The sequence below is a fragment of the Salmonella sp. 32120201201600049SM genome, from assembly GCF_017572835.1.
GTDB classification, from domain to species: Bacteria; Pseudomonadota; Gammaproteobacteria; order Enterobacterales; family Enterobacteriaceae; genus Salmonella; species Salmonella enterica.
Window position 1 is genome coordinate 57,672 of sequence record NZ_JAGESA010000010.1, and the last position, 94,689, is coordinate 152,360.

Annotated in this window: 78 protein-coding genes, 1 tRNA gene and 2 pseudogenes (1 of these 81 cut by a window edge); 49 read left to right on the forward strand and 32 right to left on the reverse strand. The window is 53.0% G+C overall.

The window, feature by feature from the left end; translation table 11 throughout:
• From potG to J4650_RS17920, 8 genes are all read left to right on the forward strand, one after another.
• A protein-coding gene (gene potG / locus J4650_RS17885) for a putrescine ABC transporter ATP-binding subunit PotG (protein WP_001000698.1) crosses the window boundary here: on the forward strand, positions 1-697 show its 3' portion. 437 nt of this gene lie to the left of the window's left edge; 697 of the gene's 1,134 nt are visible here — the last part of the coding sequence; its start codon lies off the left edge, out of view; the stop codon is at positions 695-697.
• A gap of 9 nt (positions 698-706) precedes the next feature.
• Positions 707-1,660: a putrescine ABC transporter permease PotH gene (potH, locus tag J4650_RS17890; RefSeq protein WP_000105453.1), complete on the forward strand. Its 954-nt coding sequence runs from the start codon at positions 707-709 to the stop codon at positions 1,658-1,660.
• Positions 1,657-2,502, forward strand: coding sequence for a putrescine ABC transporter permease PotI (potI, locus tag J4650_RS17895; RefSeq protein ID WP_001061629.1), 846 nt, complete (start codon positions 1,657-1,659; stop codon positions 2,500-2,502). The genes potH and potI overlap by 4 nt, the downstream gene beginning before the upstream one ends.
• A 73-nt stretch (positions 2,503-2,575) precedes the next feature.
• Positions 2,576-3,049 (forward strand): YbjO family protein, encoded by a 474-nt coding sequence (locus J4650_RS17900; RefSeq protein WP_000505788.1) that lies wholly within the window; start codon positions 2,576-2,578, stop codon positions 3,047-3,049.
• A 42-nt stretch (positions 3,050-3,091) separates the two neighbouring features.
• The gene (gene rlmC / locus J4650_RS17905; protein WP_023993618.1) at positions 3,092-4,219 is read left to right on the forward strand and encodes a 23S rRNA (uracil(747)-C(5))-methyltransferase RlmC; all 1,128 of its coding nucleotides are present in this window, start codon (positions 3,092-3,094) and stop codon (positions 4,217-4,219) included.
• 294 nt (positions 4,220-4,513) lie between these two features.
• Complete coding sequence (locus J4650_RS17910) at positions 4,514-5,857, forward strand: PTS sugar transporter subunit IIC (RefSeq protein WP_000399323.1); 1,344 nt, start codon at positions 4,514-4,516, stop codon at positions 5,855-5,857.
• Positions 5,858-5,886: 29 nt separating this feature from the next.
• Positions 5,887-6,207: a PTS sugar transporter subunit IIB gene (locus J4650_RS17915; RefSeq protein WP_000655399.1), complete on the forward strand. Its 321-nt coding sequence runs from the start codon at positions 5,887-5,889 to the stop codon at positions 6,205-6,207.
• Positions 6,208-6,216: 9 nt separating this feature from the next.
• Positions 6,217-7,704: a sulfatase gene (locus tag J4650_RS17920; RefSeq protein ID WP_023993619.1), complete on the forward strand. Its 1,488-nt coding sequence runs from the start codon at positions 6,217-6,219 to the stop codon at positions 7,702-7,704.
• Between the two features lie 218 nt (positions 7,705-7,922).
• Here J4650_RS17920 and artJ read toward each other — a convergent pair whose 3' ends face one another.
• The 6 genes from artJ to J4650_RS17950 form a co-directional block, all read right to left on the reverse strand.
• Positions 7,923-8,654 carry an arginine ABC transporter substrate-binding protein ArtJ gene (gene artJ / locus J4650_RS17925; protein WP_000737538.1) on the reverse strand — a complete coding sequence of 244 codons (732 nt, stop codon included), beginning with the start codon at positions 8,652-8,654 and terminating at the stop codon, positions 7,923-7,925.
• A gap of 236 nt (positions 8,655-8,890) precedes the next feature.
• The gene (artM, locus tag J4650_RS17930; RefSeq protein ID WP_023993620.1) at positions 8,891-9,559 is read right to left on the reverse strand and encodes an arginine ABC transporter permease ArtM; all 669 of its coding nucleotides are present in this window, start codon (positions 9,557-9,559) and stop codon (positions 8,891-8,893) included.
• On the reverse strand, positions 9,559-10,275 hold the full coding sequence (gene artQ / locus J4650_RS17935) for an arginine ABC transporter permease ArtQ (protein ID WP_001001677.1): 717 nt from the start codon (positions 10,273-10,275) through the stop codon (positions 9,559-9,561). The genes artM and artQ overlap by 1 nt, the downstream gene beginning before the upstream one ends.
• 6 nt (positions 10,276-10,281) lie before the next feature.
• Positions 10,282-11,013 carry an arginine ABC transporter substrate-binding protein ArtI gene (gene artI, locus J4650_RS17940; protein ID WP_000756586.1) on the reverse strand — a complete coding sequence of 244 codons (732 nt, stop codon included), beginning with the start codon at positions 11,011-11,013 and terminating at the stop codon, positions 10,282-10,284.
• Positions 11,014-11,030: 17 nt separating this feature from the next.
• Entirely contained in the window at positions 11,031-11,759 is a 729-nt protein-coding gene (gene artP, locus J4650_RS17945) for an arginine ABC transporter ATP-binding protein ArtP (protein WP_000027186.1), read from the reverse strand.
• A 229-nt stretch (positions 11,760-11,988) separates the two neighbouring features.
• A complete protein-coding gene (locus tag J4650_RS17950) occupies positions 11,989-12,504 on the reverse strand; it encodes a lipoprotein (protein ID WP_001270724.1) in 516 nt (171 codons plus the stop codon).
• A gap of 127 nt (positions 12,505-12,631) precedes the next feature.
• Between J4650_RS17950 and J4650_RS17955 the strand changes: the two genes are divergently transcribed.
• Positions 12,632-12,955 carry a heavy metal-binding domain-containing protein gene (locus tag J4650_RS17955; RefSeq protein WP_001160725.1) on the forward strand — a complete coding sequence of 108 codons (324 nt, stop codon included), beginning with the start codon at positions 12,632-12,634 and terminating at the stop codon, positions 12,953-12,955.
• Positions 12,952-13,782: an N-acetylmuramoyl-L-alanine amidase gene (locus J4650_RS17960; protein ID WP_000645850.1), complete on the forward strand. Its 831-nt coding sequence runs from the start codon at positions 12,952-12,954 to the stop codon at positions 13,780-13,782. The genes J4650_RS17955 and J4650_RS17960 overlap by 4 nt, the downstream gene beginning before the upstream one ends.
• Here the strand turns inward: J4650_RS17960 and J4650_RS17965 are convergent.
• From J4650_RS17965 to J4650_RS17995, 7 genes are all read right to left on the reverse strand, one after another.
• Positions 13,779-14,792 (reverse strand): NAD(P)-dependent oxidoreductase, encoded by a 1,014-nt coding sequence (locus J4650_RS17965; protein ID WP_000866905.1) that lies wholly within the window; start codon positions 14,790-14,792, stop codon positions 13,779-13,781. The two genes, J4650_RS17960 and J4650_RS17965, sit on opposite strands and share 4 nt — an antisense overlap.
• A gap of 95 nt (positions 14,793-14,887) precedes the next feature.
• Positions 14,888-16,321, reverse strand: coding sequence for an SDR family oxidoreductase (locus J4650_RS17970; protein ID WP_023993621.1), 1,434 nt, complete (start codon positions 16,319-16,321; stop codon positions 14,888-14,890).
• Positions 16,322-16,331: 10 nt separating this feature from the next.
• Positions 16,332-17,333: a low-specificity L-threonine aldolase gene (gene ltaE / locus J4650_RS17975; RefSeq protein WP_000566344.1), complete on the reverse strand. Its 1,002-nt coding sequence runs from the start codon at positions 17,331-17,333 to the stop codon at positions 16,332-16,334.
• 38 nt (positions 17,334-17,371) lie between these two features.
• Positions 17,372-19,090: a ubiquinone-dependent pyruvate dehydrogenase gene (poxB, locus tag J4650_RS17980; protein WP_000815309.1), complete on the reverse strand. Its 1,719-nt coding sequence runs from the start codon at positions 19,088-19,090 to the stop codon at positions 17,372-17,374.
• A 157-nt stretch (positions 19,091-19,247) separates the two neighbouring features.
• Positions 19,248-20,216, reverse strand: coding sequence for an NADH oxidoreductase (gene hcr / locus J4650_RS17985; protein ID WP_001670445.1), 969 nt, complete (start codon positions 20,214-20,216; stop codon positions 19,248-19,250).
• Between the two features lie 11 nt (positions 20,217-20,227).
• A complete protein-coding gene (hcp, locus tag J4650_RS17990) occupies positions 20,228-21,880 on the reverse strand; it encodes a hydroxylamine reductase (protein ID WP_000458785.1) in 1,653 nt (550 codons plus the stop codon).
• Positions 21,881-22,023: 143 nt separating this feature from the next.
• Entirely contained in the window at positions 22,024-22,923 is a 900-nt protein-coding gene (locus J4650_RS17995; RefSeq protein ID WP_000491146.1) for a lysine exporter LysO family protein, read from the reverse strand.
• Positions 22,924-23,124: 201 nt separating this feature from the next.
• Here J4650_RS17995 and J4650_RS18000 point away from each other — a divergent pair, with 201 nt between their 5' ends.
• Positions 23,125-24,783 carry an ATP-dependent endonuclease gene (locus tag J4650_RS18000; RefSeq protein WP_000599770.1) on the forward strand — a complete coding sequence of 553 codons (1,659 nt, stop codon included), beginning with the start codon at positions 23,125-23,127 and terminating at the stop codon, positions 24,781-24,783.
• Here J4650_RS18000 and J4650_RS18005 read toward each other — a convergent pair.
• On the reverse strand, positions 24,780-25,730 hold the full coding sequence (locus J4650_RS18005) for a VirK/YbjX family protein (protein WP_001617140.1): 951 nt from the start codon (positions 25,728-25,730) through the stop codon (positions 24,780-24,782). The two genes, J4650_RS18000 and J4650_RS18005, sit on opposite strands and share 4 nt — an antisense overlap.
• Positions 25,731-25,875: 145 nt before the next feature.
• Between J4650_RS18005 and macA the strand changes: the two genes are divergently transcribed.
• Positions 25,876-26,994: a macrolide transporter subunit MacA gene (macA, locus tag J4650_RS18010; protein WP_001201750.1), complete on the forward strand. Its 1,119-nt coding sequence runs from the start codon at positions 25,876-25,878 to the stop codon at positions 26,992-26,994.
• Complete coding sequence (gene macB / locus J4650_RS18015) at positions 26,991-28,937, forward strand: macrolide ABC transporter ATP-binding protein/permease MacB (RefSeq protein ID WP_023993622.1); 1,947 nt, start codon at positions 26,991-26,993, stop codon at positions 28,935-28,937. Before macA ends, macB begins: the two co-directional genes overlap by 4 nt.
• A gap of 129 nt (positions 28,938-29,066) precedes the next feature.
• On the opposite strand, the gene cspD is transcribed toward macB, so the two are convergent.
• Positions 29,067-29,288 (reverse strand): cold shock-like protein CspD, encoded by a 222-nt coding sequence (gene cspD, locus J4650_RS18020; protein ID WP_000447499.1) that lies wholly within the window; start codon positions 29,286-29,288, stop codon positions 29,067-29,069.
• A 150-nt stretch (positions 29,289-29,438) separates the two neighbouring features.
• Here cspD and J4650_RS22880 point away from each other — a divergent pair, with 150 nt between their 5' ends.
• From J4650_RS22880 to clpA, 3 genes are all read left to right on the forward strand, one after another.
• Complete coding sequence (locus tag J4650_RS22880) at positions 29,439-29,516, forward strand: hypothetical protein (protein WP_212742690.1); 78 nt, start codon at positions 29,439-29,441, stop codon at positions 29,514-29,516.
• A 95-nt stretch (positions 29,517-29,611) separates the two neighbouring features.
• Positions 29,612-29,932 (forward strand): ATP-dependent Clp protease adapter ClpS, encoded by a 321-nt coding sequence (gene clpS, locus J4650_RS18025; protein ID WP_000520789.1) that lies wholly within the window; start codon positions 29,612-29,614, stop codon positions 29,930-29,932.
• Between the two features lie 30 nt (positions 29,933-29,962).
• Positions 29,963-32,239 carry an ATP-dependent Clp protease ATP-binding subunit ClpA gene (gene clpA, locus J4650_RS18030; protein WP_000934064.1) on the forward strand — a complete coding sequence of 759 codons (2,277 nt, stop codon included), beginning with the start codon at positions 29,963-29,965 and terminating at the stop codon, positions 32,237-32,239.
• 212 nt (positions 32,240-32,451) lie between these two features.
• Here clpA and J4650_RS18035 read toward each other — a convergent pair whose 3' ends face one another.
• The 5 genes and pseudogenes from J4650_RS18035 to J4650_RS18055 all read right to left on the reverse strand — a co-directional run bounded on the left by J4650_RS18035 (position 32,452) and on the right by J4650_RS18055 (position 35,414).
• Complete coding sequence (locus J4650_RS18035; protein ID WP_001117984.1) at positions 32,452-32,649, reverse strand: hypothetical protein; 198 nt, start codon at positions 32,647-32,649, stop codon at positions 32,452-32,454.
• A gap of 161 nt (positions 32,650-32,810) precedes the next feature.
• Positions 32,811-33,164: pseudogene (locus J4650_RS18040) on the reverse strand (integrase); the annotation flags it as partial.
• A 456-nt stretch (positions 33,165-33,620) separates the two neighbouring features.
• Positions 33,621-33,708, reverse strand: a tRNA-Ser gene (locus J4650_RS18045).
• A gap of 148 nt (positions 33,709-33,856) precedes the next feature.
• Positions 33,857-34,534: a hydrolase gene (locus J4650_RS18050; RefSeq protein WP_000097893.1), complete on the reverse strand. Its 678-nt coding sequence runs from the start codon at positions 34,532-34,534 to the stop codon at positions 33,857-33,859.
• A 19-nt stretch (positions 34,535-34,553) separates the two neighbouring features.
• Entirely contained in the window at positions 34,554-35,414 is an 861-nt protein-coding gene (locus J4650_RS18055; RefSeq protein ID WP_000809969.1) for a pirin family protein, read from the reverse strand.
• Between the two features lie 108 nt (positions 35,415-35,522).
• Here J4650_RS18055 and J4650_RS18060 point away from each other — a divergent pair, with 108 nt between their 5' ends.
• Positions 35,523-36,434, forward strand: coding sequence for a LysR family transcriptional regulator (locus J4650_RS18060; RefSeq protein WP_000597928.1), 912 nt, complete (start codon positions 35,523-35,525; stop codon positions 36,432-36,434).
• A 90-nt stretch (positions 36,435-36,524) separates the two neighbouring features.
• On the opposite strand, the gene infA is transcribed toward J4650_RS18060, so the two are convergent.
• The 6 genes from infA to trxB all read right to left on the reverse strand — a co-directional run bounded on the left by infA (position 36,525) and on the right by trxB (position 42,374).
• Positions 36,525-36,743: a translation initiation factor IF-1 gene (infA, locus tag J4650_RS18065; RefSeq protein WP_001040187.1), complete on the reverse strand. Its 219-nt coding sequence runs from the start codon at positions 36,741-36,743 to the stop codon at positions 36,525-36,527.
• Positions 36,671-37,054, reverse strand: coding sequence for a membrane protein (locus tag J4650_RS18070; RefSeq protein WP_001539595.1), 384 nt, complete (start codon positions 37,052-37,054; stop codon positions 36,671-36,673). The genes infA and J4650_RS18070 overlap by 73 nt, the downstream gene beginning before the upstream one ends.
• On the reverse strand, positions 37,055-37,759 hold the full coding sequence (gene aat, locus J4650_RS18075; RefSeq protein ID WP_001241649.1) for a leucyl/phenylalanyl-tRNA--protein transferase: 705 nt from the start codon (positions 37,757-37,759) through the stop codon (positions 37,055-37,057).
• Positions 37,760-37,803: 44 nt separating this feature from the next.
• A complete protein-coding gene (gene cydC, locus J4650_RS18080; RefSeq protein WP_023993626.1) occupies positions 37,804-39,525 on the reverse strand; it encodes a cysteine/glutathione ABC transporter ATP-binding protein/permease CydC in 1,722 nt (573 codons plus the stop codon).
• Entirely contained in the window at positions 39,526-41,292 is a 1,767-nt protein-coding gene (cydD, locus tag J4650_RS18085) for a cysteine/glutathione ABC transporter permease/ATP-binding protein CydD (RefSeq protein ID WP_023993627.1), read from the reverse strand.
• A gap of 113 nt (positions 41,293-41,405) precedes the next feature.
• Complete coding sequence (trxB, locus tag J4650_RS18090; protein WP_000537407.1) at positions 41,406-42,374, reverse strand: thioredoxin-disulfide reductase; 969 nt, start codon at positions 42,372-42,374, stop codon at positions 41,406-41,408.
• Positions 42,375-42,920: 546 nt separating this feature from the next.
• Between trxB and lrp the strand changes: the two genes are divergently transcribed.
• The 10 genes from lrp to J4650_RS18140 all read left to right on the forward strand — a co-directional run bounded on the left by lrp (position 42,921) and on the right by J4650_RS18140 (position 58,553).
• On the forward strand, positions 42,921-43,415 hold the full coding sequence (lrp, locus tag J4650_RS18095; protein WP_000228469.1) for a leucine-responsive transcriptional regulator Lrp: 495 nt from the start codon (positions 42,921-42,923) through the stop codon (positions 43,413-43,415).
• A gap of 134 nt (positions 43,416-43,549) precedes the next feature.
• Positions 43,550-47,584 (forward strand): DNA translocase FtsK, encoded by a 4,035-nt coding sequence (gene ftsK, locus J4650_RS18100; RefSeq protein WP_039512103.1) that lies wholly within the window; start codon positions 43,550-43,552, stop codon positions 47,582-47,584.
• A 142-nt stretch (positions 47,585-47,726) separates the two neighbouring features.
• Positions 47,727-48,338, forward strand: a complete 612-nt coding sequence (gene lolA / locus J4650_RS18105) for an outer membrane lipoprotein chaperone LolA (protein WP_001519746.1) — start codon at positions 47,727-47,729, stop codon at positions 48,336-48,338.
• Positions 48,339-48,347: 9 nt separating this feature from the next.
• A complete protein-coding gene (rarA, locus tag J4650_RS18110; RefSeq protein WP_000067785.1) occupies positions 48,348-49,691 on the forward strand; it encodes a replication-associated recombination protein RarA in 1,344 nt (447 codons plus the stop codon).
• 258 nt (positions 49,692-49,949) lie between these two features.
• A complete protein-coding gene (serS, locus tag J4650_RS18115) occupies positions 49,950-51,242 on the forward strand; it encodes a serine--tRNA ligase (RefSeq protein ID WP_000886697.1) in 1,293 nt (430 codons plus the stop codon).
• Between the two features lie 236 nt (positions 51,243-51,478).
• On the forward strand, positions 51,479-53,923 hold the full coding sequence (dmsA, locus tag J4650_RS18120) for a dimethylsulfoxide reductase subunit A (RefSeq protein ID WP_023203499.1): 2,445 nt from the start codon (positions 51,479-51,481) through the stop codon (positions 53,921-53,923).
• A 10-nt stretch (positions 53,924-53,933) separates the two neighbouring features.
• Complete coding sequence (dmsB, locus tag J4650_RS18125) at positions 53,934-54,551, forward strand: dimethylsulfoxide reductase iron-sulfur subunit DmsB (RefSeq protein ID WP_023993629.1); 618 nt, start codon at positions 53,934-53,936, stop codon at positions 54,549-54,551.
• Position 54,552: 1 nt separating this feature from the next.
• Complete coding sequence (locus J4650_RS18130; protein ID WP_023993630.1) at positions 54,553-55,416, forward strand: dimethyl sulfoxide reductase anchor subunit family protein; 864 nt, start codon at positions 54,553-54,555, stop codon at positions 55,414-55,416.
• A 349-nt stretch (positions 55,417-55,765) separates the two neighbouring features.
• The gene (locus J4650_RS18135) at positions 55,766-56,914 is read left to right on the forward strand and encodes an MFS transporter (protein ID WP_000109278.1); all 1,149 of its coding nucleotides are present in this window, start codon (positions 55,766-55,768) and stop codon (positions 56,912-56,914) included.
• A gap of 217 nt (positions 56,915-57,131) precedes the next feature.
• Positions 57,132-58,553: an amino acid permease gene (locus J4650_RS18140; protein WP_001134264.1), complete on the forward strand. Its 1,422-nt coding sequence runs from the start codon at positions 57,132-57,134 to the stop codon at positions 58,551-58,553.
• A 291-nt stretch (positions 58,554-58,844) separates the two neighbouring features.
• On the opposite strand, the gene pflA is transcribed toward J4650_RS18140, so the two are convergent.
• Positions 58,845-59,642, reverse strand: coding sequence for a pyruvate formate lyase 1-activating protein (gene pflA / locus J4650_RS18145; protein WP_000067928.1), 798 nt, complete (start codon positions 59,640-59,642; stop codon positions 58,845-58,847).
• A gap of 118 nt (positions 59,643-59,760) precedes the next feature.
• Positions 59,761-60,098 (reverse strand): annotated as a pseudogene (locus tag J4650_RS22885) (cytoplasmic protein).
• A gap of 130 nt (positions 60,099-60,228) precedes the next feature.
• Here J4650_RS22885 and sopD2 point away from each other — a divergent pair.
• The gene (sopD2, locus tag J4650_RS18150) at positions 60,229-61,188 is read left to right on the forward strand and encodes an SPI-2 type III secretion system effector SopD2 (protein ID WP_001145562.1); all 960 of its coding nucleotides are present in this window, start codon (positions 60,229-60,231) and stop codon (positions 61,186-61,188) included.
• Between the two features lie 75 nt (positions 61,189-61,263).
• Here sopD2 and pflB read toward each other — a convergent pair whose 3' ends face one another.
• The 3 genes from pflB to ycaO all read right to left on the reverse strand — a co-directional run bounded on the left by pflB (position 61,264) and on the right by ycaO (position 66,628).
• A complete protein-coding gene (pflB, locus tag J4650_RS18155; RefSeq protein ID WP_001292799.1) occupies positions 61,264-63,546 on the reverse strand; it encodes a formate C-acetyltransferase in 2,283 nt (760 codons plus the stop codon).
• 59 nt (positions 63,547-63,605) lie between these two features.
• Complete coding sequence (gene focA, locus J4650_RS18160) at positions 63,606-64,463, reverse strand: formate transporter FocA (protein ID WP_023993631.1); 858 nt, start codon at positions 64,461-64,463, stop codon at positions 63,606-63,608.
• A gap of 404 nt (positions 64,464-64,867) precedes the next feature.
• Entirely contained in the window at positions 64,868-66,628 is a 1,761-nt protein-coding gene (gene ycaO, locus J4650_RS18165; RefSeq protein WP_023993632.1) for a 30S ribosomal protein S12 methylthiotransferase accessory factor YcaO, read from the reverse strand.
• 136 nt (positions 66,629-66,764) lie between these two features.
• On the opposite strand from ycaO, the gene J4650_RS18170 reads away from it, so the two are divergent.
• The 14 genes from J4650_RS18170 (at position 66,765) to J4650_RS18235 (ending at position 82,682) form a co-directional block, all read left to right on the forward strand.
• Positions 66,765-67,457 (forward strand): DUF421 domain-containing protein, encoded by a 693-nt coding sequence (locus J4650_RS18170; protein WP_000642868.1) that lies wholly within the window; start codon positions 66,765-66,767, stop codon positions 67,455-67,457.
• Positions 67,458-67,642: 185 nt separating this feature from the next.
• The gene (gene serC, locus J4650_RS18175) at positions 67,643-68,731 is read left to right on the forward strand and encodes a 3-phosphoserine/phosphohydroxythreonine transaminase (RefSeq protein WP_000079590.1); all 1,089 of its coding nucleotides are present in this window, start codon (positions 67,643-67,645) and stop codon (positions 68,729-68,731) included.
• Between the two features lie 70 nt (positions 68,732-68,801).
• Complete coding sequence (aroA, locus tag J4650_RS18180) at positions 68,802-70,085, forward strand: 3-phosphoshikimate 1-carboxyvinyltransferase (RefSeq protein ID WP_001727827.1); 1,284 nt, start codon at positions 68,802-68,804, stop codon at positions 70,083-70,085.
• Between the two features lie 142 nt (positions 70,086-70,227).
• Complete coding sequence (locus J4650_RS18185; RefSeq protein ID WP_000792301.1) at positions 70,228-70,989, forward strand: M48 family metallopeptidase; 762 nt, start codon at positions 70,228-70,230, stop codon at positions 70,987-70,989.
• Positions 70,990-71,161: 172 nt separating this feature from the next.
• On the forward strand, positions 71,162-71,845 hold the full coding sequence (gene cmk / locus J4650_RS18190; protein WP_000125007.1) for a (d)CMP kinase: 684 nt from the start codon (positions 71,162-71,164) through the stop codon (positions 71,843-71,845).
• Between the two features lie 113 nt (positions 71,846-71,958).
• Positions 71,959-73,632, forward strand: a complete 1,674-nt coding sequence (gene rpsA, locus J4650_RS18195; protein WP_000140324.1) for a 30S ribosomal protein S1 — start codon at positions 71,959-71,961, stop codon at positions 73,630-73,632.
• A gap of 155 nt (positions 73,633-73,787) precedes the next feature.
• Entirely contained in the window at positions 73,788-74,072 is a 285-nt protein-coding gene (gene ihfB, locus J4650_RS18200; RefSeq protein ID WP_000167332.1) for an integration host factor subunit beta, read from the forward strand.
• 229 nt (positions 74,073-74,301) lie between these two features.
• Positions 74,302-76,566, forward strand: a complete 2,265-nt coding sequence (locus J4650_RS18205) for a ComEC family protein (RefSeq protein WP_023993633.1) — start codon at positions 74,302-74,304, stop codon at positions 76,564-76,566.
• 36 nt (positions 76,567-76,602) lie between these two features.
• Positions 76,603-78,351 carry a lipid A ABC transporter ATP-binding protein/permease MsbA gene (gene msbA / locus J4650_RS18210; RefSeq protein WP_000551246.1) on the forward strand — a complete coding sequence of 583 codons (1,749 nt, stop codon included), beginning with the start codon at positions 76,603-76,605 and terminating at the stop codon, positions 78,349-78,351.
• Complete coding sequence (gene lpxK, locus J4650_RS18215) at positions 78,348-79,325, forward strand: tetraacyldisaccharide 4'-kinase (protein WP_000561679.1); 978 nt, start codon at positions 78,348-78,350, stop codon at positions 79,323-79,325. The genes msbA and lpxK overlap by 4 nt, the downstream gene beginning before the upstream one ends.
• A 43-nt stretch (positions 79,326-79,368) precedes the next feature.
• Complete coding sequence (locus J4650_RS18220; protein WP_023993634.1) at positions 79,369-80,601, forward strand: winged helix-turn-helix domain-containing protein; 1,233 nt, start codon at positions 79,369-79,371, stop codon at positions 80,599-80,601.
• A gap of 51 nt (positions 80,602-80,652) precedes the next feature.
• Positions 80,653-80,835 carry a protein YcaR gene (ycaR, locus tag J4650_RS18225; protein ID WP_000350061.1) on the forward strand — a complete coding sequence of 61 codons (183 nt, stop codon included), beginning with the start codon at positions 80,653-80,655 and terminating at the stop codon, positions 80,833-80,835.
• On the forward strand, positions 80,832-81,578 hold the full coding sequence (gene kdsB, locus J4650_RS18230) for a 3-deoxy-manno-octulosonate cytidylyltransferase (RefSeq protein WP_000011576.1): 747 nt from the start codon (positions 80,832-80,834) through the stop codon (positions 81,576-81,578). Before ycaR ends, kdsB begins: the two co-directional genes overlap by 4 nt.
• Before the next feature lie 210 nt (positions 81,579-81,788).
• Entirely contained in the window at positions 81,789-82,682 is an 894-nt protein-coding gene (locus tag J4650_RS18235; RefSeq protein WP_000436889.1) for a YcbJ family phosphotransferase, read from the forward strand.
• Here J4650_RS18235 and elyC read toward each other — a convergent pair.
• A complete protein-coding gene (gene elyC, locus J4650_RS18240; RefSeq protein WP_124234998.1) occupies positions 82,662-83,438 on the reverse strand; it encodes an envelope biogenesis factor ElyC in 777 nt (258 codons plus the stop codon). The two genes, J4650_RS18235 and elyC, sit on opposite strands and share 21 nt — an antisense overlap.
• Before the next feature lie 135 nt (positions 83,439-83,573).
• Here elyC and cmoM point away from each other — a divergent pair, with 135 nt between their 5' ends.
• The 7 genes from cmoM (at position 83,574) to J4650_RS18275 (ending at position 94,518) form a co-directional block, all read left to right on the forward strand.
• Complete coding sequence (cmoM, locus tag J4650_RS18245) at positions 83,574-84,377, forward strand: tRNA uridine 5-oxyacetic acid(34) methyltransferase CmoM (RefSeq protein WP_001154019.1); 804 nt, start codon at positions 83,574-83,576, stop codon at positions 84,375-84,377.
• Positions 84,370-85,692 carry a chromosome partition protein MukF gene (mukF, locus tag J4650_RS18250; RefSeq protein WP_001288828.1) on the forward strand — a complete coding sequence of 441 codons (1,323 nt, stop codon included), beginning with the start codon at positions 84,370-84,372 and terminating at the stop codon, positions 85,690-85,692. Before cmoM ends, mukF begins: the two co-directional genes overlap by 8 nt.
• Positions 85,673-86,377, forward strand: coding sequence for a chromosome partition protein MukE (gene mukE / locus J4650_RS18255; protein WP_000060025.1), 705 nt, complete (start codon positions 85,673-85,675; stop codon positions 86,375-86,377). Before mukF ends, mukE begins: the two co-directional genes overlap by 20 nt.
• Positions 86,377-90,843, forward strand: a complete 4,467-nt coding sequence (gene mukB / locus J4650_RS18260; RefSeq protein WP_023993636.1) for a chromosome partition protein MukB — start codon at positions 86,377-86,379, stop codon at positions 90,841-90,843. The genes mukE and mukB overlap by 1 nt, the downstream gene beginning before the upstream one ends.
• 344 nt (positions 90,844-91,187) lie before the next feature.
• Positions 91,188-93,035 (forward strand): L,D-transpeptidase, encoded by a 1,848-nt coding sequence (ldtD, locus tag J4650_RS18265; protein ID WP_000925896.1) that lies wholly within the window; start codon positions 91,188-91,190, stop codon positions 93,033-93,035.
• Between the two features lie 259 nt (positions 93,036-93,294).
• On the forward strand, positions 93,295-93,843 hold the full coding sequence (locus tag J4650_RS18270; RefSeq protein WP_000357052.1) for a YcbK family protein: 549 nt from the start codon (positions 93,295-93,297) through the stop codon (positions 93,841-93,843).
• A 27-nt stretch (positions 93,844-93,870) separates the two neighbouring features.
• Positions 93,871-94,518: an MBL fold metallo-hydrolase gene (locus J4650_RS18275; protein ID WP_001109471.1), complete on the forward strand. Its 648-nt coding sequence runs from the start codon at positions 93,871-93,873 to the stop codon at positions 94,516-94,518.
• Positions 94,519-94,689: the final 171 nt, after the last annotated feature.

Consider the following 94,689-nt stretch of genomic DNA (forward strand, 5'->3'; position numbering starts at 1 on the left):
GCCGCATCAGCTTTCCGGCGGTCAGCGTCAGCGCGTGGCCCTGGCGCGCAGTCTGGCGAAACGTCCTAAGCTGCTCTTGTTGGATGAACCGATGGGCGCGCTGGATAAAAAATTACGCGACCGGATGCAGCTTGAAGTGGTGGATATCCTTGAGCGCGTCGGCGTGACCTGCGTCATGGTGACGCACGATCAGGAAGAAGCGATGACGATGGCGGGGCGCATTGCCATCATGAACCGTGGAAAATTTGTGCAAATTGGCGAACCGGAGGAGATTTACGAGCATCCGACGACCCGCTACAGCGCCGAATTTATCGGATCGGTAAATGTTTTTGAGGGCTTACTGAAAGCGCGTGAAGAGGACGGTCTGGTCATTGACGCGCCCGGTTTGGTTCATCCGTTAAAAGTCGATGCAGATGCCTCTGTCGTTGATAATGTGCCGGTATATGTGGCGCTACGTCCGGAAAAAATCATGCTCTGTGAGTCGCCGCCTGCCGATGGCTATAATTTCGCCGTCGGCGAAGTGGCGCATATTGCGTATCTCGGCGATCTGTCTATTTATCATGTGCGGCTAAAAAGCGGGCAGATGATCAGCGCTCAACTGCAGAATGCGCACCGTTACCGGAAAGGGTTACCGACCTGGGGCGATGAAGTGCGTTTGTGCTGGGAAGCGGATAGCTGCGTGGTCCTGACGGTATAAGGGGGAAACATGAGCACACTTGAACCTCCGGCACGCATCAGTAAACCTGGCGGCGCGGCGCTATGGTTGGCGCGAATGCAAATGAAACATGGGCGTAAGCTGGTTATTGCTTTGCCTTATATCTGGCTCATTCTGCTGTTTTTACTGCCGTTTCTTATCGTCTTTAAGATAAGTCTGGCGGAAATGGCGCGGGCGATCCCGCCGTATACCGATCTGCTGGAATGGGCTGACGGTCAGTTGTCGATTACGCTCAACCTCGGCAATTTTTTGCAACTGACCGACGATCCGCTCTATTTCGAAGCCTATCTACAATCGTTACAAATTGCCGGTATTTCCACAATCTGCTGCCTGCTGCTGGGCTACCCGCTGGCGTGGGCGGTGGCGCACAGCAAGCCCTCCACGCGCAATATCCTGCTGCTGTTGGTGATTCTGCCCTCGTGGACGTCTTTTTTAATACGCGTCTATGCCTGGATGGGCATTTTGAAAAACAACGGCGTGCTGAACAATGTGTTGCTGTGGCTCGGGGTTATCGATCAGCCGCTGACGATCCTGCACACTAACCTGGCCGTCTATATCGGCATTGTTTATGCTTATCTGCCGTTTATGGTACTGCCCATTTATACCGCATTGACGCGCATTGATTATTCGCTGGTGGAAGCGTCGCTGGATCTCGGCGCCCGACCGCTGAAAACATTTTTTAGCATCATTGTCCCGCTCACCAAAGGCGGAATCATCGCCGGCTCGATGCTGGTTTTTATCCCGGCGGTGGGCGAGTTCGTGATCCCGGAACTGCTTGGCGGGCCGGACAGTATCATGATTGGTCGCGTCCTGTGGCAGGAGTTTTTCAATAACCGCGACTGGCCGGTTGCTTCTGCGGTCGCCATTATTATGTTGCTGCTGCTGATAGTACCGATCATGTGGTTCCATAAACATCAGCAAAAAAGTGTGGGGGAGCACGGATGAATAACTTACCGGTCGTTCGCTCGCCCTGGCGCATTCTGATTCTGGTGCTGGGGTTTACTTTTCTCTATGCGCCGATGTTAATGTTGGTGATTTACTCGTTTAACAGTTCGAAGCTGGTGACGGTGTGGGCGGGATGGTCGACGCGCTGGTATGGCGAGCTCTTTCGGGATACCGCCATGATGAGCGCAGTGGGACTAAGCCTGACAATTGCCGCCTGCGCGGCGACGATGGCGGTGGTGCTCGGTACCATTGCTGCGGTGGTGATGGTGCGATTTGGACGGTTTCGCGGCGCAAACGGCTTTGCGTTTATGATCACCGCGCCGCTGGTGATGCCGGATGTGATTACCGGGCTGTCGCTGCTGCTGCTGTTTGTCGCGCTCGGTCATGCTATCGGCTGGCCCTCCGATCGCGGGATGCTGACCATCTGGTTGGCGCACGTCACGTTCTGTACCGCCTACGTGGCAGTGGTGATCGCTTCGCGATTACGCGAACTGGATCGTTCGATTGAAGAGGCGGCGATGGATCTTGGCGCGGCGCCGTTGAAGGTCTTTTTTGTCATTACGTTACCGATGATCATGCCAGCGGTGATCTCGGGCTGGCTGTTGGCCTTTACGCTTTCCCTTGACGATCTGGTGATTGCCAGCTTCGTTTCCGGTCCCGGCGCCACCACGCTACCGATGCTGGTTTTCTCCAGCGTGCGCATGGGCGTGAACCCGGAAATCAACGCGCTGGCGACGTTAATCCTCGGCGTTGTAGGAATCGTCGGATTTATTGCCTGGTACCTGATGGCGCGAGCGGAAAAACAGCGGATTCGCGATATCCAGCGTGCAAGACGCGGCTGAAGCCACTAAAATCTTCCACTATGGCAATGCGTTGCCGCGCGGGTCGCGGCATCATTTTCAGGGAAGACATTCATTGGGATTTATAAAGCAATCAACCTCATCACATGCCCGTTTAAATGTGCCTACGCTGGTGCAGGTTGCGGCTATGGCGATTATTTTGATTCGCGGTCTCGATGTGCTGATGATTATGAATACCCTCGGCATACGCGGGATGGGCGAGTTTATTCATCGCAGCGTGCAGACGTGGAGCTTAACCCTGGTCTTTCTGGCAAGCTTAGTGCTGGTCTTTGTTGAAATTTATTGTGCGTTTTCGCTGGTGAAAGGCCGTAGCTGGGCGCGCTGGGTGTACCTGGCGACACAAATTATTGTGAGCGGATATCTGTGGGCGGCGTCGTTAGGCTACGGGTATCCGGAGTTGTTTAGCATCGCGGGAGAATCGAAGCGTGATATCCTGCATTCCCTGGTTATGCAAAAACTCCCCGATCTTTTAATTCTGTTTCTGCTGTTTATTCCCGCTCCCAGCCGTCGGTTCTTCCGGCTGCAATAATGTGTATAATCGTCGCCCCGGATAATATGAAGGTTTTTTGGTATGCAGTGCGCACTCTATGACGCGGGTCGCTGCCGTTCCTGTCAATGGATTACGCAGTCGGTTAACGAACAACTTTCCGCAAAAACAGCCGATTTACATCGTTTGCTGGCCGGGCTGCCTGTTGAACAGTGGTGCGCGCCGACTGGAGGCCCGGAACAGCATTTCCGCAACAAAGCGAAAATGGTCGTGAGCGGTAGTGTAGAAAAACCGCTCTTCGGGATGCTGCATCGCGACGGTACGCCGGTCGATCTTTGCGGCTGCCCGCTGTATCCCGCCTCCTTTGCCCCCGTATTCAGCGCGCTAAAACCTTTTATTGCCCGTGCCGGACTCACGCCTTATAACGTGGCGCGAAAACGCGGCGAACTGAAATACCTGTTGCTGACGGAAAGTCAGTTCGATGGCGGTATGATGCTACGCTTCGTGTTGCGTTCAGAAAACAAACTTACGCAACTGCGCGCGGCGTTACCGTGGCTGCGCGCGCAACTGCCGCAGCTCAGAGTGATCACCGCAAATATCCAGCCGGTACATATGGCGATTATGGAAGGGGAGACGGAAATCTACCTGACGGATCAGCAGGCGCTGGCGGAACGTTTTAACGATGTGCCGCTGTGGATTCGCCCGCAAAGTTTCTTTCAGACCAACCCTACGGTCGCCAGCCGATTATATGCAACGGCGCGCGATTGGGTAGGACAACTGCCGGTACGCCATATGTGGGATCTTTTTTGCGGAGTGGGCGGATTCGGCCTGCACTGCGCGACGCCGCAGATGCAATTAACCGGTATTGAGATCGCGCCGGAGGCGATTGCCTGCGCGAAGCAATCCGCTGCCGAGCTGGGATTGACCCGCCTTCATTTCCAGGCGCTGGATTCCACCCAATTCGCCACCGCACAAGGCGAAACGCCCGACCTGGTATTGGTGAATCCTCCCCGCCGCGGCATTGGCAAGCCGTTGTGCGATTACCTTGCACAAATGGCGCCGCGTTTTATCATTTATTCAAGCTGTAACGCGCAGACGATGGCGCAGGATATTCGTCATCTGCCGAACTACCGTATTCAACGTGTTCAGCTTTTCGATATGTTCCCGCATACCGCGCATTATGAGGTTTTAGCGTTACTGCGCAGGCTGTAGCGCCAAAAGCCAGACATACCAAATATCTATATTAACTATCTAATTATCCATAAATAATAATAACCATGATCGATCGATAAAAAACTCCGATCGATCATGGTTATATATTACCCTATTTTTGCAAATCAAATCACAAATAATCACTTTAAATCTTTTAATGACTAATTTTGATTATTACAGTGCGTGTAAGGCAAAATTAGACAAGGTGGTTTATCGGGTAACTTTCAATAGCATCAGCGAAGCAATACGTAACGTCAGTAAAGGGGTCAATCATGACAACGAATAGGCACGCTTATGGAGGGCGTTCAGACGATGTTTGCCAAATTTATAGATGTTATTCAAACGTTTTTAACTGAACCGGCAATATTAATTGGGATATTAGTCGGTGTTGGCTATGCGCTGGATAAAAAGACGCCTATAAAAATTATCACCGGTATGATCAGCGCGATGGTCGGTTTGATGATGGTGTTATTTGGCGGCTTTCAATTTTCAGCCACTTTTAAACCGGTTGCAGAGGCAGTCAGCAAGGCTTATGGCGTGCATGGATACTTAATGGATTCATATGCCATGAAAGCCGCGACGCAAATAGCGCTGGGCGATAATTTCGGCTATGTAGGATACGTTTTTGTATTGGCGTTTTTTACTAACCTGTTATTAGTTTTATTTGGCCGTTATACCGGCGCAAAAGGTATATTTCTTACCGGTAATACCGGGGTCTCTCATTCACAGGCAGTACTGTGGTTAATCGTCTTCTGGCTGGGGTTCGGTTGGGTACAATCCATTGTAATTGCCGGGGTATTGACCGGGGTCTTTTGGGCGTTTTCAACTACACTTATTGTTAAACCCATCGCCAAAGTGACCAATAACGCCGGTTTTACCATTGCGCATAACCAGATGCTGGGACTGTGGTTTTTCTCGAAATTCGCGCATAAATTCGGCGATCCGGAAAAGCATGACGCCGAAAACCTGAAACTTCCCGGTTGGTTAGCCATTTTTAACCACAACGTGACGGCAATCGCCATTGTGATGACGCTCTTCGTTGGCGGTTTTCTATTGGCGACAGGGATCGATAACGTACAGTTAATGGCGAAAGGCAAACCCTGGTATATCTATATCATCAATCTGGGCCTGCAATTCTCTATGTATATGGTCATCTTGCTGCAGGGCGTGCGGATGATGGTTGGTGAAATTAACGGTTCGTTTAAAGGATGGCAGGATCGCTTTATTCCTAACGCCATACCGGCTGTGGATGTTGCTGCTTTATTACCTTTTTCGCCTAACGCGGCCACGCTGGGATTCGTCTTTTGTACTTTCGGCACGATTTTTTCCATGGGCATCCTGCTGCTCATCCATAGCCCTATTATGGTATTGCCTGGTTTTGTTCCGCTCTTCTTTTCCGGCGGTCCCATCGGCGTATTAGCCAACCGAATGGGGGGATATCGTTCCGTTATTATTTGTACTTTCCTGTTAGGGATTATTCAGACTTTCGGTACGGTATGGGCCATTCCTTTAACCGGGCTGGCAAAAGAAGGTGTGGGCTGGACGGGAATATTTGACTGGGCGACTCTGTGGCCTGCAATTTGTGAATTACTGAAATTTATTGCTTCAACGTTCCATCTTGGTCCTTATTCCATTTAATTGATTCGGTTTATATAAAGGATTTTATTATGAAAGATTCTGTAAATATTTTATTCGTATGCGGTTATGGTGTAGGCAGTAGCGTAATGTTACAGACTGTTGTTAAAAAAGCGTTAGCAAAATATGACTTCTCTTTTGATATGGAGCATACGGCAGCGGGAGAGGTCGGTGGATTTACCGACTGGGCAGATATTTATGCGATTTCGAAAAAATTGCTTGATGTTGTTAGCCTCGATCCTAAACACGGACAATATCTCATTCCCATTGAAAATATCATGGATGGCGAATCAATAGGTAAACAGATTTACGATGTGGTAGAGAAAAATTTTCCGCACCTGCTCAACAAATGAGGGTGAGTCATGAAAGCGATTATTCTGCTGTTTGACAGTCTGAATAAAAACTATTTGCCGCCCTATGGTGATTTGCTAACGAAAGCGCCTAACTTTCAACGCCTGGCGGCACATGCCGCCACCTTTGACAATAGTTATGTCGGCAGTATGCCCTGTATGCCAGCCCGTCGGGAACTGCACACCGGGCGCTATAATTTCCTGCATCGTGAGTGGGGGCCGCTGGAACCCTTTGATGATTCCATGCCGGAATTATTGAAAAAAGCGGGGATCTACACCCATCTTATCAGCGATCATCTGCATTACTGGGAAGACGGCGGCGGTAACTACCATAACCGCTATAGCTCCTGGGACGTAGTACGCGGTCAGGAGGGCGATCACTGGAAGGCAAGTGTTGGCGAGCCGCCCATTCCGGAAGTACTGCGCGTTCCACAAAAACAAACCGGAGGCGGCGTTTCCGGGCTATGGCGTCATGACTGGGCGAACCGCGAATACATCCAGCAGGAAGCCGATTTTCCCCAGACGAAAGTTTTTGACGCCGGGTGCGATTTTATCCATAAAAATCATGCCGAAGATAACTGGTTATTGCAGGTTGAGACGTTTGATCCGCATGAGCCGTTTTATACCACCGAGGAATATTTATCGCTCTATGACGATGAGTGGCAAGGCCCGCATTATGACTGGCCGCGCGGCAAAGTCAGTGAAAGCGAGGAGGCGATAGCGCATATTCGCTGTCGTTATCGGGCCCTGGTTTCCATGTGCGACCGCAATCTGGGACGTATCCTTGATCTGATGGATGAACACGATCTCTGGCGCGATACGATGCTGATTGTCGGTACCGATCACGGCTTCTTGCTGGGGGAGCACGGTTGGTGGGCTAAAAATCAAATGCCCTATTATAACGAGGTGGCGAATAACCCGCTGTTTATCTGGGACCCGCGCAGCGCGGTATGCGGAGCGCGACGGCAGTCGCTGGTGCAGATGATTGACTGGGCGCCAACGCTACTGGATTATTTTCAGCAACCTATTCCCGCAGATATGCAGGGCCAACCGCTGGCGAAAGTCATTGCCAGTGATGAACCCGTCAGGGAAGGCGCGCTGTTTGGCGTGTTTAGCGGACATGTTAATGTTACCGACGGACGCTATGTTTATATGCGGGCCGCGCAGCCGGGGCGTGAGCATGACATTGCGAACTACACGTTAATGCCGATCAAGATGAATGCGCGTTATGACGTGGATGAACTGGGAAAATTATCTCTGGCACCTCCGTTTAACTTTACTAAAGGGCTTCAGGTATTACGTATTCCGGCCAGGGAAAAATATAAAGGTGTGAATAGCTTTGGTCATCTCTTGTTTGATCTCAGAGACGATCCGCAGCAGCTGCATCCTATTCATGATGAGGCCATCGAAGCAAGGATGATCAACTTACTTATCCGTTTGATGAAAGAAAATGATGCTCCGGCGGAGCAGTATCGCCGTCTGGGTTTGGATGTTGTCTAAAAACGTAACAATGTTGTAAGCCGGGTGCGCGTTAGCGTCACCCGGTAAGTATTAGTCCGAATCGCCTGTTGATGCAGGCGTTTGAGACTGATGACAAACTGTAGAATGCTCAATGGCGCTGCGCTTATCAGGCCAGGATAGTTTCCGATGGCGGCCCGTGGGCTGAATAAGGTATTTATACTGCCATTTCGCAACACGGTGGGCTAATCACATACGTTTTACTGCGGGAACCACTGATCGCTGATTTTCTGATAAGTGCCGTCCGCTTTAATGGCGGCCAGCGCATTATTCAGTTTTTCCAGCAACGCCTTATTGTCCGGGCGCACCGCGATGCCAAGTCCGGTACCGAAGTATTGCGGATCGGTCACTTTCTCTGTTGCCGGACCCAGTTGCGGATTCGTTTTCAGCCACTCATTGACCACTGCGGTATCGCCAAAGACGCCGTCAATACGGCCATTTTTCAGGTCGATAATCGCATTCTGGTAGCTGTCGTAGGCCACGGTTTTGACCTCCGGATGTTTATCCTGGAGATATTTTTGATGCGTGGTGCCATTTTCCATACCGATACGCTTACCTTTTAGATCGGTAAAGGTTTTATAGGTGTCTTTTTTGGCAATCACCAGCGCGGAGTTCGCATAATAGGGATTGCTAAAGGCGACCTGCTTACTGCGCTCCGGGGTAATGTCCATTCCGGAAATGACGGCATCATATTTTCTGAATTTCAGCGCCGGGATAAGACTATCGAAAGCATGATTGGTAAAAGTACATTCTGCCTGCATTTGCTTGCATAATGCGGTTGCCAGATCGATATCGAAGCCCACAATTTTATTACTCGCATCCAGGGATTCAAACGGGGGATAGGTGGCGGAAACCCCGAAATTGATTTTTTCAGCGGCGATGCTGCCAGTGGCGAAAGAGGCGAGTAATGCGGCCAGAACTAACTTTTTCATGATGTCACTCCCGTAATCTTATGATTATGCGCCGTGTCTGCGGCATAGATTTACAATGCCATCAATTGAATTTGTATGCAATAAAAATGATTAAATATTTTTAAATGGATAAAAAAAGACGGACAAGTTAACCACTTGTCCGTCAGGTTTATTCAATATTATGCATCGTAGGCTTGATAAGCGCAGCGCCATCTGACCATTGTCGAACGGCGGCGAGAATGCCTTATTCTGCCTGGTTAATTGCGCCGCTCAAACGCCAGGGCTTTACGCTCAATCAAACGCATCATCAGCGTCAATAGACCGTTGACGACCAGGTAAATTACGCCTGCCGCGCAAAATACCACCACATCGTAGGTACGACCATAGAGCAACTGACTGTACCCCATGACCTCCATCAAGGTGATGGTATAGGCCAGCGAGGTACTTTTGAAGACCAGTACCACCTCATTAGAATAGGAGGAGAGGGCGCGTTTAAACGCATAGGGCAACAAAATCGCCAGCGTATCTTTCTTACTCATCCCCAGCGCGCCGCAGGACTGCCACTGACCTTCCGGAATCGCGCGAATCGCGCCATAAAATAGCTGCGTGGTATAAGCGGCGCTGTTTAGCGACAACGCGATCAGTGCGCACAGCCACGGTTCAGACAGTAGATGCCAGAGTAGCGGATACTCTTGCAGGGTCGGGAATTGACCGGGTCCGTAGTAGATCAGAAAAATTTGCACCAACAACGGCGTACCGGTAAACAACGTGATATAGCCGCGCACCAGCCACACCACGAACGGCGTTTTTAGCGTCAGGATGATGGTAAAAACTAACGCCAGCACCAAAGCGACGGCAATAGAAGCCACGGTCAGCGTCAGGCTGGTGTGTAGCCCTTTTAGCAGTTCAGGTAAATACTCAAGCATTAGTCCGGCCTCCGCTCAAAACGTGTCGCGCGCAGGTCTATGCGTTTGAGAATGTACTGACTGATCAGCGTAATGACCAGGTAAATAGCCGCCGCAATAATGTACCAGTTAAACGGTTCCTGGGTGCGTGTGGCAATACTTTTGGTCTGCAACATCAGATCGTTAACGCTGATAAGGCTGACCAGAGCCGTATCTTTTAGCAACACCAGCCACTGATTACCCAGCCCTGGCAGGGCGTGACGCCACATCTGCGGCATCACCAGACGGAAAAAAATCGCCGTCTTTGATAATCCCAGTGCCTGACCCGACTCCCACTGACCAGACGGAACGGCTTTCAGCGCGCCGCGTAGCGTCTGCGACGCATAGGCCGCATACAGCAGGGACAACGCAATCACGCCGCACAGGAACGGACTGACGTCAAAGTTCTCAATCTCCATTTGCACCGGGATCTGCGTAAAGCCGAGATGGAGGGTAAACCCGTCAGACAGCGTAAGCAGGAGTTGCGAGGAGCCGAAATAGATAAACAGCACCACCAGAATTTCCGGCAGGCCGCGCAAAATAGTGACCAGCGCGGAGCCTATCCAGGCAATCGGGCGCCATTTTACGGACTCCCAGACGGCAAAGAACATGGCTAACGCGAGGCCAATGATCAGCGCGCAGACGGCAAGGCCGACGGTCATCCCGGCGGCGCTTGCTAAAGGAAAAAATTCGTTCATCAAAGATTACTTCTGGAACCATTTGTTATAGATGGTCTCGTAAGTCCCATCTTTCTTCACTTTTTCCAGCGCAGTATTGAATTTCTGCTGCAGCTCGGTGTTGCCCTGACGTACCGCGATACCCAGGCCGGTGCCGAAATAATCTTTATCGGTGACTTTATCGCCGACCGGCGCCAGCTTAGGATTGGCTTTCAGCCATTCGGTCACGACCGCCGTGTCGCCGAAAACAGCGTCGATACGGCCATTTTGTAGATCCAGCTTCGCGTTCTGATAGCTGTCATACGGTACGGTGGTGATTTCCGGATGCTTATCCATGATGAATTTCTGGTGCGTCGTACCGTTCTGTACGCCGACTTTCTTGCCTTTCAGTTGATCAACGCTGGTGTATTTGCCCTGCTGACCCACGAACAGCGCGGAGTTGTCGTAATATGGCGTGGTAAACAGCACCTGCTTTTCACGTTCCGGCGTGATATCCATTCCCGCCATTACAGCGTCGAAGCGGCGGAATTTCAGGCTGGGGATCAGGCTGTCGAACGCCTGATTGGTAAAGGTACAGGAGGCGTCGATCTCTTTACATAGCGCGTTGGCCAGGTCGACGTCAAAGCCGACAATCTTGTTATTAGCATCCATCGATTCGAACGGCGGATAGGACGCTTCGGTCGCAAAACGAATGGTCTGGGCTGCTGTAGCGGAAAGGCTAAAGCCTGCAATTAGCGCGGCAATCAGAACTTTTTTCATTGTCATTGTCCCGAATCTTAGTGAGAGAGATAGTTTTTGAACGCTTCGGTCTGAGGGTGGGCAAAGCAACCCGCATCACCGTGCTCGACGATGTGACCATTTTCCATATAAATCACACGACTGGCGGTCTTACGCGCCACTTCGACTTCATGCGTAACGATCACCTGAGTAATGTTCGTTTCCGCCAGCTCATGAATAATGCTGACGATTTGAGCGGTAATTTCCGGGTCCAGCGCGGCGGTCGGTTCATCAAACAGCAGCACCTGCGGCTCCATCATCAGCGCGCGGGCAATCGCGACGCGCTGCTGCTGACCGCCGGAAAGGTGCAACGGATAACGATCGCTATAGGGCTTCAGACGTAGACGCTCCAGCAGCTTTTCTGCGCGCGCCAGCGCCTGATCTTTTGTCAGACCCAGTACGCGGCAGGGCGCTTCAATCAGATTCTGCACAACGGTGAGATGCGGCCAAAGATTATATTGCTGAAAGACCATTCCGACATTTTGACGTAGCTCACGAATCGCCTTATCGGACGGCGTTTTCGTAAAGTCAAAATGGTTCCCGGCGATAGTCAGAGTGCCGGAGCGCGGCATCTCAAGCAGATTGAGTACACGCAGCAGCGAACTTTTACCCGCCCCGCTTGGGCCAAGCAACACCAGCGTTTCGCCTTCGGGGCAATCCAGCGTGATATCGAACAGCGCCTGATGCGCGCCGTAAAAGCAATTAATGCCGTTTAATTGAATACTCATTGACACTCGTATACAGGCAGTCTGATAGCTATTGAAGCCGCAGATAGTACCTTTCGCAGAATAGTTATGCAATATTTATGCGTTAAAAGTTAAATATATCCCACATTCTTCCCTAAACATAGCACAAAATAGCAGGAGGAATAGTAGGTAAGAAGAATTGTCGGCATCCCGGGCAGAATGCCAGACAATTTACGGGGTTATGGGTGCAAAAGCGGGGGAATACTGTCTGTTAACGGTTTTCTATTGACTGGCGCAGCGTACCGGCAGGGGCATGGACATCTCCGCCCAGATAGCGAACGTCGTCAATCACCCAGCATGAGCCTTCGTGAATCATAAGCACTTCATCCTGCCAGCTTTGATCGCCCTGTTTTAACGCCACCCGCAGAGGAATGTTGCGCGCATCTCGGTTCGGAATGGTTGATGCGCTGGCGACGTTGGCGCTATCCGGCAGCGTAGCGCGGCTGGAGAACAGATCGCCGCTCATCAACTGGCGGTGCTCCGTATCGCGGCTGGCGTCGGTCAACAATTTCGCCAGGTTATCACTCAAGTAGGGGCGAAGCGCGGCGATATCATTGCTGTGGTGTTGAATACGGTAGTCGTAAAATTGTTGAGCCACGCTGTCCGGGCCGCCTTCCACACACGCGCCGATACGCGGGCCATTATCTTTGTAGGCGGGAGTGACGGTCGTACAGGCGCTAAGCAGAAGCGCGCACGGGATGAGCAAAGAGAGTTTAGAATAGCGCATGATGATTTCCTTATAGGCGATCGAGCAAAAACCGATCTACGATAATCAATTATATCCTTTCAATGATAGCGTATCAGCTTGATAATGCGTTTGAGATCGTGTGCTTAGCTAACCCGGGAGATTCACTATGCAGTTTTCAACAACCCCAACGCTGGAAGGACAAAGCATCGTGGAGTATTGCGGTGTGGTAACGGGCGAAGCCATTTTAGGCGCCAATATTTTCCGCGATTTTTTCGCCGGCATTCGGGATATCGTCGGCGGACGTTCCGGCGCGTATGAGAAAGAGCTGCGTAAAGCGCGTGAAATCGCTTTTCAGGAACTTGGCGAGCAGGCTAAAGCGTTGGGTGCCGATGCGGTGGTAGGCATCGATATTGATTACGAAACTGTCGGCAAGGATGGCAGTATGCTAATGGTCAGCGTCAGCGGAACGGCGGTGAAAACGCGCCGATGAAAGCGCTACTGTGGCTGGTGGGTCTCGCGTTGCTGTTAACAGGCTGCGCGAGCGAAAAAGGAATTATCGATAAAGAGGGATATCAGCTTGATACCCGACATCGGGCGCAGGCGGCCTATCCGCGCATTAAAGTCCTGGTGATTCACTATACGGCGGAAAACTTTGACGTTTCGCTGGCGACGTTAACGGGTCGCAACGTCAGTTCGCATTACCTGATTCCCGCAACCCCGCCATTATATGGCGGTAAACCGCGCATCTGGCAACTGGTGCCGGAACAGGATCAGGCCTGGCATGCGGGCGTCAGTTTCTGGCGAGGCGCCACGCGTCTCAATGATACGTCTATTGGCATTGAGCTGGAAAATCGCGGTTGGCGAATGTCCGGCGGGGTGAAATCTTTCGCGCCGTTTGAATCCGCGCAAATTCAGGCATTGATTCCGTTAGCGAAGGATATTATCGCGCGCTATGACATCAAACCGCAGAATGTGGTGGCCCATGCGGATATCGCGCCGCAGCGTAAAGACGATCCCGGCCCGCGCTTCCCGTGGCGCGAGCTGGCGGCGCAGGGGATTGGCGCCTGGCCTGACGCCCAGCGTGTGGCGTTTTATCTGGCTGGACGCGCGCCGTATACGCCAGTCGATACCGCAACGGTGCTTGCGTTACTCTCGCGCTATGGCTATGAAGTCAAAGCCGATATGACGGCGCGCGAGCAGCAGCGGGTGATTATGGCGTTCCAGATGCACTTCCGTCCGGCGCAATGGAACGGTATCGCAGATGCCGAAACGCAGGCGATTGCCGAAGCATTACTGGAGAAGTACGGCCAGGATTAACGCGGTAAATTTCCGTGATCGCGCAGCCAGGCGGCGGTGCGCTCAATGCCTTCGTCCAGCGTGATGATGGGCTGGTAGCCCAGCTCTTCCTGCGCGCGAGTCGTATCGAGCGTAAAATCAAAATTCAGTTTTGACACGCCGTAATGCGTTAGCGGGGGCTCTTTGGCGGATTTTTTGCCGAAGCGCTCCATACTGCGGGCGATCATATCCAGCATCGGGTAAGGCACAGAGCGAATGCGGCAATCGATAGTCAATTCATCAATTAACTTTTGTACGATGCTGCGTAAGGTACGGTTTTCGCCGTTAGTGATGTTATAAGCGCGGCCAGAAGGCAGATGATCGCAGCCCGGCTGGCTGGCCAGCCACATGGCGTGGATCGCATTTTCATAGTAGGTCATATCGACCAGCGCGCTGCCCCCGTGCGGTAATAAGACGCTACCGTAATGGTGCATCATATGCGCCAGACGTGGGATAAATACTTTATCGTGCGGGCCAAACAGGCTTTGCGGACGCAACACCGTAAAACGTGTTTGCGGATTGGCCTGCGCCAGCAGATTAATCACCTCTTCGCCGGCGGCTTTACTGCGGGCGAACTCATTGGCAAACCGATGCGGACGGAAATCCTCTTTGATATCACGGTGATGGTGGTAATCAAAATAGAGTGAGGGAGAGGAGATATGAATAAAATTGCGCACGCCCCAGGCGACCGCCCATTCTCCCAGGCGGCGGGTGGCGCGAACATTCGCCAGATCGAAAGCTTGTTGGGTTCCCCAGGGCGAGGTAAAGCTGGAGCAGTGCCACAATGTGTCGATCCCGGCGAGCATCACTTTAGCCTGCGAGGAGACCAGTTCGGTTAAATCCGCATGGACGAATTCCGCGCCCATTTTTTCAAGCAGCTTGCCCATCGCTTCATTGCGACCCGTCGCTCTGACGCTGATGCCTTTATTGCGCAAAAATTCAACCGCGTTTCGACCTAAGCCGCTGGTGGCGCCGGTAACCAGTACCTTCATATCAATCCACTGTGTTTAATAAACCGTCGTGCGCATTCTTCCGTGAATTACGTCGGTATGCAATGGGAAACACGAAAGAATACAGCAACTTTTTCTCATTTTTCTGTGATTTGTTCTGCAAGTCGGGCAATACGCCTTGCCATTCCCCGGAAAATAAACAGGTGCGCCGGGATCATCAGTAGCCAGTAAATCAGGCCCGGCATTCCGTGTGGATGCCACCAGGCGCGCACGTCAATTTCGCGGTAGCGGCCTTTATCGTGCAGCGTGAAGCTAAGCCGCCCCAGGCCCGGCGCTTTCATGCCAAACAAGAGCGTGAGCTGTTTTTCTGGTTCGACAATGATCACTTTCCAGCTATCTACCGTATCGCCAGGCTTGAGCAAAGTATGCGACGGGCGGCCTTTCGCCAGTTTATGCCCCACCAGACGGTCCATCGCGGCGCGCGTCTGCCACAAAATATTGCCGAAAAAATAGCCCTCTTTGCCACCCAGCCGATTTACGACCTGCCATAGCGCCGATAGGCTGGCCGGGGTCTGCGCGGTAAAGCCCGCCTGCTTTGGAAAATAGCCGTATTCGGGACGCCAGCGGGCGAAGGCCAGCGCGTCGTAGCCCCAGTCGCTGGAGTTCACCAGTTTTTCTTCTTCTTTCAGCGTGCGGCGAACGGCGTCGTCAAAGGTGATAAGCGTTTGGGGGATCAACTTTTTTAACGCGGCGTCATCGGCCAGCAAATCGTGCCTTAACCCCTGGATTAAGGCTTTTGCGGTAGTCGGCGGCACGGAGGTAATGACGTTTAAAAACCAGACCGAAATCCAGCGGGTCGGAAAAGGCACCGGGATCAGCGGACGCCGTTTACCGCTGACGGCCATAAAACGTTCAAACTGCTGCTGATAGCTTAATACCTGCGGCCCGGCGGCTTCCAGAATACGATGCTCGTGCGCAGGGTGGTCCAGCAAGCCGACCAGGTAGTAGAGTAAATTTTCCAGAGCGATGGGCGTGGTGCGCGAACGCACCCAGCGCGGCGGCGTGAGTATTGGCAGGTTGTAAACCATGTCACGCATGACTTCGAAGGCGGCGGAGCCTGCGCCGACGATGATCCCGGCGCGTAATTCTGTCACCGGCACGCCTGCGTCGCGCAGCGTGTCAGCCGTAAGCTGGCGGGCGCGCAGGTGATCGGATTGCTCATGCGTCGGCGCCTGCAATGAACTGAGGAAAATAAGTTGTTTAACCGGCGTCTGGCGCAGCGCGTCGCGCACGTTGAGCGCCGCCTGACGCTCATGGGCGATAAAATCGCCGCCTTCGCCCATGCCGTGTACCAGATAGTAAACGGTATCAACGTCGCGAAGCAGCGCAGGTAAATTTTCCGGCCAGTGCAGATCGACCTTATGACAACTGACGTTGGCGAGGCGCTGTTTTTCCAGACGTTCCACGCGCCGCGCCGCCGCCCGCACCTGATGCCCTTGCTGACTTAGCGCAAAGACCAGGTGCTGGCCGATATAGCCGCTGGCGCCGAGAACCAGAATGCGTTGCGCCACGTTGCTCTCCTTAGCGGGCTAAAAAGGCGCGCCAGTGGGCGACGACGTCGGTAAGCTGTTCGCGAGAGACATCCAGATGCGTCACCAGACGCACAATCGGCGCGGCGTTAATCAGGATATTCCGTTCCCGCAAATAGTCGCCAAGCGCGGCGGCCTGTGCTTCGCCAACGCGAACAAACAGCATATTCGTTTCGTGGCGTATGACCTCCGCGCCCGCTTCCCGAAGCTGCTGCGCCAGCCAGGCGGCGTTATCATGATCCTCTTGCAGACGCGCCACGTTATGCTTCAGCGCATACAGTCCGGCCGCTGCCAGAATCCCGGCCTGACGCATTCCGCCGCCGACCATTTTACGCCAGCGCGTCGCGCGTTTAATGTAATCGCGGTTGCCGACCAGCAGTGAACCGACCGGCGTTCCGAGACCTTTTGACAGGCAGATGGTAAAAGAGTCGCAATACTGCGTAATCTCTTTTAACTCACAGCCGTAGGCAACCACCGCGTTAAAAATTCGGGCGCCGTCAACGTGCAGCGCCAGTCCACGTTCGCGGGTAAATGTCCAGGCGTCTTTCAGATACGCGCGCGGCAGCACTTTCCCGTTATGCGTATTTTCCAGACTGAGCAAGCGCGTGCGCGCGAAGTGGATGTCATCCGCTTTAATCTTCGCCGCCACGTTCTCCAGCGGCAGCGTACCGTCCGCGGCGGCGTCGATGGGCTGCGGCTGAATGCTGCCGAGCACCGCCGCGCCGCCAGCTTCATAGAGATAATTATGCGCGCCCTGACCGACGATATACTCTTCGCCGCGTTCACAATGGCTAAGCAGCGCGACCAGATTGGCCTGGGTGCCGGTGGGTAAAAAAAGCGCCGCTTCTTTACCGGAAAGGTCGGCGGCGTAGCGCTGAAGGGCGTTAACAGTAGGGTCATCGCCGTATACGTCGTCCCCGACCGGGGCGGTCATCATCGCCTCGAGCATGGCGCGGCCCGGTCGGGTAACGGTATCACTGCGTAAATCAATCATGGCACATCCCTGGATTTTAAAAGGTGATGTGCACTGTTTTACCTTAGCCAGTTCGTTTTCGCCAGTTCGATCACTTCATCGCCGCGGCCGCTAATAATGGCGCGTAGCATGTACAGGCTAAAGCCTTTCGCTTGTTCCAGTTTGATCTGCGGCGGGATCGCCAGCTCTTCTTTTGCCACGACCACGTCAACCAGTACCGGGCCGTCAATGGAAAACGCGCGCTGTAGCGCACCGTCCACGTCTGCGGCTTTTTCCACGCGAATACCGGTAATGCCGCAGGCTTCGGCGATACGCGCGAAATTGGTGTCGTGCAGTTCGGTACCGTCGGTAAGGTAGCCGCCGGCTTTCATTTCCATCGCCACAAAGCCCAGCACGCTGTTATTAAAGACGACGATTTTTATCGGCAGCTTCATCTGTACCACCGAGAGAAAATCGCCCATCAGCATACTGAAGCCGCCATCACCGCACATCGCGATAACCTGACGACCCGGCGCGGTAGCCTGAGCGCCGAGCGCCTGCGGCATAGCGTTGGCCATTGACCCGTGGTTAAACGAGCCCAGCAGGCGGCGCTTGCCGTTCATTTTTAGATAGCGGGCCGCCCAGACGGTCGGCGTGCCGACATCGCAGGTAAAAATAGCGTCGTCAGCGGCGAAATGACTAATTTGTTGCGCCAGATATTGTGGGTGGATGGCTTTATCGCTGAGTTTGGCTAAGTCATCAAGTCCCTTACGGGCGTCCCGATAGTGCTCCAGAGCTTTATCGAGGAATTTACGATTGCTTTTTTCTTCCACCAGCGGCAGCAGGGCGCGAAGCGTGGCTTTAATATCGCCCACCAGCGCCATGTCGACTTTGCTGTGCGCGCCAATACTGCCCGGGTTGATGTCAATCTGAATGATTTTGGCATCGCTCGGATAAAAGGCGCGATAGGGGAACTGGGTGCCGAGCAGGATCAGCGTATCGGCGTTCATCATGGTGTGGAAGCCAGAAGAGAAGCCAATCAGGCCGGTCATTCCCACATCATAAGGGTTATCGTACTCAACGTGCTCTTTGCCGCGCAGGGCATGAACGATTGGCGCTTTTAGTTTTGCCGCCAACGCGACCAACTCCTCATGCGCGCCCGCGCAGCCGCTACCGCACATCAATGCGATATTGCTGGAGTAGCGCAGCAGTTGCGCCAGTTTTTTCAGCTCTTCCTCCGCCGGCGTGACGACGGGGTGCGGGGCATGGTACCAATGAGTGACGGCGTTTTCAGGCGCAGGTTTCAGCGCCACGTCACCCGGAAGTACGACCACGGAGACGCCGCGGTTTAGCACCGCTTTGCGCATGGCGATGGCGAGTACCTGCGGGATCTGCTCCGGGCTGGAAACCAACTCGCAATAGTGGCTGCATTCACGGAACAACTCCTGCGGGTGGGTCTCCTGGAAATAACCGCTGCCGATTTCACTGGACGGAATATGGGCGGCGATCGCCAGAACAGGGACGTGGTTACGGTGGCAATCAAACAGGCCATTGATCAGGTGCAGGTTGCCCGGTCCACATGAACCGGCGCACACTGCCAGCTCGCCGGTAAGCTGCGCTTGTGCGCCGGCGGCGAAAGCGGCGACCTCTTCGTGGCGGGTTGGCATCCATTCAATGGTTCCCATACGATTAAGACTATCGCTCAGGCCGTTCAGGGAGTCGCCAGTGACGCCCCAGATTTGTTTTACGCCAGCCTGTTCCAGCGTTTTGGCGATAAAAGCAGCAACGGTTTGTTTCATGGTTCTCCATCTCCTTAAATGTGATAACGGTTACAAGTTTAGTTGAAGATGACGATGACGTTTTTCTTTGGCGGAGAGAGGGGCGAAAGGATGAAGCGAGTGGTAAATCGCCCGGTGGCGCTAGCGCTTACCGGGCCTATAATGGAGCGTTTACCGATTATGCGAGAACAAGATCGCCCTGCGGATGGCAGGAGCAGGCCAGTACGTAACCTTCGGCAATCTCCGCCTCGCTCAGCGTCATGGTGCTGCTCACCGTATAGTCGCCGGAAACGACTTTGGTTTTACAGCAGCCGCAAACACCTGCCCGACAGGCAGCGGCAACCGGTACTTTATTACTCTCCAGCGCCTCCAGCAGCGTCGTACCGATCGGGGCATAAAATTCCTGCGCTGGCTGTAGCTTGGTGAATTTCAGGCCGCTGGTTGCCGTTTCCGCCACCGGCGTGAAGAACTTCTCTTTAAAGAAGCGCGTTACGCCAAGCGCTTTCACTCCCTGTTCGACGAAATCCATATAGGGCGCCGGGCCGCAGGTCATGATGGTGCGCGATGCCAAATCCGGTACGCTCTGTAACAATTCCGTGGTCAGACGGCCCGCGACAAAACCTTCCGTGGCATGATTTTCCGCCACTAGCGTGACCGGATACTGTCGCCACTCGTCGGCAAAAATCACATCATCCGGCGAACGGACGTTAAAGATGACCTGCACGTCGGCCTGCGGGCGGTATTTCGCCAGCCAGCGACGCATCGACATGATTGGCGTTACGCCACAACCGGCGGCGAGCAGCAGAAACTTATCTTCTGTTTTATCGTCACAGGTAAAATCGCCCATTGCATCAGACAGCCAGATGTAATCGCCGCGCTTGATGTCATGGGTCAACCACTGCGAACCCGTGCCATCGTCAATCCGACGAACGGTCAGCGTAATATATTCACTGACGCCCGGCGTAGACGAAAGGGTGTAGGCGCGCAGCGTTTCCGCTGAATTGCGCACGCTCACCAGCGCATACTGCCCGGCGCGGTAAGGGTAGTAGTCATGGCATAATAGCGCAATTGTCCATACATCCGGCGTCTCCTGACGGATGTGATGCACCTGCATTCGCCAGGGGCACTGTGAGGTTGGCATCGTCATCATTGACCTCCTTACGCGCTCAGCAATTGCTTCATGTCTTCTTCAACGGTGGTCACGGAACGCAGACCGAACTTCTCGTTGAGGATAGCCAGCAGATCCGGCGTGAAGAAGCCCGGCGCGGTCGGCCCGGTGACAATATTTTTCACGCCTAATGACAGCAGCGTCAGCAGAATCACGATCGCTTTCTGCTCAAACCAGGAGAGCACCAGCGATAGCGGCAGATCGTTGACGCCGCAGCCCAGTTTTTCCGCCAGCGTCACCGCCAGGATAATCGCGGAGTAAGCATCATTACACTGACCGGCATCGACCAGACGCGGCAGCCCTTCGATGTCGCCGAACTCCAGTTTGTTGAAACGGTATTTACCGCACGCCAGAGTCAGGATCAGGCAGTCATCCGGCACGCTGGTGGCGAAATCGGTAAAGTAGTTACGCTCGCCGCGCGCGCCGTCACAGCCGCCGACCAGGAAGATGTGGCGCAGTTTTTCACGACTGACCAGATCGATGAGCGTATCGGCAGCGCCGAGCAGGGTCTGACGGCCAAAACCGACGGTGATAAGATGCGGAATTTCGCTGTACGGGAAGCCCGCCATCTGCTGCGCCTGGGCAATGACCGGCCCGAAGTCATCGCCTTCAAGATGGCTAACGCCCGGCCAGCCGACGATGCTACGGGTCCAGATACGGTCGTCATAGCTGCCCACGGTCGGGTCGATAATGCAGTTAGAGGTCATCACGATTGGGCCAGGGAAGCGGGCGAATTCGACCTGCTGATTCTGCCAGCCGCTGCCGTAGTTACCGACCAGATGCTTGAATTTACGCAGTTCCGGATAGCCATGTGCGGGCAGCATTTCACCGTGAGTATAGACGTTAACGCCGGTGCCTTCGGTCTGTTCCAGCAGGTTGTAGAGATCTTTCAGATCGTGACCGGAGATCAGAATGCACTTGCCTTCAGTCGCTTTGACGTTGACCTGAGTCGGCGTTGGGTGACCGTATTTGGTGGTTTCACCGGCGTCCAGAATGCTCATCACTTTGAAGTTCATCTGGCCGATTTCCATTGCGCACTCCAGCAGCGCGTTCATGTCAGCAGGCCAGGTGCCCAGCCAGGCCATGATTTTGTGGTACTGCGCGTAAATGTCGTTGTCGTATTGACCGAGAACGTGCGCGTGTTCCATATACGCCGCCGCGCCTTTCAGACCGTACAGGCACAGCAGACGCAGGCCGAGGATGTTCTCGCCAATGGCGGCTTTGTCTTTATTCGGGGTAAATTCCGCCGCCTGACGTTGCAGTTCGCCCAGATCGTCGCTGACCAGTTGCAGATCGGCCATCGGATTGTCGCAATGCGCATTAGCATCCACGCTCAGGCACTGCGCTTTCAACGCTTCACGCAAGGCAATCGCTTCACGGGCGTAGCCGACGATACGCGGAGAGTCGAAGTTAACGTTGGTCAGCGTGGAGAAAAACGCGCGCGGCGCAAAGTTATCAACGTCGTGATTAATGATGCCATATTCACGGGCCTTCACCGCCCAGGCAGACAAACCTTGCAAAGCCGCAATCAGCAGATCCTGCAGATCGGACGTTTCAGCTGTTTTACCGCACATTCCCTGCGCGTAGGAGCAGCCGTTTCCGGCTGGTGTACGGATGGTTTGTTCACATTGCACACAAAACATGGTCACACCTTTTAAAGTTATATTTAATATACATGTTTAAGGTTATGCCTGTGAACAAAGGGATAAAAGGGATTTCTGCCATAATGTGCAAGGAGATTGATTTAGCGCAATTTTGGCGGCAGATGCCTACCGCCAAAGAGGTATCAGGCCGAGAAGAACGCCATTAAGAGGGGGACCAGCAGGCTGAGGATAAAGCCATGTACGATAGCCGCCGGAACAATCTCTACGCCGCCGGAGCGCTGTAATACCGGCAACGTAAAGTCCATTGAGGTCGCTCCGCACAGGCCCAACGCCGTTGAACGGCTGCGGCGAACCAGACCGGGAATAAGCATAATGGCTAAGAGCTCGCGGGCCAGATCGTTAAAAAATGCCGCGCTGCCGATAACCGGTCCAAACGACTCCGTCAGCAAAATACCGGAAAGAGAGTACCAGCCGAAACCTGACGCCATCGCCATGGCGGTTTTTAGCGGTAAGTCCAGGATAAACGCATTAATCACGCCGCCCAGTAATGAGCTTGCCACGACAACGACCGCGACCATCATTCCCCGGCGGTTAAGCACAATTTGCTTTAAGGTCATGCCGCTATTTCGTAGCTGAATCCCCACCAGGAACAATAAAAAGATCAGCGTATATTCACTGGCTTCGGTGGCGTGCTGTAAAACAGAGAGTCCGCTCAGGCCGATGACAAACCCCAATACCACTACGCCGCACAGTTGCAGCGACTCCAGCGCCATGGCAATACGCGAAGGCAGTTTTTCCTGCTGATGATGGTGACGCCACGGGAGGATACGTTCCAGCCACAGTAAGGCGGCGATATTACACAATAAAATAATCGTAATACTGACGGCGGAATAATGAAAAATCGCCACCAGATTACTGGCGAGGTTATCCAAAAACGCCAGACTTATTCCCATAAAAAAGAGAATAAGGTACACGATCCAGCTCAGTAGCCGGTTAATGAGTTGTAATGCGGCTTTATGTCGCAGTGAAATGAGATAGCCCACAATCAGTGGAACCAGAATGATTAAAAGTCCTGAAAACATGAACAGCCGGGCCCTTTTTTATTGTTTGAATAGCGTACATGACACTACCGAATTCCAGACTATCAGTAAAGCGACACCGTCAGCCGTACATTTATCAGACATTTGCCCCAGGCAAAGGGGGGGAATATCACGCCAGGCGGACGCATTTGCCGTTATACTGCGGTGAATTTTATGGAGTGATGACGTTTTTCTGGAGGAAGCATGATTCTCGAACGCGTTGAAATAGTAGGATTTCGCGGTATCAACCGACTGTCGTTGATGCTGGAGCAAAACAACGTGCTGATTGGGGAAAACGCCTGGGGAAAATCCAGCCTGCTGGATGCGCTGACTCTGTTATTGTCGCCGGAACTCGATCTCTACCATTTTGTCCGTGAGGATTTCTGGTTTCCGCCTGGCGACATAAAAGGACGCGAGCATCACCTGCATATTATTCTGACTTTTCGCGAAACGCAGCCAGGGCGGCATCGGGTACGTCGTTATCGAGCGCTGGAAGCATGCTGGTCGCCTTGCGAGGATGATTTTCACCGTATTTTTTATCGGCTAGAGGGCGAATGCGGCGCCGATGGCAGCGTGATGACGCTGCGCAGTTTTCTCAATAGCGATGGGCAGCCATTGCCGGTGGAAAATATTAACGATCAGGTGCGCCACCTGGTTCGTTTGATGCCAGTGCTACGTTTGCGCGATGCGCGCTTTATGCGACGTATTCGCAACGGTACGGTGCCCAATGTGCCGGATGTTGAAGTCACGGCCCGACAGCTGGATTTTCTGGCGCGTGAGCTGGCGACCCGGCCGCAAAATTTAACCGACGGGCAGATTCGTCAGGGACTGTCCGCGATGGTGCAACTGCTTGAACACTATTTCTCAGAGCAGGGCGCAGGACAGGCGCGTCACCGACTCATGCGCCGACGTTCGCAAAATGAGCAGCGTAGCTGGCGCTATCTGGATATTATTAATCGGATGATCGACAAACCGGGCAGCCGGTCGCATCGGGTGATCCTGCTGGGGCTTTTCTCCACGCTGTTACAGGCGAAAGGGACGCTGCGGTTACATAAAGACGCGCGACCATTACTGCTGGTGGAAGATCCGGAAACCCGTTTACATCCCATTATGCTTTCAGTCGCCTGGCAATTGCTCAATCTGTTACCGCTACAGCGGATAGCGACAACCAACTCAGGCGAACTGCTCTCGCTAACGCCGGTGGAGCATGTCGTACGGCTGGTGCGCGAATCTTCCCGCGTCGCCGCCTGGCGTCTGGGCCCGGGCGGGTTAAGCGCGGAAGATGGACGGCGCATCGCCTTTCATATCCGCTTTAATCGCGCGTCGTCGCTGTTTGCGCGTTGCTGGCTACTGGTGGAAGGCGAGACGGAAACCTGGGTTATTAATGAGCTGGCGCGTCAGTGTGGACATCATTTTGATGCGGAGGGTATTAAAGTCATTGAGTTTGCTCAGTCTGGCCTGAAACCGCTGGTGAAGTTCGCCCGCCGTATGGGAATCGAGTGGCATGTCCTGGTGGATGGCGACGAAGCGGGGAAAAAATATGCCGCGACGGTCCGCAGTCTGCTTAATAACGATCGGGAAGAAGAACGCGAACATCTCACGGCGCTGCCTGCGCTGGATATGGAACATTTTATGTATCGTCAGGGCTTTGCCGATGTTTTTCACCGGGTTGCGCAGCTTCCGCCTAATGTGCCGATGAATACCCGGAAAATTATCACTAAAGCTATCCACCGCTCGTCAAAGCCGGATTTGGCGATTGAAGTCGCGATGGAAGCCGGGCGGCGGGGAATTGACGCCGTGCCGCCGCTGTTCAGAAAGATGTTCTCGCGCGTGGTTTGGCTGGCGCGGGGCCGGGCGGATTAACGTTTGAATGTGGCCGGAACCTGTTCGACGACGCTATCGAGTAACGCATAGCGGCGGCGATACTCGGCCCGTTTCTTACTGGCGATCTCCGATTCGCTTTTTCGGGCGATCGCCAGCGGTAGCGCATAGTAATTTCCTTTAATTCTTTCACCGCCTAACGATTCCCAAAACGCGTCATAGTCGGCATGCATTTGCGTCTTTTTATCCATGTATCGCCAGCTACGGTAAACGTGCGCATCGTTACTCACAGCTATAATCTTTTCTGCCTGAAAGACTTGCGCAAACTGACAGAGAGCCTCCATCACGATGCGTTTGGGAAAAAGACCATGGCAGGCTTTGGTCGCCTGCTGGATAATTTCGTGAGGGACGTCGTTTGCCGCGCCCTGTAATCCGCCGATAAATAGTGTGCGTTGTTGGTTAAAGCGACACAGGGTAAATGTGATCTCTGCCAGAATACGTAACTGTGCGTCGCGAACAACAATAGTGCTTTCACCTTCTTTATCCAGTGAGACCAGACTGACTAAATCAAGTTGAAACAACTCGCCGGTTTTAGTTTCAAATTTAGCAAGATTCAGGCCATACTGACTTAAATAGCTAACTTGTTGTTCCCGCGATAAAAGTTGGCGCATCTGTTGATAATGAAAACACAGCGCATCTAAGGCGAAATCGCGTTTAATATTTACAGCCATATAAGGACGATGTAGCCGAATAGGCAAACGCGGCTGACGAGCAAGTAACGTATTTAACTCCGGCCATTGGGTGAGATTGGTCAGTAATTGGCTGGTCGCACGCGGCATGACTAATGAGCGGATTAAAAACTTGCGACGAAAGCTGGCTTTACGCCAGAATTTTCCTGGCTGTAATTGCCCGCGCGTCAGACGAATAAATAATTGTAAAGGAGAGATGTAATCTGAAGTGTACCAGGTATTATCTGTAAGCTGTGTCATGATCGTAATCCGCGACATAAGATTGTCGAGATTGAACCACAGGAAACATTAACCAATCGTCAATACAGCCGGCGCTATCTTTATTGCGTCAGGTTTGTTTAGATACGGTTTACTTTCTGGTTAAAATTTTGCCGTCAGGGTTTCTATGCGTGCTAAGGGAAAGAAATTTAAAAAGCGTTATCTGGTCATTATTTTAATTCTTTTAGTGGGGGGGATGGCTGGCTGGCGAATGATAAATGCCCCGCTGCCAACTTATCAGACATTAATCGTGCGGCCAGGCGATCTTGAACAGAGTGTACTGGCGACTGGAAAACTGGACGCGTTGCGTAAAGTGGATGTCGGCGCGCAGGTGAGCGGCCAGTTGAAAACGCTGCTGGTCTCCATTGGCGATAACGTTAAAAAAGATCAGCTACTCGGCGTGATTGACCCAGATCAGGCGGAGAACCAGATAAAAGAGGTCGAGGCCACCCTGATGGAGCTGAACGCGGAGCGTCAGCAGGCAGCCGCTGAGTTAAAGCTGGCGCGGGTTACGCTGGCGCGCCAGCAGCAGTTAGCTAAGACTCAGGCGGTATCGCAACAGGATCTGGATACCGCGGCGACGGAGATGGCGGTTAAACAGGCGCGTATTGGCACCATAGATGCCCAGATCAAACGTAATCGGGCCTCGTTGGACACCGCGAAAACAAACCTGGAATATACCCGTATTGTTGCCCCCATGGCGGGGGAAGTGACGCAAATCACTACCCTGCAAGGACAAACGGTGATTGCAGCTCAGCAGGCGCCCAATATTCTGACGCTGGCGGATATGAGCACCATGCTGGTAAAAGCGCAGGTCTCGGAAGCGGACGTGATCCATCTTCGGGCGGGGCAGAAAGCATGGTTCACCATTGCAGGCGATCCGCAAACGCGCTATGAAGGCGTTTTAAAAGATATTCTGCCGACGCCGGAAAAGATCAACGACGCTATTTTTTATTACGCCCGGTTTGAAGTGCCGAATCCCAAAAGAATCTTGCGTCTTGATATGACCGCACAGGTTTATATTCAACTCATGGATGTCAAAAATGTGCTGATTATTCCTCTCGCCGCGCTTGGCGAACCGGTGGGCGGCAATCGTTATAAAGTGGCGCTGTTGCGTAACGGCGAAAAACGTGAGCGCGAAGTGATCATTGGCGAGCGTAACGATACAGACGTGGAAGTGGTTAAAGGTCTGGAAGCGGGCGATGAGGTGATCATCGGCGAGAGCAGGCCAGGAGCGACGCCATGACGGCATTGCTTGAACTGCGCAATGTGAGTCGCAGCTACCCCTCCGGAGAAGAGCAGGTGGCGGTGTTGAAAGATATCTCCCTGCAAATCCACGCCGGGGAGATGGTGGCGATCGTCGGCGTTTCCGGTTCTGGAAAATCAACGCTGATGAATATCCTCGGGTGCCTGGATAAACCGACCAGCGGCACTTATCGGGTGGCGGGGCGGGACGTCTCGACGCTGGACCCGGACGCGCTGGCGCAGCTGCGGCGTGAGCATTTTGGCTTTATCTTTCAGCGCTACCATCTGTTGTCGCATTTAACGGCAGCGCAAAATGTTGAAATCCCCGCCGTCTACGCCGGTATTGAACGCAAAAAACGCCAGGCGCGCGCCAGAGAGTTGCTTTTGCGGCTGGGATTAAGCGATCGCGTCGATTACCCACCTTCACAGCTTTCTGGCGGACAGCAGCAGCGTGTCAGTATTGCCCGCGCGCTGATGAACGGCGGACAGGTGATTCTGGCGGATGAGCCGACCGGCGCGCTAGATAGCCATTCCGGCGAAGAGGTGATGGCGATTTTGCGGCAACTGCGCGATCGCGGACATACGGTGATCATTGTGACGCACGATCCGCTGATTGCCGCTCAGGCGGAGCGGATTATTGAAATTCACGATGGCAAGATTGTCCATAATCCGCCCGCGCAGGAAAAGAAACGCGAACAGGGCGTTGACGCTGCCGTAGTTAATACGGCTCCCGGCTGGCGGCAATTTGCCAGCAGCTTTCGCGAAGCGCTCTCAATGGCGTGGTTAGCGATGGCCGCTAACAAAATGCGTACTTTACTGACCATGCTGGGAATTATTATCGGTATTGCGTCGGTGGTGTCGATTGTGGTGGTCGGCGACGCCGCAAAACAGATGGTACTGGCGGATATCCGCGCTATGGGCACTAATACGATTGATATTCATCCAGGCAAAGATTTCGGCGACGACAACCCGCAGTATCGACAGGCGCTGAAATATGACGATCTGGTCGCTATTCAGAAACAGCCGTGGGTTAACTCTGCGACGCCCAGCGTTTCAAAGAGCTTACGTCTTCGCTATGGCAATATTGATATTGCCGTAAATGCTAATGGCGTCAGTGGCGATTATTTTAACGTTTACGGCATGTCCTTTAGGGAGGGGAACACCTTCAATGCTGTACAGCAACAGGATCGCGCGCAGGTGGTGGTGCTGGATGCCAACACGCGACGCCAGCTATTTCCAAATAAAGCGAATATCGTAGGGGAAGTGGTGCTGGTGGGTAATATGCCGGTTATTGTTATTGGCATGGCGGAAGAGAAACCGTCCATGTACGGCAATAGCAATCTGTTGCAAGTTTGGTTGCCCTATAGCACGATGTCAGATCGCATAATGGGTCAGTCATGGCTTAACTCGATCACCGTTCGTGTGAAAGATGGCGTTGATAGCGATCAGGCTGAACAGCAGCTTACCCGCCTGCTCACCTTACGCCACGGTAAAAAAGACTTCTTCACCTGGAATATGGACAGCGTCCTGAAAACGGCTGAAAAAACCACCTATACTCTTCAGTTATTTCTGACGCTGGTGGCCGTCATTTCGCTGGTTGTCGGCGGCATCGGCGTTATGAATATTATGCTGGTTTCCGTCACCGAGCGAACGCGTGAAATCGGCATCCGTATGGCGGTAGGCGCGCGCGCCAGCGATGTGCTACAGCAGTTTCTTATTGAAGCGGTGCTGGTTTGCCTGGTTGGGGGAGCGCTGGGGATTAGCTTGTCGATGTTCATCGCATTTATGCTACAGCTTTTCCTGCCCGGCTGGGAGATCGGTTTTTCACTGACTGCGCTGGCGAGCGCGTTTTTATGTTCGACATTTACTGGGATACTGTTTGGCTGGCTACCGGCGAGAAACGCGGCGCGACTGGACCCGGTGGATGCGCTGGCAAGGGAGTAATCTTGCTGACGTCATTTGTCGGCCTGATAAGATGCAACGGTGTTGCTATCAGGAACTGGCGTTAAATAAAAATGCCAGCCGATCGGGCTGGCATTTTGCCTCCTGGATGTACACAATGAGACAGAGGAGCTATGCAACGGCCTCTGCTTCGATGGGCACGATGACGCTGGCGTGATTGCCTTTTGGCCCCTGGTGGACATCAAACCGGACAGACTGTCCGGCTTTAAGCGTTCTGTAACCATCCATTTGAATGGTGGAATAATGGGCGAAAATATCCTCGCCGCCGCCTTCAGGGCAGATGAAACCAAACCCTTTGGCATTGTTGAACCACTTTACAGTACCCGTTTCCATGCTTCGACATCCTTCGTAAATCTTATATAAGTAAGATGGAATGAACCGGTGACGGAGTGGGGGCTGTTCAAAACCTCACCAACTCTCGACATTACAATTTAGAGAAATCAGGCGAGGCGTCAAGCATCAGGCAGGGGGGATCGGGTAAAAATGAATCAAAAATTTGAAGCAGTTAACGCTATTGCCGGGAATGTGACAGATGTCGCGGATGGTACTGATAGATGTTAGTTATCTATCAATTGAGGTAGATTGATTGTGTGCATAGACTCTGGTCAGCGGCAGATTTTCCTGCCGACAACCGTAACCGATAATGACGACTGACAATGGGTAAGACGAACGATTGGCTGGATTTTGACCAGTTGGTGGAAGATAGCGTGCGCGACGCGCTAAAACCGCCATCTATGTATAAAGTGATATTAGTCAATGATGACTACACTCCGATGGAGTTTGTTATTGACGTGTTACAAAAATTCTTTTCTTATGATGTAGAACGTGCAACGCAATTGATGCTTGCAGTTCACTATCAAGGCAAAGCTATCTGCGGCGTGTTTACCGCCGAGGTGGCGGAAACCAAAGTGGCGATGGTGAACAAGTATGCAAGGGAGAACGAGCATCCGTTGCTGTGTACGCTGGAAAAAGCCTGAATGCAGGTATAAAAATTGGGGGAGGTGCCTATGCTCAATCAAGAACTGGAACTCAGTTTAAACATGGCTTTCGCCAGAGCGCGCGAGCACCGTCATGAGTTTATGACCGTCGAGCATCTGTTGCTGGCGCTGCTCAGCAACCCATCGGCTCGCGAAGCGCTGGAAGCATGCTCCGTGGATCTGGTGGCGCTCCGTCAGGAACTCGAAGCCTTCATTGAACAAACCACACCCGTACTGCCTGCCAGTGAAGAAGAGCGTGATACGCAGCCGACGTTAAGTTTCCAGCGTGTCCTGCAACGTGCCGTCTTCCACGTTCAGTCTTCCGGGCGTAGTGAAGTGACTGGCGCGAATGTGCTGGTGGCTATCTTTAGCGAACAGGAATCACAGGCGGCTTATCTGCTGCGCAAGCATGAAGTGAGCCGTCTGGATATCGTGAACTTTATTTCTCACGGGACGCGAAAAGACGAACCGAGCCAATCTTCCGATCTCGGCAATCAGCCAACTGGCGACGAACAAGCTGGCGGGGAGGAACGTATGGAAAACTTCACGACGAATCTTAACCAACTTGCTCGCGTGGGCGGCATCGATCCGCTGATTGGTCGTGAAAAAGAACTGGAACGCGCGATCCAGGTCTTGTGTCGTCGCCGTAAAAATAACCCGCTGCTGGTGGGGGAATCCGGTGTCGGCAAAACGGCGATTGCCGAAGGGCTGGCCTGGCGTATCGTGCAGGGCGATGTGCCGGAAGTGATGGCCGATTGCACCATTTACTCGCTGGATATCGGTTCGCTGCTGGCGGGCACCAAATACCGTGGCGATTTTGAAAAACGGTTTAAGGCGTTGCTGAAACAGCTTGAGCAGGATACCAACAGCATCCTGTTTATCGATGAAATCCATACCATTATCGGCGCTGGCGCGGCGTCGGGCGGACAGGTGGATGCGGCAAATCTGATTAAACCGCTGCTTTCCAGCGGCAAGATCCGGGTGATCGGCTCAACGACCTATCAGGAATTCAGCAATATTTTTGAGAAAGACCGGGCATTAGCGCGCCGTTTCCAGAAAATTGATATTACCGAGCCCTCGGTGGAAGAGACGGTGCAAATTATCAACGGCTTGAAACCTAAGTACGAAGCGCACCACGACGTGCGTTATACCGCGAAAGCGGTTCGTGCGGCGGTCGAGCTGGCGGTAAAATATATCAATGACCGCCATCTGCCGGATAAAGCCATTGACGTGATTGACGAAGCGGGCGCTCGGGCGCGTCTGATGCCGGTGAGCAAACGTAAGAAAACGGTCAACGTGGCGGATATTGAGTCCGTAGTGGCGCGAATTGCGCGAATTCCTGAAAAGAGCGTCTCGCAGAGCGATCGCGATACGCTGAAGAACCTGGGCGATCGTCTGAAAATGCTGGTCTTCGGCCAGGATAACGCGATTGAGGCGCTGACCGAAGCTATTAAGATGAGTCGTGCGGGTCTGGGCCATGAGCATAAACCTGTCGGCTCATTCTTGTTCGCCGGGCCAACTGGCGTAGGGAAAACTGAAGTTACGGTACAGCTTTCAAAAGCGCTGGGTATTGAGCTGTTGCGCTTCGATATGTCCGAATATATGGAGCGCCATACGGTGAGCCGTTTGATCGGCGCGCCTCCGGGATACGTCGGTTTCGACCAGGGCGGGCTGCTGACGGATGCGGTGATTAAGCATCCTCATGCGGTGCTGTTGCTGGATGAGATCGAAAAAGCGCACCCGGATGTCTTTAACCTGCTGCTGCAGGTGATGGATAACGGTACGCTGACCGATAACAATGGCCGTAAGGCGGATTTCCGCAACGTGGTGCTGGTGATGACCACCAACGCCGGCGTGCGAGAAACCGAACGTAAATCTATTGGTCTTATTCATCAGGACAACAGTACCGATGCGATGGGCGAGATCAAGAAAGTGTTTACGCCGGAGTTCCGTAACCGTCTCGACAACATTATTTGGTTCGATCATCTGTCTGGCGAGGTGATTCATCAGGTTGTCGATAAGTTTATCGTCGAGTTGCAGGCTCAGTTGGATCAGAAAGGCGTCTCCCTGGAAGTCAGTCAGGAAGCGCGCGACTGGCTGGCGGAAAAGGGCTATGACCGGGCGATGGGCGCACGACCAATGGCACGTGTGATTCAGGATAACCTGAAAAAACCGCTGGCCAATGAGTTGCTGTTTGGATCGCTGGTTGACGGCGGACAGGTCACCGTCGCGCTGGATAAAGAGAAAAATGCGTTGACGTATGGCTTCCAGAGTGCGCAAAAGCACAAGCCGGAAGCCGCGCATTAATCTTCGTTTCACTGCCGTACAAACCGGGCCTTAGCGCCCGGTTTTTTTATGCCGGCTAATAGTTAGCCTGATGGCGTTGTGCTCGCGGTAGGCGGACAAGGCGCTTGTAAATTGCGTCATCATCCGGTAATCGACGGGTCAAATGCGAAAAAAAAGCCCGACCCGCTGCGTGAAAAGGGATGTTGAAGCCGCTGTTACCAATGCCAAAAAAACTAATCCTCTTCTCTGAAAAGAGTAGTCTTACACTTAGCACAAAGAATTCTTCTGTGATTATCCCATACCTGTATCAAACCAACATCGCTGAATTTCTCGTGACCACAACTGTAGCAGGATATTTTGCTCATATTGTGTTTTTTAATATATTCATCTTTGGTGGGAAGTTGCTTCCAGTAGCCTATCAGTCCGGGCATAACCTCTCCTTGAGTGGGTTATGTAATTTGCAAATTATGATAATAATCATATAAGAAATAGTTCAGTATGAAATTATTGCTTATCACATTTTCGAAAGCGAATGCTATTAGCATCACACTTTCTACGTTGTTATCAACGATAATGCTTTCGTACAGGTAGCTTAGCTGTTGGCAGTGCTATACCCCGTCCAATCATCCATCAACGCCACCCGTTTAGGCCATAACGTCCCACGCTGATACGCTGCTTCAGCCTTATCTGCCAACTGGTGCGCCAACGCATGTTCAATAACCTCACGTTGATAATCCGTTGCTTCACCAGCCCACTCACGGAAAGTAGAACGGAAGCCATGTTGCGTTAAGTCGATATATCCCATTCGTTTCAATACAGCCAATAACGACATATCAGAAAGTGTTTCAGCGCGAGGGGCAGGGAATACATGATTGTTATTTTTCAAACGCGGTAAGCCTTCTAATAAAGCAACGGCAGAATCAGACAGAGGAACTCGGTGCTTTTTTACTACCGAGAGATACTTATGCAAACTTTTCTAAAGCGTTTCAGACAGGGGAGTAGGGCTGTTTTTACACAATCTATAGCAACTTCCCCATAGCAACAAAAGGTCCAAAAACAAACCTTTTATCAGGGAAATCACAGCAAAAACAAGAAGTTTAGATACAAAAGCCCGTAGTTTCGTACGAGCTCTTTCTTGAAGATGGCGGTGAGGGGGGATTGACTCGCTTTGCTCGCCCCTTCGGGGCAGCCCGTTCGCTGTGCGGCCGGTCTGTCCAACTGGCTGCGCCGCTACTCAGCCCATCCCGGGGCCTCGCCCCTTCGGGGCCAGAGCAAGCTCTGTTCAAAAACGCTCCCGGCGTTTTTGTGTCGAACCCCGGTCGGGTGTTCTCATCCCCCCTTGGTTTGGGGGATACATATAAGCAAAAAGCCCGTACTTCTGTACAGGCTCTCAACTTAAATATGGCGGTGAGGGGGGGATTCGAACCCCCGATACGTTGCCGTATACACACTTTCCAGGCGTGCTCCTTCAGCCACTCGGACACCTCACCATATTGTATTGCTGCCTGACCGCTTGGGGGGCAACGGGGCGCTACTATAGGGAGTTGCGCTAAAACGGTCAAGCAGAATTTACATATTCACTGTCGTTTGCTCATGCAATAGACATAATCCCCGCCCAAACTGGCGCGGGGAGGCAAATTAACGCTGTGAATCCAACATTTCGTTGTTTTTCACCACATCCTGCGCTTTGCTGTAGCTTTCGATCAGCAGTTGATAGGCCGGGAATACCTGAGTATAAACGTCGGCCCACGCGGCGGCGTCTTCACGGTTCCAGGTGCCTTGCAGCTCAGAGGCGACAGCGGCAGTATCCATCGGTACGACGCCAGCCTGTACGATACGCGCCAGGGTGATCTCCTGCGCCATCTTACTGTAGGTGCCGGATGCGTCGATCACGGCAAATACCTTATAACCTTCCGCTACCGCGCTAATGGCCGGGAATGCCATACACACGCTGGTAATCGTCCCGGCAATGATCAGCGTCTTACGACCCGTCGCTTTTACCGCCTTAACGAAATCTTCGTTATCCCAGGCGTTAATTTCACCTTTGCGCGCAATGTACTGCGCATGTGGCGCATTAGCGTGGATCTCCGGGATCAGCGGGCCGTTCGGACCTTGCGGTACGGATGCCGTGGTAATGACCGGCATTTTCGCTAACGTCGCCATCTTCGCCAACGCCGCGGCGCGAGCGCGTAATTCCGGCATTGGCATATCGCCTACGGTCTGGAAAAGACCGCTTTGATGATCGATTAAAAGCATCACGGAATCGTTAACATCAATTACCGGGCGCAAACCATTAAAATTAGCAGGACTTGACATCGTGTTCTCCTTCATGTTTTCAGATTTGGCCAAAACGGCCGGAGTTGAAATCGCGGACTGCTTCTGCGATCTCTTGTTTCGTGTTCATAACAAATGGGCCGTAACCCACAATCGGTTCATTCAGCGGCTCGCCTGATAACAGCAATACGCTGGCGTCGCTGCTGGCCTCAAGGTGCAGCGTTTTCCCTTGCTGGCTCAATACCACCAGTTGCGCTTCGTTGACCGGCGTCGTGCCGTTCACCGTGATATTGCCTTTCAGTACCACCAGCGCGGTGCTCCATCCTTCCGGCTGTGCCAATGTAAGCTGGCGATTGCGTTGCAGGCGCATATCCCAGACATTGAGCGGCGAGAAAGTGTGCGCCGGGCCTTTTGTCTCTTCATAACGCCCTGCAATGACCCGCACGACTCCGGCGTCATCCGGTAACGTAACGGTCGGGATAACATCGTGGGTAATGCTTTGATAACCCGGGGTGGTCATTTTGTCCTTCATGGGAAGGTTAACCCACAACTGCACCATTTCCAGTTCGCCGCCCCGACGGGTAAACGCGTCGGAATGGAACTCTTCATGCAAAATGCCTGCGCCTGCGGTCATCCACTGAACGTCGCCCGGGCCGATAACGCCGCCGCGACCGGTAGAGTCCCGATGCTCGACTTCGCCACTATAAACAATCGTCACGGTCTCGAAACCGCGGTGTGGATGCTCCCCAACGCCGCGTTTTTCATTACCCGGCGTAAATGTGTGCGGCCCGGCATAATCCAGCAGCAGGAAGGGACTCAACTGCTGCGCATGTGACTGATAAGAAAAGAGTGAACGAACCGGAAATCCATCGCCAACCCAGTGCGGGCGAGGTGCGGTATAGACGCCTGTAATCTGTTTCATGGTGTTCTCCTCAGTGGCGTTGTCTTGATGTGAATAAGCTTATATTCATGACAAAAGCTTCGGTAGTGGCTAAAATGGCTCATACCGTTCCATTAATAGGACAATGTAATGATAAAAACGGATCTCAATGATTTTGCGTGGTTTGTGCATGTGGTCGAAGAGGGTGGGTTTGCCGCGGCGGGGCGTGCGCTTGATGAACCAAAATCAAAACTGAGCCGGCGTATTGCGCAACTGGAGGAACGGCTGGGCGTGCGATTGATTCAGCGAACTACCCGGCAGTTTAACGTTACCGAAGTGGGACAAACATTCTATGAGCACTGTAAAGCGATGCTGGTGGAAGCTCAGGCGGCGCAGGATGCCATTGCCGCATTGCAGGTAGAACCTCGCGGTATCGTGAAGCTAACCTGCCCGGTGACGCTGCTGCATGTACACATCGGCCCAATGCTGGCGAAGTTTATGGCGCGTTATCCTGATGTTTCGCTACAGCTTGAAGCGACCAACCGTCGGGTGGACGTCGTAGGGGAGGGGGTGGATGTGGCGATTCGCGTCAGGCCGCGCCCGTTTGAAGATAGCGACCTGGTGATGCGCGTCCTGGCTGACAGAGGGCATCGCCTGTTTGCCAGCCCGGATCTTATCGCACGGATGGGAATCCCTTCCGCGCCGGCGGAGTTGAGCCATTGGCCAGGGCTAAGTCTTGCATCCGGCAAGCATATCCACCGCTGGGAACTTTATGGCCCGCAGGGCGCGCGTGCGGAAGTCCATTTTACCCCGCGTATGATTACTACAGACATGTTGGCGCTACGCGAGGCGGCGATGGCGGGCGTGGGGCTTGTGCAGTTACCTGTCTTAATGGTGAAAGAACAACTGGCCGCCGGTGAACTGGTCGCGGTGCTGGAAGAGTGGGAGCCCCGGCGGGAGGTTATTCATGCTGTGTTCCCATCCCGGCGAGGATTATTACCTTCCGTACGCGCGTTGGTCGATTTTTTGACGGAAGAGTATGCGCGCATGGTGGAAGAGTAACCTGCTCGTCATTCATCGACTTAATGGACGCAAAAAAGGCCGGTTAAACCGACCTTTTATCCAGCCGCCCTTCAGGGCGTGAGGAGACAATTAGCGACTACGGAAGACAATGCGGCCTTTGCTCAGGTCGTACGGGGTCAGCTCAACGGTCACTTTGTCGCCCGTCAGGATGCGGATGTAGTTCTTACGCATTTTACCGGAGATGTGTGCAGTAACCACGTGACCGTTTTCTAACTCTACGCGGAACATGGTATTAGGTAACGTTTCGAGAACGGTACCTTGCATTTCAATATTGTCTTCTTTGGCCATCTAATCCTCTGGGGTATCACTACCATAATTTGAACCGGCAAGATAATGCCGAACTTCTTTTGATAAGTAAAGATTTGTGCGTTTAAAACACAGCAAACCAGGTTTAGCACATGATTCCGCGACACACGACAACGCCGCGTTATACACCTTTTCCCTGATACTACCGCCTGATGTATCGACATAAGCGCAACATATAAGGGAACGGTGAAATAAACGATGGGCGTTACCTGACAACGGGCTGCGGGATAATGAGCTAAACCAATTCTGCGGCAGCAATTATAACACCCCAATAAAAAATGTGCCGAAAACATTCACTTCCGGGGCAAAAATAATGTCCGCGGCACCCAAAAACGGGAGGCCAGCGGCTGTTGGCGTAAGGCCGCGAGGTGATCGAGGTAGTCACGACGTGGAATTTCAATGGCGCCGAGCGAGGCGGTATGACTATTAAGTACCTGACAATCAATAAGTTTACCGCCGTGACGGATAAATTCAGCGCAAAAAACCAGCAGTGCGGTTTTAGAAGCATTCTCCTGGCGGCTAAACATCGATTCGCCGCAAAATAGCGCCCCCTGCGAGACGCCATACATCCCGCCGACCAGTTCCCGATCGCGCCACACTTCAATGGAGTGCGCGTGGCCCAATTCATGTAATCGGCGATAGGCTTCCTCAATACCACGCGTTATCCAGGTGCCTTCGTCACGGTGATTGGCGCATCCATCAATGACCCGGTCGAAAGCGTAATTGAGCGTCACGCGGTAAGGGGATGCGTTGTGAAAGCGCTTCATGCTGCGACTGAGGTGAAACTTTTCAGGCCACAGCACGGCGCGCGGATCGGGCGACCACCACAGAATCGGGTCGCCCGGCGAAAACCACGGGAAAATCCCGTGCTGGTAGGCCATTAACAACCGGGCAGGGCTGAGATCGCCGCCCAGTGCCAGTAAACCGTTAGGCTCGCGTAAAGCGCCTTCCGGCGAAGGGAAGGCGATAGAATGTCGGGAAAGCTGAACCAGACGCATGACGGCGAAACTCCAGTACGCAAGTCGGATCGTTCAATAATAGCTTACAGACGTTGTTTAAACTGATAATAGCGCCCTTGTCCGGCTAACAATTCTGCATGAGTGCCTCGCTCAATGATGCGCCCGTCGTCCATTACGATGATTTGATCAAAACGGGCCAGGCCGCGCAAACGGTGAGTCACCATCAGGACGGTTTTTTCGCGCATCACATCGGCAAGTAATTCCAGCATTTCGCTCTCGGTGGTCGCATCCAGCCCCTCAGTAGGCTCATCCAACAGCATCAACGGGGCATCGTGCAACAGCGCGCGGGCGATGGCCAGGCGACGAAGTTCGCCGCCGGATAGCAGACGACCGCCTTCGCCGAGCCAGCTATTAAGCCCACTATCTTCGAGCAGATTTTCGAGGCCGACGCGACGCAGCATGTCGGAAAGGGCTTCGTCGCTGGCATTGGGCGCCGCCAGTAATAAATTATCACGCAGCGTGGCGCTGAACAGGTGGACACGCTGCGGCACCACGCTGATAGTCCGGCGTAAGGCGGATTCGCTCAGCGAGGATAGCGGAAGATCGTTGAGCAGAATTTCGCCTTGTTTCGGGTCCCAGGCGCGGGTGAGTAGCTGCAACAGCGTTGATTTTCCGCAGCCGGTACGCCCCAGAATAGCGACATGCTCGCCAGGATTAGCCTGTAATGAGAGGGCATTGAGCGCATTAATCGGCTGGTCGGGATAACGAAACGAAACGTCCCGCAGGGTGAGTGTGACCTTTTCCGGCGCGGGAGTTTCTGCCTGCGGAAAGGTCACCTCCGGTTTTTGCTCCGTTAATTCAGTGATACGAAGCGCAGAGGCGATAACCTGCCCCAGATGCTGGAATGCGCCGGTAACGGGCGCAAGCGCCTCGAAAGCCGCCAGCGCGCAGAAGACAAACAGCGCGATGAGCGCGCCGGGCTGCGTATTGCCGCCAACGCCGCCGGAGGCCATCCACAACATTAACATCACCGCCAGCGCGCCAATCAGCAGCATTAACGCCTGCGATAAGGCGGTCAGTTCAGACTGTCGGCGTTGGGCCTCATGCCATTGTAATTCGGTGGCTTCCATTTGCGCCCGATAGCGTTTGCTGGCGCCAAAAATGGTGAGTTCCGCCTGGCCCTGTAACCATGACGTGAGCTGTTGGCGATACTGACCTCGTAGATGTGTCAGATTTTGGCCGGTATTTTTGCCGGCGCGATAAAACATCGGCGGCATAATAAACAGCGTCAACAGCATAATGCCGCCCAGCGTGATCGCCAGCGTCACGTCGAGAACGCTAAGCCCCAGGGTGACAATCATAATTACTACAAAAGCGCCGACCAGCGGGGAGATGACGCGCAAATAGAGATGATCCAGCGTGTCGACGTCGGCAACGATGCGGTTCAGCAGTTCACCTTGCTGATATCGCGCCAGACCCGCGGGGGAGAGCGGTAGAAGTTTGCTGAAGGTATAAATACGCAGATGTTGCAGCACGCGGAACGTGGCGTCATGACTTACCAGACGTTCAAAATAACGACCGGCGGTACGGGTAATGGCCGCGCCGCGCACGCCGGCTGCCGGGAGCATATAGTTAAAACTGTAAATTCCCGCGAAGCCTGCGATAGCGGACGCGGACAGGAACCAGCCGGAAAGCGTCAGCAGCCCGATACTGGCAAGCAGGGTCAGGATTGCCAGCGCAATTCCCAGCGTTAGCATCCATTTATGGCGTTTATAAAGCGTCAGATAAGGGAGTAGCGCGCGCATTTAAATATCCTCCTGACGGTGAGCCAATAACGTCGCAAAAGCGCCGTTGGCGGCGCTGAGTTCGGCATAACTGCCTTGTTCGACAATCGCGCCATCTTGCATAACCCAGATAGCGTCCCAGTCGGCGAGATCTTCCAACTGATGCGTCACCATTAATGTGGTCTGGCGTTTTGACGCCGCTTTTAACGCCTGCATGACGCGTTGCTCGCTGTGAGCGTCCAGGCTTGCCGCCGGTTCATCCAGCAGTAGCAGTTGACAGGGATTAAGTAGCGCACGGGCGACCGCTACACGCTGTGCCTGGCCGACGGAAAGTCTGCTGGCATGATTGCCGAGCGGGGTGTCTACTCCTTGCGGCAGCAGCGGTAAAAACTCGCTTACCCATGCGGCGTCAAGCGCGGCATAAAGTTCCTGCTCGCTGGCCTCCGGGCGCGCCAGTAATACATTTTCGCGTAGCGTCGCCGCAGGTAATTGCGGGTTTTGCCCAACCCAGGAGAGATGCTGGCGCCAGGATTCCGGCGAGAGATCGCGAAGCTCGACACCGTTAATACGCAAAGAGCCCTGATAGGAGAGAAAACCGGATAATACATTCAACAGAGAGCTTTTACCGGAACCGCTGCGTCCTACCAGGACGGCGCGTTCTCCTGCCGCTAATGAGAAATTCAGCGGCCCGGCAAGCGTTTTGCCTTCTGGCGAGGTGATAATAAGATTGACTGCGTCAATGGTTACAGGTTCGTTTTCCGCCAGCTCAACTTCGCCGCGCGCCGGGTGGGCGAGGGGTGTTTCCAGAAACGTCTTCAGACTATCCGCCGCGCCAACCGCCTGCGCCTTAGCATGGTAAAACGTGCCGAGGTCGCGTAACGGCTGGAAAAACTCCGGCGCGAGGATCAAGGCGAGGAACCCGGCGGCGAGCGTCACACCGGTACCGTAATGACCAAAGTTCAGCTCGCCCAGGTAAGAGAAGCCAAAATAAACGGCGACCAGCGCAATAGAAAGCGAGGTGAAAAACTCCAGCACGCCGGAAGATAAAAAGGCGAGGCGCAGAACTTCCATCGTGCGCTGACGAAAATCCTGCGATGCTGCGCGAATGCTCTCGGTTTCCGCTTCTCCACGACCGAAAATTCGCAGCGTTTCCATCCCGCGCAGACGGTCAAGAAAATGGCCGCTTAGCCGGGCAAGCGCCAGGAAATTGCGGCGGTTGGCGTCAGCCGCGCCCATCCCCACCATCGCCATAAATAGGGGAATGAGCGGGGCAGTGCCCAGCAGAATCAGCGCCGCCGCCCAATTTGACGGGAAAATCGCCGCCACGATTAAGAGCGGTACGCAAACGGCAAGCGCCATTTGCGGCAGATAGCGCGCATAATAGTCATGCATATCGTCAATCTGTTCCAACACCAGCGTCGCCCAGCTACCGGCGGGCTTGCCCTGAATCCAGGCTGGGCCGGCTTGCTGCAGACGCTCCAACACCTGACGGCGGATCTCAAAGCGAATATGTTGTCCGGCATGAAAACCGACGCGCTCGCGCAACCACACCACCCAGGCGCGGAGGACAAAGACCAGTATCAGCAGGATAAAAGGGAGCAACAGCGCTTCCCGTGGAATGTTCTCCATGATCATATGTTGCAGGATACGCGCCATGATCCAGGCCTGAGCGACAATTAATACGCCACTCATGAACCCCAACAGGCGGGAAATATTCAACCACCGTTGGGAGATTACGCTTTGCTGTTTTAACCAGCGGGTCAGCTCTTTTTGACGGGTTTTATTCATTGCACGCTTAGCAGGTGAGTTATTGGAATTTCAGGCAGGGCAATGTTACAACGACGCAAAAATAAAGGCGACTTATAGTCGCCTTTTTTACTTTTGTTACTGATTTGTAAAAACTATTTGCTCGCGTCGGCCAGACCATCGAGATAGCGTTCAGCATCCAGCGCCGCCATACAGCCCGTACCTGCAGAGGTGATCGCCTGACGGTAAATATGATCCATAACGTCACCCGCCGCGAATACGCCAGGGATGCTGGTTTGTGTGGCGTTGCCATGGGTGCCGGACTGAACTTTGATATAACCATTTTCCAGCTCAAGCTGGCCTTCGAAGAGCGCCGTGTTTGGGCTATGACCGATGGCTACGAAAAGTCCGGCGATGTCCAGCGTCTCAATATTATCGCTTTGCTGCGTGTCGCGAAGACGCAGACCAGTAACTCCCATCTGGTCGCCGGTCACTTCTTCCAGCGTCCGGTTGGTGTGCAGAATGATATTGCCATTTTCGACTTTATCCATCAGGCGCTTAATGAGGATTTTTTCAGCGCGGAAACCGTCACGGCGATGGATAAGGTGCACTTCCGAAGCGATGTTGGACAGATAAAGCGCTTCTTCAACCGCGGTGTTGCCGCCGCCGATCACCGCCACTTTCTGATTGCGGTAGAAGAAACCGTCGCAGGTTGCGCAGGCGGAAACGCCGCGCCCTTTAAAGGCTTCTTCCGATGGCAGCCCCAGATAGCGCGCGGAAGCGCCGGTCGCAATGATCAACGCATCACAAGTGTACTCTGCGCTGTCACCTGTCAGACGGAACGGACGATTTTGCAGATCCACGTTGTTGATGTGATCAAAGATTATCTCGGTTTCAAATTTTGCCGCATGTTCATGCATGCGTTCCATTAGCAGCGGGCCGGTCAAATCGTTTGGATCGCCGGGCCAGTTTTCCACTTCCGTCGTGGTAGTCAGTTGACCGCCTTTTTCCATACCGGTAATAAGTACCGGCTGTAAATTTGCGCGTGCGGCATACACCGCCGCGGTATATCCCGCCGGTCCTGAGCCCAGAATAAGCAGCTTACTGTGTTTGGTCGTGCCCATGAGATCCCCATAGTTGTTGGCAGACAATGAGCAGAATTGTAGGGAATTTACAGACGTAAAAAAAGAGCATAACGATTTTGTTAACAATATGTGTAATAGCATGAACCGATGAACAACCGCGACAGCGGCGTTATCATCACAAACTTTAATTAAAATCGGTAACTTATAAGGTGACGAAATGACAGTTTACCGCCCTCTCTAATGAATAACTGGCATGTTGTACTAAAAATCGATGTTTTGCTTTGACAATCACCTGCTGTTTTGCGAAAACATTCGAGGAAGAAAAAAACTGTGTTATGTATGTGCTGCATAATCATGCATGTAAATACCATGTTTACCGGGCTAGTGAAATCTACGCATGGCGTGGACAGACGCCATTCGTGATGTCGATAGCTGCCGCGAGGCAACGGTCTTCTCACCATAGACCAGGCATTGCGCGCCGTTAATCCCTCTGGGTTTCGGTCTATTGTGATGGGCAGCGACTCTGAACAGTGATGTGAGTAGAGTCAGGCAGGAGTAGGGAAGGAATACAGAGAGACAATAATAATGGTAGATAGCAAGAAGCGCCCTGGCAAAGATCTCGACCGTATCGATCGTAACATTCTTAATGAACTGCAAAAGGATGGGCGTATTTCCAACGTCGAGCTTTCTAAACGAGTAGGACTTTCGCCGACACCTTGCCTTGAGCGTGTGCGTCGGCTGGAGCGACAGGGGTTTATCCAGGGCTATACGGCGCTGTTGAACCCGCATTATCTGGATGCGTCACTTCTGGTATTCGTTGAGATTACCTTAAATCGCGGCGCGCCGGATGTGTTTGAACAGTTTAATGCCGCCGTGCAAAAGCTTGAAGAGATTCAGGAGTGTCATTTGGTTTCCGGCGATTTCGACTACCTGTTGAAAACCCGTGTACCGGATATGTCAGCGTATCGAAAACTATTGGGAGAGACGTTACTGCGCTTGCCAGGTGTGAACGACACCCGAACTTACGTAGTGATGGAAGAGGTAAAACAGAGTAATCGTCTGGTTATTAAGACACGCTAACACGGAACAGGTGCAAAATCGCCGTAGTTTGATTACACTCCTGTTAATCCATACAGCAACAGTGCCGGGGCAACCCGGTGCTGTTGTCCGTTTTAGCATCGGGCGGGAAAAGCCTGGAACCTGGAGAGCCTTTTTTGAGCCAGGAATATACTGAAGACAAAGACGTCACATTGACGAAGTTAAGCAGCGGGCGCCGACTTCTGGAAGCGTTGTTGATACTTATTGCCCTTTTTGCCGTCTGGTTGATGGCGGCCTTGTTGAGCTTTAACCCTTCGGACCCCAGTTGGTCGCAAACCGCCTGGCATGAACCCATCCATAATTTAGGCGGCGCGCCGGGCGCGTGGCTGGCCGATACACTGTTCTTTATTTTTGGCGTAATGGCCTACACCATCCCTGTCATTATTGTCGGCGGGTGCTGGTTTGCGTGGCGTCATCAGTCTACGGATGATTACATCGACTATTTTGCTGTGTCGCTACGCCTTATCGGCGTGCTGGCGCTGATTCTCACTTCCTGCGGTCTGGCGGCCATTAATGCCGACGATATCTGGTATTTCGCCTCCGGCGGCGTAATTGGCAGCCTGTTAAGCACCACGCTGCAGCCGTTGTTGCATAGTAGCGGCGGAACGATAATGCTTCTCTGTATTTGGGCTGCCGGGCTGACGCTCTTTACCGGCTGGTCCTGGGTCAGTATCGCCGAAAAATTAGGTGGCTGGCTGCTTAATATACTGACCTTCGCCAGCAACCGTACCCGGCGTGATGATACGTGGGTTGACGACGAAGAGTATGATGACGAATACGATGAAGAAACCGACGGCGTGCAGCGTGAATCTCGCCGGGCGCGTATTTTGCGCGGCGCGTTGGCGCGTCGTAAGCGACTGGCTGAAAAATTCAGCAATCCACGGGGCCGTCAGACCGATGCCGCGCTCTTTTCCGGCAAACGGATGGATGATGACGAGGACATTCAGTATAGCGCGCGCGGCGTCGCTGCCGATCCCGACGACGTTCTGTTTTCGGGCAACCGTGCGACGCAGCCGGAATATGATGAATATGATCCGCTGTTAAACGGCCATTCTGTCACCGAACCGGTCGCCGCCGCTGCGGCTGCAACCGCCGTCACCCAGACGTGGGCAGCGTCCGCCGATCCCATAATGCAAACGCCGCCCATGCCGGGGGCTGAGCCGGTTGTCGCGCAACCGACCGTGGAGTGGCAGCCCGTACCGGGGCCGCAAACCGGCGAACCGGTTATCGCGCCTGCGCCGGAGGGGTATCAGCCGCATCCGCAATATGCTCAACCGCAAGAGGCGCAAAGTGCGCCGTGGCAGCAACCTGTGCCTGTCGCTTCCGCGCCGCAATACGCCGCGACGCCAGCGACCGCAGCAGAATATGACTCTCTTGCGCCGCAGGAAACACAGCCGCAATGGCAGGCGCCGGATGCCGAACAACACTGGCAGCCGGAGCCGACCCATCAGCCGGAGCCGGTTTATCAGCCGGAGCCGATAGCGGCTGAACCTTCCCATATGCCGCCGCCGGTTATCGAACAGCCGGTTGCCACCGAGCCTGAACCTGACACAGAAGAGACCAGACCCGCCCGTCCTCCGCTTTACTATTTTGAAGAGGTGGAAGAGAAACGCGCCCGTGAGCGCGAACAACTGGCGGCATGGTATCAACCGATTCCGGAGCCGGTAAAAGAGAACGTGCCGGTCAAACCTACGGTATCTGTCGCGCCGTCCATACCGCCAGTGGAAGCGGTAGCCGCCGCGTCGCTTGACGCAGGTATTAAGAGTGGCGCCCTGGCAGCAGGCGCCGCGGCCGCTGCGCCTGCATTTAGTCTGGCTACTGGCGGCGCGCCGCGTCCGCAGGTGAAAGAGGGGATTGGTCCGCAACTGCCGCGTCCGAACCGCGTTCGCGTGCCGACCCGACGGGAACTGGCATCGTACGGTATTAAGCTGCCGTCACAGAGGATTGCAGAAGAAAAAGCCCGCGAGGCGGAGCGCAATCAGTACGAGACGGGCGCGCAGCTAACCGATGAAGAAATAGATGCAATGCATCAGGACGAGTTAGCCCGTCAGTTTGCGCAGTCGCAGCAGCATCGTTATGGTGAGACGTATCAGCATGATACGCAACAGGCAGAAGATGACGATACCGCTGCGGAAGCTGAATTAGCCCGCCAGTTTGCCGCTTCGCAACAGCAGCGCTATTCCGGCGAGCAACCCGCTGGCGCGCAGCCGTTCTCACTGGACGATCTGGATTTCTCGCCAATGAAAGTATTGGTTGATGAAGGTCCGCACGAACCGCTGTTCACGCCGGGTGTCATGCCCGAGTCAACGCCTGTTCAGCAACCTGTAGCGCCGCAGCCGCAGTATCAGCAGCCGCAGCAGCCGGTAGCGCCGCAGCCACAGTATCAGCAGCCGCAGCAGCCGGTAGCGTCGCAGCCACAGTATCAGCAGCCGCAACAGCCGGTAGCGCCTCAGCCGCAGTATCAGCAGCCGCAACAGCCGGTAGCGCCGCAGCCGCAGTATCAGCAGCCGCAACAGCCGGTAGCGCCGCAGCCGCAGTATCAGCAGCCGCAACAGCCGGTAGCGCCTCAGCCGCAGTACCAGCAGCCGCAGCAACCGACAGCGCCGCAAGACAGCCTGATCCACCCGCTGTTGATGCGTAACGGCGACAGTCGTCCATTGCAGCGTCCGACGACGCCGCTGCCTTCGTTAGATCTTTTGACGCCGCCGCCGAGCGAAGTTGAACCGGTAGATACCTTTGCGCTGGAACAAATGGCGCGTCTGGTTGAAGCGCGCCTGGCGGATTTCCGCATTAAAGCTGATGTGGTGAACTATTCGCCAGGCCCGGTCATTACTCGTTTTGAACTGAATCTGGCCCCGGGCGTTAAAGCAGCGCGTATCTCCAACCTTTCCCGGGATCTGGCGCGCTCATTGTCAACGGTAGCCGTACGCGTTGTGGAAGTCATTCCAGGCAAACCTTACGTAGGGTTGGAATTGCCGAACAAGAAACGGCAAACCGTTTATCTGCGCGAAGTGTTGGATAACGCCAAATTCCGCGAGAATCCGTCGCCGCTTACCGTGGTGTTAGGTAAGGATATCGCGGGCGATCCGGTAGTGGCGGATCTGGCGAAAATGCCTCACCTGCTGGTGGCCGGTACGACCGGTTCCGGTAAGTCGGTCGGGGTTAACGCCATGATCCTCAGTATGCTGTATAAAGCGCAGCCGGAAGACGTTCGCTTTATCATGATCGACCCGAAAATGTTAGAACTCTCGGTCTATGAAGGTATACCGCATCTGCTGACAGAAGTTGTTACCGACATGAAAGACGCGGCTAACGCGTTACGCTGGAGCGTCAATGAGATGGAGCGTCGCTATAAGCTGATGTCCGCGCTCGGCGTGCGTAATCTGGCTGGGTATAACGAGAAAATCGCCGAAGCGGCCCGCATGGGGCGTCCGATTCCGGACCCGTACTGGAAGCCGGGCGACAGTATGGATGTTCAGCATCCGGTTCTGGAAAAACTCCCGTATATCGTGGTACTGGTTGATGAATTTGCCGACCTGATGATGACCGTCGGTAAAAAAGTTGAAGAGCTGATCGCGCGTCTGGCGCAGAAAGCGCGCGCCGCGGGGATTCACCTGGTACTGGCGACGCAGCGTCCGTCGGTCGATGTGATTACTGGTTTAATTAAAGCCAACATTCCAACCCGTATCGCTTTTACCGTATCCAGCAAGATCGACTCCCGCACCATTCTTGATCAGGGTGGCGCTGAGTCGCTATTGGGAATGGGGGACATGCTCTATTCCGGACCAAACTCCACCATGCCGGTACGTGTCCATGGGGCGTTTGTGCGTGACCAGGAAGTCCATGCGGTGGTGCAGGACTGGAAAGCGCGCGGTCGTCCGCAATATGTGGATGGCATTACCTCCGACAGCGAAAGCGAAGGTGGCGGTGGCGGTTTTGACGGCGGCGAAGAATTAGATGCGCTATTCGATCAGGCCGTTAATTTCGTCACCCAGAAGCGTAAAGCGTCCATTTCCGGCGTTCAGCGTCAGTTCCGCATCGGCTATAACCGTGCGGCGCGTATTATCGAACAGATGGAAGCGCAGGGTATTGTCAGCGCTCAGGGGCATAACGGTAATCGTGAAGTGCTGGCTCCGCCGCCTTTTGAGTAAACCTGTAAGCCGGATGGCGCTGTGCAGGCTGCCATCCGGCAACAAAATTCAGTATTTTCTTCTTTCCTCATGCTGATTTTTGGCCTGGAATAGAAAGCAAAAGGAGCTCCTGGTCGGGAGTGTCGAAACCTGAGGAATAATGATGAAAAAAATGGCAATCGCCTGTGCATTACTTTCAAGCGTTGTAGCCAGCAGCGTATGGGCTGACGCCGCCAGCTCTCTGAAAAGCCGTCTGGATAAAGTGAGCAGCTTTCATGCCACCTTTACTCAAAAAGTCACCGATGGCAGCGGTGCCGCGGTGCAGGAGGGACAGGGTGATTTATGGGTTAAGCGGCCAAATCTATTCAACTGGCATATGACGCAACCTGACGAGAGTATTCTGGTTTCTGACGGCAAAACGTTATGGTTCTATAACCCGTTTGTAGAACAGGCTACCGCCACGTGGTTGAAAGATGCCACCGGAAATACACCGTTTATGCTGATTGCCCGCAACCAGGCCAGCGACTGGCAGCAGTATAATATTAAGCAGGATGGCGATAATTTTGTGCTGACGCCGAAAGCCAGCAACGGCAATCTGAAACAGTTCACCATCAATGTGGGACGCGACGGGACTATCCACCAGTTTAGCGCCGTAGAACAAGACGATCAGCGTAGCGCCTATCAGCTAAAATCCCAGCAAAACGGCGCGGTTGATCCGTCAAAATTTACGTTTACTCCGCCGCAAGGGGTAACGATAGACGACCAACGTAAGTAGAGGCGATGAGTGAGCAATCTGTCGCTCGATTTTTCTGATAATACGTTTCAACCGCTGGCCGCGCGAATGCGGCCGGAAAATTTAGCACAGTATATCGGCCAGCAGCATTTGCTGGCCGCAGGTAAACCGTTGCCTCGCGCTATTGAGGCCGGGCATCTGCACTCCATGATTTTATGGGGGCCGCCAGGGACGGGGAAAACCACGCTCGCTGAAGTGATCGCCCGCTACGCCAGCGCCGATGTCGAGCGTATTTCCGCCGTCACTTCTGGGGTAAAAGAGATTCGTGAAGCTATCGAGCGCGCCCGCCAGAATCGTAATGCTGGTCGCCGTACCATCCTGTTTGTCGATGAAGTGCATCGCTTTAACAAAAGCCAGCAGGACGCCTTTTTACCGCATATCGAAGATGGCACTATCACCTTTATCGGCGCGACCACGGAAAATCCCTCTTTTGAGCTGAACTCGGCGCTATTGTCGCGAGCGCGGGTCTATCTGCTGAAATCGTTGACCACTGATGATATCGAGCAAGTACTGGACCAGGCGATGCAGGACAAAACGCGTGGTTACGGCGATCAGGATATCGTGTTACCGGATGAGACACGGCGAGCGATTGCTGAGTTGGTCAATGGCGACGCGCGGCGCGCCTTAAATACGCTGGAAATGATGGCTGACATGGCGGAGGCGGATGACAGCGGCAAACGCGTTTTATTGCCCGCCTTGTTGACCGAGATCGCCGGCGAGCGCAGCGCGCGTTTTGATAATAAAGGCGATCGCTTCTACGATCTTATTTCCGCCTTACATAAATCAGTGCGCGGCAGCGCGCCGGATGCCGCCCTCTATTGGTATGCCCGTATCATTACCGCGGGAGGCGATCCGCTGTACGTGGCGCGTCGCTGCCTGGCGATTGCCTCGGAAGATGTGGGTAATGCCGATCCGCGCGCGATGCAGGTCGCCATTGCCGCGTGGGATTGTTTCACCCGCGTTGGCCCGGCTGAAGGCGAAAGGGCGATCGCGCAGGCTATCGTTTATCTCGCCTGCGCGCCGAAGAGCAACGCCGTCTATACCGCCTTTAAGGCTGCGCTGGCCGACGCGCGCGAACGTCCTGATTATGACGTTCCTGTCCATCTGCGTAATGCGCCAACCAAACTGATGAAAGAGATGGGCTATGGCCAGGAGTACCGCTATGCCCACGATGAGCCCAATGCCTATGCTGCGGGTGAAGTGTACTTCCCGCCGGAAATCGCGCAAACGCGCTATTATCATCCGACAAATCGTGGTCTGGAAGGCAAGATTGGCGAAAAGCTCGCCTGGCTGGCTGAACAGGATCAAAATAGCCCCACAAAACGCTACCGCTAGTGTAAACGTTGCGGTAAGGTTATCTCTAAATATGATGCTCCAGGTATCATGGCGTTGATGATGAATCTCGTTATGCCTGATAGCACGTTGCTTATGAGGTCCGCGGGTATAGCGCAATGGATGCGTTGTTGCTGTCGTCGGTCTGGTAAGGCGAAAACGTCGCTATTACGTAAACGCGGTTTACGTTCATCAATACAATCAGAGGCGATCATCAATTGATCGCGTTTCCTTTTATTATTCGATAAGCACAGGATAAGCATGCTCGATCCCAATCTGCTGCGTAATGAGCCAGACGCAGTCGCTGAAAAACTGGCACGCCGGGGCTTTAAGCTGGATGTAGATAAGCTGCGCGCTCTTGAAGAGCGTCGTAAAGTTTTGCAGGTCAACACGGAAAACCTGCAGGCGGAGCGTAATTCTCGATCGAAATCCATCGGCCAGGCGAAAGCGCGCGGGGAAGATATCGAGCCTTTACGCCTGGAAGTGAATAAACTGGGCGAAGAGCTGGATGCGGCGAAAGCCGAGCTGGATACCTTGCTGGCGGAGATCCGTGATATCGCGCTGACCATCCCAAACCTGCCTGCGGATGAAGTGCCGGTAGGTAAAGATGAAAACGACAACGTTGAAGTCAGCCGCTGGGGTACCCCGCGTGAGTTTGATTTTGAAATCCGCGATCACGTCACCTTAGGGGAAATGCACTCCGGCCTCGACTTTGCCGCCGCGGTTAAGCTGACCGGCTCCCGTTTTGTGGTGATGAAAGGACAGATTGCGCGTATGCATCGCGCATTGTCGCAGTTCATGTTGGATCTGCATACGGAACAGCACGGCTATAGCGAAAACTACGTGCCGTATCTGGTTAACCACGACACGCTGTATGGCACCGGTCAACTGCCGAAATTCGCAGGCGACTTGTTCCATACCCGTCCGCTGGAAGAAGAAGCAGACAGCAGCAACTATGCTTTGATCCCGACGGCGGAGGTTCCGCTGACCAATCTGGTACGCGATGAAATCATCGACGAAGATCAGCTGCCGATTAAAATGACGGCGCATACGCCTTGTTTCCGTTCTGAAGCAGGTTCTTATGGTCGTGATACCCGTGGCCTGATTCGTATGCATCAGTTTGACAAAGTGGAAATGGTGCAGATCGTTCGCCCGGAAGATTCTATGGCTGCGTTGGAAGAGATGACCGGCCACGCGGAAAAAGTGCTCCAGCTACTGGGACTGCCGTACCGTAAAATCATTCTGTGCACTGGCGATATGGGCTTCGGCGCCTGCAAAACCTATGACCTCGAAGTCTGGGTTCCGGCGCAGAATACCTACCGCGAGATCTCTTCCTGCTCTAACGTCTGGGACTTCCAGGCGCGTCGTATGCAGGCACGCTGTCGCAGCAAGTCCGACAAAAAGACCCGTCTGGTCCATACCCTGAATGGTTCTGGTCTGGCGGTAGGTCGTACCCTGGTGGCCGTGATGGAAAACTATCAGCAGGCTGATGGCCGCATTGAAGTGCCGGAAGTATTACGTCCGTACATGAACGGACTGGAATATATCGGCTAATCCTCGCTTTCTCCTCTTCTAAAAAGCGCCTTCGGGCGCTTTTTTTATGCCAGTTTGATACCGGACAATAATCCCTACCCTATTAGGGGTAATACTGATTTCGAATGAAGGTCAGTTTTTAACACTATTTTTCTACTTTTTCGATATATATCAGACTTTATAGCGACGTTATCGCTATATAAAATTCTATACATCGTTTTATTGTTTTTTTATTGTGAGCAGCAGAGTGAGCCCTTATGAAAACTAAGATCCCTGATGCCGTGCTGGCAGCCGAGGTGAGCCGTCGTGGTTTAGTCAAAACCACCGCGATAGGCGGCCTGGCGATGGCCAGTAGCGCATTTACCCTGCCATTTACCCGCATCGCTAACGCCGCAGAGGCAATAAGCCCGGCGAAAACCGGCGAGAAAGTCGTCTGGAGCGCCTGTACGGTAAACTGTGGCAGCCGTTGTCCGCTACGTATGCATGTTGTGGATGGCGAAATCAAATATGTTGAAACGGATAATACCGGAAACGATGATTACGATGGCCTGCATCAGGTTCGCGCCTGCCTGCGCGGTCGTTCTATGCGTCGTCGCGTCTATAACCCGGATCGGCTCAAGTATCCGATGAAGCGCGTCGGCGCGCGCGGCGAAGGTAAATTTGAGCGTATTAGCTGGGACGAAGCCTACGATATCATTGCCACCAATATGCAGCGTCTTATCAAAGAGTATGGCAACGAGTCCATTTATCTGAACTATGGCACGGGAACGCTGGGCGGCACTTTGACACGTTCATGGCCGCCGGGAAAAACGCTGGTCGCTCGTCTGATGAACTGCTGCGGCGGTTATCTTAACCACTACGGTGATTACTCTTCCGCGCAAATCGCAGCGGGTCTGAACTACACCTATGGCGGCTGGGCGGATGGCAATAGTCCATCCGACATTGAAAACAGTAAGCTGGTGGTGTTGTTTGGTAATAACCCTGGCGAAACCCGCATGAGCGGGGGCGGTGTAACCTATTACCTTGAACAGGCGCGGCAGAAATCAAACGCGCGGATGATCATTATCGATCCTCGTTACACCGACACCGGCGCCGGTCGCGAAGATGAGTGGATTCCGATTCGTCCAGGTACCGATGCGGCGCTGGTCAATGGTCTGGCATATGTCTTAATCACCGAGAACATGGTCGATCAGCCGTTCCTGGATAAATATTGCGTCGGTTATGACGAAAAAACCTTGCCTGCCAGCGCGCCGAAAAACGGTCACTACAAAGCCTATATTCTGGGCCAGGGTAAAGACGGTATCGCGAAGACGCCGGAGTGGGCGGCGCAAATTACCGGTATCCCGGCGGATCGCATTATTAAGCTGGCGCGAGAAATCGGCAGCGCTAAACCCGCCTATATTTGCCAGGGGTGGGGACCACAACGTCATGCTAATGGAGAAATCGCCACGCGCGCCATCTCGATGCTGGCGATCCTGACGGGTAATGTTGGGATTAACGGCGGTAACAGCGGCGCGCGCGAAGGGTCTTATGCCCTACCATTTGAACGTATGCCCACGTTGGAAAATCCGGTTGAAACCAGCATCTCCATGTTTATGTGGACCGATGCCATTGAACGCGGCCCGGAAATGACGGCGCTGCGTGATGGCGTGCGGGGTAAAGATAAGCTGGACGTGCCGATCAAAATGATCTGGAACTATGCTGGCAACTGTTTGATTAACCAGCACTCTGAGATTAACCGCACCCACGAAATCCTGCAGGATGACAAGAAATGCGAAATGATCGTCGTTATCGACTGTCATATGACCTCGTCGGCAAAATACGCCGATATTCTGTTGCCTGATTGCACTGCTTCTGAGCAGATGGACTTTGCGCTGGATGCCTCCTGTGGGAACATGTCTTACGTTATCTTCACTGACCAGGCGATTAAACCGCGCTTCGAGTGTAAGACGATTTATGAGATGACCAGCGAACTGGCGAAACGTCTTGGCGTGGAACAACAGTTTACCGAAGGACGGACGCAAGAAGAGTGGATGCGTCATCTGTACGAACAGTCGCGTAAATCCATTCCGAATCTGCCCACCTTTGAGGAGTTCCGTAAGCAAGGCATCTTCAAACAGCGTGACCCTGAAGGCCACCATGTCGCCTATAAAGACTTCCGCGAAGATCCGCAAGCGAATCCACTTACAACGCCATCGGGCAAGATTGAAATCTATTCACAGGCGTTGGCGGATATCGCCGCCACCTGGGAGCTGCCGGAAGGCGACGTGATCGATCCATTACCGATCTACACGCCAGGTTTTGAAAACTATAACGATCCGCTAACGGATAAATTCCCGCTGCAGTTGACGGGTTTCCACTATAAAGCGCGTGTGCATTCCACTTATGGCAACGTAGACGTACTGAAAGCCGCCTGTCGCCAGGAAATGTGGATTAACCCAATGGATGCGCAGAAACGCGGTATCAACAATGGCGATAAAGTCCGCATCTTCAACGATCGCGGCGAAGTACATATCGAGGCTAAAGTGACGCCGCGCATGATGCCGGGTGTGGTCGCCCTGGGAGAAGGCGCATGGTATGACCCGGATACAAAACGCGTGGATCAGGGCGGATGTATTAACGTACTGACGACCCAACGTCCTTCTCCGCTGGCGAAGGGGAACCCGTCACATACGAACCTCGTTCAGGTTGAAAAGGCGTAAGGAGTAACCGATGACAACCCAGTATGGATTTTTTATTGATTCCAGCCGTTGCACCGGTTGCAAAACCTGCGAACTGGCCTGCAAGGACTACAAAGATTTGACCCCGGATGTCAGCTTCCGCCGCATTTATGAGTATGCGGGTGGCGACTGGCAGGAAGATAACGGCGTCTGGCACCAGAACGTCTTTGCCTACTATCTCTCCATCTCCTGTAACCACTGCGAAGACCCGGCCTGTACCAAAGTCTGTCCGAGCGGCGCGATGCACAAGCGCGATGACGGTTTTGTGGTGGTGAACGAAGAGATCTGTATCGGCTGCCGCTACTGCCACATGGCCTGCCCGTACGGCGCGCCGCAGTACAACGCGGCCAAAGGTCATATGACCAAGTGCGACGGCTGTTATGACCGGGTGGCGGAAGGCAAGAAACCGATTTGCGTGGAATCCTGCCCGCTGCGGGCGCTGGATTTTGGCCCGATAGACGAACTGCGTAAAAAACACGGAGAGCTGGCTGCCGTCGCGCCGTTGCCGCGCGCGCATTTCACGAAGCCGAATATTGTGATTAAACCCAACGCCAACAGCCGCCCGACCGGGGACACTACCGGTTATCTGGCCAATCCGAAGGAGGTATAAGATGGGAAGTGGATGGCATGAATGGCCGTTGATGATCTTCACGGTCTTTGGTCAGTGCGTGGCCGGTGGTTTTATTGTTCTGGCTCTGGCGCTGATGAAGGGCGACCTGCGCGCGGAAACGCAGCAGCGGGTGATCGCCTGTATGTTTGGTCTGTGGGTGCTGATGGGGATTGGCTTTATCGCCTCGATGCTGCATCTGGGCTCGCCGATGCGCGCGTTTAACTCGCTTAACCGCGTGGGTGCTTCCGCACTGAGCAATGAAATTGCCAGCGGCTCGGTGTTTTTTGCGGTCGGCGGGATTGGCTGGCTGCTGGCGGTGCTGAAAAAGCTGCCGCCGGCACTGCGCACACTCTGGTTGATTATCACGATGGTACTGGGCGTCGTCTTCGTCTGGATGATGGTACGCGTCTATAACAGCATCGATACAGTACCGACTTGGTATAGCGTCTGGACGCCGCTGGGCTTCTTCCTGACGCTCTTTATGGGGGGGCCGCTACTGGGTTATCTGCTGCTGCGCATCGCGGGCGTGAACGGTTGGGCGATGCGTCTGTTGCCTGCGGTGTCGGTGCTGGCGCTGGTGATTATTGCCATTATGGTGGCCATGCAGGGCGCGGAACTGGCGACGATTCACAGTTCCATTCAGCAGGCGTCTGCTCTGGTGCCGGATTATGGTTCGCTGATGGCCTGGCGTATGGTGCTGCTTGCGGCGGCGTTGTGCTGCTGGATTGTGCCACAGTTAAAAGGGTATCAACCTGCGGTACCGTTGCTCTCTGTCGCCTTCATTCTGATGCTGGCGGGGGAATTGATTGGCCGCGGCGTATTCTATGGGCTGCATATGACCGTGGGCATGGCGGTAGCCAGCTAACGCGTTGACGCGCATTCGGCCTGCAGAACGTGCAGGCCGAATACGCCTTTAGCCACCATCAATCTAAGGAATATAACCGGGGCGGAGAAGGCGCATATAAATCCATAGAGAAGAAAACGAAGCTAAAGGAACCATGAAATTTTTCGACTGAACAAAACGCCGATTTTGCGGGTTAGATCAATAAAAACAAGGGGATGAATTTTTAGCCTTTCAATATATTCACGCGCAGAATAAGTAAATCAAATCGATAGTCTCAAAACTTGCGGATCGCCCATGCGGAGCCGATTGACAATGTTTTTGGCGATGGCATGATGCGCATGAAATTTGAACTTCCTCACGGTTTTTATTCATGTCCACCTATACCCGTCCCGTCATGCTTTTGCTGTGCGGGCTACTTTTGTTGACCCTGGCCATTGCGGTACTGAATACGCTTGTGCCGCTGTGGCTTGCTCAGGCAAACCTTCCTACCTGGCAGGTGGGGATGGTCAGCTCGTCTTATTTTACCGGCAATCTGGTCGGGACGTTATTTACCGGGTATTTAATTAAACGCATTGGGTTTAACCGTAGCTATTATCTTGCCTCGCTGATCTTCGCCACGGGTTGTGTCGGATTGGGGGTGATGGTGGGGTTCTGGAGCTGGATGAGCTGGCGTTTTATTGCCGGTATCGGCTGCGCCATGATTTGGGTGGTTGTCGAGAGCGCGTTGATGTGCAGCGGAACCTCGCATAATCGCGGACGCCTGCTGGCTGCCTATATGATGGTCTATTACATGGGGACCTTCCTTGGACAATTATTGGTCAGTAAAGTATCTGGTGAATTGCTGCACGTCCTTCCCTGGGTGACCGGAATGATTCTGGCGGGAATTCTGCCGCTACTCTTTACCCGAATTGTAAATCAGCAAACGCAGACACGTCATTCCTCTTCTATTAGCGCCATGCTGAAGCTACGCCAGGCGCGTCTTGGCGTGAATGGTTGTATTATTTCCGGCATTGTTCTTGGTTCATTATATGGCCTGATGCCGTTATATCTGAAGCATCAGGGGATGGCTAACGCCAGCATCGGTTTCTGGATGGCGGTGCTGGTGAGTGCCGGCATTTTGGGGCAATGGCCAATGGGACGTCTGGCGGACAAATTTGGTCGCTTGCTGGTGTTACGCGTACAGGTATTCGTTGTCATACTCGGTAGTATTGCCATGTTAACCCAGGCGGCGATGGCGCCAGCTCTGTTTATTCTGGGGGCGGCGGGTTTTACGCTTTATCCCGTTGCAATGGCCTGGGCCTGTGAAAAAGTCGAACACCACCAGCTTGTGGCAATGAACCAGGCACTGTTGTTAAGTTATACGGTAGGGAGCCTGTTGGGGCCGTCTTTTGCTGCGATGTTAATGCAGAATTATTCAGATAATCTGCTGTTTATTATGATCGCCAGCGTATCGTTTATTTATCTGCTGATGCTGTTACGTAACGCCGGCCAGACGCCTAATCCTGTCGCCCACATCTAACTGTTCTCTGAATCGTATGCAGGACGTGAGTCTTGCATACTCTTTGTTTATGTTTTACGTAAAATAATTGACCTGCATAATTTTCTTGCTTTACTGAAAAATAAAATGTGCCGAAGGTTATAATTTTGCGCTCCTCTATTTTCTCTCTTCGTCTTTACCGCGCATAATCCCCCGCTTCATTTATAGTAATAGCATTGTGTTCACGAAGGATCGCGTTATGCCGAATGTGCAGGAAAAACAGTTGCGATGGTACAACATCGCCCTGATGTCGTTTATTACCGTTTGGGGATTCGGCAATGTTGTCAATAACTATGCTAACCAGGGGTTAGTGGTTGTCTTCTCCTGGGTGTTTATTTTTGCGCTCTATTTTATTCCTTATGCCTTAATCGTGGGGCAACTGGGCTCAACCTTCAAAGAGGGAAAAGGGGGCGTCAGTACCTGGATTAAGCATACGATGGGGCCGGGGTTGGCTTACCTTGCGGCATGGACTTATTGGGTCGTGCATATTCCCTACCTGGCGCAAAAGCCGCAGGCGATACTCATTGCATTGGGATGGGCTTTAAAAGGCGACGGCTCGTTGATAAAAGAATATACCGTCGTTGCCTTGCAGGGGCTGACGCTGGCATTGTTTGTTTTCTTTATGTGGGTTGCTTCCCGGGGGATGAAATCGCTAAAGGTTGTTGGGTCTGTGGCCGGAATTGCCATGTTTATCATGTCAATTTTATATGTTGTGATGGCAGTGACCGCGCCAGCAATTACAAACGTTGAAATTGCGACCACTAACATCACCTGGCAGTCATTTATTCCTCATATCGATTTTACCTATATCACCACCATCTCTATGTTGGTCTTTGCGGTTGGTGGGGCAGAGAAGATCTCGCCTTATGTCAACCAGACGCGGAATCCAGGAAAAGAATTTCCGAAGGGGATGCTCTTTTTAGCCGTCATGGTTGCGGTCTGCGCTATCCTCGGTTCGTTGGCGATGGGAATGATGTTTGATTCGCGGCATATACCTGACGATTTAATGACTAATGGGCAATATTATGCATTCCAGAAATTGGGTGAGTATTACCATATGGGTAATTCATTAATGGTGATTTATGCCATTGCCAATACTCTGGGGCAAATCGCCGCTCTGGTGTTTTCTATTGATGCGCCACTGAAAGTCTTACTGGGTGATGCAGACAGTAAATATATCCCGCAGCGCTTATGCCGTACTAACGCTTCAGGTACGCCAGTTAACGGTTATTTGCTGACATTAGTGTTGGTCGCTATCTTGATTATGTTGCCAACGCTTGGCATCGGCGATATGAACAACCTGTACAAATGGCTGCTTAATCTCAATTCAGTCGTTATGCCGCTGCGCTATCTGTGGGTATTTGTCGCCTTTATTGCCGTCATTCGACTGGCGCAAAAGTACAAACCCGAATATGTGTTTATTCGCAACCGGGCGTTGGCGTTAACTGTGGGAATATGGTGTTTCGCCTTCACCGCGTTTGCCTGCCTTACCGGTATTTTCCCCAAAATGGAGGCGTTCACGCCGGAGTGGACATTCCAGCTGACGTTGAACATCGTGACGCCTTTTGTCCTGGTCGGGTTGGGATTAATTTTCCCACTGCTGGCGCGTAGAAACACATAACGACGTTCTTTTCCACGGCGCTCCTGCCAGGCGAGCGCCTTTTAAGGTCACAGGTGCCTGGGTTCCAGGCGAGACAACGGTATTAACAGGCGCCGGGGCAGCAATAGTTGTCAGACCTTCAACTCAGCAGCAGATAAGCGACTCCTGTATTTAATTCCTGGTAAGCGCAATATTGTTAACCAGGCCTGTCTGACGGCAGGGTCGGGTATTTTAGCGGTAAGAGCGTTATCCAGACAGCAAAACGGCTACCGTCATGAGTAGCCGTTTAAAAGCGGGTAAGATAGCAGGCGATTAATACATCACTTTATGACCATACTGCTCAAGAATACCCTTTACACGTTCCATGGTCTCTTTTTTAGGCGGTTTCACGCCATCCAGTTTATATTCTTCGCCCATTGCCACCCATTTATGTTTGCCCAGCTCATGATAGGGCAGCAGTTCGATTTTTTCGACATTACCCATATCGCGGGTAAACTCACCCAGGCGATGCGCGGAATCATCGTCGTCAGACCAGCCGGGAACGACAACGTAACGGATCCAGACCTTCACATTTTTCTTTGATAAATACTGCGCGAATTCCAGCGTCCGGTGATTGGAGACACCGACCAGATTCTGGTGGATCTCATCATTCATCTGCTTGAGATCGAGCATCACCAGATCGGTAACGTCCAGCAGTTCATCAATCACCGGGTCATAACGGCGCACAAAGCCGTTGGTGTCGAGACAGGTGTGGATACCTTCTTTTTTACAGGCGCGAAACCAGTCGCGTACAAATTCTGCCTGCAAAATGGCCTCGCCGCCGGATGCCGTCACGCCGCCGCCAGAAGCATTCATAAAATGCCGATAGGTCACCACCTCTTTCATTAAGTCTTCAACGGTGATTTCTTTACCGCCATGCGTATCCCATGTGTCGCGGTTATGGCAATACAGGCAGCGCATCAGGCAGCCCTGGAAAAAGGTAATAAAGCGGATGCCTGGGCCATCAACGGTGCCACAGGACTCAAAGGAGTGAATGCGACCAATAACCGGCTTTTTATCAGCAGTTACTGCAACACTTTCATTTGTAATACAATCGGTTAAGTTACTCATATCGCTTCGGCTAGCTCTAAATAACATGGGGTTTATGGACACATTCCGGGCATGTTGAGCACCCTGGTAAGGGGGTTGCATCCTGTAAAAAAGCGGTACTGCGAGCGTAAATTTTGGACTACAGAATGTGTGGCTGTTCCAGAATGTGCTGCAATGGAGCTATTTTACCTCTATTCAGTATAAAATATACGGCAAATCTATGCTGCATAACTCGCACCGCCAGAAATTCTGGCTCATTCATCAGCCCGGTACCTCTGTTTAACGCCCAAACCGCAATACATACTGCAAGTGTATCATCCATAGCGTCCTGGTTTTGCTGTTTATGATCCGCCTCTTTTTTCGAATGGTTGGCGCCGTTTTGTTGTGGTCAGAACGAAAATAATTCTCAACATAATTCAGATGTGTCCAAAGAACGTTATGCGCTGTCCAGCGCCTGGCGTCGCATTCAACGCGCAATCAGGTGTAAATCTGATGTCATTTCTAAACCCAGGCTGATTCAATCTCTTAAATAGAGTGTGGTTTTAATCAAAAAATGAGAGCAACGGATTGGATCTTGCTTTCGCGGTAAATAATCAAGGGAGTTATTATGCCAGTTACGTTAAGTTTTGGTAATCGTCATAACTATGAAATTAATCATTCACGGCTAGCCCGTTTGATGAGTCCTGATAAAGAAGAAGCGCTATACATGGGGGTATGGGATAGATTTAAGGACTGCTTCAGAACACACAAAAAACAAGAGGTGCTGGAGGTATTATATACACTCATCCATGGATGTGAACGTGAAAATCAAGCTGAACTTAATGTTGATATAACCGGCATGGAGAAGATACATGCCTTTACACAATTAAAACAATATGCTAATCCATCTCAACAAGACCGCTTTGTTATGCGTTTTGATATGAATCAGACACAAGTTTTATTTGAGATTGATGGCAAGGTTATTGATAAATGTAATTTGCATCGTCTCCTCAATGTTTCAGAAAACTGTATTTTTAAAGTGATGGAAGAAGATGAAGAAGAGTTGTTTTTTAAAGTATGTATTAAGTATGGAGAAAAAATTGCCCGCTATCCAGAATTATTAGAAGGATTTGCTAATAAACTTAAAGATGCAGTTAATGAGGATGATGACGTTAAGGATGAAGTTTATAAGCTTATGCGATCTGGAGAAGATCGAAAAATGGAATGTGTTGAATGGAATGGTACTCTTACTGAAGAGGAGAAGAATAAACTACGCTGTCTTCAAATGGGGTCTTTTAATATTACTACCCAATTTTTTAAAATAGGTTACTGGGAATTAGAGGGGGAAGTCCTGTTTGATATGGTTCATCCAACACTTAGCTATCTGCTACAAGCATATAAACCGTCATTGTCATCTGATTTAATAGAAACTAACACCATGCTGTTTTCTGATGTATTAAATAAGGATTATGATGATTATCAAAATAATAAAAGAGAAATTGATGCTATTCTAAGAAGAATATATAGATCACATAATAACACTTTATTTATAAGTGAAAAGTCGAGTTGTCGCAATATGCTTATATAAAAAGTCATTAAAAAGGCCCCACTGATATGGAGCCTTTTTTGTACGCTTTTTATGGCGTAATTTCAGTCAAACCCATTACATGGTCTGCGTGAAGGTACGAGTAATAACGTCCTGCTGCTGTTCTTTCGTCAGGGAGTTAAAACGTACTGCGTAACCAGATACACGGATGGTCAGCTGCGGATATTTTTCCGGATGTTCCATCGCGTCCAGCAGCATTTCACGGTTCATGACGTTGACGTTCAGGTGCTGACCGCCTTCGATGGACGCTTCGTGGTGGAAGTAACCATCCATCAGACCTGCCAGGTTAGTCTTACGAACTTCGTCGTCTTTACCCAGTGCGTTCGGAACGATAGAGAAGGTATAAGAAATACCATCTTTCGCGTAAGCAAACGGCAGTTTAGCAACGGAGGTCAGAGAAGCGACAGCGCCTTTCTGGTCACGACCGTGCATCGGGTTAGCACCTGGTCCGAACGGCGCGCCAGCGCGACGACCATCCGGGGTGTTACCGGTTTTCTTACCATACACAACGTTAGAAGTAATGGTCAGAACAGACTGTGTCGGGATAGCGCCACGGTAGGTGGTCAGTTTCTGAATTTTCTTCATGAAACGTTCTACCAGGTCAACCGCCATGTCATCTACACGAGCGTCGTTGTTACCAAACTGCGGGTATTCGCCTTCGATTTCGAAGTCGATAGCCAGACCATCTTCGTCACGAATCGGTTTAACTTTCGCATATTTGATGGCAGACAGGGAGTCAGCAGCAACGGACAGACCTGCGATACCACACGCCATGGTGCGGATAACGTCACGGTCGTGCAGCGCCATCAGAGAGGCTTCGTAGCTGTACTTGTCGTGCATGTAGTGGATAACGTTCAGCGCGGTGACATACTGTTTAGCCAGCCAGTCCATGAAGTGATCCATGCGGTCCATCACTTCGTCGAAGTTCAGAACATCGCCTTTGATCGGTTCGGATTTCGGACCAACCTGCATTTTCAGTTTTTCATCAACGCCGCCGTTGATAGCGTACAGCATGGTTTTCGCCAGGTTTGCACGCGCGCCGAAGAACTGCATTTGTTTACCAACGATCATCGGGCTTACGCAGCATGCGATAGCGTAGTCATCGTTGTTGAAGTCCGGACGCATCAGGTCATCGTTCTCGTACTGCAGAGAAGAAGTGTCGATGGAGACTTTAGCGGCGAATTTCTTGAAGTTCAGCGGCAGTTTTTCAGACCACAGAACGGTGATGTTCGGCTCCGGAGACGGCCCCATGGTGTACAGGGTGTTCAGGAAACGGAAGCTGTTTTTGGTGACCAGAGTACGGCCATCAACGCCCATACCGCCGATAGATTCGGTTGCCCAAATCGGGTCGCCGGAGAACAGTTCATCATATTCCGGAGTACGCAGGAAGCGAACCATACGCAGTTTCATGACCAGGTGGTCAATCATTTCCTGTGCGTCTTGCTCGGTGATTTTGCCTGCTTTCAGGTCACGTTCGATGTACGCATCCAGGAAGGTGGATACACGACCGAAGGACATTGCTGCGCCGTTCTGAGATTTAACCGCAGCCAGGTAACCGAAGTAAGTCCACTGGATTGCTTCCTGAGCGTTAGTCGCCGGACCAGAGATATCGCAGCCGTATTTAGCTGCCATTTCTTTGATCTGACCCAGAGCGCGGTGCTGTTCAGCGATTTCTTCACGCAGACGGATAGTCGCTTCCAGATTTACGCCGTTTTCCAGATCGGATTGCAGAGACGTAAACTGTGCGAATTTGTCTTTCATCAGGTAGTCGATACCGTACAGCGCTACGCGACGGTAGTCACCGATGATACGGCCACGGCCATACGCATCCGGCAGACCGGTCAGAACGCCGGATTTACGGCAACGCAGGATGTCCGGAGTATAAACGTCGAACACGCCCTGGTTGTGAGTCTTACGGTATTCGGTGAAGATTTTTTTGATCATTGGGTCCAGCTCGCGATTGTACGCTTTGCAGGAACCTTCAACCATTTTGATGCCGCCGAACGGGATAATCGCACGCTTCAGCGGAGCTTCAGTCTGCAGACCAACAATTTTCTCAAGCGCTTTGTTGATGTAGCCAGCGTCGTGAGAAGTGATGGTGGAAGCAACGGAGGTGTCAAAGTCAACAGGCGCGTGAGTGCGGTTTTCCTGTTTAACGCCTTCCATTACGCTGTCCCACAGCTTGGTGGTCGCGTCAGTAGCGCCAGCCAGGAAGGACTCGTCACCCTCATACGGAGTGTAGTTTTTCTGAATGAAGTCACGGACGTTTACTTCATTCTGCCAGTCACCTTTGGTAAAACCTTCCCAGGCTGTGGCTAACTTTTCATTAAGCTCGGACATGTAACACCTACCTTCTTAAGTGGATTTTTTATTTACTGCGTGTAATGGGCATCAACAGATTAATGATGCTCGTTACCACGCAGGTAAATGACCCAGTATGTCAACCCGACCAACAAACCGCCGCCGATAATATTACCGATCGTGACCGGAATCAGGTTATCAGTGATGAAGCTCATCACGGTCAGGTGAGAAAAACTTTCCGGAGACGAACCAACCGCGGCCCAAAACTCCGGTGTAGCAAAATCGCGTATTACAATACCCATAGGAATCATAAACATGTTTGCGATACTGTGCTCAAAACCGCTGGCGACAAACATGGCGACGGGCAGTACCATGATGAACGCTTTGTCCATCAGGCTACGACCTGAGTAGCTCATCCACACGGCCAGACAAACCATCAGGTTCGCCAGAATACCGAGGCAGACAGCTTCAATAAAAGTGTGGTGCATTTTGTGGTCGGCGGTTTGCAGGACGTTAAGTCCCCATTGACCGTTGGCAGTCATATACTCGCCGGAAAGCCACATCAGTAACACGAAAAGCAGAGCGCCAATCAGGTTACCAAAATAGACGTTTAACCAGTTTTTAGCCAGTTGCCCCCAGGTGATGCGACCGCTAGCTTTAGCTACAACGATCAGAACAGTAGAGGTGAAAAGATCAGCGCCGCAAATAACACAGAGAATCAGTCCCAAAGAGAAACAGATACCCCCGATAAGTTTCGCCATGCCATAAGGCATCGCGCCAGTACCGGTTGTCGCAGTAATATAAAAAACAAAGGCAATTGAAATGAATACGCCGGCGGTAATCGCCAGATAGAAAGTCTTAAGCGGATGTTTCGTTGCTTTATAGACGCCTGCTTCTTCAGCCACTTTGGCCATTGCTGCAGGGAGTAAAAGGTCAAAAGGGTTGTCAGCTTTCACACTAACTCTCTCTTTATTAAGTCGGCGACGAGATACTAACAAAGCATTATAGATGAGAATTTGATATAGATCATATCTCGCCTGGCTTATAGGCCCGTAAGTCGCATGGCTTTTATGCAATTACGGTGTAACTTTTTGATTATCCTAATAAAAATAAATTTTAAAAATTATAAATAGAGTTGAATTTTTTCCTGACTCCTCCTGCTGCACGGTTAATTAATATGGAGTAATCAACAAATAAAGTAACATCACTATGTCAATTAATTTAATATCAACAACCAATATTTAACCTTGTTATTACATTTTTCGCCGTTTAGTGAAAATAAATAAAACGGGGCCGCAAAGGCGCCCCGTAATATAACGCAGCCGAGAGGGTAAACCTACCCTAAGTCACTCATATGGACTTATTTTGACCAGTATGCCGCTTTCGCGCGCTGTAATTTATCATACGCTTTTAACAAGGACTGATGCGCCGGGAACGCTTGTAGATCGTGGTCGACAGCCGGTAGTCCATAAAAAGCCGCTTCACCGCTAAGCGCGGCGCTGGCGGCTTCTACAGCCTCTGCGCCATACATTTTTATAAAAGCATTGAGATATTGCAGCGGCTGACGCGCATCTTCTTGCGACAGGAGCAGCAGCGTTTGCAGGCAACGGTAATAGTTTGCGCGTACCGGACTAAAGACCGACGAATTGAACTCCATCGTCCATTCTGTCCAGATTAGCGCCTGCTCCAAATCGCCGCCCGCTAACGCTAGCATTGCTTTTAATTCGCCGACGCGCAGTGTATACCAACCATTGTCCGCTCCGGTCGCCAGACCCAACAGCTCACGCACGCGGGTGAAATCGTCAAAACCTTCTTCATCCAATTGTTCAATCAGATTGAGATAGTCTTCTTTATTCCAGGCGCTACCGGGCAGCGAAAGCAGAATCTCACGAAGATGGCTACCCATATTGTTGTTGGCCAGCCACAGATCTTCGGCAGGATAAATATCAGACATTCCCGGTACGATAATACGACAGGCGTATACGCCGAGATGCTCGTAATCGGCAATGTAAACTTCTTTATCTTCAGCAGCGAAGATGGCCATCAGCGTGGCGAATTCTTCTTCGGTAGTGCCGGAGAAACTCCAGTCCGTGAACGGGTAATCGGCGTCCTGTTTGAACAGATCCCAGGAAATCAGGCCGCTGGAGTCGATGAAGTGGGTCTCCAGATTAGTGTGCTCCGCGACTTCTTCATCATCGAACGTTGGCGGCGTGAAGACATCAAGATCTTTCAGACCGCGTCCCTGGAGTAGCTCGGTCACTGTACGTTCCAGCGCAACGCCAAAGTCAGGATGGGCGCCAAAAGAAGCAAAGCAGGTACCGTTAGCCGGGTTGAACAGCACGACGCAGATAACCGGATACTTACCGCCCAGCGAGCCGTCATAGGCGAAAATCGGGAAACCCTCGGCTTCCAGCGTGGCGATTGACTCCATTACCGCCGGATAACGCGCCATCACCTCTGCGGGAATCTCCGGCAGACTGATACTTTCCGCAATGATGCGATTTTTCACATAACGCTCGAAGACTTCCGACAGTCCCTGAACGCGGGCTTCATTACGCGTATTGCCGGCGGACATTCCGTTAGAGACGTACAGGTTGCCGATAATATTCATCGGAATATACACGGTCTGGTTATCGGACTGACGGGTAAATGGCAGGCCGCAGACGCCGCGTTCTTCATTGCCGGACTGAAGATCAATTAACTGGCTTCCGGTGAGTTCATTTTCCGGATCGTAAAACGCGCGCAGACGGGCATCAAGCAAGCCTTCCGGTACGTCGTCATTTTCAGTCAGCGGGAACCACTTTTCATTCGGATAATGCACGAACGGGCTGTTGGCGATGGTTTCACCCAGCCAGAAATCAGCAAAAAAGTAGTTGGTTGACAGACGCTCGAAGTATTCGCCCAGCGCCGAGGCCAGCGCCGCTTTTTTGGTCGCGCCTTTTCCGTTGGTAAAGCATAACGCGCACTCTTTATCGCGAATATGCACTGACCAGACGTTTGGCACCGGGTTCAGCCAGGAGGCCTCTTCGATGTGAAAGCCGAGGTCGAGTAACTTTTGCTGGAAGCGGGCGATGGAATCTTCCAGCGCGGCGTCTTTGCCGGGAATAAATGTTTGCGTCATGAAAATCACTTTTGTCGTACGGAAAGCGCGCAATGATACGGGTTTTATGTGACGGGCGCTATCTCGCCGGGACATCGGCGGAAATAAAAGTATTGGCTATGCTTTTACACTGGAATTCACAGGAAGAGCATAAAAAATGAAAGCATTTGATTTGCAACGAATGGCGCTGGATAACGTGCCGGTAGCGTTTTTGGGGGAAGTGGCGCTACGTAGCTTTTACACCTTTGTTCTGGTGTTTCTTTTCTTAAAGGTGACAGGACGACGCGGCGTACGGCAAATGTCGCTTTTTGAAGTGCTGATCATTTTGACATTGGGGTCGGCGGCAGGCGACGTCGCGTTTTATGATGACGTTCCGATGCTCCCTGTTCTGGTGGTATTCATCACCCTGGCGCTGCTCTATCGCCTGGTCATGTGGCTGATGGCGCATAGTGAAAAGTTGGAAGATCTGCTGGAAGGCAAGTCGGTGGTCATTGTTGAAGACGGCGAACTGGCGTGGGAAAAACTGCAGCGCTCGAACATGACGGAGTTTGAGTTTTTTATGGAGCTTCGCTTGAATGGCGTTGAGCAACTGGGGCAGGTCAGACTGGCCATCCTGGAGACAAACGGACAAATCAGCGTCTATTTCTTTGAAAATAAAGACGTTAAGCCGGGGTTAAGCATTCTTCCTGAGCACTGTACGCCACGCTTTATCGTGGCGCCGGAGGCTGGCGACTATGCCTGCGTACGTTGCAGTGAAGTGATACGCATGAATGTCGGGGAAAAGCAATTATGTCCGCGCTGCGCAAATCCAGAATGGACGAAGGCAAGCCGGGCTAAACGCGTTGTTTAACAGCGAAAATATCGGATTTATACGGTTAATCCGGAAGATTCTGTTGTGTGACGCATGCCGCATTTTCTCCTCGCATTGTTTTACCCATTGCGGCGCGTGTCACTGAATGATAAAACCGATATTCACATGAATAACGTTTGCCTGATGTCTGTCAGGCAGGAAACAATGCAGCGTGGTGAGGGGAAATGGCTCAGGTCTTTAATTTTAGTTCAGGTCCGGCGATGCTACCGGCGGAAGTACTTAAACTGGCGCAACAGGAACTGCGTGACTGGCACGGCCTTGGTACGTCGGTAATGGAAATTAGCCATCGAGGCAAAGAGTTTATCCAGGTCGCTGAAGAGGCGGAGCAGGATTTTCGCGATCTCCTTAATATCCCCTCCAACTATAAAGTCTTATTTTGTCACGGCGGCGGTCGCGGGCAGTTTGCTGGCGTGCCGCTCAATCTGCTGGGCGATAAAACCACGGCGGATTATGTCGATGCCGGTTACTGGGCGGCGAGCGCCATCAAAGAAGCCAAAAAATACTGTGCGCCGCAGATTATCGACGCCAAAATCACCGTTGACGGCAAACGTGCCGTAAAACCGATGCGCGAGTGGCAGCTTTCCGATAACGCCGCTTATTTACACTATTGCCCGAATGAGACCATTGACGGCATCGCCATCGATGAAACGCCTGATTTTGGCCCGGAAGTGGTCGTCACGGCGGATTTTTCTTCTACCATTCTGTCTGCGCCGCTGGATGTCTCTCGCTATGGCGTAATTTATGCTGGCGCGCAGAAGAACATCGGTCCGGCAGGACTGACGCTGGTTATCGTCCGGGAGGATCTGTTAGGCAAGGCGCATGAGAGCTGCCCGTCCATCCTCGACTACACCGTCCTGAATGATAACGACTCGATGTTTAATACACCGCCGACTTTCGCCTGGTATCTTTCCGGTCTGGTGTTCAAATGGTTGAAAGCGCAGGGCGGCGTGGCGGCGATGCACAAAATCAATCAGCAAAAAGCGGAGTTGCTGTACGGTGTGATTGATAACAGCGATTTCTACCGTAACGATGTCGCACAGGCCAACCGTTCACGGATGAACGTTCCGTTCCAGTTAGCGGACAATGCGCTGGACAAGGTCTTTCTGGAAGAGTCTTTCGCCGCCGGTCTGCACGCCTTAAAAGGGCACCGTGTTGTTGGCGGTATGCGCGCCTCTATCTATAACGCCATGCCAATTGAAGGGGTGAAAGCGCTGACCGATTTCATGATCGATTTTGAGCGTCGCCACGGCTAATACGTTTCTTTTTTCATCCCCACGGCCAGTCTGTGGGGTTTTTATTTCTGTTTTTTGAGAGTTGAGTTTCATGGAATCCCTGACGTTACAACCCATCGCGCGGGTCGACGGCGCCATTAATTTACCTGGCTCCAAAAGTGTTTCAAACCGTGCTTTGCTCCTGGCGGCTTTAGCTTGTGGTAAAACCGTTCTGACGAATCTGCTGGATAGCGATGACGTCCGCCATATGCTCAATGCCCTGAGCGCGTTGGGGATCAATTACACCCTTTCTGCCGATCGCACCCGCTGTGACATTACGGGTAATGGCGGCCCATTACGCGCGTCAGGCGCTCTGGAACTGTTTCTCGGTAATGCCGGAACCGCGATGCGTCCGTTAGCGGCAGCGCTATGTCTGGGGCAAAATGAGATAGTGTTAACCGGCGAACCGCGTATGAAAGAGCGTCCGATAGGCCATCTGGTTGATTCGCTGCGTCAGGGCGGGGCGAATATTGATTACCTGGAGCAGGAAAATTATCCGCCCCTGCGTCTGCGCGGCGGTTTTACCGGCGGCGACATTGAGGTTGATGGTAGCGTTTCCAGCCAGTTCCTGACCGCTCTGCTGATGACGGCGCCGCTGGCGCCTGAAGACACAATTATTCGCGTTAAAGGCGAACTGGTATCAAAACCTTACATCGATATCACGCTAAATTTAATGAAAACCTTTGGCGTGGAGATAACGAACCATCACTACCAACAATTTGTCGTGAAGGGCGGTCAACAGTATCACTCTCCGGGTCGCTATCTGGTCGAGGGCGATGCCTCGTCAGCGTCCTATTTTCTCGCCGCCGGGGCGATAAAAGGCGGCACGGTAAAAGTGACCGGGATTGGCCGCAAAAGTATGCAGGGCGATATTCGTTTTGCCGATGTGCTGGAGAAAATGGGCGCGACTATTACCTGGGGCGATGATTTTATTGCCTGCACGCGCGGCGAATTGCACGCCATAGATATGGATATGAACCATATTCCGGATGCGGCGATGACGATTGCCACCACGGCGCTGTTTGCGAAAGGAACCACGACGTTGCGCAATATTTATAACTGGCGAGTGAAAGAAACCGATCGCCTGTTCGCGATGGCGACCGAGCTACGTAAAGTGGGCGCTGAAGTCGAAGAAGGGCACGACTATATTCGTATCACGCCGCCGGCGAAGCTCCAACACGCGGATATTGGCACGTACAACGACCACCGTATGGCGATGTGCTTCTCACTGGTCGCACTGTCCGATACGCCAGTCACGATCCTGGACCCTAAATGTACTGCAAAAACGTTCCCTGATTATTTCGAACAATTGGCGCGGATGAGCACGCCTGCCTAATTTTTCTGTTGCGCCAGTCGACGGGCTGGCGCGCCGAGTCCGCATTCGCACTATTTTTACAATTATGACTAATGCTAATTTGTTGATGATTTAACACATTGATTTATGTGTTTTTTATAATAGTTATCAACGGAAGATTAGTATGAAAAATAAATCATTACTACTGGCGGTGGCGATTTCCGCTACGCTACTGGCAGGATGTAAAAATGGCGTGAATGGCAATTTAATCGCCAGCTCCGGCATGTCAGCCTACAAAGCCGCCACACTGTCCGATGCGGATGTTAAGGCATTATCTAATAATGCCTGTAAACAAATGGACAGCGAGAATCAACTGGCAGGTTCGAAAAGCAAATACACCAAACGTCTGAGCAAAATCGCCAAAGCGCTGGGTAACAACATTGACGGTACGCCGGTTAGCTATAAAGTCTATATGACCAGCGATATCAACGCATGGGCGATGGCGAACGGTTGCGTTCGCGTATACTCTGGCCTGATGGATCTGATGACCGATAATGAAATTGAAGGCGTACTGGGCCATGAACTGGGCCATGTCTCTTTAGGGCACTCCCGCAAGGCAATGCAGACCGCCTATGCCACGCTGGCGGCTCGCGATGCGATTTCCGCCACCAGCGGCGTCGCAGCGCAGCTTTCCCAGTCTCAATTGGGCGATCTGGCGGAAGGCGTCATCAATTCGGCGTTTTCTCGCAGTCAGGAGTCGGATGCGGATGACTTCTCTTACGATCTGCTGAAAAAACGTGGGATTAACACCCAGGGCTTAGTCACGGCATTCGATAAATTCGCCACAATGGACGCAGGTCATGCAAAATCATTGATGGACTCCCACCCGGCCTCAGCCGATCGCGCGCAGCATATGCGCGACAGAATTGCCGAAGATAAAAAGTAAATCATTGTCATCTTTCGGGCTGGTTTCTCGCCAGCCCGCTATAATTGCGCAATTATTCCGCATCTGATTACAGACAAAACTGGTTTTTGCACGCAACGTTAACGGTCGCGAGCGTTGGCGCGTATAATGCGCGGCGTTTACGTTAACGGTACGCCTGTTTAAGGAGATAAAGATGACGGCAATTGCCCCGGTAATAACCATTGATGGCCCAAGCGGTGCAGGTAAAGGCACCTTGTGCAAAGCAATGGCGGAAGCATTGCAATGGCATCTGCTGGATTCCGGCGCGATATACCGCGTACTGGCGCTGGCGGCATTGCACCACCATGTCGATCTCGCCTCTGAAGATGCGCTGGTGCCGCTGGCGTCCCATCTGGACGTGCGTTTCGTCTCAACGGACGGCAACCTGGAAGTTATCCTGGAAGGCGAGGACGTTAGCGGCGAAATTCGTACGCAGGAAGTCGCGAACGCGGCATCCCAGGTGGCGGCATTCCCACGTGTGCGTGAAGCGCTTCTTCGCCGCCAACGCGCATTCCGCGAAGCGCCTGGTTTAATCGCCGATGGACGCGATATGGGGACCGTGGTCTTCCCGGATGCGCCGGTAAAAATTTTCCTTGACGCCTCCTCGGAGGAACGTGCGCATCGACGTATGCTACAGTTGCAGGAGAATGGCTTTAGTGTTAACTTTGAACGCCTTTTGGCCGAGATCAAGGAACGCGACGATCGCGATCGTAATCGCGCTGTAGCGCCGTTAGTTCCTGCTGCTGATGCATTAGTTTTGGATTCTACCCGATTAAGCATTGAGCAAGTGATTGAAAAAGCGTTACAATATGCGCGCCAAAAATTGGCTCTCGCTTAAATGCGACCGAATTTGTAGTACCCCCGTTGCAAAGGATTGACAGCGGGTATGTTAAACAACCCCATCCGGCACGGAGCCAGGTGGACGTTAAATATGAAACCTGAAGATTAAACATGACTGAATCTTTTGCTCAACTCTTTGAAGAATCCTTAAAAGAAATCGAAACCCGCCCGGGTTCCATCGTTCGTGGTGTTGTTGTTGCTATCGACAAAGACGTAGTACTGGTTGACGCCGGTCTGAAATCTGAGTCTGCCATTCCGGCTGAGCAGTTCAAAAACGCCCAGGGCGAACTGGAAATCCAGGTTGGTGACGAAGTTGACGTTGCTCTGGATGCAGTAGAAGACGGCTTCGGTGAAACTCTGCTCTCTCGTGAGAAAGCTAAACGTCACGAAGCATGGATCACGCTGGAAAAAGCTTACGAAGATGCTGAAACTGTTACCGGTGTTATCAACGGCAAAGTTAAGGGTGGCTTCACTGTTGAGCTGAACGGTATTCGCGCGTTCCTGCCAGGTTCTCTGGTAGACGTTCGTCCGGTGCGTGACACTCTGCACCTGGAAGGCAAAGAGCTTGAATTCAAAGTAATCAAGCTGGACCAGAAACGTAACAACGTTGTGGTTTCTCGTCGTGCCGTTATCGAATCCGAAAACAGCGCAGAACGCGATCAGCTGCTGGAAAACCTGCAGGAAGGCATGGAAGTTAAAGGTATCGTTAAGAACCTCACTGACTACGGTGCATTCGTTGATCTGGGCGGCGTTGATGGCCTGCTGCACATCACTGATATGGCATGGAAACGCGTTAAGCATCCGAGCGAAATCGTGAACGTTGGCGACGAAATCAACGTGAAAGTGCTGAAATTCGACCGCGAGCGTACCCGTGTATCCCTGGGCCTGAAACAGCTGGGCGAAGATCCGTGGGTTGCTATCGCTAAACGTTATCCGGAAGGTACCAAACTGACCGGTCGCGTGACCAACCTGACCGACTACGGCTGCTTCGTTGAAATCGAAGAAGGCGTTGAAGGCCTGGTTCACGTTTCCGAAATGGACTGGACCAACAAAAACATCCACCCGTCCAAAGTGGTTAACGTTGGCGACGTAGTGGAAGTGATGGTTCTGGATATCGACGAAGAACGTCGTCGTATCTCCTTAGGGTTGAAGCAGTGCAAATCTAACCCGTGGCAGCAGTTCGCAGAAACCCACAACAAGGGCGACCGCGTTGAAGGTAAAATCAAGTCTATCACTGACTTCGGTATCTTTATCGGCCTGGACGGCGGCATCGACGGCCTGGTTCACCTGTCTGACATCTCCTGGAACGTTGCAGGCGAAGAAGCAGTCCGTGAATACAAAAAAGGCGACGAAATCGCTGCAGTTGTTCTGCAGGTTGACGCAGAACGTGAACGTATCTCCCTGGGCGTTAAACAGCTCGCAGAAGATCCGTTCAACAACTGGGTTGCTCTGAACAAGAAAGGCGCTATCGTAACCGGTAAAGTCACTGCAGTTGACGCGAAAGGCGCAACCGTAGAACTGGCTGACGGCGTTGAAGGTTACCTGCGTGCTTCTGAAGCATCCCGTGACCGCGTTGAAGATGCGACTCTGGTTCTGAGCGTTGGCGACGACGTTGAAGCTAAATTCACCGGCGTTGATCGTAAAAACCGCGCAATCAGCCTGTCTGTTCGTGCGAAAGACGAAGCTGACGAGAAAGATGCCATCGCAACTGTTAACAAACAGGAAGATGCAAACTTCTCTAACAACGCAATGGCTGAAGCATTCAAAGCAGCTAAAGGCGAGTAATCCTCTGAAACTTCGGGTCTTTTAGTCCGAAGTATAACGAGATTACTTGACAGATTGCAGGTTTCGGCCTGTAATCAAGCACTAAGGGCGGCTACGGCCGCCCTTAATCAATCTCACGGCTGCAGCCAATTTGCCTTTAAGGAACCGGAGGAATTATGACCAAGTCAGAATTGATTGAAAGACTTGCAACCCAGCAATCTCACATTCCCGCTAAGGCGGTTGAAGACGCGGTAAAAGAGATGCTGGAGCATATGGCCTCGACTCTTGCGCAGGGCGAGCGTATTGAAATCCGCGGTTTCGGCAGTTTTTCTTTGCATTACCGCGCGCCTCGTACCGGACGTAACCCCAAGACCGGCGATAAAGTGGAACTGGAAGGAAAATACGTTCCTCACTTTAAACCGGGTAAAGAACTGCGCGATCGCGCCAATATTTACGGTTAAGTTTTAACGCAAAACTTGAACCCGAAAAAAGCACCGTCAGGGTGCTTTTTTCATTTATACGCCGTCAGGCGCAAACGCTATTCGACCGAAAACTGGAAAACGTTTCGCATTTTTTGCTGCGTCTTACATTTATCAGGTAAAAAACCTGGAATCCGCGCCGTATAGCACAAAATCCCCTCCAGACAATGGCGTCCTGAACCTGCACACTTTCCCGCACAGGGAGGTGTCTATGAAGATAACGACGGTCAGCGTATGCGTAGTATGCGGCATACTTCCGCTCATGATATTGCCAGTATTACCTGACACGTGGATTCTCGCGGTGCTGTTTTGTCTGGCATGTTTGCTTTGCCTCATACCCCATCACTATGCGCGCTACGCGGCATTAACTTTGCTCTTTTTCATGTGGGGGATATTTGCCGCTAGGCAGGCCATCTGGGCGGGAAACGTCCTGCCCGCCGCGACGCAGGAGGCGACAGTCGTCATTACTGCCACCGATCATATGACCACTCATTATGGGCGAATCACCCATTTGCGCGGAAAGCCGCTCTTTCCTGCTGTAGGGATTGTCCTGCATGGCCAGTACTTACCCACGGAAGTGTGTGCAGGGCAACAGTGGGCGATGACGCTGAAGGTCAGAGCGGTACACGGGCAGCTTAACGAAGGCGGTTTTGATAGCCAACGTTACGCGCTGGCGCAGCACCAACCGTTGACCGGGCGTTTTCTACAGGCTAAAGCGATTAACCCTGAGTGTAGCTTGCGTGGGCGCTATCTTGCTTCGCTTCGCGCTACGCTTGCGCCTTATCCGTGGCAGCAGGTTATTCTGGCGTTGGGAATGGGGGAGCGGGGAGCGGTGTCGCAGGAGGTGAAGGCCGTTATGCGCGATACGGGGACTGCCCATTTGATGGCGATTTCCGGCCTGCATATCGCTTTTGCTGCGTTATTGGCTGCCGGATTAATCCGTGGCGGACAATTCTTTTTGCCGGTCAGATGGATTCGTTGGCAGACGCCATTGCTGGGCGGCATTCTTTGCGCGATATGTTATGCCTGGCTTACCGGCTTACAACCGCCTGCGCTGCGCACGGTGGCGGCACTGAGCGTCTGGGGAGGATTAAAATTAAGCGGACGACAGTGGAGCGGCTGGCAAGTCTGGTGCTGCTGTCTGGCCGCGATTATTTTCGCCGATCCTGTGGCGGTTATATCACAAAGTCTTTGGCTGTCAGCATTTGCGGTTGCCGGCCTGTTATTCTGGTATCAGTGGTTTCCTGCGCCAAACGGAAATTTTCCACGGGGCTTACGTTGGTTGCTTAACCTGCTTCACCTACAGGCAGGCATTACACTTCTGCTTTTGCCTCTCCAGGTGGCGCTTTTTCATGGCATAAGCGTTACCGCAATGCTGGCGAATCTTTTTGCCGTACCCTGGGTCACATTTGTGACGGTTCCACTCATCCTGGCGGGAATGATTCTGCATTTAACCGGGCCGTTTTTTCTTGAAGAGTGGGTATGGTACCTGACCGATCGCGCGTTAGCCGCGCTATTTTACCTGTTGAATGCTTTACCGCAGGGCTGGGTGAATATTGATAACCGTTGGCAGTGGCTGACGTTTTTGCCCTGGCTAATGCTTATCGCGTGGCGATTAAACGTCTGGCGTACCTGGCCGGCGGTCTGTTTATGCGGGTTATTGTTGATGAGCTGGCCACTCTGGCGGCCGATAAACGCCAGTGGATGGCAGGTGCATATGCTGGATGTTGGTCAGGGGCTGGCGATAGCGATCGTCAGGGGCGATAAAGTAATACTCTACGATACCGGTCGGGCATGGCCGGAGGGCGACAGCGGGCAACGGGTTATTATTCCCTGGTTGCGCTGGCATAATCTGACGCCGGAGGGCGTTATTTTGAGTCATGAGCATCTGGATCATCGGGGCGGGCTGCGTTCGCTACAGCAGGTCTGGCCGTCAATGTGGATTCGCAGCCCGTTAGGCTGGCAGGGACATTTGCCCTGTTTTCGCGGTGAGCAGTGGCAATGGCAGGGGCTAACGTTTCAGGCGCACTGGCCGTTACGCGAAAGTGCCGATCGAGGAAATAACCGCTCCTGTGTGGTCAAAGTGGATGACGGCGTACATAGCATCCTGCTCACGGGCGATATTGAAGCGGGCGCTGAACAAAAAATGCTAAGTCGTTACTGGCGACATCTTGCGGCGACGTTTATCCAGGTGCCGCATCATGGTAGTAATACGTCGTCGTCGCTACCATTTATTCAGCGCGTACATGGTGAAGCGGCGCTGGCGTCCGCATCGCGCTATAACGCATGGCGGCTGCCGTCCCGCAAGGTAAAACAGCGCTACCGACAGCAGGCGTATCAGTGGTTTGATACACCCCACCAGGGGCAAATTTCGCTGCGGTTTTCTCCGCAGGGCTGGCGCATACAAGGCTTACGGGATCAAATTTTACCTCGCTGGTATCATCAGTGGTTTGGCGTGTCCGAGGATAACGGGTAGAATATGCGGCTATTTCAACAAATGCTGGTTTTTTGAATGCATAACGATAAAGATCTCTCTACGTGGCAGACCTTCCGCCGACTGTGGCCAACCATAGCGCCTTTTAAAGCAGGTCTGATCGTGGCGGGCATAGCGTTAATTCTCAACGCAGCCAGCGATACCTTCATGCTATCGCTCCTCAAGCCATTACTGGATGATGGTTTCGGTAAAACGGATCGCTCAGTGTTGCTGTGGATGCCGCTGGTGGTTATTGGGCTGATGATATTACGAGGCATCACTAGCTATATCTCCAGCTACTGTATTTCCTGGGTGTCAGGCAAGGTGGTAATGACCATGCGCCGTCGCCTGTTTGGCCATATGATGGGAATGCCCGTCGCCTTCTTTGATAAACAGTCTACCGGTACGCTGCTGTCGCGTATTACATACGATTCAGAACAGGTTGCCTCTTCTTCATCTGGCGCGCTGATTACCGTGGTGCGTGAAGGGGCATCGATCATCGGATTGTTTATCATGATGTTCTATTACAGCTGGCAGTTGTCGATCATCCTGGTTGTTTTAGCGCCGATTGTGTCGATTGCGATTCGCGTTGTCTCAAAGCGGTTCCGCAGCATCAGTAAAAATATGCAGAACACGATGGGACAAGTGACTACCAGCGCTGAACAAATGCTGAAAGGACACAAAGAGGTACTGATTTTTGGCGGTCAGGAAGTCGAAACTAAACGCTTTGATAAAGTCAGCAATAAGATGCGACTGCAAGGCATGAAAATGGTCTCTGCCTCGTCAATTTCCGATCCTATCATTCAGCTCATTGCCTCGCTGGCGCTGGCGTTTGTCCTCTATGCTGCGAGTTTCCCAAGCGTAATGGATAGCCTGACGGCAGGGACCATCACCGTGGTGTTCTCCTCCATGATCGCGCTGATGCGTCCATTAAAATCGCTGACAAACGTTAACGCGCAGTTCCAGCGTGGGATGGCGGCTTGTCAAACGTTGTTTGCGATTCTGGATAGCGAACAGGAGAAAGATGAAGGTAAACGTGTCATTGACCGCGCGACCGGCGATCTCGAATTCCGCAATGTGACGTTTACTTACCCGGGCCGTGAAGTGCCGGCATTGCGTAACATCAATTTGAAAATTCCTGCCGGGAAAACCGTGGCGCTGGTGGGGCGTTCCGGATCGGGTAAATCAACTATCGCCAGTCTGATCACCCGTTTCTACGATATTGATGAAGGGCACATCCTGATGGATGGTCACGATCTACGCGAATACACTCTGGCCTCTCTACGTAATCAGGTGGCGCTGGTTTCGCAAAACGTGCATCTGTTTAACGACACGGTCGCCAATAACATTGCTTATGCCCGGACGGAAGAATACAGCCGCGAGCAGATTGAAGAGGCGGCGCGCATGGCCTATGCCATGGACTTTATCAATAAGATGGATAATGGCCTGGATACCATCATCGGCGAAAACGGCGTACTGCTTTCCGGCGGTCAGCGCCAGCGTATCGCGATCGCCCGCGCCTTACTGCGCGACAGCCCGATTCTGATCCTTGATGAAGCTACGTCCGCGCTGGATACCGAATCTGAACGTGCGATTCAGGCAGCGTTGGATGAGCTGCAGAAAAACCGTACCTCTCTGGTGATTGCGCACCGTCTCTCCACCATCGAACAGGCGGATGAGATCGTTGTAGTCGAAGACGGTATTATCGTTGAGCGCGGCACTCATAGCGAGCTGCTGGCGCAACACGGCGTTTACGCCCAGCTACATAAGATGCAATTTGGCCAATGATTGCGCGTATCTGGTCGGGTGAATCCCCGCTATGGCGGTTACTGCTGCCGCTCTCCTGGCTGTATGGCCTGGTGAGCGGGGCGATTCGTCTGAGCTATAAGCTTGGTTTTAAACGCGCCTGGCGAGCGCCGGTACCGGTGGTTGTGGTAGGGAATCTTACGGCTGGCGGTAACGGTAAAACCCCCGTAGTCATTTGGCTGGTGGAAAAGCTGCAACAGCGTGGCGTGCGCGTGGGGGTCGTTTCCCGCGGCTACGGCGGGAAAGCTGCCGCTTATCCGCTGCTCCTGACGCCTGAGACGACAACCGCAGAAGCGGGAGATGAACCGGTATTGATTTATCAGCGGACCGGCGCGCCTGTCGCGGTGGCGCCTGAACGCGCCGCGGCGGTGAAAGCGATTCTGGCGGCGCATAATGTGCAGATTATTATCACCGACGATGGGTTGCAGCATTACCGGCTCGCGCGAGATATTGAAATTGTGGTGATTGACGGGGTGCGCCGTTTTGGCAACGGCTGGTGGCTTCCTGCCGGCCCTATGCGCGAACGCGCCAGTCGCCTGAAAACCGTGGACGCCGCTATCGTCAATGGCGGCGTCGCCCGGGCGGGCGAAATCCCCATGCAGCTAGCGCCTGGACTGGCGGTGAACTTACGTACGGGAGCGCGTTGCGATGTGGCGCAACTGAGCAATATTGTGGCGATGGCGGGCATCGGACATCCGCCGCGCTTTTTCGCCACGCTGGAAGCCTGTGGCGCGCATCCGCAAAAGTGCGTCCCGCTGGCCGATCATCAAACGCTCGCCCCTGCTGACGTTCAGGCGTTGGTCGGTGAAGGGCAGACCCTGGTAATGACGGAAAAAGACGCGGTGAAATGCCGTGCTTTTGCCGAAGATAACTGGTGGTTCTTACCGGTTGATGCGCGTTTGTCCGGTGAGCAGCCTGATAAGTTGCTTGAACATATCACCTCGCTGGTTCGCTAGCGTACCCCAATGCAGCGGCAGTGATGAATTTATGGAGTCATGAATGTCATTGCCGTACCTTTCTCTTTCCCAGGCCCGGTGTCTTCACCTTGCTGCGCAGGGGCTATTGAAAAAGCCGCGCCGTAACGCGCTGCCTGGCGATGTTCTTGCCGCCATCTCACGCATGGCGTTGCTGCAAATTGATACCATCAATGTTGTCGCACGTAGCCCCTATCTGGTGCTGTTTAGCCGTCTCGGTTCGTACCCGCAGGCCTGGCTGGATGAGGCGCTGCGACGCGGCGAGTTAATGGAATACTGGGCGCATGAGGCCTGTTTCTTACCACGCCGCGACTTTAAACTTATCCGCCATCGTATGCTGTCGCCGGAAAAGATGGGCTGGAAATATCGCGCGGCATGGATGCATGAGCACGCGGAAGAAATAGAACAGCTAGTGCGGCATATTCAGGAGCACGGTCCGGTGCGTTCTGCCGATTTTGAACATGCGCAGAAAGGCGTCAGCGGCTGGTGGGAATGGAAACCACATAAACGCCACCTTGAGGGTTTATTTACCGCCGGAAAAGTCATGGTTGTTGAGCGGCGTAATTTTCAACGTGTATATGATTTAACGCCCCGTGTGATGCCATACTGGGATGATGAACGCGATGGACTGTCACAGCCGCAGGCGGAAAGCCTGATGCTGGATAATAGCGCGCGCAGTCTGGGGATTTTCCGTGAACAGTGGCTGGCGGATTACTACCGCCTGAAACGTCCTGACCTGAAGGGATGGCGGGAGAGCCGGGCGGAACAGCAGCAGATTATTCCGGTCGAGGTGGAAACGTTGGGGCGGATGTGGCTTCATGCCGATCTTCTTTCGCAGCTTGAACCGGCGCTAAATAACGCCTTAAAGGCGACCCATAGCGCAGTGCTGTCGCCTTTCGATCCTGTGGTATGGGATCGCAAGCGGGCAGCGCAGCTCTTCGGGTTTAACTATCGGCTGGAATGTTATACGCCCGCGGCGAAGCGCCAGTACGGTTATTTTGTGCTGCCGCTATTATACCAGGGCCGTTTAGTCGGGCGAATGGATGCCAAAATGCATCGTAAAACAGGGGTGCTTGAGGTTATCTCGCTGTATCTGGAGGACGATATTCGTCCTGGCGTTAGTCTGCAAAAAGGAATCTGGCAGGCTATTAGCGCGTTTGCTGCCTGGCAACGGGCATCGCGCGTGACGCTGGGACAATGTCCGCCAGGCCTGTTTAGCGCCATGCGTCATGGCTGGGAAATAGACCCTGCACCCTAACCGATTATGTTAATATTGAAGGATTCACAATCCGGTCCATCTGGAGGAACTATGGATCATCGTCTGCTTGAAATCATCGCCTGCCCGGTATGTAACGGCAAACTCTGGTATAACCAGGAACAGCAAGAATTAATTTGCAAACTGGATAATCTCGCTTTCCCGTTACGCGACGGCATTCCTGTATTGCTGGAAAATGAAGCTCGCGCCCTGACATCTGATGAGAGTAAATCATGAGTTTCGTCGTCATCATTCCGGCCCGTTTTTCATCTACCCGACTGCCAGGCAAACCATTAGTGGATATTAATGGTAAGCCCATGATTGTTCATGTCCTGGAGCGGGCGCGCGAATCTGGCGCGGAACGCATTATTGTCGCGACCGATCATGAAGACGTGGCTCGTGCGGTAGAAGCGGCTGGCGGCGAAGTGTGCATGACGCGCGCCGATCACCAGTCCGGCACCGAACGGTTGGCGGAAGTGGTAGAGAAGTGCGGATTCAGCGACGATACCGTTATTGTGAACGTTCAGGGCGATGAGCCGATGATCCCGGCGGTTATTATTCGCCAGGTCGCGGAAAATCTGGCACAGCGCCAGGTTGGCATGGCGACGCTGGCGGTGCCGATTCACAGCGCCGAAGAAGCGTTTAACCCGAATGCGGTAAAAGTCGTGCTGGATGCTGAAGGCTATGCGCTTTACTTTTCCCGGGCGACGATTCCCTGGGATCGCGATCGCTTTGCAAAAAGTCTGGAAACGGTAGGGGATACTTGCCTTCGTCACCTGGGCATTTATGGCTATCGCGCGGGATTTATCCGCCGTTACGTGAGCTGGCAACCCAGCCCGCTGGAACATATTGAAATGCTGGAGCAACTCCGTGTGCTGTGGTACGGCGAAAAAATTCATGTCGCTGTCGCCAAAGCGGTGCCCGGCACGGGCGTAGACACCGCCGACGACCTGGAGCGCGTGCGCGCTGAAATGCGTTAACATGATCCTGTTCATGATCGTCTTAGACGGTCATGAACAGCGCGGTATGATAGCGCAAAGATGAATACTCACGTCTGCTCATCAGTGACGGCTTTCTCGTACCGTTACGATTTTCCTCATTTTTCTTTTCTTCCCTTGATCTGATACGGGTGACATCTGTCCATACGACGCTCATTATTAAAGCAGTAGCACTAATGGGGGTAATCTGGAATGGAACAGTTGCGGGCCGAACTCAGTCATTTGTTGGGTGAAAAACTTAGCCGTATAGAGTGCGTGAATGAGAAAGCGGATTCCGCATTGTGGTCATTATATGACAGCCAGGGCATTCCGATGCCGCTGATGGCGCGAAGTTTTACCACTCCCGGCGTTGCGCAGCAACTGGCATGGAAAACCTCAATGCTGGCGCGTAGCGGTACGGTGAGGATGCCGGTAATCTATGGCGTATTGACGCATGAAGAGCATCCTGGTCCGGATGTGCTGCTACTGGAACGACTGCGCGGTGTGCCGGTCGAGGCGCCGGCGCGCACTCCGGAACGCTGGGAACAGCTAAAAGATCAGATTGTCGAAGGATTGTTAGCCTGGCATCGGCAGGATAGCCGCGGTTGCGTGGGCGCTGTAGACCATACTCAGGAGAATATCTGGCCTTCCTGGTATCGTCAGCGGGTGGAGGTGCTGTGGACGACGCTAAATCAGTTCAGCAATACCGGCCTGACGATGCAGGACAGACGCATTCTGTTTCGTACCAGAGAATGTCTTCCTTCGTTATTTGAAGGGTTTAACGACAACTGCGTACTGGTGCATGGCAACTTCTGCCTGCGCAGTATGCTTAAAGACGCCCGTAGCGATCAGCTTCTGGCAATGGTCGGCCCCGGGCTGATGCTGTGGGCGCCGAGAGAATTCGAACTGTTTCGCCTGATGGATAATCCATTGGCGGAGGGATTGCTTTGGCATTATCTGCAACGCGCGCCAGTGGCGGAGTCATTCATCTGGCGGCGTTGGCTCTATGTGCTGTGGGACGAGGTTGCGCAATTGGTCAATACCGGACGTTTTAACCGTACCAATTTTGATCTGGCGGCGAAATCATTACTCCCCTGGCTTGCCTGATATGCCTTTCAGCCATTGCCAAAGTCGCCCTAATGTTTCATACCCAGCGCGATCGCTGTGCATCAGCCAGACCGGGGACGGAATTGCCCGCTCCCAGGGATTGAGCGGCGAATCGATCGCCAACTGATTCGCCGGTGCGGGAAGCGGATTCAGCCCGGCATGCTGAAAGAAAATCATCGCACGCGGCAAATGCGAGGCGGAGGTTACCAACAGGAAAGGGGCGTCGCCGATGGCCTGCTTAACGGCGGCGGCTTCTTCTTCCGTATCTTTTGGCTTATCCAGCGTAATAATATCGCTACGCGGTACGCCCAGCGACTGCGCCACCCGCGCACTGACTTCCGCCGTGCTTACCGTATTGGTTTTTGCTACGCCGCCGGTAAAAATCAGCTTTGCTCCCGGATTCGCGCGCCACAGCCGGATGCCTTCCGCCAGCCGCGGCAAGCTGTTGTTAATTAAATTAGAGCTCGGCGCCCACTGCGGGTTCCAGGTATAGCCGCCGCCGAGAACCACAATATATTCCACCTTTTGCGGACCCTGCCAGGTAGGGTAGCGGTTTTCTATCGGACGCAGCAAATGGTCAGAGACGGGTTGCAGGCTTAATAGCAATAGCGCCAGCCAACCTACGCTGATAAATAATTTTCCGGTCTTCTGAAAGCGGCTAAACCAGAGCAGCGCCAGGCCGAGGCCAATGATCAGCAACATCAGCGGAAGCGGCAATAACATACCGCCAATCACTTTCTTTAGCGTAAAAAGCATCCTTTTTGGTTCCTTTTTTAACCATATAGCGGAGGATTAACGGTGATATTACACCAGACAGGTTCATTCTGGCCGCGGCTGTGACAAAATAGCGGTTTTATCAGATAACGCCTGAGCCAGCCTGTGGAGAGTCCGATGCAGGATCGCAATTTTGATGACATTGCTGAAAAGTTTTCCCGTAACATTTACGGCACGACCAAAGGACAACTGCGGCAAGCCATTCTGTGGCAAGACCTGGATCGCGTGCTGGAGGAGATTGGCGGGCGAAAACTGCGGATACTGGATGCCGGCGGCGGCGAAGGGCAAACGGCGATTAAGATGGCGGAACGCGGCCATCAGGTGACGTTATGCGATCTGTCTGGTGAAATGATCGCCCGCGCGCGGCAGGCGGCCGAGGCAAAAGGTGTGAGCAAAGACATGCATTTTATACAATGCCCGGCTCAGGACGTCGCTTCGCATTTGGAAAGCCCGGTTGATCTGATATTGTTTCATGCTGTGCTGGAGTGGGTAGCCGATCCTGTCGGCGTATTAGAAACGCTCTGGTCAGTATTGCGCCCTGGCGGCGCGCTGTCGTTGATGTTCTATAACGCTAACGGTTTGCTGATGCACAATATGGTGGCGGGTAATTTTGACTACGTGCAGGCGGGGATGCCTAAACGCAAGAAGCGCACGCTGTCGCCTGACTACCCGCGCGACCCCGCGCAGGTGTACCAGTGGCTGGAGGCGATTGGCTGGCAGATTACTGGTAAAACCGGCGTGCGTGTGTTTCATGATTATCTGCGTGAAAAACACCAGCAGCGTGACTGTTATGAGACCCTGGTCGAACTGGAAACGCGTTATTGCCGCCAGGAGCCGTATATTAGCCTTGGGCGCTACATTCATGTCACCGCGATTAAAAGCCCGGCGCTAGCCGCAGATGCAAGGATAACCTATGAGTGAATTTTCCCAGACAGTCCCCGAACTGGTTGCCTGGGCCAGAAAAAACGACTTTTCCATCTCGCTGCCGGTAGACAGACTTTCCTTTCTGCTGGCGGTCGCCACGTTGAACGGCGAACGCCTTGACGGCGAGATGAGTGAAGGCGAGCTGGTGGATGCATTCCGCCATGTGAGTGATGCGTTTGAGCAAACCAGCGAAACCATCGGCGTGCGCGCGAACAACGCGATTAACGATATGGTGCGTCAACGTCTGCTGAACCGCTTTACCAGCGAGCAGGCTGAAGGCAATGCGATTTACCGATTAACCCCGCTCGGGATTGGCATCACCGATTACTACATTCGTCAACGCGAATTCTCTACGCTGCGTCTTTCTATGCAGTTGTCGATTGTGGCCGGCGAATTGAAGCGCGCGGCGGATGCGGCAGCGGAGGGTGGCGATGAGTTCCACTGGCATCGCAACGTTTACGCGCCATTGAAATATTCGGTGGCGGAGATTTTCGACAGTATCGATCTCACCCAGCGCATCATGGATGAACAGCAGCAGCAGGTGAAAGACGATATCGCACAACTGCTGAATAAAGACTGGCGGGCGGCGATTTCCAGCTGTGAGCTGCTGCTTTCCGAAACGTCCGGTACGCTGCGCGAGTTGCAGGACACGCTGGAGGCGGCGGGCGATAAGCTGCAGGCTAACCTGCTGCGCATTCAGGATGCCACGATGACGCACGACGATCTGCATTTTGTCGACAGGCTGGTATTTGACTTACAAAGTAAACTCGACCGCATTATCAGTTGGGGTCAGCAGTCTATTGATTTATGGATCGGCTACGATCGTCACGTGCATAAATTTATCCGTACCGCGATCGATATGGATAAAAACCGTGTCTTCGCCCAGCGGTTGCGCCAGTCAGTGCAGACTTATTTTGACGATCCATGGGCGCTAACCTATGCGAATGCCGATCGTCTGCTGGATATGCGCGATGAAGAGATGGCGTTGCGTGACGATGAAGTCACCGGGGAGTTGCCGCCGGATCTGGAATATGAAGAGTTTAACGAGATCCGCGAGCAGTTAGCGGCCATCATTGAAGAACAGCTGGCTATCTACAAAACCAGACAAACGCCACTGGATCTTGGGCTGGTGGTGCGCGAGTATCTGGCGCAATACCCGCGCGCGCGTCATTTCGACGTGGCGCGTATTGTTATCGATCAAGCGGTACGTCTTGGCGTAGCGCAAGCAGATTTCACCGGACTGCCAGCCAAATGGCAGCCGATTAATGATTACGGAGCCAAGGTACAGGCGCATGTCATTGACAAATATTGAACAAGTGATGCCGGTTAAGCTGGCGCAGGCGCTGGCGAATCCGTTATTTCCGGCGCTGGATAGCGCATTACGTTCGGGCCGCCACATCGGGCTGGACGAACTGGATAATCATGCCTTTCTGATGGATTTTCAGGAATACCTGGAAGAGTTTTACGCGCGTTATAACGTGGAGCTGATTCGCGCGCCGGAGGGGTTCTTCTACCTGCGTCCGCGTTCTACCACGCTTATCCCGCGCTCGGTGTTATCCGAACTGGATATGATGGTCGGTAAAATTCTCTGCTACCTCTATCTTAGCCCGGAACGTCTGGCCAACGAAGGGATCTTTACTCAGCAGGAGTTGTACGACGAGCTGCTTACCCTTGCGGACGAAGCCAAACTGCTAAAGCTGGTGAATAACCGCTCGACGGGATCTGACGTTGATCGTCAGAAACTGCAGGAAAAGGTGCGTTCTTCTTTAAACCGCCTGCGTCGTTTGGGCATGGTATGGTTTATGGGCCACGACAGTAGCAAATTCCGCATTACCGAATCGGTCTTCCGCTTTGGCGCGGATGTCCGCGCCGGCGACGATCCTCGCGAGGCGCAGCGTCGTCTCATCCGCGACGGGGAAGCGATGCCCATTGAAAACCATCTGCAACTTAATGATGAGACCGAAGAGAGTCAGCCGGACAGTGGAGAGGAAGAATAATGATTGAACGCGGTAAATTTCGCTCGCTAACGCTGATTAACTGGAACGGTTTTTTTGCCCGTACTTTTGACCTGGATGAACTGGTCACGACGTTATCCGGGGGCAACGGTGCCGGGAAATCCACGACGATGGCGGCGTTCGTCACGGCGCTGATCCCGGATCTTACATTACTGCACTTTCGTAACACCACGGAAGCCGGCGCCACCAGCGGTTCGCGCGATAAAGGTCTGCACGGTAAGCTGAAGGCGGGCGTCTGTTACTCCATGCTCGACACCATTAATTCCCGCCATCAGCGGGTGGTGGTCGGCGTGCGTCTGCAGCAGGTCGCTGGGCGCGATCGCAAAGTGGACATCAAACCGTTCGCTATCCAGGGGCTGCCGATGTCGGTACAGCCGACACAACTGGTGACGGAGACATTAAACGAACGTCAGGCGCGCGTACTGTCGCTTGCTGAGCTGAAAGACAAGCTTGACGAGATGGAAGGCGTGCAGTTTAAGCAGTTTAACTCCATCACCGATTATCATTCGCTGATGTTTGACTTAGGGATTATCGCCCGTCGTCTGCGCTCCGCTTCCGATCGTAGTAAATTCTATCGTTTGATAGAGGCCTCGCTGTACGGCGGGATCTCCAGCGCCATTACCCGATCGCTACGCGATTATTTATTGCCGGAAAACAGCGGCGTGCGCAAGGCGTTCCAGGATATGGAAGCGGCGCTGCGCGAGAACCGACTCACGCTGGAAGCGATTCGTGTTACCCAATCCGATCGCGATCTGTTTAAGCATTTGATCAGCGAAGCCACCGATTATGTGGCGGCGGATTATATGCGCCACGCCAATGAGCGTCGGGTTCACCTTGATCAGGCGTTGGCGTTTCGACGCGAACTGTACACATCGCGCAAGCAGCTGGCGGCAGAGCAGTATAAGCACGTCGATATGGCCCGTGAGTTGGGCGAACATAACGGCGCCGAAGGTTCTCTGGAAGCGGATTACCAGGCGGCGAGCGATCACCTGAATCTGGTGCAAACTGCGCTGCGCCAGCAGGAAAAAATTGAACGCTACGAAGCGGATCTTGAAGAGCTGCAGATTCGACTCGAAGAGCAAAATGAAGTGGTGGCGGAAGCCGCCGAAATGCAGGACGAAAATGAAGCGCGTGCCGAAGCCGCCGAGCTGGAAGTCGATGAACTCAAAAGCCAGCTTGCGGATTACCAGCAGGCGCTGGATGTACAGCAAACGCGCGCGATTCAGTATAACCAGGCGATATCAGCGCTTGCCCGCGCTAAAGAACTTTGCCATTTGCCGGAGCTAACGCCGGAAAGCGCCGCCGAATGGCTGGATACTTTCCAGGCAAAAGAGCAGGAAGCTACGGAAAAACTGCTGTCGTTGGAACAAAAAATGAGCGTGGCGCAAACCGCGCACAGCCAGTTTGAGCAGGCTTATCAGCTGGTGGCGGCGATCAACGGCCCGCTGGCGCGTAGCGAAGCCTGGGACGTGGCGCGCGAGCTGTTACGGGACGGCGTGAACCAGCGTCATCTGGCGGAACAGGTACAGCCGTTGCGGATGCGCCTGAGCGAACTGGAACAGCGGCTGCGTGAGCAGCAAGAGGCGGAACGTCTGCTGGCGGAGTTCTGTAAGCGACAGGGCAAAAATTTTGATATTGACGAACTGGAAGCGCTGCATCAGGAGCTGGAAGCCCGCATAGCGTCCTTGTCTGATAGCGTATCGTCAGCCAGCGAACAGCGTATGGCCTTGCGTCAGGAACAGGAACAGCTGCAATCCCGTATCCAGCATCTGATGCAACGCGCTCCTGTCTGGCTGGCGGCGCAGAATAGCCTGAACCAGCTTAGCGAACAGTGCGGCGAGGAGTTTACGTCCAGCCAGGAAGTGACCGAATACCTGCAACAGCTACTGGAGCGTGAGCGCGAAGCCACTGTCGAACGCGACGAAGTGGGCGCGCGTAAAAATGCGGTTGATGAAGAGATCGAACGTTTAAGCCAGCCGGGTGGCGCGGAAGACCAGCGTTTGAATGCGCTGGCGGAGCGTTTTGGCGGGGTACTGCTGTCGGAAATCTACGATGATGTCAGCCTTGAAGATGCGCCGTACTTTTCCGCACTGTATGGTCCGTCGCGCCATGCGATCGTCGTACCGGATTTATCGCAAATAGCCGAACAGCTTGAAGGTCTGACCGACTGCCCGGAAGATCTGTACCTGATCGAAGGCGATCCGCAGTCTTTTGATGACAGCGTATTCAGCGTTGACGAGCTGGAAAAGGCGGTGGTCGTGAAAATTGCCGACCGTCAGTGGCGTTATTCGCGTTTTCCGTCGCTGCCTATTTTTGGCCGTGCGGCGCGCGAGAACCGTATTGAAAGTCTCCATGCGGAACGGGAAGTGCTTTCCGAGCGCTTTGCCACGCTCTCGTTTGACGTGCAGAAAACCCAGCGTTTGCACCAGGCGTTCAGCCGTTTTATCGGTAGCCACCTTTCCGTTGCCTTTGAGGACGATCCGGAAGCGGAAATTCGCCGACTGAACGGGCGTCGCGTCGAGCTGGAGCGCGCGCTGGCGACGCATGAAAGCGACAACCAGCAGCAGCGCCTTCAGTTTGAGCAGGCGAAAGAGGGCGTTTCCGCGCTTAACCGTTTGCTGCCGCGGCTGAATTTATTGGCCGATGAAACGCTGGCCGATCGGGTCGATGAAATTCAGGAGCGGTTGGATGAGGCGCAGGAAGCGGCGCGATTTGTGCAGCAATATGGCAACCAGTTAGCCAAACTGGAGCCAATGGTTTCCGTTCTGCAAAGCGATCCGGAACAGTTTGAGCAATTAAAAGAAGACTATGCATGGTCGCAGCAAATGCAGCGCGACGCGCGCCAGCAGGCTTTTGCTCTGGCTGAAGTTGTCGAACGTCGGGCGCATTTCAGCTATTCCGACTCGGCGGAAATGCTGAGCGGCAACAGCGATCTCAACGAAAAGCTGCGCCAGCGGCTGGAGCAGGCGGAAGCCGAGCGTACCCGCGCCCGCGAAGCGCTGCGCAGCCATGCCGCGCAGTTAAGTCAGTACAGCCAGGTTCTGGCCTCGCTAAAAAGCTCTTACGACACGAAAAAAGAGCTGCTTAACGATTTGCAGCGCGAATTACAGGATATTGGCGTTCGCGCCGACAGCGGGGCGGAAGAGCGCGCCCGCCAGCGTCGGGATGAACTGCACGCTCAGTTGAGTAATAACCGTTCGCGTCGCAATCAGCTTGAGAAAGCGCTCACCTTCTGCGAAGCGGAGATGGAGAACCTGACCCGCAAGCTGCGCAAGCTGGAGCGTGATTATCATGAAATGCGCGAGCAGGTCGTGACCGCGAAAGCCGGCTGGTGCGCAGTCATGCGGATGGTGAAAGACAATGGCGTGGAACGCCGTCTGCACCGTCGTGAGCTGGCTTATCTGTCGGCGGATGAACTGCGCTCCATGTCGGATAAGGCGTTGGGCGCGCTGCGTCTGGCCGTCGCGGATAACGAACATCTGCGCGACGTATTGCGTCTGTCGGAAGATCCGAAACGCCCGGAACGTAAAATCCAGTTCTTTGTGGCCGTTTACCAGCATCTGCGCGAACGTATTCGTCAGGATATTATTCGTACCGACGATCCGGTTGAAGCCATTGAACAAATGGAGATTGAACTGAGCCGTCTGACGGAAGAGCTGACATCGCGTGAGCAAAAGCTGGCGATCAGTTCCCGCAGCGTGGCAAACATTATCCGCAAAACTATCCAGCGTGAGCAGAACCGTATCCGTATGCTGAACCAGGGTTTGCAAAGCGTCTCGTTTGGACAGGTGAATAGCGTGCGGTTAAACGTCAACGTGCGTGAAACGCATGCCACCTTGCTGGATGTGCTTTCAGAACAGCAGGAGCAGCACCAGGATCTGTTTAACAGCAATCGTCTGACCTTCTCCGAAGCGCTGGCGAAACTGTACCAGCGTCTGAATCCGCAGATCGATATGGGGCAACGCACGCCGCAGACCATCGGCGAGGAGTTGCTGGACTACCGTAACTATCTGGAAATGGAAGTTGAAGTTAACCGTGGGTCCGACGGCTGGCTGCGTGCGGAATCCGGCGCGCTATCAACGGGGGAAGCTATCGGGACCGGGATGTCAATTCTGGTGATGGTGGTGCAAAGCTGGGAAGACGAAGCGCGCAGACTGCGCGGGAAAGATATTTCGCCATGTCGCCTGCTGTTCCTCGATGAAGCGGCGCGTCTGGATGCGCGCTCTATTGCCACGCTGTTTGAACTATGTGAACGTTTGCAGATGCAGCTCATCATCGCTGCGCCGGAAAACATCAGTCCGGAGAAGGGCACGACGTATAAACTGGTGCGTAAAGTGTTTCAGAATACTGAGCATGTTCATGTTGTCGGGCTGCGTGGCTTTGCGCCGCAGCTTCCGGAAACGCTTCCCGGTACGCAGACGGAAGATACGCCTTCAGAAGCGAGTTAAACACGGCAGAAACGATGACGTGCCGGATGGCGCCTCGCTTATCAGGCAAGGCCGGATAAGTCGGTTACGCCGCCATCCGGCACAACAAGTTCTGTTTTATCATTAGCCTGGGGCGGCGAAAGCCGCCTTTTTCTTTATCTGAAAAATCTCTCCGGGTAGTGCATTTTCTTTAAACTTCTTTACATTAGGTTAGGCAAAAACGTAACGAACTTTATATACTGGAGTTAAGCCTGACGAGTGAGCAGGCTGACTCGTCATACTAAACAAAAGCATTGGTTGCGGTTGACCCGCGCTGCGGGCAGCGCAGTCATGCGGAGTATGATAACGAAAACAGGGGGCAAGGGATGTTGCTTAATAAGATGTGTGGTCGTTGTCTGTCGGCAATCAGTTTATGCCTGGCCGTAACATTCGCTCCACTGTTCAATGCGCAGGCCGATGAGCCTGAAATGATACCTGGCGATAGCGCCGTTGCCGCGACGGATCAGGCTGGGCCGCAGAAGCAATCCGCCGCGACGGCGATTATGGCCGGGATTCAGCCGCTGCCGGAGGGCGTTTCAGCCGAGAAAGTCCGGGCTGATTTACAGTCGCAGCTTCCTTCCGGCTATACGCCGGTCTATATGAGCCAACTGACATTGCTGTATGCCGCGCGCGACATGAAGCCCATGTGGGATAATCGCGATGCGGTGAAAGCCTTCCAGCAACAGTTGGCGGAGGTGGCGATTGCCGGATTCCAGCCGCAGTTTACCGCCTGGGTGGCATTGTTGACCAATCCCGCCGTAAACGGTATGGCGCGCGATGTTGTGTTGTCAGACGCCATGATGGGCTATCTCCATTTCATTGCGAATATCCCCGTCAAAGGCCAGCGCTGGTTATATAGCAACAAACCTTACGCATTGGCGACGCCGCCAGTCTCGGTGATTAACCAGTGGCAAATCGCGCTGGAAGAGGGCCAGTTGCCGATGTTTGTCGCCAGCCTGGCGCCGCAGCATCCACAGTATGCGCCCATGCATGACGCGTTGCTGAAGCTGGTGGCGGACTCTCGCCCGTGGCCGCAGTTGGCCAATACCGCGACGCTGCGCCCGGGGCAATGGAGTAACGATGTGCCTGCGCTGCGCGAAATATTACAGCGTACGGGGATGCTGGATGGCGGTCCAAAGATAGCCTTACCCGGCGATAACACTGCTGATAGCGCCGTCGTCAGCCCCTCCGCCGTGGTCGACGAAACATCGGTGGCGCAGCCGGTCGACGAACCAACGGCCCGCCGTAGTAAGTCGGCTCCGGCGGCACGCGCCTACGATCGTGAACTGGTCGAGGCGGTAAAGCGTTTTCAGGCATGGCAAGGGCTGGGGGCGGATGGCGTTATTGGCCCGGCGACGCGTAACTGGCTTAATATGACCCCCGCGCAACGCGCAGGCGTACTGGCACTGAATATCCAACGTTTACGCCTGCTGCCGGCGGAACTCTCTACCGGTATTATGGTAAACATTCCCGCTTATTCGCTGGTCTACTATCAGAATGGCAACCAGGTGCTGGCTTCAAGGGTGATCGTCGGGCGTCCCGATCGTAAAACGCCGATGATGAGCAGCGCGCTGAATAATGTGGTGGTGAACCCGCCGTGGAACGTTCCGCCCACGCTTGCGCGTAAAGACATTTTACCGAAGGTGTGGAATGACCCAGGCTATCTGGAGCGCCATGGCTACACCGTGATGCGCGGCTGGAACAGCAAAGAAGCGATCGATCCGTGGCAGGTTGACTGGGCCACCATTACGCCATCGAATCTTCCGTTCCGTTTCCAGCAGGCGCCAGGCGCGCACAATTCGCTGGGGCGTTATAAATTTAATATGCCGAGTTCAGATGCGATCTATCTGCACGATACGCCTAACCATACTCTCTTTCAGCGTGACGCCAGGGCGTTAAGTTCCGGCTGCGTGCGGGTCAATAAGGCCTCTGAACTGGCGAATATGCTCTTGCAGGATGCTGGCTGGAACGATGCGCGGATCTCTGGCGCCCTGAAGCAAGGCGACACGCGGTATGTCAATATCCGGCAGAACATTCCAGTAAATCTTTACTATCTGACCGCGTTTGTCGGCGCAGATGGACGTATGCAATATCGTACAGATATTTACAATTACGATCTCACAGCGCGATCCAGCGCACAAATTGTGCCAAAGGTTGAACAATTAATCAGGTAAATGAAGAAGTTCTGGTAAATATGTTGTCCTAATGTTTGGCTTCAACGGGGCGTTTCGCTGTAGACCCCCGTTGTGGCTGGGGGAGGGCCATCTTGACGCGGGCTTTATCGGAAGTTAAGGTGCCTTTCGTGCGCCAGAAGTGCATATACAACAACCTTTAAGTCGACCGGGCCGTTCAGAAGTCTGTGCCAGCCGGTATCATGTCTGCTTAAAGGTAGAAGTGTATTAACGATAACATTGACCTGTAGACCTGATTATCATGGACAAATTTGACGCTAATCGCCGCAAGCTGCTGGCGCTTGGTGGTGTCGCTCTCGGCGCCGCCATCCTGCCCGCGCCAGCGTTTGCCACACTCTCGACCCCACGCCCGCGCATTTTGACGTTAAACAATCTCCATACCGGAGAGTCAATCAAGGCGGAGTTTTTCGATGGAAGAGCCTACATTCAGGATGAATTAGCAAAGTTAAACCATTTTTTCCGTGATTATCGCGCGAATAAAGTCCGATCAATCGATCCCCGCCTGTTTGACCAACTTTACCGACTTCAGGGGCTGTTAGGGACGCGTAAACCTGTGCAGCTCATCTCAGGCTACCGTTCTCTTGATACCAATAATGAATTACGCGCCCGTAGCAGCGGCGTAGCGAAAAAAAGCTACCATACAAAAGGGCAGGCGATGGATTTTCATATTGAGGGCGTGGCACTGAGCAATATTCGCAAAGCGGCGTTATCTATGCGCGCAGGTGGTGTAGGATATTACCCACGTAGTAACTTTGTGCATATTGATACCGGGCCGGCGCGGCACTGGTAATCAGCGAGGCTTAATCAAAGGAGCAGTATGAACTATCGTATTATTCCGGTCACCGCGTTCTCCCAGAACTGTTCATTAATCTGGTGCGAACAAACCCGGCTGGCGGCGCTGGTCGATCCGGGCGGCGACGCGGAAAAAATTAAACAGGAAGTGGACGCCAGCGGCGTGACGTTGATGCAAATTTTACTCACGCATGGGCATCTCGATCATGTCGGCGCGGCGAGTGAACTGGCGCAGCATTACGGCGTTCCTGTTATCGGTCCGGAAAAAGAAGATGAGTTCTGGCTGCAAGGACTGCCGGCGCAAAGCCGCATGTTTGGTCTGGATGAGTGTCAGCCGCTGACGCCTGATCGCTGGCTGAACGACGGCGATCGCGTCAGCGTGGGGAATGTGACGTTACAGGTGTTACATTGTCCGGGACACACGCCGGGACACGTGGTTTTCTTTGATGAACAGTCGCAACTGCTGATCTCCGGCGATGTGATTTTCAAAGGTGGCGTCGGGCGCAGCGATTTTCCTCGCGGCGATCACACCCAGTTGATTGACGCCATTAAGCGTAAATTATTGCCGCTTGGCGATGATGTGACCTTTATTCCTGGCCACGGCCCGCTCTCTACGCTCGGGTACGAGCGTCTGCATAATCCCTTCTTGCAAGATGAGATGCCGGTCTGGTAAGCAGAATGAAAAAGCCTGCACATTGCAGGCTTTTTTATCGGTCATGACCCGTCCTGAATAGCGTTGACACGTTCCAGACTTAAATCCGGAGAACGTGATGATGACTGAGTTCAAACGCACCCAACGCGATTATCCTCTATCCTTTAAAATAGCCGTCGTTGAGCAGGTCGA

What these genes read in the sequence shown, in the direction of transcription:
- J4650_RS17920 (WP_023993619.1), top strand. Translation starts at nt 6,217, where the DNA reads ATGAAAGCGATTATTCTGCTGTTTGACAGTCTGAATAAAAACTATTTG.
- J4650_RS17950 (WP_001270724.1), bottom strand. Translation starts at nt 12,504, where the DNA reads ATGCGCTATTCTAAACTCTCTTTGCTCATCCCGTGCGCGCTTCTGCTT.
- potI (WP_001061629.1), top strand. Translation starts at nt 1,657, where the DNA reads ATGAATAACTTACCGGTCGTTCGCTCGCCCTGGCGCATTCTGATTCTG.
- J4650_RS22880 (WP_212742690.1), top strand. Translation starts at nt 29,439, where the DNA reads ATGAATCAAAAATTTGAAGCAGTTAACGCTATTGCCGGGAATGTGACA.
- dmsB (WP_023993629.1), top strand. Translation starts at nt 53,934, where the DNA reads ATGACAACCCAGTATGGATTTTTTATTGATTCCAGCCGTTGCACCGGT.
- clpS (WP_000520789.1), top strand. Translation starts at nt 29,612, where the DNA reads ATGGGTAAGACGAACGATTGGCTGGATTTTGACCAGTTGGTGGAAGAT.
- macA (WP_001201750.1), top strand. Translation starts at nt 25,876, where the DNA reads ATGCGTGCTAAGGGAAAGAAATTTAAAAAGCGTTATCTGGTCATTATT.
- J4650_RS18130 (WP_023993630.1), top strand. Translation starts at nt 54,553, where the DNA reads ATGGGAAGTGGATGGCATGAATGGCCGTTGATGATCTTCACGGTCTTT.
- artJ (WP_000737538.1), bottom strand. Translation starts at nt 8,654, where the DNA reads ATGAAAAAGTTAGTTCTGGCCGCATTACTCGCCTCTTTCGCCACTGGC.
- macB (WP_023993622.1), top strand. Translation starts at nt 26,991, where the DNA reads ATGACGGCATTGCTTGAACTGCGCAATGTGAGTCGCAGCTACCCCTCC.
- hcr (WP_001670445.1), bottom strand. Translation starts at nt 20,216, where the DNA reads ATGACGATGCCAACCTCACAGTGCCCCTGGCGAATGCAGGTGCATCAC.
- artM (WP_023993620.1), bottom strand. Translation starts at nt 9,559, where the DNA reads ATGCTTGAGTATTTACCTGAACTGCTAAAAGGGCTACACACCAGCCTG.
- cydC (WP_023993626.1), bottom strand. Translation starts at nt 39,525, where the DNA reads ATGCGCGCGCTACTCCCTTATCTGACGCTTTATAAACGCCATAAATGG.
- J4650_RS17965 (WP_000866905.1), bottom strand. Translation starts at nt 14,792, where the DNA reads ATGAAGGTACTGGTTACCGGCGCCACCAGCGGCTTAGGTCGAAACGCG.
- cspD (WP_000447499.1), bottom strand. Translation starts at nt 29,288, where the DNA reads ATGGAAACGGGTACTGTAAAGTGGTTCAACAATGCCAAAGGGTTTGGT.
- J4650_RS17960 (WP_000645850.1), top strand. Translation starts at nt 12,952, where the DNA reads ATGAAAGCGCTACTGTGGCTGGTGGGTCTCGCGTTGCTGTTAACAGGC.
- rlmC (WP_023993618.1), top strand. Translation starts at nt 3,092, where the DNA reads ATGCAGTGCGCACTCTATGACGCGGGTCGCTGCCGTTCCTGTCAATGG.
- ldtD (WP_000925896.1), top strand. Translation starts at nt 91,188, where the DNA reads ATGTTGCTTAATAAGATGTGTGGTCGTTGTCTGTCGGCAATCAGTTTA.
- poxB (WP_000815309.1), bottom strand. Translation starts at nt 19,090, where the DNA reads ATGAAACAAACCGTTGCTGCTTTTATCGCCAAAACGCTGGAACAGGCT.
- J4650_RS18140 (WP_001134264.1), top strand. Translation starts at nt 57,132, where the DNA reads ATGCCGAATGTGCAGGAAAAACAGTTGCGATGGTACAACATCGCCCTG.
- cmoM (WP_001154019.1), top strand. Translation starts at nt 83,574, where the DNA reads ATGCAGGATCGCAATTTTGATGACATTGCTGAAAAGTTTTCCCGTAAC.
- artI (WP_000756586.1), bottom strand. Translation starts at nt 11,013, where the DNA reads ATGAAAAAAGTTCTGATTGCCGCGCTAATTGCAGGCTTTAGCCTTTCC.
- cmk (WP_000125007.1), top strand. Translation starts at nt 71,162, where the DNA reads ATGACGGCAATTGCCCCGGTAATAACCATTGATGGCCCAAGCGGTGCA.
- ycaR (WP_000350061.1), top strand. Translation starts at nt 80,653, where the DNA reads ATGGATCATCGTCTGCTTGAAATCATCGCCTGCCCGGTATGTAACGGC.
- trxB (WP_000537407.1), bottom strand. Translation starts at nt 42,374, where the DNA reads ATGGGCACGACCAAACACAGTAAGCTGCTTATTCTGGGCTCAGGACCG.
- ltaE (WP_000566344.1), bottom strand. Translation starts at nt 17,333, where the DNA reads ATGATTGATTTACGCAGTGATACCGTTACCCGACCGGGCCGCGCCATG.
- infA (WP_001040187.1), bottom strand. Translation starts at nt 36,743, where the DNA reads ATGGCCAAAGAAGACAATATTGAAATGCAAGGTACCGTTCTCGAAACG.
- ycaO (WP_023993632.1), bottom strand. Translation starts at nt 66,628, where the DNA reads ATGACGCAAACATTTATTCCCGGCAAAGACGCCGCGCTGGAAGATTCC.
- sopD2 (WP_001145562.1), top strand. Translation starts at nt 60,229, where the DNA reads ATGCCAGTTACGTTAAGTTTTGGTAATCGTCATAACTATGAAATTAAT.
- elyC (WP_124234998.1), bottom strand. Translation starts at nt 83,438, where the DNA reads ATGCTTTTTACGCTAAAGAAAGTGATTGGCGGTATGTTATTGCCGCTT.
- hcp (WP_000458785.1), bottom strand. Translation starts at nt 21,880, where the DNA reads ATGTTTTGTGTGCAATGTGAACAAACCATCCGTACACCAGCCGGAAAC.
- pflA (WP_000067928.1), bottom strand. Translation starts at nt 59,642, where the DNA reads ATGAGTAACTTAACCGATTGTATTACAAATGAAAGTGTTGCAGTAACT.
- pflB (WP_001292799.1), bottom strand. Translation starts at nt 63,546, where the DNA reads ATGTCCGAGCTTAATGAAAAGTTAGCCACAGCCTGGGAAGGTTTTACC.
- J4650_RS18235 (WP_000436889.1), top strand. Translation starts at nt 81,789, where the DNA reads ATGGAACAGTTGCGGGCCGAACTCAGTCATTTGTTGGGTGAAAAACTT.
- serC (WP_000079590.1), top strand. Translation starts at nt 67,643, where the DNA reads ATGGCTCAGGTCTTTAATTTTAGTTCAGGTCCGGCGATGCTACCGGCG.
- J4650_RS18055 (WP_000809969.1), bottom strand. Translation starts at nt 35,414, where the DNA reads ATGAAACAGATTACAGGCGTCTATACCGCACCTCGCCCGCACTGGGTT.
- cydD (WP_023993627.1), bottom strand. Translation starts at nt 41,292, where the DNA reads ATGAATAAAACCCGTCAAAAAGAGCTGACCCGCTGGTTAAAACAGCAA.
- msbA (WP_000551246.1), top strand. Translation starts at nt 76,603, where the DNA reads ATGCATAACGATAAAGATCTCTCTACGTGGCAGACCTTCCGCCGACTG.
- artQ (WP_001001677.1), bottom strand. Translation starts at nt 10,275, where the DNA reads ATGAACGAATTTTTTCCTTTAGCAAGCGCCGCCGGGATGACCGTCGGC.
- rpsA (WP_000140324.1), top strand. Translation starts at nt 71,959, where the DNA reads ATGACTGAATCTTTTGCTCAACTCTTTGAAGAATCCTTAAAAGAAATC.
- lolA (WP_001519746.1), top strand. Translation starts at nt 47,727, where the DNA reads ATGAAAAAAATGGCAATCGCCTGTGCATTACTTTCAAGCGTTGTAGCC.
- lpxK (WP_000561679.1), top strand. Translation starts at nt 78,348, where the DNA reads ATGATTGCGCGTATCTGGTCGGGTGAATCCCCGCTATGGCGGTTACTG.
- mukB (WP_023993636.1), top strand. Translation starts at nt 86,377, where the DNA reads ATGATTGAACGCGGTAAATTTCGCTCGCTAACGCTGATTAACTGGAAC.
- aroA (WP_001727827.1), top strand. Translation starts at nt 68,802, where the DNA reads ATGGAATCCCTGACGTTACAACCCATCGCGCGGGTCGACGGCGCCATT.
- J4650_RS18060 (WP_000597928.1), top strand. Translation starts at nt 35,523, where the DNA reads ATGATAAAAACGGATCTCAATGATTTTGCGTGGTTTGTGCATGTGGTC.
- J4650_RS17910 (WP_000399323.1), top strand. Translation starts at nt 4,514, where the DNA reads ATGGAGGGCGTTCAGACGATGTTTGCCAAATTTATAGATGTTATTCAA.
- mukF (WP_001288828.1), top strand. Translation starts at nt 84,370, where the DNA reads ATGAGTGAATTTTCCCAGACAGTCCCCGAACTGGTTGCCTGGGCCAGA.
- J4650_RS17995 (WP_000491146.1), bottom strand. Translation starts at nt 22,923, where the DNA reads ATGTTTTCAGGACTTTTAATCATTCTGGTTCCACTGATTGTGGGCTAT.
- kdsB (WP_000011576.1), top strand. Translation starts at nt 80,832, where the DNA reads ATGAGTTTCGTCGTCATCATTCCGGCCCGTTTTTCATCTACCCGACTG.
- J4650_RS18035 (WP_001117984.1), bottom strand. Translation starts at nt 32,649, where the DNA reads ATGCCCGGACTGATAGGCTACTGGAAGCAACTTCCCACCAAAGATGAA.
- J4650_RS18205 (WP_023993633.1), top strand. Translation starts at nt 74,302, where the DNA reads ATGAAGATAACGACGGTCAGCGTATGCGTAGTATGCGGCATACTTCCG.
- J4650_RS18170 (WP_000642868.1), top strand. Translation starts at nt 66,765, where the DNA reads ATGAAAGCATTTGATTTGCAACGAATGGCGCTGGATAACGTGCCGGTA.
- mukE (WP_000060025.1), top strand. Translation starts at nt 85,673, where the DNA reads ATGTCATTGACAAATATTGAACAAGTGATGCCGGTTAAGCTGGCGCAG.
- clpA (WP_000934064.1), top strand. Translation starts at nt 29,963, where the DNA reads ATGCTCAATCAAGAACTGGAACTCAGTTTAAACATGGCTTTCGCCAGA.
- dmsA (WP_023203499.1), top strand. Translation starts at nt 51,479, where the DNA reads ATGAAAACTAAGATCCCTGATGCCGTGCTGGCAGCCGAGGTGAGCCGT.
- J4650_RS18050 (WP_000097893.1), bottom strand. Translation starts at nt 34,534, where the DNA reads ATGTCAAGTCCTGCTAATTTTAATGGTTTGCGCCCGGTAATTGATGTT.
- J4650_RS18070 (WP_001539595.1), bottom strand. Translation starts at nt 37,054, where the DNA reads ATGTTTTCGGCACATTTTTTATTGGGGTGTTATAATTGCTGCCGCAGA.
- potH (WP_000105453.1), top strand. Translation starts at nt 707, where the DNA reads ATGAGCACACTTGAACCTCCGGCACGCATCAGTAAACCTGGCGGCGCG.
- serS (WP_000886697.1), top strand. Translation starts at nt 49,950, where the DNA reads ATGCTCGATCCCAATCTGCTGCGTAATGAGCCAGACGCAGTCGCTGAA.
- aat (WP_001241649.1), bottom strand. Translation starts at nt 37,759, where the DNA reads ATGCGTCTGGTTCAGCTTTCCCGACATTCTATCGCCTTCCCTTCGCCG.
- J4650_RS18185 (WP_000792301.1), top strand. Translation starts at nt 70,228, where the DNA reads ATGAAAAATAAATCATTACTACTGGCGGTGGCGATTTCCGCTACGCTA.
- J4650_RS17955 (WP_001160725.1), top strand. Translation starts at nt 12,632, where the DNA reads ATGCAGTTTTCAACAACCCCAACGCTGGAAGGACAAAGCATCGTGGAG.
- J4650_RS18275 (WP_001109471.1), top strand. Translation starts at nt 93,871, where the DNA reads ATGAACTATCGTATTATTCCGGTCACCGCGTTCTCCCAGAACTGTTCA.
- J4650_RS17915 (WP_000655399.1), top strand. Translation starts at nt 5,887, where the DNA reads ATGAAAGATTCTGTAAATATTTTATTCGTATGCGGTTATGGTGTAGGC.
- J4650_RS18135 (WP_000109278.1), top strand. Translation starts at nt 55,766, where the DNA reads ATGTCCACCTATACCCGTCCCGTCATGCTTTTGCTGTGCGGGCTACTT.
- lrp (WP_000228469.1), top strand. Translation starts at nt 42,921, where the DNA reads ATGGTAGATAGCAAGAAGCGCCCTGGCAAAGATCTCGACCGTATCGAT.
- J4650_RS18270 (WP_000357052.1), top strand. Translation starts at nt 93,295, where the DNA reads ATGGACAAATTTGACGCTAATCGCCGCAAGCTGCTGGCGCTTGGTGGT.
- ihfB (WP_000167332.1), top strand. Translation starts at nt 73,788, where the DNA reads ATGACCAAGTCAGAATTGATTGAAAGACTTGCAACCCAGCAATCTCAC.
- J4650_RS18220 (WP_023993634.1), top strand. Translation starts at nt 79,369, where the DNA reads ATGTCATTGCCGTACCTTTCTCTTTCCCAGGCCCGGTGTCTTCACCTT.
- J4650_RS18005 (WP_001617140.1), bottom strand. Translation starts at nt 25,730, where the DNA reads ATGACACAGCTTACAGATAATACCTGGTACACTTCAGATTACATCTCT.
- artP (WP_000027186.1), bottom strand. Translation starts at nt 11,759, where the DNA reads ATGAGTATTCAATTAAACGGCATTAATTGCTTTTACGGCGCGCATCAG.
- J4650_RS18000 (WP_000599770.1), top strand. Translation starts at nt 23,125, where the DNA reads ATGATTCTCGAACGCGTTGAAATAGTAGGATTTCGCGGTATCAACCGA.